Raw genomic sequence first — 100,879 nt, forward strand, 5'->3', positions numbered from 1 at the left:
GGTGCTCCTGGCGATCGTCACGGGCCTCGTCCTCATCCTCTACCGGACCGGGCCCGCTCGGGGCAGGGGAAGGCGCCGGGGGTTCTCGGGCGGTGTCCTGGCCGCGGTCCTGTGGCTCGGCGCCTCGGTCGTCTTCACCCTCTACACGCAGTTCGGGACCTACAGCCGCCTCTACGGTTCGCTGGCGGGGATCGTCGTCTTCCTCGTGTGGCTGTGGTTCACCAACCTGGCCCTGCTCGCGGGCGCGCAGTTCAACGCGGTGCGCGCGCGGTCGGAGGAATGAGGGGAAGAACTCCCGTCGAACGCGTGCATCCGGACCCCCGCCCTGGCGGAGAATGCGGGGAATGGAGACGTGGATGCCGCCGGAGAGCGGTCCGTTCGTCGGACGGGCCAGGGAAGTCGAGGAGCTGGTCTCCCGGTTGGGCGAGCGTCGGCTCGTCACGCTGGTGGGCACGGGCGGGATCGGGAAGTCCCGGCTCGCCTCGCGCGTCGCCGGCGCCCGCGGGCCCGAGGCCTTCGCCGGCGTCCACTGGGCGCCGCTCTGGTCGCTGGCCAACGCCTCCCTGCTCACCTCCCTGGTGGCCGACGCCTGCGGCCTGTCGGACCACTCGTCCGGCGAGCCCGTCGACACGCTGGCCGACTGGATCGGCACGCGCCGCGTCCTGCTGGTCCTGGACTCCTGCGAGCACCTCGTGGCGGCGTGCGCGGCCCTGGTGACGACCCTCCTGGCGCGCTGCCCGCGGCTCGTCGTGCTGGCGACCAGCCGTGAGCCGCTGGGCACGGAGGCCGAGTTCCTGTTCCCCCTCGGTCCCCTGCCGGTCGATTCCGAGGCGATGGAGCTGTTCGCCGACCGGGCGGACGCCGCCGGTGTCCGCTGGACGCGGCCCGAGGACTTCGTCGCCGCCGCCGAGGTGTGCCGCTGGCTGGAAGGCGTGCCCCTGGCGCTCGTCCTCGCGGCCGCGCAGTTGCGGGAGAGGCCGCTGTCCGCGATGGCGCGGCTCCTGCGCGGCAGGCTCTCCCTCGCCGAGGGCCCCGAAAGCGCGGTGCGCCCCTCGCGTCACCACGCGCTGCGCACCACCATCGGATGGAGCCACGAGCTGTGCGAACCGCGCGAGCGGCTGCTGTGGGCCCGGCTGTCGGTGTTCCGCTCGGCCCCCACGGTGGACGACGTGGTACGGGTCTGCCGCGGCGGGCCGCTCACCGGGGCCGCCCTGGAGCAGGCCCTGGAGGGGCTCGTCCGCAAGAGCGTCGTGACCCTGTCCGGCGACCGCCTGCACCTCTTCGACTCGGTGCGCGAGTACGGGGCGCTGTGGCTCGCGGAACTCGGCGAGACCCGTACGACGGCGGACCGGCACGCGCGGCGCTTCCACGAACTGGCGCTCGCCGCCGAGGACTCCTGGTGGGGTCCCGGCCAGGCGAGCGCCTGCGCGCGGCTGGCCGACTGCTACGGCGACCTGTGCGCGGCGCTGGAACACCTGCTGGCCACGGATCCCCCGACGGCGGCGGAGCTGGCGGGGGCGCTCGGCTTCTTCTGGGCGTGCTCCGGCCGGCTGCACGAGGCGGCGCACTACGTGGAGGAGTGCGCGCGGGTGGTGTCCGGTCCCGAGGCCGTCGTGGGCAAGCTGGCGTGGGTGCTCGGGGTGGTCCGCTGTCTGCGGGGCGAGTACGGTGCCGCGGCCCGGCTGGCGGGCCGTGCCGACGAGTGCGCGGTGCGGGCGCGGGACGCGACGCTCCTCGCCGACGCCTCCTATCTGCGCGGCCTGGTGATGCTGCTGCGCGGCGATTCCCCGGACGCGCTGGCCGTCGCGGACCGCGCGCTGGCCGAGCCGGGCGCGGCGGCGCCCTCGGTGGCGCGGTGCCGGCTGGTGCGGGTCTTCGCGCTGACGGCGTCCGGTCTCCTCGAAGAGGCCCGTGCCGAGGCGGAGGAGCTGCGGCTCGACTCGGCCTCGGCGGGCGAGCACTGGACGCGGTCCTACACCGAGTACCAGCTGGCGCTGATAGCGCTGCGGGAGGGGCGTCCGGCCGACGCCGCCGGTCACGCACGGGCCATGCTGCGGGACAAGCGCCTGTTGGGCGACGTCTTCGGCCTGGGCCTGGGCCTCGATCTCCTCGCGGTCGCCCTGGCGGCGCTGGCCAGGGGCGAGGAGGCGGCCTCGGCGTACGGGACGGGGCAGGTGTTCTGGCAGATGGTCGGGCATCCCCAGCGGGGCACTCCCGAGCTGCGGCCGCTGCGGCGGGGCGCGGAGCTTTCGGCCCGGGAGCAGATCGGTGACGGCGCGTACGACACCGCTTACCGGTTGGCGACGCTGACGGACCCGTTCGCCGCGCTGGAGACGATCCTGGCGGAGTGAGGAGCCCGTACGGCTCCGGTGGGGGTGCTTCAGACCTCGACGACGATCTTTCCCGGGGTGTGGCCTTCGCGGCTGAGGTCGAAGGCGGCTCCGAGTTCGGAGAGCGGGAACGTCGCGGCGACGTCGACCGTGATCTTGCCCCCGTCCACGAGCTGTCCCAGGGCCCCGAGGTCCTCGCCGCTCGGCCGGACCCAGATCCACTGGCCGCCCGCGCCGAGCACGGTGTCATCGGCGACGGAGGCGTGCCGTCCGCCGTCGGCCAGGACGGCCAGGGTGGTGTCGAGGACCCCGCCGACGAAGTCGGCGACGACGGCGACTCCGTCCGGGGCCAGGGCGCGGACGCGGTCGGCCAGTCCGTCGCCGTACTCGACGGGCTCGCAGCCGAATCCGCGCAGCCGGTCGTGGTTGCGCGGGGAGGCGGTGCCGATGACCCTCGCGCCGAGCGCGCGGGCGAGCTGGACGCCGAAGGACCCGACGCCGCCGGCCGCGCCGTGGACGAGGACGGTGTCGTCGGCGCCGGTGCCCAGCCGTGTGAGGAGCTGATACGCGGTCAGGCCCGCCAGCGGCAGTCCGGCGGCCTGTGCCCAGTTCAACGAGGCGGGCTTGGCCGCGAGGGCGCGCACGGGCACGCTGACGTACTCCGCGAAGGTGCCGCCGTGCACGTAGTCCTTGCGGGCGTAGGCCATCACCTCGTCGCCGGCCGCGAACTCGGGCACGTCGATGCCGACCCGTTCGACGGTGCCGCTGACGTCCCATCCCGGGACCACGGGGTGGACGACGTCCATCAGGCCGTCGAGCCCGCCCGCCATGATCTTCCAGTCGACCGGGTTGACCGAGGCGCACCGGACCTTGACGAGGACCTCGCCGGGGGCGACCTTCGGCAGCGGCAGCCGGGTCTCGCGGAGCACCTCCGTCCCGCCGTAGGTCTCGTACGCCATCGCCCTCATGGTGGCCTCGGACATCCCTGCGCACCTTCCCGTGCTGTCGGCTGCGTCCGCCCATCTGAGCACGGTCCGGCCGGAATGCGCCGGGAGGCGCGCCCGGTGCCCCGCGCGGAGCGGGGCACCGGGCGCGGTGAGGGTCTTCGTCGGCCCGGTGCTCAGACGAACTCGATGGACACGCTCTCCACGTTGCCCCAACTGCAGTACGCGTTGACCCGGGTCGCGCCGGTCACGACGCTGCTCGTCCCGGATCCCGCGAGCGTGCAGTAGACACGGACGCGCCACTTGTAGGTCCCGGGGGTGGTGCACTTCCCCCACCCGTTGGTGAGGTTCTTGCCCTTGGTGCACGAGGGCGCCAGGGCGGAGGGGGCTCCGTCGTGGGTGGTGGCCTGCGCGGGTGCCGACACGCCGCCCAGTGCCAGTGCCGCTCCGATTCCCAATCCTGCCACGGCCGTACGGAAACGCATGGGTGCTCCTTCGGTTCGTCGGGGATTCGTTCGTCGGGGATTCGTTCGTCGGGGGTTCGGACGAGACGCAAGCCTGGACGGGGAGGGAACGGCGGACAATGCCCGTGGCCGTCCGGGACACGGGCTCCGGTGTCCGGCCTGGTCGGGCTCCGTCCGGGACGGGGACGGGACGGACCCGCCGTCACGCACCGATCCGCGTGGGACGCCCGACTCCCCTTGGAATCAAGGGCGTTGACGCGCATGATCATGACAGGTGCATGGCATTCACGGTCTCCGGGACGTACCATCGCAGGGCTCGGAGGGGTGCTCGACGATCGCGCCCGGCCCCACCGGACGCCCGCGCCACCGCTTCACGCCCCCGCCTCCACCGAGGTCGGGTCCCCCCACGGATGAAGGAGCAGCAATGCCCCTCGGCACATGGTTCAAGGCGGGCACCTCCGCCGCCGCACTCGTCCTCGCCATGGCGGGTGCGGCGACCGCCGCGCCCGCCCCCACCTCTGCCCCCGCCCCGGAATCCTCCGCGGCGGAGGCGGCGGTGGTGACCCTCCGCTATGACGACAGCCGCGCCGGAGGCTGGGAGGCGGCGATCGCGGCCGGGGTCGCCTCGTGGAACGCGAACGTGAGCAACGTCAAGCTGGTGGAGGCGGCGCCCGGCACCCGGGCCGAGATCGTGATCGTCGCGACCACGGGCTGGCCGCAGGCCACGCTCGGCCCCGTCCGTCCGGGCCGTCAGGTCCGCGTCGAACTCGGCAGCCAGGCCGTGAGCCAGGGCTATGACAAGACCCGGATCGCCGCTCACGAGCTGGGCCACAGCCTCGGCCTGCCGGACACCAAGCCCGGCCCGTGCTCACAGCTGATGTCGGGGTCGAGCGCCGGTACGGCCTGCACCAACGCCGTCCCGAACGCGACCGAGCGGTCCCGCGTCCAGTCCGCCTATGCCTCCGGCCTCGCCGCGCTCGTGCCCGCCGACGGCCGGACCCTCGTCGACGCTCCCTGAGTACGCCTCCGTGGAGCGGCCCGGGCCTCCCGGGTCGCTCCACGGAGGTCGCGTGACGTCGGCCGGGACCGGGCCGAGCGCGTGGTGGCGCATCGCCCGCTCGTGAACGGCGCGGTTTCCGGCGCCGTTCCGTACTGTACGGAGCGGCCGTTCCGTACAGTACGGAGCGCCGGGAGGGACTTTGTGATGGCCGGTCTGAGGTTGGGACCGCTCCTGCGGCACGTGGACTGGGAGTCGGGCACGAGCGCGACGGTGTGGGTCGAGACCGACCGGCCGTGCACGGTGGAGGTCCGGTGTCCGGACGGCGCCGGGGGCTCGGCTCCGACGTTCCGCGTCTCCGGGCACCACTACGCGCTGGTGGTCGTGACCGGCCTCGCGCCCGGTTCCACCACCCCGTACGAGGTGCTGCTCGACGGCGAGCGGGTGTGGCCCCTCGTGGACTCGCCGCTGCCGCCCAGCACCATCCGCACGCCGCCGGTCCCGGCGACCGGCGCGGTGGTGGCCTTCGGCTCGTGCCGGTGGGCGGCGCCCGCCGTGGACGAGCACGATCCGGTGGGTCCCGACGTCCTCGACACCCTCGCGGCCCGGCTCGCCGCCGATCCGGGGGCCGAGCGCCCGGACGTCCTCCTCCTCCTGGGCGACCAGGTGTACGCGGACGAGACGTCCGCCGGTACGCGCGACTGGATCGCCCGGCACCGGCGGGCCGCCGGCACCGGCTCGGCCGCCCCGCCGGACCAGGTCGCCGACTACGAGGAGTACACCCACCTCTACGACGAATCCTGGGGCGACCCCGAGCTGCGCTGGCTGCTCTCGACCCTGCCGACCTGCATGATCTTCGATGATCACGACATCGTTGACGATTGGAACACCAGTGCCGCCTGGGTGGCCGACATGCGGGCGACGCCCTGGTGGCACGAGCGGATCACCGGCGGCCTGATGTCGTACTGGGTCTACCAGCACCTCGGGAACCTCTCCCCCGCCGAGCTGGCCGAGGACGAGCTGTACGCGGCGGTCCTCGCGGCCGACGACGGCACGGAGGTGCTGCGCGCGTTCGCCGAACGCGCCGACGCCGACCCGGCGTCGGTGCGCTGGAGCTACCGCAGGGACTTCGGCCGCACCCGGTTGCTGATGGTCGACACCCGGGCCGCGCGGGTCCTCGAGGAGCAGGACCGGGCGATGCTGGACGCGGAGGAGGCGGCCTGGCTGCGGACGCAGGTGTTCGAGGAGCCCGGCGGCGTCGACCACCTGCTGATCGGGACCTCGCTCCCGTGGCTGCTGCCCCCGATGGTCCACTTCGCGGAGGGCTGGCACGCGGCGCTCTGCCGCGGCGAGCGCGGGCCGCGCTGGGCGCGGTTCGGCGAGTGGCTGCGTCGCCGGGCCGACCTGGAGCACTGGGCGGCGTTCACCTCGTCGTTCGAGAGGCTGACGGAGACGGTCGCCGAGGCGGGAAGGGCCGACGCCGCCCCGGCGACGGTGTGCGTGCTCTCCGGGGACGTGCACCACGCGTACGTGGCGGAGCCCGTCTGGACGGCCGGGCGGCAGCCGGACTCCCGCGTCTTCCAGTTCACCTGCTCACCGCTGCACAACTCGGTGCCCACGGCCATACGGCTCGGGTTCCGTTTCGGCTGGAGCCGGTTCGCCAAGGGGATCGGGCACCTCCTCGCCCGCCACGGGCGGATCGCGAGGCCGGCGGTCCGGTGGGAGCGCTCCGGCGGGCCCTGGTTCGGCAACCAGCTGATGACGCTGACCCTGCGCGGCCGTACGGCCCGGCTGCGGCTGGAGAAGGCCTCGTCGGGCGCGCGGCGGGGGCGCCGGGGAACCGACCGCGCGGGCGCGCGGCTCACGGGGGTCCTCGACCGGGTCCTGACGGGAGGGAGCTGACGCCCCGGTGGCCGGGGCCGTCGGACGGGCCGGACGGCGGTCGCGGGCGGCGCCCGGCGCTCCCCCGCCGGCCGGTGCACACCACGGGGATGGTCGCCACCCGGTTGCGGCCGGGGCGGGGGCCGGGGGCCGATGAGATGCGGGGGCCGTCTCCTCCGGGCAGAGTAGGGAAGGCCCTGTCCCTACCGAGGTGGTCTCCTATGGTCTTACGCACGGGAAACGGGACGAACTGACGCGAGGGACCCTCGCGACGCCGGAGTGAGCGATGTTCCAGAGATGGCCGGCCGACAGCAGCGAGGAGCTGCTGGTCAGACTCGGGTCGCTGACCGCCCGGGCACGCGAGCTGGCCGAGACGCAGCGCTCCCGCGTCGAGCTCGCCGTGGCCCTGCAGCGCGGGATGCTGCCCCCGGACCTTCCCAGCCCTCCGGGCGTCCGGCTGGCCGTCGGCTACATGCCCGCCAACCACGGGCTCAACGTCGGTGGCGACTGGTACGACGCCTTCACCCTGCCCGACGGCCACATCGGGATGTCCATCGGCGACGTGCAGGGGCACAACATCGAGGCCGCCGCCTTCATGGGACAGGTCCGGGTGGGGCTGCGCGCGCTGGCCTCCGTCACCGGGGACCCCGGGGAGCTGCTCGCCCGCACCAACGACCTGCTGGTCTCGCTGGGCGCCGACCTCTTCGCCACCTGCACCTTCCTGCGGCTCGACCCCGCCGCGGGTACCCTGGAGTGCGCGCGGGCCGGTCACATCCCCCACATCTGGGCCACCGCCGACGGCCGCTCCGGCATCGACGACGGCGAGGGCGGGCCGCCGCTCGGCGTGCTCCGCGGGGTCGAGTACCCCGTCACGCGCCACCGGCTCACCACCGGCGGCGTCTTCGTCCTGCTGACCGACGGGGTGGTGGAGGGGCCCTCGCTCCCCCTCGACGACGGCCTGGACCAGGTGATGCGGCTCGCCGGGATCACCGCCGTCGCCGGTCTCGACGTCGACGCGCTCGCCACCGCCGTCATGAAGCTGGCGAGCACGGTGGGGCACGAGGACGACGCCGCTGTCCTGGTCGTCGGGCACGACGGCGGTACGGCGTGGCCGGGCAGGAGGCGGGGGAAGCGGCTGAACGGAGGGCCCTCTCCCCCGGTCGGCCCGCCCCCGGACGGGTGACGCCCCGTGCCCGGCGCCGGGAGCGGGCCGGACGGGACCGGATCGGACGGGACCCGCGCCGGGCCGGGCGCGTTCCGCCCTGCGGTGCCCGACACGCAGGGGGTCCTTGCCCGGCGGGGGCGGCCCGGCCGGTGTCTGATGGCTGACGTGTTGGTTACTCGGCAGTTCCGGCTCCCCACGGAAGCGGTCCTGGCCTCGCTGGCCGTGGCCGCCTGCTACTACGCGGCCGGACGGCTCGGCCTGCTGGGCCGCCTCGTCGTCGAAGGCGTGGTCGTCACGCCCATCTGGCCGCCCACCGGCGTCGCCGTCGCCGCCCTGCTGCTGCTCGGCGTGCGGGTCTGGCCCGGCATCGCCCTCGGCTGCTTCCTCGTCATCGCCTCCCTCACCACCCCGGGGCTCACGACGGTGGTCACCGTCGTGAGCAACACCGCCGCGCCGCTGTGCGCCTTCCTGCTGCTGCGGCGGGTCGACTTCCGGCTCGACATGGCACGGCTGCGGGACGGGATCTGTCTGGTCTTCCTCGGCGGGTTCGGCGCCATGCTGATCAGCTCGACGGCGGGGGTCGGGCTGCACGTGGCGACGGGCTCCCTGGAGGAGAGCGAGTTCTGGCCCGTCTGGCTGGCCTGGTGGGCGGGCGACACGATGGGCGTGCTGCTCGTCACTCCGCTCCTGCTCGCGTTCGCGGGCGCGATCGGGCGGTTCCGGATGCGGCGCTGGATGGAGGCGCTCTGTCTGGGCCTCGTGGCCCTGGTCCTGGTGCCGCTGGCCGTGGTCAGCCCGATGAGCCTGCTCTTCCTCGTCTTCCCCCTGCTGATCTGGACGGCGCTCCGCTTCCAACTGGCGGGGAGCGTGCTGTGCGCGCTCTTCGCGTCCGTGCTCACCACCTTCGAGGCGACCGCCGGGCAGGGCGCGTTCGTCCATCTGTCGGACGTCGAGATCATGCTCAAGCTCCAGGCGTTCAACGGCTCCGCCGCCCTGACCGCCCTGCTGCTCTCCTCCGTCATCACCGAGCAGCGCGCGACCCGCCGGTCGGTGCGCCGCGCCTGCGAGGAACTGGCGGAGGTCCTGGAGCACCTCGCGGCGGGCGAGCCCTCGCCGAACCCGTCCGCCGCCGGGCACCCGCCCGACCCCACCGGGAGCCGGGCGGCCCCGTCGAAGCCGCTCAGCCCTTGACGGCCTCCGCGATCCGCAGGGCGACCCCGTCGGGCGTGAGGTGCGTGGTGTCGACGACCTCGGCCTCGGCGTGCAGCCACGTGCGGGCCGCCTCGGCGTAGGGCTCCAGGTGCCGGAGGCGGAACGGGGAGTCGGGGCCGAGGACGGTGTCGTTCGCGATGCGCCCGCGGAGGGTGTCCGGGTCGGCGTGGAGGACGAAGTGCCGCACCGGAACGGCGTGCCGGGCGAGGCCGGAGCGGATCTCGCGCCAGTACTCCTCGACCAGGACGGTCATGGGGATCACCAGGGTGCCGCCGGTGTAGTCGAGGACGCGGCGGGCGGTCTCGACCACGAGCGGCCGCCACGGCGGCCAGTGCTGGAAGTTGTCCGTCTCGGGCAGCCCCGGCGTAATGTCCATGAGCGTCTCGCCGACCTTCTCGGCGTCGAACACGCGTGCATCCGGGATCAGCCGCCGCACGAGCGCGGCGGTCGTCGTCTTGCCCGCGCCGTGGGTGCCGTTGAGCCATACGATCATGCGAGCGACGCTAGCGGTGCGCCGGGCGAGCGGGCGCCTTTCCGGCCATCGTCCCTCCGTGCGTGGGCGGGGGTGTCAGAGATGGGCGGTCTCGTCGTAGAGGCGCCGGTGCCACCAGCCTTCCCCGCGGTGCGGCCGCCGGTGGGCGAAGGGGTCGGGGAGGGTTCTGCGCCGGAGTTCGTCGTCCAGTCGTGCCAGGAGTGCCTCCAGTTCCCGTCGCGGGCGCGGAGGGAGCCTCCGTACCGCCAGTTCGAGGAGGTCCCGGGCCACCGCGGTGTTCTCCCAGAGCTCGTGTTGCGCGCAGCCGCAGACGGACAGACGGAGGTACAGGTACCTGCCCGGCAGGGAGAGGAACCAGCGGTAGGCGGCGAGGGCTTCCCGGGTCGCGCCGAACCACAGTCCCTCGTCGTCCGGGCGCCGGCACTCCTCGCGCTGGATCGCGGAGACCGTCCGGGAGGAAAGACCGGCTATGCGAACGGGCCAGGAATGCCGGACCCGCTCGTCCGGCCAGGGGCCGGTGCCCGCGTACAGCCGACGGGGTACCACTCGTCGCGCGCGCAGCGCGCCGGGCCGTCTACGCGGCATGGGCCTTTCGGAACGGTGTCATGGGAATGATCATGACAGCGACGCGGCGAGACTTCCAGAGGCCCGGGCCGGCCGTCCGCCCCTTCCCTTCCGACGCGAGTGCCCGCACGGGCGGGCGGTGGGGCGTTTCGTACGTTTGCCCGGGAGGAGCGGTGGAAGAGTTGACTCCGACGACCGGCCGGCCGGGTCGCGGTCGGGGCGGCCGGACCTCCTCGACGCCATGACCCGAACGGGAGCCCTCCGTTGCGCTTCTACGCCCAGACACCCGCACGCCGGAACCGCCAGGTGCTCGTGGACCTGATCGCCCTGGCCCTGATCGCGGTCTCGGTGTGGGCGGCCCTCGCCGTCCGCGACACGATCATGATGCTGGCCGAACCGGGGCGCAAGGTGGAGAGTTCCGGCGACAACCTCGCCAAGGAGCTCGGGGAGGCGGGAGAGGCCGCGTCGGACGTGCCGTTCATCGGTGACGTCCTGGAGAAGCCGCTCCGATCCGCGGCCGACGCGAGCTCCGGCTTCGCCGACGCGGGCGTGTCGTTCCAGGAGACCGTGGGCCAGGTCGCCGACGTGGTCATGGCGGCCCTCATCGTCCTCCCGGTGCTCTTCGTCCTGCTGCTGTGGCTCCCGCCGCGCCTGCTCTGGATCCGGCGCAGCCACACCCTGCGCCGCCTCGCCGAGGCGCCCGGGGGCGACGACCTGCTCGCCCTGCGCGCCCTCACCGGCCCTCCGGGCGCGCTCGCCGGGCTGCCGGTACCGCCCGGCGGCTGGGCCGACGCCTGGCGCCAGGGGGACCCGCAGGCCATCGCCGACCTCAGCGCGGTCGCCCTCAAGCACGTCGGGCTCCGCCCTTGAGGAGCCGGAGGAGACCTCGGGGGCGGGACGCCGAGCGGCCTTGGAGCGCGGCGGGCGCGGCCGGTGTGGTGCCGCCGGTCTTGCGGTAGACGGGGCCCGGGTGGGGCTCGACGGCGCGGGGGCCGAGCGGCGCCGGCGCCGGATCGGGTTCCTTGGTGGCTCTGATCCGTCGGACGGCCCGGGCCGTGTCCGGCGGGCGGCACTGCCGTACGGAGAGCTACACCGTCCTTCCGGAGAGCGATCCGGCGGGCAACATCGTCCTTCTGGCGGGAACTTCGTCCGGTAACAGGGCTTCGGGCGCCCGTGCGGAAGCGATACTGATCGTGGTGGGCGCCCCGTCGCCGGGCAGGTCACGAGCCCGGCCCTCGGGGACGCGCCTTGTCGTCGTCTCCGAGGGGAGCCGTTCATGACCACGGCGAAAGACCTGTTCATCATCGCCATGGAGCCGGGGCCGGAGCGTGCCGTGGGGCAGGGCGACCTGTCGCTCGCGCTCGCGGGGGCCGAGCTGATCGACCTCATCGGCGCGGGGGCCGTCACCGTGGACGGCGACCTCATCGTGCCGGACGGGCCGCAGGCGCCCGACGACCGGCTCCTGGACGAGGCCGCGGCACGGCTCACCCGGCAGCCGCCCTACGAGCGGATCGAGGACTGGCTGTGGCGCCGGGGCCGGGACCTGTCGGCCGCGTACCAGAGCGCGCTGGAGGAGGACGGGGAGCTGACGCGGAAGCGAAGCGGCCGGTTGTCCTTCGGTCCGGAACGCGTGGAACCGGTCGAGACGCCCGCCCGCCGCCGGGCGGCCGACCGCCGGGAGGAGGGGGAGCCGGTCCTGGCCGCCCTCGCCTCGGCCGTGGGCCTCGACGGCGAACGCTTCGACGAGGAGCCCGGTCCCGGCGAAGAGGCCGGTCCCGGAGGGGAGTTCACGCCGGGCGAGGATCCCGGTCTCGGTGACGAGGCCGTGACGACCGTGGTGGCCGCCGTCCACGACGCGGTGATGGAGCTGGAGGCCGTACGCCAGAGGCGGACCATCGAGAGCTCGGCCTTCGCCAACCTCTGGCGCGGGGTGTAGACCGGGTCCGCCGCCCAGGCCGGCGGGCCTCCGCGCCCCGGTTCGGCGGTCAGTCCGCGTACACGAGGAGCAGGCACAGGGCCGCGAAGGGGACGACGCACCCGCCGAGCAGGGCCAGTGCCGCCGGGACCGCCGCCGTCAGCCGTTCCCGTCCCTTGCGTCGGCCCGAGCGGAACACCGCGCGGGCCGGGACGAGCGGCAGCAGCACGAGGGCGAGGAGGACCACCGGCACCACGAACCGGCTGAACGCGGTGGTCCCGGTGTCGGTGGCCGTGTGCCAGGCGGTCGTGCCGAAGACCGCCGCCAGGGCGGCCAGCAGGCCGAACGAGAGGGCCGACGCCACGGCGACGACCAGTCCTTCGGTCAGCCGCTCGGCGCGCGTACGCTCCCCGTGCGCTTCCCCTGCCCCGTCGTGCCCCATGTCCATGTCCGTCTCCCCCGGTACCGCGGCCCGGTGTCACAAGTGCCCCGCGCCCGCAAGGATGATGATCTCACGGGCGTCCGTCCGGGGAAGGCCGGGCCGGGACCCGCAGCCCCGCCAGGAGCCGGTCGAGCGCCTGCCGTGCGGCCCCGGGGTCCCCGCCCCGCGCGATCCAGAGCGCGGTCTCGTTCATCGCCCCCGAGAGCAGCCGGGCCAGGGGCTCCACCGGCTGGTCGGCGATGGTCCCGGCCGCGACGAGGGCTTCCAGGGCCTCGGTGAGGTGCCGGGCGGAGGACCCCTCGTCCAGGGTCCGCCACTCGTCCCAGCCCAGGACGGTCGGCGCGTCGACCAGCAGGATCCGCCGTACCGCCGGATCGGTCCCCGCGTCCAGGAAGGCGCCGCAGCCGGCCCGGAGTTGCTCCCAGAGGTCCGCGTGCCGCCCGGCCTCGGCCGCGACCCGCTCGCCCAGTTCGTGCTGGACCTCGGAGACGACGGCCCGGAAGAGCCCCGCCTTGCTGTCGAAGTGGTGGTAGGCGGCCCCCTTGGTGACCCCGGCGGCCCGGGCCACCTCGGCCAGTACCACGTGGTGGTAGCCGTCGGCGGCGAACCGCCGCCTCCCCTCGGCCAGCAGCGCCCGCCGCGTGGCCGCCCGCTGCTCCGCCCGGTTGACCGCCATCTCCCTCACCCTTCCGTTTTCGCGTACCCCGGGTATGCTAGCGCCACGATTCGCATACCCCGGGTATGCGAAAAGGAGACGGAGGACTCCTGTCATGACGAACGCACCCGACACCATCACGCCCGCGACCGGACTCGGCGGCTTCTACCCGGTGCTCGCCACCGGGGACGTGGCGGCCTCCCGCGCCTTCTACACCCGGCACTTCGGGTTCGAGGTGACCTTCGAGGCGGACTGGTACGTCAGCCTGCGCCGCCCCGACGCCCCGCAGTACGAGCTCGCCCTCCTCGACCACGCCCACCCGACCGTCCCCGAGGGTCATCGGACCGCGCTCCGGGGCGGCCTGCTGCTGAACTTCGAGGTGGACGACGTGGACGCCGAGCACCGGCGGCTCGTGGCGGAGGCCGGGCTGCCCGAGGTGCTGTCCCTGCGCACCGAGGAGTTCGGGCAGCGGCACTTCATCGTCGCCGCCCCCGACGGGGTGCTGGTCGACGTCATCACCGTCGTCCCGCCCGGCGAGGAGTACGCCGCCCTGTACACCGGCGCCTGAGGTCCGGTGCGGGGCGCGGTCGCGCGCGTCCCTCAGCCCAGTCGTACGACCGCCTTGTGGACGGCCGCGAGGGTTCCCGGCGTGACGCGGAGCCGGAGCGCGGCGCCCGTGCCCAGGACCTGGACCGCCGGGTCCCTGGAGAGGACGGCGGAGACGGGGTGGTTCCACGTCAGGTCGATCGTCGCGCCGTCCCGGAGCGGGCCGGAGACGCAGAGCGTGGCCGTGGTGCCCGACTCGCGGATCAGGACCGAGGCGGGGGCGCCGGCCGTGACCGCGCCGACCGTGCCGGCCACCCAGAGGTTGACGCCGGTGAGGCCGAGGGAGGGGACGCGTACGCCCTGGTGGTCGTTGGTGTTGGCGAGGACGGTGACCCAGCCCTGGTCGGCCGCGCGGGCCGCCGTCCGCTCCCGGCTCGCCCCGGGCATGAGGACGTACGCGTACGTCGCCCAGGTCGGATCGGTGCCGTGGTCGAACCAGAGCGTCAGGTACCGGCGGGTGACCGGGTCGGTCACGGCGCCCTGGTTGATCTCCGACCACCTGCCCGTGCGCGCCTGGCGCAGGGCCTTCAGGGAGGCGGGCGCGCCGCCGGGGAAGACGTAGCCGGCGTGTCCCGCGAGGTGCGCCCAGCGGGCCCCGGCCAGCGTGGCGCTCCAGCCGGGCTCCGTGGGCCGGGTCGTGCCGTCGACGGTGAGGGCGTGGACGCCGTGCTCGCCGAGGTTGCGGTTGTCCACGGTCGACTCGACGCCGGTGCCGTCGCGACCGTGGATCCCGGCGCCCAGGCAGACGATCGCGTCGTCGAGGAAGAACCAGGACTTCTTGGCCAGGAGCGTGGAGGACAGCCCCTTCAGGTACTGTCCGACCGCCGCGTACGTGCCGTCCGTCGCCCCGCCGACCCACCGGACGTCGGGCCGGGCGGCGCCCCAGGTGCCGCCCTCGCCGTCGGCGAGCGGCTTGCGGGAGGCGGTGGTGCCGGGCAGCCGGTAGGGGTCGACGGTGGGCCAGAAGTCGTCGCTGTGCTGCCCGTTGGCGAAGGTGTCGCCCCACCAGTAGAGCATTCCCGAGCCGCTGTGCCAGGCGCGCAGGTTCTCGCCGTTGCCGTTCTCGTAGTACGTGATGCGCTTCGAGGCCATGGAGAGCGAGGCCGCCCAGCCGGGCCGCCGGTGCACGGCCCGGTCCATGCCGGGGAAGAGCCGGTGGCCGGCCGGCTCGGGGCTCGGCGCGGCCGGGCCGTCGTCGATCCCCTTGAGGCGGGCGAGCGCGGCGACGCCGAGGGCGGGGCTCGTCAGGAGCGGGCTGTAGTGATCGCGGGCGATCCAGCCCTTGACCATGCCCTCCCAGCGGGCCCTCTCGGCGGTCGAGGCGCTCCGGGCGAGCAGGGCGACGCAGGCGATGATCCCGTGGCCGCGCAGGTGGTCGTCCTGCCGGACGGCCCGGGTGTCGGTCTTCTGCACGCCCCGGCTGACCGCCCGGCCGGAGACGGCGTCCATGGCAAGGCCGTTGAAGAGGAAGGGCGCGTACGCCTTCTCGACCGAGTCGAGCACCACCTGCCGGCCGCCGTCGGTGACCTCCCAGGCCGAGCCCTTGAGCAGGGCGAAGAGGAGGGAGAGGCCGCCGAGCATGACGGCTCCGTACGAACCGGCGTAGGGGACGTAGGTGTGCTGGACGAAGCTGCCGTCGGCGTAGAGGCCGTCGCCGGAGGTGACGTACGGGAAGACGGGCGAGAGCGCGTCGCGGGCCAGGGCGAGCTTCGCCGGGGACTTGCCGAGGACGCCGCGCAGCGCGATGACGCGGCAGAGGTCGACGCGGTTGGCGCCGGTGGAGGTGCCCGTGTAGTGCGCGACCGCGCCGTCCGGGACGAAGTGGTCGACGGCGGCGCAGTGCGCGGCGACGCGGGCGGCGCCGAGGTGGTCGTACAGCAGGACGTCGATGTCGAGCAGCGCCTGCGGGGCGCCGATCTGCCAGCTGTACCAGTTGCCGTACCGGGCCCGGCCCGCGCGGTACGCCTGGTCGTGGAGCTGGTCGAGCCCGGCCAGGATCTGGTCGCGGAGCCCCGGGTCGCCGGTGAGGCCGGTGCCGGGCTGGGCGTACGCCTCGGCGAGGGTGCGCAGCCGCGTGTAGCTGTTCTGGAGGTTGCCGGAGTACGCGTACGACTCGGGGTCCGTGTCCGGGTCGGGGTCCGCGTAGGGGAGGTCCGGCCAGAGGGAGCCGTTCGCCGGGACCATCGCGGCGCGCAGGTCGCGGGCGGTGGCGCCGAGCGCGACCAGCTTGGCGGCGAAGGGCTCGGCGCCCGCGTCGAATCCGGTGCCGAGGATCAGGTCGCGCCAGGTCAGGCGGAGGGCGTCGTAGGCGTCGGCGGCGTGCGCGGGGGACGGCGCGGCGAGCGGGAGGGCGAGCGCGGCGGTGCCGAGGGCGGCGCGCAGCAGACCGCGACGGGAGAACGGGGACCGAGGAGAGGAGGGCGAGGACGAGGAGGGTGACGAAGACGACGGAGGTGATGAGGGCATGGCGAGGCAGACCTCTCGGGTGGGCGCGGGGAAGGGCGCCCGGCGGCGGCTTGGTGGCCGACAGCATGACCGAGATAGAAAGCGATTACTACCCCTGAGGGAGGCCGGAGTTCCGTTCCGGAGGGGACGGGGGTGGAGGCCGGGAGGGGCGGGGGCCTTCTCGCCCGACGCCCCGTCATTCCTCCTGCGCGCGGTCGCCGGTGCTCCAGGTGCGGAGGAGTTCGGCGATGCGGGCGGTGGTGGTGCGGGGGTCGTAGAGCTCGTGCGCGAGGGCGGTGAGCTGGGCGCGGGTGGGGTCCGCCGGGATGCCGCCGGCGTTGAGGTACATGACAGCGACGGCGCAGGCGACGGTGAGGTTGGAGCGCTCCAGCCAGCGGCAGCGGCCGAGGGTGTGGACGAGCGCGGCGGCGCGGGAGTAAGGGCCGTCGTAGACGGGCTGGTCGAAGAGCTCGGCCCGGTGGCGGGCGACGGCGGCGAGGGGGACGCCGAGGTCGTCGGGGGCGGGGTCGGCGCGGCCGGCGCGTTCGGTGACTTCGAGGATCCAGGACAGGTCGATGTGCAGGGCCATGCTCACGCAGCGGCGCCCCGGTCACGCCGGGCGGGGGTGCGCGGGGAGGCGGGGCCGGCCGCGAGGGCGGCTTCCAGACCGGTCTCCAGGTCCGCCTCCAGGTCGTCGAGGAAGCCGCCGTGGGCGTCGATCACCTTCTGGGCGGCGGCCATTCCGGCCGCCCGGGCGCCGCTGGTGTCCTCGGCGATGAGACGCTCGATGTACCGGTTGAAGTCCAGGCCGCGAGCGGCGGCCGCGTCCTTGCCTGCGGCGAGCATGTCGGGGGTCAGGCGGAGCTGGGTCTGCTTCCTGGTGCTGCTCATGCACAGCAAGGTAGCAGGGTGGTAGCAGGCGCGCGAGGGGGCGATCCGTTTGTCTAGGTCACCGTCGAACGGACGGCGGGTCCGCGTCACGCGGCCACGTCGAGCGGGCCCGACCCCTGGGTGTCGGCGTTTCGGTTCCCTCGACGAAGCGACGAGCTCGCCGGGTCAAGCCTTCGGGCGCCTGAGGAATCAGCGGCATTCGGGGGTCCGCCGTCACGGTTGCCGCCTCTCGTGGGGAGAGGTCGGCCGTGGAGCGCTGGACCAGCGGACGGGGGCGCCATCGGGGCCGCCGGTGAGCCAGGAACCGTCGCCCAGGGGCACCAGCTCGTACGGGTTGCCCGCCTCGACGGTGAACTCGCCGCCGAGGGTGCCCGTGCGTACGTCGACCAGGTGGTGGCGGAACCATTCCTCCTCGTCCTGGCTCTCACCGCCCAGGGTGACGATGGCCGTGTCCTCGGTCAGGTAGCCGCCGCTCCATTCCACGAAGGACTCCTCCGGGTCGTACCCGAAGGCTTCGACGGGGAGGGCGAAGAGCACCTCCCCGTCGGGGTGGTGGTGAAAGGCGACGTCCGCCTGCCCGTGGTCCACGGTCATGAACTGGCGCCCGGACGGAGCCAGGTCGATCAGGCAGCGGTCCTGCCACGGGTACGTCACGAACTCCGGCTCGCCGTCCGCCCCGACCGTGCCCCGGAGGATGACGGAGCCGTCCTGGCCCTCACCGATGTCGAGGTAGATGCTGCCGTCCACGGGATGCACGTGGTGGAAGGCGCCGTGCCCGACCGTCTCCAGTTCCCGGCGGGCGACGACCGCACCCGTGTCGGCGTCGTGCACGACCCACTGGTCCCCGTCCCCGCGTCCCGCCATCGCGTCCGGCCGGTAGACCCACACCGTCCGGCCGTCCGGAGACAGCGCACAGCCGGGCCGGTGGCCCCGGCGTACGTCGGAGTGCGGTGCGAAGTCCGAGGCCCACACGAGGTCGCCGGCCCGCGTGAGGCAGACGACTCCGTTCAGCGTCGTGTACACGACCCGCTCCAGATCCCGCCGGACCACCGACGCCACGACCTCCTCGCCGTCCCTCGGCTGGAAAACCACTGCGGGCTCCAGCGTCCCGTAGACGTCGGGACCCACGACGTAGGCGTGGATCCGCCCGTCGCGGAGACGCGTGATGACCTTCGGTGGCGGCTCAGGAGTCATCCGCCGAGGGTAACGCCCAGCTCAAGAACCATCGAGAGCAGTACGTCTCGACGACCCAGGGTTACGGAAGCAAGATCCGCCGAGGAGGAATCTCGGTCGCAGCGCACCCGGCACGAACGGGCTTTCACCCTTTCACGGGTTCCGCATCACGTCCGAAAGACATGCGTTCGAGAAGCCGGGGGTCCTCGTTGAGCCTGGCGACACCCCGACTTCCCCCGGAGGCCTACGACATGCTCACGCGACTCGACGCGGCGGTGCCTCTCCATGCCCGCCGTCCAGGAGGTGCCCGTTGAGCGGCGGGCGGCACACCGTGCCGGTGGACGTGCACCTGATCGCCGTCCGCGACGGGGAGAAGGGGCCCGAGGTACTGCTGTCCAGGCGGACCGGGGCCGTCTACGCCACGGGGCACTGGCACTTCCCCTCCGGACACGTCGACGGGCCCGCCGAGGACGTCGTCGCCGCGCTCGTCCGCGAGACGCGCGAGGAGACGGGCCTGGTCGTGGAGCCGGAGGACGTGCGCGCCGCGGTCACCGTGCACCACCGCGCACCGGCCGGGAGCACGCGGGTCGGCTTCTTCTTCGAGGTCCGCCGCTGGTCCGGGACGCCGGGCGTCGTGGAGCCCGAGGTGTGCGACGGCATGGGGTGGTTCCCGCTGGACGCCCCGCCGGAGCCGATGGTCGCCTACTGTCGCGCCGGGCTGGACGCGTACCGGACCGGTGCCGGGGTCGCGCTGCACTTCCAGGAGCCGGGCGATCCGATCGGCCACGACCCGGCCGTGGACCGGCTCCGCGTCGTCCCCGCGCGGGCGACCGGCGGGACCGGCGGAACCCGCAGACCTTCCTGACAGGCCGGTCCTCCCGACGAGCCGGGCGGGCATCCACCGGAGCCGTCGCCCGCTTCCGGCAGCGGCGTGACGCCGTACGGGGTCAGATGTCGCCCCGGACGAGGGCGTGCAGGTGCTCGTCGTGCCATCCGTCCGCGTGCAGCAGCGCACCGCGCATGGTGCCTTCGAGGGAGTATCCGGCCCTGTCCGCCACGCGGCAGGACGCCGGGTTGGCCACCGAGTGGCAGAGGCGCAGGCGGTGCAGGCCGAGATCGTCCAGGGCCCAGGCGCCGAGGCGCTTCACGGCTTCGACCGCCACACCGGCACCGCGCGCGGCGGGAAGGAGCCAGTAGACGATTTCGGCGCTGCCGCCGGCGAGGTCGACGTCACCCCATCCGGCCAGCCCCACCGGTTCCCCGCCCGGTGGCGCGACGGCCCAGATCGTGCTCAGTTCGGCCCGTCGGCGCTCGTGCATCCGCGCGATCCTCCGGCACGCCTCCTCGGGCGTCTCCACCGACAGGCGGTTCCACCGGCGGATGTCGGGGTCCCGGGCGGCGGTCATCAGGGCGTCGGCGTCGGAGAGCCGCCAGGGGCGCAGCTCCAGGCCGTTCGGGAGGTCGAGCACCGGTTGCTCCGCCTCGGCCATCCGGCCCGCGGGAACGACTGCCGGTATGCGTGAGCCGGAGATCATCGCGGCATCCTGCCACAGTCCTCGGCCACAGCCTTCGGCCACGGGCCGGGTCCGGCCTCCGACACCCCCGACGGCACGTGGAGGTGAAGAGCCGTCAACGCGCTCGCCGTGTGTCCATATGCGCGAAACTCCCCGATCTCTGCTCGATCCTGCTTACAACCCGCCCTCATTGAACACCTATTGACACGCACCTGATCGCCCCGTCAGAGTCGTCACGCGTCCGCTGCCGTATGCCTTGAGGAGCGATGAACCCATGTCAAAACTCCCCGCAGTCTCACGCCGCCTGCTCCTGGGAGGCGCTCTGGCCACCACCGGAGCGCTGGCGACCGGGGTGGGGTCCGCCCCCGACGCGGCCGCGGCGGTGACGGCGGCGTCCGCGCCGCGCCGGAAGCCGGGCCAGAAGTCGATGATCGAGGTGCCCTACGAGGTCCACCGGACGGTGCGCGTCGGCGTGATCGGACTGGGCAACCGGGGTTCCGGCATGACCACGGGCTGGTCCGTCGTGCCCGGCTGTACGGTCACCGCCGTCTGCGACGTGCGCGCCGACCGCGCCAAGCGGGTCGCGGACCGGCTCGTCGCCGCCGGCAGGCCCCGCCCCGCCGAGTACGGCGGCTCGGCCGACGCGTACGCGCAGATGCTGCGGCGGGACGACATCGACCTCGTCTACATCGCCACGCCCTGGGAGTTCCACTACGCGCAGGGCAAGGCCGCGCTCCTCGCCGGAAAGCACGTCGTGGTCGAGCTGCCCATCGCCACGGAGCTCGACGAGCTGTGGGACCTCGTCGACACCTCCGAGCGCACCCGCAGGCACCTCATGCTCTCGGAGAACTGCAGCTACGGCCGCAACGAGCTGGCCATGCTCAAGATGGCGCACGAAGGCCTCTTCGGCGACGTCACCAACGGGCACGGCGGCTACCTGCACGACCTGCGCGAACTGCTCTTCTCCGACACGTACTACACCGACGCGTGGCGCCGGCTGTGGCACACCCGGAGCACCGCCTCCTTCTACGCCATGCACGGTCTCGCGCCGATCGCCGCCGCCATGGACATCAACCGGGGCGACCGGATGACCACGCTGCGCGCCACGGCCACCGAGCCGAAGGGGCTGGCCGACTACCGGGCGCGGTTCGTGCCCAGGAACCACCCCTCGTGGAACGAGACGTACGTCAACGGCGATCTGGTCACCTGTCTGATCGAGACGGCCAAGGGCCGGATCATCCGCGCCGAGCACGACGTAAGCTCCCCCCGGCCCTACAGCCGGATCAACTCCCTCGCCGGCAGCCGGGGCATCTTCGAGGACTACGCGGGCGTGCTGTCGGCCGGGGGCGGCCGCGTCTACGTCGAGCCGGACCACAGCGGACACTCCTGGCGGTCCTTCGACTCCTACCGCAAGGAGTTCGACCACTGGCTGTGGAAGAAGATCGGTGACGACGCGGAGAACAACGGCGGTCACGGCGGCATGGACTACGTCCTGCAGTGGCGGACGGTCCAGCTCATGCGGGCGGGCCTCGTGCCCGACATCGACGTCTACGACTCGGCTGCCTGGTGCGCCCCCGTCCCCTTGAGTGTCATGTCCCTGGCGGCTAAGGGGCGTCCCGTGCAGATCCCCGACTTCACCCGGGGCGCCTGGGTCAACCTCCGCACGGGCCTCGACTCGCGTGTCACCGAGATGCCCCCCGTCGTCTGACGCCGCCTCCGTCCCCGCCCCCCTCTCCGCCGTGAAGGAGCAGTACGTGAGACCAGCAGGACTGATCGGATCGCTCGGGACCATGCTCGTGGCGGGAGCCCTCGCGCTCCTCCCGCTATCGACCGCGGTCGCGGCCCCGTCGGCGCCGTCGGCTTCGACCGCGACCCCGGCCACGGCCACGGCCACGGCCACGGCGGTGACGATCTCCCCCGTCGACCTGGACGGCCCGGCCGTCTCGACGGTGAAGGTGACCGTCACCAACGCGGGGCCGGAGCGGATGCGCTCGCTGAAGGTGTCCTTCGGGGGGCCGACCGGCTGGGCCGTCCAGCCCTCGGTCCTCCAGGTGGGCGGTTCCCTCGCCAAGGGCGCCTCCGCCGAGGCCACCTTCCGGATCCAGGTGCCGGAGCGGCGTCCCGGTTTCACCGTCCGTACGTTCACCGCGACCGCGATCTACCGGGGCGGCGACGGAGCCGGGTCCGCCACCGGGACCAGGACGCAGCACAGCGGCACTCCCCTGGCGAACCTGGCCGCCGCGTACAACAACGTGGGGGTGACCGACGAGAGCGACACGAGGCCCGGCGACTACGACGGCGAGGGCAACAGCTTCTCCGCGCAGAAGCTCGCCGCCGCCGGGCTGCGCCCCGGCGGGACCGTCAACGCCCTGGGCGCGGAGCTCCGCTGGCCGAACGTGCCGAGCGGGACCAGGGACAACGTCTCCGCAGCGGGGCAGGCCATCGCCCTGAGCGGCAAGGGCGGCAAGCTCGTCTTCCTCGGCTCCGGCGTCACGAGCGGGGCGTCGGGCACCGCGACCGTGTACTACACGGACGGGACGAGCGGCACCGGCTCGTTCGGGTTCCCGAACTGGTCGTTCGACCCGGCGAACGCCCACGGCGCGACCCTGGTGGCGTCGAGCGACGGACGCAACCGGCCCGACGGGTACGGGAACGCCGGCATCGCGTACCGCGTGTTCGCCCACTCGATCCCCCTCGACCCCACCAAGCAGGTGGAGTTCGTGGTGCTGCCGGGCAACGGCAACATCCACCTCTTCGACCTGGCCATCGCCTCCTGACCCCCTCGGGACGGCGGGCCGCCCCGGGCGTCTTCCCCCGACGCCCGGGGCGGCCCGCCCGGCCGTGGAGCGGGTGGCGGTGACGGTGGTGAGGAGCGGGACGGCCGTTCACTAGGGTGAGGGCCATGCCTGCCATGCTGAGTTCAACGAAGACCGCCGCCGCACTACGCACGGCGGCACGCGTTTCCGCCGAGTCGTTGCTGGTCCTGTTGATGGCGGCGGTGACGCTGTGGATCCTGGGCCGCATGTGGTCGGTCGTCTGGCCGCTCATAGTGGCCCTCTTCCTCACCACCATGACCTGGCCCCTCGCCCGTTTCCTGCGGAGACTCGGTTGGCCCCCCGCCCTGGCCGCGGGCGTGGTCACCGTCCTCTTCCTCGTGGTCGTCGCGGGCATCGTCGCGCTGATCGCGGTGCCGGTCGCGTCCCAGTCCGGGGAGTTGGCCGACGGTGTGGTGGAGGGCATCCAGAAACTGCGCGAGTGGGCTGCCGGGCCGCCGCTGAACATCGGGGACGACCAGATCTCCAGCGCCTTCGACACCGCGGTCGCGCGGATCCAGGACAGCGTCGGCAGCATGGTCACCACCGTCGTCACGGGGGTGAGCACCGTGTTCAACGGGCTCGTCACCGCCGTCCTCGCGCTCTTCCTGATGTTCTTCTTCCTCAAGGACGGCCCGCGCTTCCTGCCCTGGCTCACCCGCCAGCTCCCCGGCCGCCTGGCCACCGACGTGCCCGTCGTGGCCGCGCGGGGCTGGGAGACCCTGGGCGCGTTCGTGCGCTCGCAGGCGTTCGTCGGCCTGCTCGACGCGGTGTTCATCGGTCTGGGCCTGTGGTTCCTCGACGTGCCCCTGGTGCTTCCGCTGGCCGTGCTGACCTTCGTCTCCGCGTTCGTGCCGATCGTGGGAGCCCTGTTCGCGGGGCTGGTCGCGGTCCTCATCGCGCTGGTGTCGAACGGCCTGACGGACGCGCTGCTCGTCCTCGCGATCATCGTGGTGGTGCAGCAGCTGGAGGGCAACGTGTTCCAGCCGATGATCCAGAGCCGCGGCCTCGGTCTGCACGCGGCGGTCGTCCTGCTCGCGGTGACGCTGGGCGGCAGCCTGGCCGGCATCGTGGGCAGCCTCCTCGCGGTGCCCGCGGCCGCGCTGATCGCGGTGGCCTGGAACTACCTCCGCGAACAGCTCGCCGCTCCCCCTCGGGAGCCGGACGCCGAAGAGCCGCACACCGCCGCCGTACCGTCCTGAAACCCGCCGCCCCCTCCCGGACGTCCGAGTCCCGGGAGGGGGCGGCGGTGTCTCGAAACGCTTCCCGTTGTCACCCGTAAGTTGAGGTGATGGGCCGATCACCGGACCGGCCGCCGGATCGGGCACCACAATGCGCGCATGGACGAACACTGGAAGCGACGACTCGACAGAATGCGTGCGGGCCTCGTGCGGGAGGGCGACCCCGTCGCCTGGGTGACCGAGGTGGACGCCGCCCAGGCCGTCACGCGGTATCCACGGCTCGCCGTTCGCGGTTCGCTGTTCGGAGTGGCGGCGCGGGAGGCGGGGGCCGACGCCCCGTGGCGGGTGGTGATGCCGGTGCAGACCGGGATGCCGCAGGAGGCCCGGGACGGCCTGCAGTCGAAGTTCTTCTTCTGGGCCAAGGACGACACCGATGATCCGGAGGTGCGGCGCGAACTCCTCGCGGCCGTGCGCGTTCTCGAACGGGAGCCGGTCGACGAGGTCGTCGTCATGGGGACCACGTACCGGATCGTGCGCGGCGACGAGGTCGCGCGGACGGGCGCCGACGGCCTGGAGCCGCCGCGCCCCACCGATCCGGAGCCGGTCTTCCGGGTCTGGGAGCGGCAGCGCGGCGCCCGCCGCTGCCTGGACACCGACGCCGTGCTCGATCCGGAGAAGGCGAGCGGGCTCATGGCCGAGGCCCTGCGGATCGGGCTGCGGGAGTTCCACTACGAGGGGAAGCGCTACCCCGCCGCCGTCCGGGCCGACTCCCGGAAGGCGGTCACCACCCATCCGGACATCGCCATGCTGCCCGTCGGCTTCGGCGCCGTGGAGCGCGCCGGTGACGTCTGGCAGCCGCTCGGCGGCCTGGCGCCGACCCCGCACGAGGCGCGGCGGGACCTGTACGGGGACCTCACCGATCTGTGGGCGCGGCTGTACAAGTGGGACGACGGGAAGCGGGAGCGGTACCGGCGGGCCGGTGAGCTGTTCCGGGCGGCCGAGCGTGCCGACCGGGTGCAGGTGGACGGCCGGGAGTTCCGGATCTGCCGGGTCGAGCGGCTGGTCCGGTTCGGTCCCGACGGTCCCGAGGGGCCGCGCCCCTCGGACGTCGACGAGTACGGGCCGACGAAGATGCACCCGCGCATGGACGAGGACGGCACCCTGCACTACGAGGAGAAGGACGCGTAGCGGACGCGGCGCGTCGTCTTCGCGCACCCGGACGGAGAGCCGTTCCGTCCGGGTGCGCGATACGGCCGATCGGAGGGGCGTCCTCCGTCCGCGAGGGCGCCCCTCCCCGGAAAGCCCGTGCGACCTGGCCCGGAGCCCGATCCTGAGGGGCCGGCACGGGCCGGTGTCGCACAAGGATCGTCCCGCCGTCATGGTTCCGTCACACCACCGTCGTCGTCCCCTCGCACTTCCCGCCCCCGGGATGGCCGGAAACCGTACGGCTCGACTCCCCTCCCCCGCACCGGCGTTGATCACGTCTCCCCCGCCTCACATACTGCGCTGACCGCCGGCGGACGATCTTGCACCGCCGGCTGGAAACGACCGATCCACCCCATCCCTAGCTCCTGGGGGAGACTTGCGCGCACATGTGAAGAGAGCAGGCGCCTTCACCGTCGCGGCGGCCACGACGGTGGCCCTGGCGGCAGGCACGACCGGCCCCGCGACGGCGACCGCCGCGCACGCGACGGCCGCACCGGACATCACCCGCGTCGGCGGTGACCGGCGGATTCCGCTGGTCACGGGCGACCGCGTCGTCGTGGACGCCACCGGCCGGATGGTGGGCTTCGAGTCCGCCGAGGGCCGCGAACGCATACCCGTACAGATACGGCGCACCGGGGACCGCACCCTGGTGGTGCCCGCCGACGCGCAGCGCCTGATCGCCACGGGCAGGCTGGACCAGCGGCTGTTCGACCTCGACGTGCTCACCGATCCCCGGCTGCGCGAGAGCCACCGCGACGGGCTCAAGCTGATCGTGCAGTACGAAGGGGGCTCGGGCGCCGCGCGGGCCGAGGTGCGCGCGGCCGGCGACACGCGGCTGCGGCGCACCCTGCCGACCATCGGCGCCGACGCCGTCCGCGCCTCCCGGGACGACCTGGCCGAGGTGTGGGAGGCGCTGACCGACCGGCGGCGGAACGGCGTGCGCGCCACCGCGTCCGGCATCGGCAGGGTGTGGCTGGACGGGGTGCGCGGCGCGAGCCTGGACCGGGGCGTCCGGCAGATCGGCGCCGACCGGGCCTGGGAGTCCGGGTACGACGGTACGGGCGTGAGGATCGCCGTCCTGGACACCGGCGTCGACAAGACCCACGACGACCTGAGGACCCGGGTCGTGGCCGAGAGGAACTTCTCCGCCTCCCCCGACGCCGTGGACCGCGTCGGGCACGGCACGCACGTCGCGTCGATCGCCGCCGGCACGGGCGCCAAGTCCGGCGGCCGGTACAAGGGCGTCGCCCCGGCGCCGAGGTGATCAGCGGGAAGGTCCTGGACGACGAGGGCTACGGGGACGACTCCGCCGTCATCGCGGGCATGGAGTGGGCCGCCGCCGAGGGCGCGGACGTGGTCAACCTCAGCCTCGGCGGCCCCGACAGCCCCGGCGTCGACCCGCTGGAGGAGACGGTCGACCGGCTGTCCTCCGAGAGGGGCGTCCTGTTCGCCGTCGCGGCGGGCAACGAGGGCGAGAGCGGCGGTTCGACGGTGGGGTCGCCGGGCAGCGCGGACGCCGCCCTGACCGTCGGCGCGGTCGACCAGGACGACCGCCTCGCCCCCTTCTCCAGCACCGGGCCGCGCGTCGGCGACGGGGCGGTCAAGCCGGACGTGACCGCGCCGGGCGTCGCCGTCACCGCGGCCGCCGCCCCGGGCAGCGTTCTGGACACCCGGCCCGGCACCCCGCACCCCGCCCCCGGGTACCTGCAACTCGACGGCACCTCCATGGCGACCCCGTACGTCGCGGGCGCGGCCGCGCTCCTGAAGCAGCGGCACCCCGGCTGGAAGTCGGCCGAGCTCAAGGGCGCGCTGACCGCGTCCGCCGAGGGCGGCGCCCACAGCGCCTTCCAGCAGGGCTCGGGCCGCATCCGGGTCGACAGGGCGCTGGACCAGGGCGTGATCGCCGAGCCGGTCTCGCTGAACTTCGGCACGGCGCGGTGGCCCCACGCCGACGACCTGCCCCTCACCAGGAAGGTCGTCTACCGCAACCTCGGGGCCGAGGACGTCACCCTCGACCTGTCGGTGTCCGGTCTGGACCCGGCGGGCGGGCCGGCCCCGGCCGGGTTCTTCGCGCTCGGCTCCCCGAAGGTGACCGTGCCCGCCGGCGGCACGGCCGGGGTCGACCTCGTCGCCGACACCAGCATCGGTGACGCCGACGGCGCCTACTCGGCCCACGTCACCGCCACCGGCGCGGGCCTGTCCGTCCGTACGGCCGCGGTGGCCGTACGGGAGGCGGAGTCCTACGACCTGACGTTCAGGGCCGTCGGCCGCGACGGAGCCGATGCCCGGAACTTCTCCAGCACCCTGCTCGGCGTCGCCGGACCCGCCGCGGGCTTCCAGGCCTTCGTCAACGACGAGCCGGGCGCCCACACGATCCGGGTGCCCAAGGGCTCGTACACGTTCAACACGGCCGTGTACGAGGACCCTTCGGACTTCACCAAGGGAACCGACTGGATCGCCCGGCCGAAGCTGGAGGTCACCGGCGACACCACGGTCGTCGCCGACGCGCGCACCACGAAGCCGGTGGAGCTCACCGTGCCGGGCATCGACGAGGCGGACTACGCGGGGACGTACTACGAGCGGGCCACCGGCATCGGCCGCGTCGGCAACGGCTGGGTCCTCAGGGGCTTCGGCGGCTTCCGCACCGCCCACGCGGGCCCGGCCGTCACCGACGGCTCCCTCCTGCAGACCTGGGACGCGCACTTCGTCGGGGACGCCACCAGCCAGTACGCGGTGGCCTTCGGCGGCGGGACGAGCAGGGTCGCGACCGGCTACACCAAGCACGTGAAGGCGAACGAGCTGGCCACGCTCGCGGTCGGCCTGGGCGCCTCCGCCCCCGGGAAGTCCGCGCTCGCCTCTCCGTACGCCCACCTTCCCGGGGCGCCGGAGGGCAACGGGTTCTCCGCGCCGCAGGCGGCGCCGGGCACGCGCACCTTCCGCGTCTCCACCGCCGACGGGGTGACGTGGCGCACCCGGTTCAACCAGCTGGGCGAACCCGACGAGTGGGGGTACCCGGCCTTCGAGGGCGCCTACGAGACGGTCCGGCCGAAGCGGTACGAGGCCGGCGGGTCGTACCGGGAGACGTTCAACACCGGCGTCGTCGGTCCGCTCCTGGGCGAGGGCGCGGGCGTCTTCCGCACCGCGCCCGACCCGGTCACGGGCGAGCAGCGGCTCGTCGGCGCGCTGCCGCTGCTCGCCGACGGCGAGGGGCACACGGGGAGCACGCGGTACGCCTCGGCCACGTCGGCGCTGTACCGCGACGGCGTCGAGATCGGCAGGAACGACGACCCGCTGAGCGGCTCGGAGTCCTTCGCGGTCGGCGCCGCCGACGCCGAGTACCGGCTGACGGCCTCCGTGGAGCGCCCGGCGGACGTCGCCGCGGCCTCGACCCGGATCGACGTCGGCTTCACGTTCCGCTCGCGGCAGGTCGCGGCCACCACCGCCCTGCCGGTGTCCACGGTCCGCTTCGCGCCCCCGGTCGACCTCGCCTCGCGCGCTCCGGCGGGGGCTCCGGTCCGGGTCCCGGTGACCGTGCAGGGCCCGGCGGCCGGCAAGAACCTCAAGTCGCTTTCCGTGTCCGTGAGTTACGACGGCGGGAAGACCTGGAAGTCGGTGGCGGTGAGGAACGGCCGGATCTCCGTGAAGAGCCCGGCGAAGGGCGGCGGCGTCTCCCTCGCCGCCGAGGTCACGGACAAGCAGGGCAACGCGTCGACCCTGACGATCCGCGACGCGTGGTACGGCAAGTGACCCCGGCCGCCTGACCGTTCCCCCTGCCCGGTGCCCCCGCTTCAGGCGGTGGCACCGGGCGGGGGCGCGTCCGGGTCCGCCTCCCCCGCCACCACGACCTGGTACTCGTCCTCGTAGAGGATCCTGCCGGGGTTCGGGGACTCCAGGCGGCGGCACTCGACGCCGTGGGCGGCGAGGAGTTCCAGATAGCCGTCGACGCGCTCGATGAGGTCCCGGGCGGACGTCTTGAACCAGGCGACGGCGCCCGGATGCAGCCGGGGGTCGTACACGGCGGGATCCACGTGGGACGGGTTGGTGTAGTGGGCGTCGTACCAGTCGTTGCCCGCCCTCCAGAACCGGTACTGGTCCTCGGTCAGCCTGCCTTGCGCCGCCAGCTCGTTGGCGAGCACGAAGACGCCGGGGAAGTGTCCTCGCGGATGTCTGACCACCCCTTGGAACCGGACGTACGAAACCCGCTCCACCAGGTCCACCTCCCTCTCGTCCACGGCGGCCCGTCAGAGGGGCGTGACGCAGGAGCCCGGCCTGCCGGGTGCGCCGATCGTGTACTCGGCGCGCAGCAGGTAGTCGCCGGGGCCGCAGGAGGCCTCGTCCAGCACCCGGTACTCCGCCAGCGGGGAGCCGCAGTCCACCTTCCGCAACTGCTGCTCGGGCCAGTCGGCTTCGTTGCGCACGCAATCGCCCGCCGACAGCGCGACGGACCCGTCGCCGCCGCCCGAGAGCAGGCCCACGACCACCAGGGTCGGGATCGCCAGGGCGACGAGGGCGATCGGGGTGAGGATCAGCATCGCGGGGGCCCGGCGCAGGACCCGCCTGCCGGGGTGGAGCCGCGGCCGCACGGCGCCGTACGGCTCGGGCAGGCGGCGCAGGGCGGCCCGGGCGCCGAAGGCGTTCCCCAGGACCACGAAGGGCGTGACGAAGAAGGAGAAGAGGCCCCACCAGCCGGTCAGCAGGGTGTCGGAGGTCATCTGCCGGTAGACGGAGAGTCCGCACGTGCGGCAGAAGACTCCGCGCCGGGTGACCGTGCGCATGATGATGATCATGCCCTGGTGGGCGCGGACGGTCACGGCGGTCGCGGGCTGCGCCCCGCAGACCTCGCAGCCGGGCATCGGCGGGGGTCCGGGCGCGTACCCGTACTGCTGCGGGGGCGGCGGGGCGGACGGGTGCGGGTACGGGTACGGGTACTGCTGCGGATGCGGTGGCGGGTGCGGTTGCGCGTGTGGGTGCGGAAACGTCATGGTGCCGGTTCCCCCTTCGTGATCGAAACAGCACCCTAAGGCCTGTCCGTCCGATCACGACGGCCCGCTCCCCGGACGGTTCCGCCCGGCCCCACGCCGGTCGCCCGGGCGGCTCCGGATCCGGCGGCGGTGGTCGACCGGGCATCCCCTAGGCTGTCGGGGCCACCACGTGAACGAAGGACGATCATGGCCCGCCCTTACGCCCCCGGCCCCAAGCAGTTCGTCTTCTCCGTCGGCGACGGCGACGACCGGACGGTCTCCGTGGGCGACCCCCAGGAGGCCTACGTGGCGTTCTCCGCGTTCTTCCGGGACCGGGAATCCGACGTCTACACCATCGGGGACGAGCCGGCGGGGCAGAGTCTGGTCCTCATGCCCGCCCGGGGCCTGATCGTCCGGGTCGAGGGCGCGGACCGGCCCCGATCGGAATACCTCCGGATCGACCGGGCCAACCGCTGCCTTCCGGGGGCGATGTTGTTCTTCGAGAACGGACACGCCGGCCTCGACCACTTCGGCCAGTGGTTCTCCGACCCCGCCGACCTCGACGCGCCCCCGGAGACCCGGGGCGCCGTCCGCGCCGCCGCGTTCACGACGGAAGCGGCGGCGATCCGGGAAGTCGCCCGGATCTGGGCGGATGCGGGCATCGTGGACCCGAGCGACCGGTACTACGTCTTCTTCGACTCGCACGACGCCGACGACGACCGGGCCGAACGGGCCGAACTGCTCGCGCTGATCGGGTTCCTCGGGATCGAACGGGTCGACGCCCCGGCCGGGTCCGCCACCGGCGAGGTCTGGGTGCGTACCGACGCGCGCCTCGCCGCCGCATGCGCGCGGTGGTCGTGAACGGGTGCGGAGCGGGGCCGGGCTCGTGAGGGACGTCGTGTTCACCCGGGGCAGCGGATGGATCCCGAACGTGATCAGCGAGGACGGCGGGCTGAGGCTGATGCTCGGCGCCGGGGCCGACGCCAACCACGAGCCCCGCACGTTCACGTTCCCCATCGGGGAGGCCCATCTCGCGGTGATCCGGGAGGACCTGCCCAGACACCTGCTGCTGTGGAGCGCGGTCCTCCCGCTGTGCGAGGCGGCCGGAACCGCGGGCCGGCTCGACGAGGACGCCGCCGTCGCGCTCCTGGACCCGATCCTCCTCTCCCCGCCCGAGGACGTCGACGCGCTCTTCCGCCGCATCCGGTGGGACAGGGACCGGCTCGTCGCCCACGGGGCCGACGTCGGTCTGCTCCGGCGCGGACGGGTCTGCGCGGCGATGCGCTCGGCGACCGGGACGCCGGACGAGAAACGGGCCCAGGAGCATCGCGCGGACCGCCGCCGCGCCGAACGCGGAGCGGTCCTCGGCCCGCTCGACGCCGCGATCCTGCGGTACACGGGCCAGTACGCGCACGGCGCGACGGTTCCCCGACGGCTGCCCGGCGCCGTCGACGCCGCGCTGCTCCCGGAGGTGATGCGGGTGATCGCCACCGCGGAGCGGGCCTGCGCCGGGATGCGGATCGGCCTCGATCCGCGACGGGGGAACCGCACCACGGACAAGCGCGCCTGGGAACGGGTGGCGGCGGCCGTCGACTCGGCCGTCCGCCGCGCCCACCCCGGACTCGCCGACGACGCGGTGCGTACGGTGGGCTTCCTGATGTGCTCGGAGACCGCCGACCGCTCCAGGAGCACGCCCGTGGAGGACGACGCGGAGGCCGCCGACGACCGCACCGGCCCCGGCGGGGGCGCGCGCGAGACGGCCCTGACGTTCACCGACGACAAGGGCGCCGAGAAGAAGTGGCGGAAGGACGGCCGTCGCGGCGCCTCCGCGGAGTTCTGGGAGTTCGTGGGCGCTCGCTCCGCCGCGGACAACGAGGTGTTCACCGTCGAGGACGAGGAGAGGGGCGAGGGGGTCCAGCTCCACTTCTACGCGGACTCCGTCGCCCGCGTCACGACCGTGCGGGAGGGGAAGGGCGGGTCGGATCCGGAGTACCGGGTCGAGTACGCCCTGGTCGACGGGCTCGACGCGTACCGGGCCCTGGTGAGCGCCTTCGTCCGGGGCGGCTGCGCCGCGCTCGACCCGTACGGTCCCTGGATGTCGGACGTCGCCGCGTTCGAGCGCGCGCGCCGGGAGCGGCGCGGCGCCCGCTAGTCGCTGCGGCGGGTCGCGCGCACGACAGTCGGAGACGACGGCACGTCAAGACCCCTTGTGCGTTCAGGCTCTGAACACATGAAGAACCTTGTAGGGGTCACGGCTCGGAGCGACGCGGATTTCCGTCGTTGTCGGTGTTAACTCTTGACGACGTGACGGGCTGACGGTTGACTCGCCGCACCGCTTTGAGAGCGCTTCCAAAGCGGTTCTGACAGCGATGTCGTCCCTCGACGCGGAGGCTCCGATGTGCGCCACGATCGCCGACTCCGCACGTGAGGAGGGACGGCGACACCGCCGTTCGCCAGGCCCCGGACGCCGGGCCCTGGGCGGGCTCCGCCGTCGCGGACCGTGTTCGTGAAGTGATCGAAGGATCCCCCGGCCCGCCGCCCTCACCCCCGCATTCCGTACTGAAGGAGCCGCAATGCCACGCACCAGACACCAGAGCCGCTTCGGGAACCGTGTCCGGGGCAGAACCGCGACGGCGGTGGTCGCCGCCGGGGCCATACTCGGCGGGCTGCTCGCCGGGGCGCTGCCGAGCGCGGCCGCCGACGAACCCGCGCCGGTGGCCGTCGACCGGTTCGAGGGGGAGGTGCCCTTCGGCAATCCGCCTGCGGAGGGCATCTTCACCTGGGGCAGCGACGCCGACGACCATCCGGCGCTGCGGCTCTCCGAGCGCGCGGACGCGCCCGAGGGCTCCAAGGTCCTGGAGGGCACGTTCGACATCAGCGGCTGGGGCGGCTTCACCCACGACTTCGCCTTCGACCGGCCGGCCCACGACTGGACCGCGTTCAAGGGCATCCGCTTCTGGTGGTACGGCCAGAACACCGCTCCCCTGCCGCCCGGTTCGGGCAAGCGGATCAACTTCGAGCTCAAGGACGGCGGCGCCAACGGCGAGGCGTCCGAGCTGTGGACCACGTCCTTCACCGACGACTGGGAGGGCTGGCACCTCGTCGAGATCCCGTTCTCCGAGTTCCAGTACCGGGCCGACTACCAGCCCGTCGGCGGCATCGACCAGGTCCTCGGGCTCAACGAGATGTGGGGCTACGCCCTGACCCTGCCGCCCGGCTCCCCCGGCAAGTTCGCCCTCGACGGCGTGGAGCTGTACGGCAAGGCGGAGCCCGCGCTGAACACCAAGGTCGTCACCGACGCCGCCGTGTACCCGGTGACCGAGGGCGGCAGCGCGCGGGTGAAGGTGACGGTGGCCACCACCGGTTCGGGCCCCATCGGCGAGCCCGTCACCGTGGCGTACACGACCGGGAAGGGGACCGCCGAGGCCGGCAAGGACTACACCCCGGTCAGCGGCACCGTGACCTTTCCGGCCGGGACCCCGTCCGGCACCTCCCACACCGTCACCGTGGCGACGAAGAAGGACGGTTCGGCCGAGGAGGCCGAGACGATCCCGCTCGCGCTGGAGGTCACCGGCGCCAAGGCGCCCGCCGAGGTGCCGCAGGTCGTCGTGAACGCGCACGGGCTTCCGTACCTCGACAAGAGACTGCCGGTGAAGAAGCGGGTCGCTGACCTGATCGGGCGGATGACGCTGGAGGAGAAGGTCGGCCAGATGACGCAGGCCGAGCGCAACGCGCTGCGGTCGCAGGGCGACATCGCCTCCTACCGGCTCGGCTCGCTGCTCTCCGGCGGCGGCTCGGTACCGACGCCCAACACGCCCGAGGCGTGGGCGAAGATGGTCGACGCCTACCAGCTCCGGGCGCAGGCCACCCGCTTCCAGATCCCGCTGATCTACGGCGTGGACGCGGTGCACGGGCACAACAACGTCATCGGCGCGACGATCATGCCGCACAACATCGGCATCGGCGCCGGACGCGACCCGAAGGTCGCCGAGCGGACCGGGGCGGTCACCGCCAAGGAGGTCCGGGCCACCGGCATCCCGTGGGACTTCGCCCCCTGCGTGTGCGTCACCCGGGACGAGCGGTGGGGCCGTTCGTACGAGGCGTTCGGCGAGGACCCGGCCCTGGTGAAGGCCATGGAGACGGTCATCAACGGGATGCAGGGCGCGAGCAGCGGCGCGGACCTGCACCGCAACGACAAGGTGCTCACCAGCGCCAAGCACTTCGTCGGCGACGGCGGTACGGAGTTCGGCTCGTCGACGACGGGTTCGTACACGATCGACCAGGGCGTCACCAAGGTGACCCGGCAGGAGCTGGAGGCGGTGCACCTGGCGCCGTTCGCCGAGGCCGTGAAGCGCGGGGCGGGCACGGTCATGCCCTCGTACTCCTCGCTCGACGTCATAGGCGACGACCAGGGGCCGGTGAAGATGCACGCCCACGCCGGGATGATCAACGGCGTCCTCAAAGACCGCATGGGCTTCGAGGGCTTCGTGATCAGCGACTGGCAGGCGATCGACCAGATCCCCGGGGACTACGCGAGCGACGTGCGGACCTCCATCAACGCCGGGCTCGACATGATCATGGTGCCGACCAACTACCAGGACTTCACGCGGATCCTGGCGGAGGAGGTGACGGCCGGGCGGGTCGGACGGGCGCGCGTGGACGACGCGGTCGCGCGGATCCTGACCCAGAAGTTCCGGCTCGGCCTGTTCGAGAAGCCGTACGCCGACACCACCCACCTCGACGCGGTCGGCTCGGCCGCGCACCGCGCCGTGGCGCGGGAGGCGGTCGCCAAGTCCCAGGTGCTGCTGAAGAACGACGGCGCCGTGCTGCCGCTGAAGAAGACGCAGAAGGTGTACGTCGCCGGTTCCAACGCCGACGACCTGGGCAACCAGGCCGGTGGCTGGACCATCAGCTGGCAGGGTTCGTCCGGCCGGAACACGACCGGCACCACCATCCTCGAAGGGATGCGCAAGGCGGCCCCGGGCACGACGATCGACTACTCGAAGGACGCGTCGGCCGCGACCGAGGGGTACGACGTCGGGGTCGTGGTGGTCGGCGAGACGCCGTACGCCGAGGGCATCGGCGACGTGGGCAACGGCCACGACCTGGAGCTGACGGCGGCGGACAAGGCGGCGGTGGACAAGGTCTGCGCGGCGATGCCGTGCGCGGTCCTGGTCGTCTCCGGGCGGCCGCAGCTGATCGGGGACCGGCTCGGGGCGATCGACGCCCTGGTCGCCTCCTGGCTGCCCGGCACCGAGGGCGACGGCGTGGCGGACGTGCTGTACGGGACGCGGCCGTTCACCGGCCAGCTCCCGGTCACCTGGCCGAAGTCGGAGGCGCAGCTGCCGATCAACGTCGGTGACGCCTCGTACGACCCGCAGTTCCCGTTCGGCTGGGGGCTGACGACCCGGCCGGTGCCGCAGGCCGGGGGCGAGCTGACGCTCAAGGCGATCGGGGTCGCGGCCAAGGTGCTCCAGGCGGCCGGCCGGGGGACGTCGCCGGAGGGCCGGGAGCTGCTGTCCCGGGCGCGGGACGTCGTCCAGAAGAAGATCGGCCAGGACGTCACCCCCGCGACGGCCAAGCCGTTCGCGGAGGCGGACCGGCTGCTGATCTCGGGCGACCTGACGGGCGCGGTCGCGCGCCTGACGACGGCGTACCGGGCGGCCTGACCCGGTGTGCGCGAGGGGCCCTTCCCGGGTGCGGGGAGGGCCCCTCGGTCGTGGGAGGCGCCGGCCCCGGTGGGGGCGGTTCCGGGAAACCGGGGTAGAAGAGCGGCATGGACAGCTCTTTCTGGATCGTGGTGGCCGGGGTCCTCGCCCTCGTGGTGGCGGGATACGCGGCCGTTCTGCTCGTGCGCGTCTTCCGGGCCCGCAGGCTGCTGCTCGACGCCGGCGTCCCGTTGCAGTCCAAGGCCCTCTTCTGGGCGGCCGTGGTGTACACGGTGTCGCCGGTCGACCTGATCCCGGACCCGGTCTACCTGGACGACGTCGGCGTCCTGCTGCTTGCCCTGCGGGCGCTGCACTCGGCGGCCGCCCGGAGCAGGGTGGACCGCGGGGAGCTGAAGGGCTGACGCGGAACCGCGGAACGAGGCGGTCCCCCGCAGCCGGGCTGCGGGGGACCGCCTCGTCGTGTCCGACCGGGTCAGACCGGGGCCGGTCCGCCTCCGAGCGGCCCGCCCCCGAACGGTCCGCCCGTCCGGTAGTGCACGGCGATCTCCTCCCGGTACTGCCGGTCGGCGAGGTGCTTGTCGGAGTGGAACTCCGGCGCGTTCTTGATCTGCTCCTTGGTCAGGTCGAGGTGCACCTCCTGCCCCTCCAGGTCGATCCGAGTGACCGCGCTCGCCGGGATCAGCACCTCCTTGCCGAAGATCCACACCCCGGTGTCGACGACCAGATAGGAGTCGTCGACCTCGTCGGAGTGCTTGTCGACCTTGCCGATGTGCCCGTCGGTCGCCTCGACCCGCCAGCCGGTCAGGTCGGTGCCCACCAGATGACCGAAGGCCTGCCCGTAGCTCCACACGTTCTCCGCCATACCGCTCACTCCTCCGTCCTCGGTACGTCTCCTGAGGAGGACCGCCTGCCCCGCGGACCGGACCCCACACGTGCGGACCGGGTCCTACAAGTCGAATTCGAGGTGCTCGACGTCCGTGAAGCGGACCTCTTCTAGGCGGACAGCTGCGCGCGTACCCATTCGGGGTCGGGGTTGACGTGCGGCCGACCCGCGACGAAGACGGTCGGGACGGTCTCGTCGCCGTCGTTGACGGCCCTCACCTCGGCCGCCCCGGCGGGGTCGCGCCAGATGTCGACCCAGTGCAACCGGCGGGCGTCGCGGCCCAGTCGGGCGCGCAGGCGCAGGCAGTACGTGCAGCCCGGTCGCCAGAAGACGATCGGCCGGCCGTCGGTCGCGCCGAGGCGTCGCGCCTCCTCCGCTCCGATCGACCGGGGGAAGACCAGGGGCGAGTTCACGGCCGCGAGGAGGACGAACACCGGCAGGATCACCGCGGCTTGACCGGGACTCCTCCCGAAGACGGCGCCGGCGACGGCGGAGCCGCAGAGCAGGAACAGTATCGGCATGGTCCAAGGGCGCTTCATGGTGAGGCAGGTTATCGAGCGGCGTTCAGCGGTTCACCGGCGGCGGCACCGGCCGCACCGTCTTCGAGGTACGGGGCGGCTTCGGCGGCGGTGTAGGAGGAGGCGAAGGTGAAGGCGCGGGGGGACGGGCCGTGCGCGCGCAGGTCCGCCAGGCGCTCCAGGGCCTCGTCGACGGTCGGGAGGTGGCCGGCGGGGATCCACCAGAGTGCCAGGTGCGCCTCGACGTGCCGTGCGAACCATTCGCGGCGCCGCCGCATCAACTCCAGGTGTCCGCTGCGGTAGGCGAAGTCCCACAGGGCCTCCCGGGTCTCCCAGACCGACAGGTTGACGATGACGTTCTCGCCCGCCGGGCGCAGGCCGGTGGCGTCGGCCGCCCCCTCCTCCACGAGCCGCCAGACGAAGCCGGGCGCGCCGTCGGCGGCGGCGTTGACCGGGTCGAGCAGGTCGACGAAGGGCTTCACGCGCGGGTCGTCGAAGGGGTGGAGGAGGGTGGCGACGTTGAGCTGGGCCAGGTGGACGGCGCGCGGGGAGGAGGTCATGACCTCATCTCAGCACGGCCCGCTTTTCTATGTCAACGCTCATTGTTTTTAGAACTCTCGACCACCACGCAGCACTCCCCCGGCCGGGCGTCCATGCGGGCGCGCACCGGGCCGTCCGCGCCGAGCAGCCCTTCGAGGAGGGCGAGGTTCATGCCGCAGACGAGCGGCGGGAAGCGTTCGGCGACGGCGTGGAAGGGGCAGTTGCGCATACGGACGACGCGCCCGTCCGTTCCCGCCTTTTCTTCCGGGCCTTCGGCGCCTTCGGCCGCTTCTGGGTCTTCCTCTTCTTCCACGTGCGGCTCGTAGCCCCGGGCGGCCAGCACCCTCATGGCCTCTTCGAGGTCCCCGCAGGGTGCCGCCGGACCGCGCAGGGCCTCGCCCCGGCGGCGGGCGGCCGTGCGGAGTCCGGCGTCGAGGCCGGCCTCCTCGGCGGCCTCGGCGAGGAGTTCGGCGGCGGTACGGTAGTCGCGCGCGGGCAGCGACACCGACCGCTCGGTCCGCGCCCGCGCGTAGACCTTGGCGGGGCGCCCGGCTCCGGGCCCCGAGCGTCCCGTCAGACGGCGGCTGCCGCTGTCGAGCAGCCCGGCCTCGGCCAGCCTGTCCAGGTGGTGCGCGGCGAGCGTGCGCGCCACCCCGACCGCCTCGGCGGCCTCGTTGCGGCCGACCTCGCGGCCCTGGGCCGCCACGTACTCGTACAGGCGGCGGCGTACCGGATCCTGCAACGCCGCGATCGCTTCGATGTCCTCCACCCGCCCATTCTAGAAACAACGCGGATAGGAGATAGAAAAGCGGGTCCCGGCCCGGGCCCCGCCCTCCGGTTCAGAGGCCGGGTACGACGAGGCCGCTCTCGTAGGCGACGACGACCGCCTGCGCGCGGCTGGCCAGGCCGAGCTTTCCCATGGCGCGGTTGAGGTGGGTCTTGACGGTGGCCTCGCTGATGTGGAGGTCCCCGGCGATCTGCCGGTTCGACAGGCCCTTGCCGGTCAGCCGGAGGACTTCCCGCTCCCGGCCGGTCAGCGCGTCCAGTGCGGTCGCCCCGGCCCGGACGGCCTCCTCTGCGGGGGCCGCGCGGTGGGCGAACGCCTCGACGAGGCGCCTGGTGACGCTCGGGGCGAAGAGGTGGTCGCCCCCGGCCACGGCGGCCACCGCCGCCAGGAGCCGTTCGGGCCCGGAGTCCTTGAGCAGGAAGCCGGAGGCGCCGACGCGCAGCGCCCCGTACACGTACTCGTCCAGGTCGAAGGTGGTGAGGATCAGGACGCGGGGCGCCGGGTCGGAGGCCTCGGCGAGGATGCGGGCGGTGGCGTCGATTCCGTTGCCGCCGGGCATCCGGATGTCCATGAGGACGACGTCGGGGCGGAGGCTCGCCGCGAGCGCCACGGCCTCTTCGCCGTCCACGGCCTCTCCGACCACTTCCGTCCCCGGGGCGGCCTTGAGGAGCCCGACCAGGCCCGCCCGGATGAGGAACTGGTCGTCGACGACGAGGACCCTGATCACCTGGCTCATGCGAGAGGTGGTTCTCCTGTCACGGCGGCGGGTTCAGCCCTCCCGGACCGCCGGCGGGAGCCGGTCGTCCGGGGCGGGGCCGTCGCGACGGCCGGTGGCGGGCGGTGCGCCGGCCCGTGCCGTGAGCGGCAGGGTCAGTCGCACGGCGAACCCGTCGCCGTCGTCGCGCGGGCCGATGTCGATCCGCCCGCCGTACAGCTTGGCCCGCTCCCTCATGCCGATCAAGCCGTGGCCGGTTCCCGTGGGGATTTGCGCGGGAATCGACCGCCCTCCTCCGTTGGTGACGTCCACCTCCAGGTACTGCCTCCCGTAGCGGACGACGACCTCGGTCGGGGCGCCGGGCGCGTGCTTGAGGACGTTGGTGAGCGACTCCTGGACGACGCGGTAGGCGCAGAGGTCGGCGCCGGAGCCGATCGGGCGGGGGACCCCCTCGACGGTCAGCGCGACGGGCGTCCCTCCGGCCCCGACCCGCGCCACGAGTTCGTCGAGGCGGGCCAGGCCGGGCATCGGGCGGTCGGGGGCGTGCGGGTCGGTGCCCTCGCGCAGCAGCGAGAGCATCCGGCGGAGTTCGTCGAGCGCCTCGGTGCCCGTGTCGGAGATGGTGTCCAGGGCGGTGCGGGCGGTGGCCGGGTCGCTGTCGAAGACGAAGCGCGCGAGGCCCGACTGCACGGAGATGACCGCCATGTGGTGGGCGACCACGTCGTGGAGTTCCCGGGCGATCCTGCCGCGCTCGTACGCGACCTCCCGTTGGGCCCGTTCCTCCTGCTCGGCGGCGAGCGCGCGGGTGAGTTCGGTGGTCTTCCGGGAGAGCGCGCCGAACCACCACAGCACGGCGGGGAAGACCAGCGCCTGGCCCGCGGCGGCCGCCAGCGAGCCGTGGTCGCCGCCGTTCAGCTCGTCGAGCAGTCCCGCGCCGAGCCAGGTCAGGCCGGTGATCGCCGCGCCGGGCACCGAAATCCGGGCCGGGCGTTCCGAGGCGAGGGTGTAGGTCGCCAGGAGCGTGGCCAGGGAGTTGACCACGGGCCAGTACCCCAGGGACACGTAGACCGCGAAGCCGCCCTGCGCGAGGACGAACACGGCGACGGGGAAGCGCGTCCGGACCACCGCGGGCAGGTTGACCACGAGGACGAGCGCGTAGGCCACCGGGTCGAGAACCGGCCAACGCTGGGCGGCGGCGTCCTGTCCGAGCAGCAGGGCCAGTCCCGTCATCGCGATGCCCATGAGCGCGTTGACGAGGGGGCTGCGGGGAGGACGGAGCTTCATCGCCGCAGCCTAGCCACCCGCCGTCGCATCGGCGTCAACCCAGAGGCATACCACGGTGGTTGTACGGGCGGTGAACCCACGAGGTGTACGAACCGTGGGCCGCACGGACCACAGGGGTACGAGCCGTGGGCCGCACGGCTCGTGGCCGTACGGAAGTCACAGGCTCGTCAGGAGGTCGTCGAGGGGACCCGGCGCCCGCCCGGTGTCGAGGGCCTCCACCAAGAGGTGGCCGTAGCGGATCTTGCGGCCCTTCTTCGTGCCGAGGAAGCGCCGCAACTGCCGCTGCCGGGACCGGCCGTCCTGCGCGGGCTGGTTCAGGAAGGTCTGCCAGGGCCGCAGGTCGCCCTCCGTCCGGATGATCTCCTCGACCCGCTCCGGGCCGAGCGCGCGGATCAGCTCGTCCTCCAGGTCCGCCACGCAGACGAAGAAGTCCCCGGGCGGCGCCCCGGCCCGCTTCAGGCCCCGGTCGTAGAAGCCCCGCTCGCCCTCGTCGCACAGTCCCGTCAGGCGCAGGCCCAGGCCGGACGGTCCGAGGCGGGCGGCGTAGCGGGCGATGTTCATCGCCCCGCCCATCGGGACCACGCACACGCCTTCGGCGGCGAGGTCCCGACCGCGCCGTGCGGCCAGGGTCTCCACGGCCGCGAAGTCGCTCGGCCCTTCCAGGAGGACCGCCGTCCGCACTCCCAGGGCCACGGCCAGTTCCCTCGCCGCGTCACCCGGACCACCGGCCGCCCAGCGGCCGATCTCGTCCCGGAACGCGCTCATGTCCACCATGGGGCGAGTCTGCGCTCCCGCGGGCCGGGTGCGGTACGGAATATCCCGGGTCTGGCGGCCGGGCCGGGCGGCCGGCCCCGGGGCGGCGGCTACGGCTCCCTGGGGGTCAGGCGGCAGCGGGCCGGACCCGCCGCCTGGAGGGTGATCGCGGAGGTGAGGGGCACCTCGGTGTCGATGGCCTCGAAGTCGTACCGCTGGAGGATCATCGCCAGGGCGATCACCGACTCCAGCATCGAGAAGTGCTGGCCGATGCAGGCGCGCGGCCCGCCGCCGAAGGGGAACCAGGCGTACCGGGGGCGGGCCGCCTCCGCCTCGGGCGTGAAGCGGTCGGGGTCGAAGCGCTCCGGGTCCTCCCAGTAGTCCGGGTGGCGGTGGGTGACCCAGGGGGCCACGACGACGTCCGCGCCCGCCGGGATGGCGACGCCTCCGATCTCGGTGGCGGCGACGGCGCGGCGGCCGACGACCGGGGCGGCCGGGAAGAGGCGCATGGCCTCCTTGAGGACCCGGGTGACGTAGGGCAGCGCGTCGAGGTCGGCGGCCCCGGGGGTCCGTCCGGCGAGGACCCCGTCGACCTCCTCCCGGGCCCGCTTCCGCGCCTCCGGGTGGAGGCCGAGCAGGTGGAGGGCGAAGCCGAGGGAGGTGGCGGTGGTCTCGTGTCCCGCGAGCAGGAAGACCAGGACCTGTTCGCGCAGTTCGGTGGCGTCGAAGCTGCCGTCCTCGGCGCTCTCGGCGCCGACGAGGAGGGTGAGGAGGTCGTCGCCCTCGTCGGACGTCCGGCCGGAGCTCCGGCGCTCGGCGATGATGCGGTCGCAGACCTCGTACAGCGCCCGGTGGACGGCCGCGGCCCTGCGGTTGCCGGGGGTGGGCCAGTTGCGGGGGACGTTGAGGGGGGAGAAGCCCCGGCGCAGTACGTAGGCGCCGAGTTCGGGAAAGCTGCGCTCGACGATCTGGACGGCCGCGTCGACGTCGGTGCCGAAGAGGATGCGGGCGACGGCGCGCAGGGCGAGCCGGGCCATCTCCTGGAGGACGTCGACGGACGCGGCGCCGTCGTCGCGCCACTCCCCGGTGAGGGTGGCGACCTCGGCGGCGACGGCCGCCGCGTAGCCGTCGACCCGGCGGCGGGTGAAGAGGGGCTGGACGAGCCGGCGCTGGCGGAGGTAGTCCTCGTCCTGGCTGGTGAGGAGGCCGTTGCCGAAGGACTCGCGGACCTCCTGGTAGAAGGCGTTGTCCTTGCGGAAGTTGGCCGATTCCCCGGCGAGGACCTGCTGCGCGCCCTCGGCGGAGAAGACGCCGTAGAGGGTGGCGCGGACGCCGGGCGGTCCCGCGGTGATCCGTACGACGTCCCCGTGCTCGCGCCGGGCGCGCAGGAAGGTCTCCAGGGAGTCGTTCTTGAGGTCGAACATGGAGCCGAGCAGCGGGATTCCCGCGAGTTCGGGCGCTTCGGCACCGGTGGTGACGGTCATGGACGGTTCCCCCTCGTTCGTCGCCTGCGGTGATTCTCTCCCAGGAAGTGACTCACGGGTAGGGAGGGAGGAACAGCGTTTCGGAACTGGCCTGTTGGCGTGAAACGGTCGGCTGTCAGTGGGGTCTGGGAAGCTCGTGGCATGGACCGAACCTCGCCCTCGGAGCACCCCGGATCTCCCGGGCGCCCCGAGATGACCCTGCAGCTGACCATCGACTGCGCGGACCCCCAGCGCCTCGTGCCCTTCTGGCTGGAGGCCCTGCGGTACGTCCCCGATCCGCCGCCCGCCGGCCACGCCACCTGGCGGGCGTACTGGGAGGCCATCGGCGTTCCCGAGGAGGAGCTGGGCGGGGACGCCGGGGAACTCCCGGAGTCCATCGTGGACCCTCGGGGCACGGGTCCCCGGGTCTGGTTCCAGCGCGTCCCGGAGCCGAAGACCGTCAAGAACCGCGTCCACCTCGACCTCAAGGTCGGCGGCGGCCGCGAGGTCCCGCTCGCGCTGCGCCGCGAGCGGGTGGACGGCGAGGTGGCCCGGCTGACGGCGATCGGCGCCACGATCCTGTACGCGATGGACGAGCCGAACGGCATGGACTACTACGCGGTGGTCCTCCAGGATCCGGAGGGCAACGAGTTCTGCCTCGTCTGACCGGTCACCCGTCCGCCGTCGCCCGCCGCCACCCGCAGGGCCTGCCCCGGCGCGCCCCGAGCCGTCGCGGGTCGTCGCGGCGCAGGCGGTCGGCGGTGTCCGTTCCGTACCCTGGCGACATGCGTATGCGCCCCACTCTGAGCTGGACCCCCGCCGAGGACCTGCCGCCGGGCACCATGGATCCGGAGCCGGTCGTCGACGCGCTGGGCGCCGGCGGCGTGCTGGTGCTCAGTGGGGCGGGCCTCTCCACCGAGTCGGGCATTCCCGACTACCGGGGCGAGGGCGGGAGCCTGAGCCGGCACACCCCGATGACCTACCAGGACTTCACCGCGAGTGCCTCTGCCCGGCGCCGCTACTGGGCGCGCAGCCACCTCGGCCGGCGCACCTTCGTCCGGGCCCGCCCCAACGCCGGGCACCGGTCCGTGGCCGCCTTCGGGCGGCACGGCCTGCTCTCGGGCGTGATCACGCAGAACGTCGACGGTCTGCACCAGGCCGGCGGCAGCGAGGGCGTCGTGGAGCTGCACGGAAGCCTGGACCGGGTCGTCTGCCTCTCCTGCGGCGCCCTCAGCGCGCGCCGCGACCTCGCCCGGCGGCTGGAGGAGGCCAACCCGGGCTTCGACCCGGTGGCGGGCGGGATCAATCCGGACGGCGACGCCGACCTCACCGACGAACAGGTCGGGGACTTCCGCGTGGTGCCCTGCGCGGTCTGCGGCGGCGTCCTCAAGCCGGACGTGGTGTTCTTCGGCGAGGCCGTCCCGCCCCGGCGGGTCGAGCACTGCCGCGAGCTGGTCCGCGAGGCGACCTCGCTGCTGGTCCTGGGGTCTTCGCTGACGGTGATGTCCGGGCTCCGGTTCGTCCGGCAGGCGGCCCAGGCCGGGAAACCGGTGCTGATCGTCAACCGGGATCCCACCCGTGGCGACCGGTACGCCGTCACCCGTATCGCGCTCCCCCTGGGCGCGGCCCTCACCACCGTGGCCGGCCGTCTGGGCGTTCCCGTCGAAGACGGCGTGTGACAGCATGACGTGATGACGATCAGAAAGGGCGATGCCGCGTAGGCGCCCCGAGGCCGTCCGCGCCGAGCGGTGGCGGCCGCGTAGACATGTGGTGGTCCGGCGGATCCGTGGCGTTTCCGCGAGGACCCGTGCGGCCGTCCGCCGCGTCGAGGAGGAGCGGGTGCGGCCCGGTGCGGTCGCCGACGCGCTCGCCCGTTTCGAGTGGGCGTTCCGGCAGCCCGGCCGTTATCTGAACGCTTCCGAGGTCTGGCAGCCCGGCCTGGAGGTGGAGGACGCCCGCGACGACCTGGAGAAGGTCATGCTCCACCTGCCCCTCGGTGCCCGGCGCGATCTCGGCCGGCTGATCGCCCGGATCGACGAGGAGTTCGAGCGCCGTACCCTGCCGAACCCCCGGCCGGTGCGCGTACGGGCACTGGACGGCTGGTGGTGGGCGAGGACCCGCGAGCGGTGACGGCGGGCACGGGCCGGGTCCGGCGTGCGAACGATCACACGGAGTTCAGCCGCAATCCCCTTTCTCGTGGCCGGTGTTGCTCGATACTCGCGAGTAGCCCGATCGTCGTCCGGGAGGAAGCACCCGTGAAGATCCGTACGCTCCACGCCGTTCCGCTCGTCGTCTCCGCCGTCCTCCTCACCGGCTGCTCCGGATCCGCCCAGGAGCTCGGATACGGGGAGAAGGCCACCGGTGAGGACATCGACGTGACGGTGCTGCGCGTGGAGGCGGGGAGTTCCGGGGACCTGGCCGTACTGGAGGACGCCTCCCGGTACGCCGGGCGGACGCCGTACTACCTCCACTACCGGGTCACCAAGAACAAGGAGGGGTCGGTCAAGGGCCCCGACTTCGACGTCGAGGGCGGCAAGGGGCGGCTCACCCTCCTGAGCATCATGTCCGGCTTCCCCTCCCCCACCGTCGGTCCGGACGGCAAGCTCAGCTACTCCGAGGCGCCGAAGTTCGACAAGTGCGCCGACACCCGTACGTCGGCGGAGTTCGCCAAGGCCGCCAAGGGCGAGAGCTACGAGGCCTGCTCCATCTACCTCACCGACGAGGGCGACGGTGCGGCGCCGTCCGGCGTGAAGTGGGTCGAGGGCGATCGGCGCGAGGAGATCGCCGTCTGGAAGTGACCGCGGCTCAGCCCGCGCGGCGGGCGGCCCAGACGGTGCGCTCGGTCCGTACGCCGAGGTCGTCGCGGCGCAGGATGCTGTGGGGCCCGTCGGTGTCGAGGAGCCGGTCGAGCGCGGCGAGGTCCTCGGGCGGGAGCACGTCGGCGACGCCTCGGCGGATGCGGCGCAGACCGCCGAGGGCGTACGCGCCGATCGTGTCGTCGCCGGAGGCCTCGACGTTCACGGTGATCGTGCGTTCGCCGTCGAGGGCGAATCCGGCGGCGGTGAGCATCGGTCCCCAGTCGGCGCCGCGGTGGGGCACGTGCTCGGCGTGGAAGCGTTCGCCCGCGACGTGGCAGCGCTCCTCCAGGCCGGGCCGGTCCTCCGGGGCGTCCTCGGGCAGGAAGCGGGGGAAGCCTGCCAGCTCGACCACCGTGAACAGTCCGCCGGGGGCGAGGAGGTCGTGGACCTGCCGCAGGGCGCGGTCGGGGTGGAGCATGTGGTGCAGGGAGGCCGAGGCCCACACCAGGTCCGGGGTGCCGAGGTCGGGCCAGTCGGCCCGGTCGAGGTCGGCCTGCACGGTGCGCACGCGCTCCTCCACGCCCCGGGCGCACGCCTTCTCCCTCAGCCGCTGGAGGTGCTCGGCCGAGGAGTCGACGGCGGTGACGTGGGCTTCGGGGAAGCGGTCGAGGAGGGCGAAGGTGCCCGCTCCCGTGCCGCAGCCGAGGTCCACGATCTCGCGCGGGGGCGTCCGGACGGGCAGCCAGGAAACGAGGTCGGCGGTGTGCTCGGCAAGGACTTCCGCGTCCAGGTCGAGGATCTCCGCCTGGCTGTCCGCGTCGTGGGAGTGGGACTGGGAATCGCCGTGGGCGTGGGAATCGGCGTGGGCGTGCGAGGGGAGGTGTGCTCGGGTCATGTCTTCACACTAGGGCGTCCATGCGCCTGAGGCACGGCTTCATCCCGTTTGCGCAAGACATTCGCCCCGTCCGCTGCCTCGGGCGCAAGAAGCGGCCGCCCGTGCCGTCTCACCGGCCCGGCGACTCGCGGGAGTCCCGGTCGCCGTCGTCCCGCTGGTGGCCGCGACGGGCGTCGCGGTCGAAGATGCCCAGGAGCTCGCACGGCCCCCCTTCCGCGCCGATCGCGTGCGGCATCATCGTGGGGAACTCGGCGGCCTGGTTGGTCTCGATGCGGAAGCGGCGGTGCCCCAGCAGGAGGGTCGCGGTGCCGGACAGGACGACGAGCCACTCCCGTCCCGGGTGCGCGCGCATACGGGAGGGGTTGTCCGGCGGCGGGTCGGTGATCCGCTGACGGATGACGGTCATGCCCGGCTCGCCCTTGATCGGCCAGCGCATCTGCCCGCGCGCGCCGTCGATCATCGGGCTGATGACGACGTCGTCGGCGGCGGTCTCCACGAGCTGGTCGAGCGTGGTGTCCAGGGCGCGGGCGAGGACGACCAGCTGGTCGAGGGCCAGACGGCGCCGGCCGTTCTCGATGCGGCTGAGGGAGGACTGGCTGAGCCGGGCGCGGGTGGCCAGCTCCTCCAGGGACCAGCCCTGTGCCACTCGTAGGGCGCGGATCCGCTTGCGTACCAGGCCGTCCAGATCCTCGTCTTCTTGCTGCATGGGCAGCATCGTATGCGCCTGCCGCAACGCCTGCCCGTCCTCGGGGATCCCTGGACGCACGTCACGGCTGCGGGGTGCCGGAGCGGCGCCGGTCGCTCTCCTCCCGGAGGGCCTCGGTGCGGTGGGTGAGGGTGCTGACGCGCTCGGCCAGGTCCGGATGGAGGGGGCCGAGGTGGCGGTGGGTCCGGGCGAGGGGTTCCAGGAGGAGGGCCGGGTCGCTGTCCGCGAGGGCTTCGCCGAGGTCGTGCCGGAGGGCGGCGGGGAGGGTGTCGAGGGCGGTGATCTGACCGGCGAGGCGGCGCAGGTCGGCCGCGTTGCCCCGGGCCCAGGTGGTGACGGTGCGGTCGGCGGCGCGGCGGTCGCGGGTGGCCTGGACCCGCTGCTCGCCGGTGGCGCCGGGACTGCCGGGGCGCACCCGCAGGTAGCGGCGCTCGGCCGCCTGCCGGCTGGTGACCCCGAGGGGACGGGCGAGCTCGGCCCAGCTCGCGCCCGCGTCCCGCGCGGCCTCGATGAGACCGGGCTCCCAGCCGGCGAGCTGCTCGCGCAGTTCGCGCAGGAGGAGGAGCGCGGCGAGCGCGTCTTCGGAAGAGGTGACCGCGGGGTTTCCCGGGGCGTCCGGGCCACCGGGAGTCCCCGGGCCGTCCGGGGCTCTCGCCGACCGTGCCTCCCGCGCGGTCTCGCCCATCGTCGCGAGGGCCGCAAGGGCCGCGTGAAGGCTGACGGGAAGGTCGGCTTCTGCCATGGGACACATCCTCTCCGCTTGTCATCCATTCGTTGACGTTGAACTTGTCGTCCATCCGTTGACATGTTACAACGGTGTCAGGTGAAGCGCATTGGCAGTCTCACTGCCCGATCCGACTGGAGGTGTTTCGCGATGTTGATGCGCACCGACCCGTTCCGCGAGCTCGACCGCCTCACGCAGCAGATGCTGGGCACGACCGGCACGTGGTCCCGTCCTTCCGCGGTCCCGATGGACGCCTATCGCGAGGGCGACTCGTACGTGATCGTCATGGATCTGCCCGGGGTGTCGACGGACGCGATCGACATCGACGTCGAGCGGAACATGCTGACGGTCAAGGCCGAGCGGCGGCCCGTCGCCAGGGCCGAGGACGTCCAGATGGAGCTGTCCGAGCGGCCCCTCGGCGCCTTCTCCCGGCAGCTCGTACTGGCCGACACGCTCGACACCGAGAAGATCACGGCCGACTACGAGGCGGGCGTCCTCACCCTGCGGATCCCGATCGCCGAGCGCGCGAAGCCCCGCAAGATCGCCATCGGCCGAGGCGACGGCCGCAAGCAGATCAGCGGCTAGCCGCCCACGGGGCGGGGGCGGAAGCCCGTCTCCCCTCCCCCGCCCACCGCTCCCCGTCACTTCGCCTCCCCGAAGGAAGGGGCCGTGATGAGACCGCGATGGCACACGTTCCTTGACCGCGTCCGGGAACGCGGTGACTACGACACTCCCCAGGAGGCCGAACGGGCCGCCCGCGTCGTCCTGGGGCTGCTCGGCGCCCATCTGGTCGGCGACGTGCGGGCCGCGCTCGCCGCGCGCCTCCCGGAGACCTTCGCCGTCGTCCTGCTCAACCCCCTCCAGGCCGCCGAACCCCTCTCGCCGGAACGCTTCGTGCGCGCGACGGCCGCCTGGATCGAGGGAGCCACCGAGAGGACCGCGGCCTGGGACGTCAGCGCCGTCCTCAGCGTCGCCGCCGACGCCGCCGGAGAAGAGCTGACCGGCCAGATGCTCCTCCAGCTCCCGCCCGGCTACGACCTCCTCTTCGGCCGGCCGCACCTTTCCCGGTGAACCCGGCCCGCCCCTGATCCACCCGGGTCCTGCCCGCCCGGGCTCGAACCTGCCCCGGCCTGGACATGCCTCGGCTCGAACCTGCCCCGGCCCGGACCCGCCCGCCCTTGCCCCCCCTTCCGCTCCGTCGACCCCCGTCCACTCCGCCCGGCCCGAACGGCCGGGCCCGAAGAGAACGGCGATACGCACGCCCATGACCCTCCAGACCGAGACGACGACCTCCACCGCCCCCATGACCTCGACGATGTCCGCGCCGGCACGCGGCGGGACGTCCTACTCCGCCCTGCTCGAACGGGTCCGCTACGAAGGCGCCTACCCCACCCGCGAGCGGGCCGAGGAGTCCGTGCGGTCCGTACTGGCGGCCCTCGGGCGGCAGCTCGTCGGTGACGAGCGGGTCGACCTCGCGGCCCGCCTCCCCGTCGAGGCGGCCCTGGTCTTCACCGCCCAGGTGCCCGCCACCACTCCCCTCACCGGCTGGGAGTTCGTCAAGGACCTCGCCCACCGCACCGGCGGCAGCCCCGCCACCACGCGCTGGGACGTCGGTGCCGTCCTCGCCCCCGTCGCCAAGCTGGCCGGCCCCGAACTGGTCGACCGCGTCATCGACCGGCTCCCCTCCGGCTACGCCCTCCTCTTCGGCAGGGCCGAACTCCGTCCGCACCGGCGCACAGCCCGTACGACCGGTACGGCTGGTGCGACCCGCCCCTTCGCGGACCGGGGAGCCGCATAGGAGTTCCCCGGAAACGTCACCCGAACGAGGGGTGTGGGCTTTCTGCCCCGTTCCGCTGGAGCCGACCGGGTAAGTATGATCAAGCGATGTCTGATATGACCGAGACCACGCCCGGCTGGCTGTCCACGGACGAACTGGAGATGGCCAGGGGCCACATGCCCATCCTGTACGTCGAGGCCGTCCCCGTGCGCGTGGACGACAGCGGCGAAGTCACCAGCGTCGGACTGCTCCTGCGCATAGGCGCGGACGGAACGATCAGCCGCACCCTGGTGTCCGGCCGTGTCATGCACCACGAGCGGGTCCGCGACGCGCTGCTGCGCCACCTGGAGAAGGACCTCGGCCCCGTGGCCCTGCCCCGGGTGCCCGCCTCCCTCCAGCCCTTCACCGTCGCCGAGTACTTCCCCACGGCGGGCATCACCCCGTACCACGACCCCCGTCAGCACGCGGTGTCCCTCGCCTACATCGTGCCGGTGACCGGTGACTGCCGTCCGCGCCAGGACGCCCTCGACCTCGTCTGGTTCAGCCCGCAGGAAGCGGCCTCCCCCGCCGTGCAGGGCGAGATGCCGGGCGGCCGGGGAGTACTCCTGAAGCAGGCGCTCGCGCACGTCGGGCACACCTACTGAGGCCGTTCCCGCGCGGGAGCCGGTGACCGCGCGGGCCCGGCGTCCGGGCCAACCGGGGCGGGCGCACCGCGTGGCACCGTCCCGGCGGCGGCCCCGCGCGCTTACGGTGCCCGCATGACGACAGAACCGGAAGGGAACCCGGCCGGGTCGGCCGACGTCGCCGGGTCGGCCGACGTCCGTGCGGCGCGCGCGGCCATCGAGGCCCATCTGAGCCGTACGGAACCGGGCGCCGCCGGGTCCACCGGCTCTCCGGATTCCCCGGAGGGGCGGGACGGCGGTCGCCGCGTCGACGACGCCACGGCGGAGCGCATCGCCCGCGAGGCCTGGGACGCGGTGTCGGCCGCCACGCCGCCCCCGCCCGACCCCGGCACCGACCCGGCTCCCGCGCGGGGCGCCCGGGAGCCCCGAGAAGTCACCGAACTCCGCAGGCGGGCGATCGCCGTCGCCCGCGGCCTGCACCAGCTCGGCTACCCCCTCGACGAGACGCTCCTGCCCGGCCCCGACATGGCCGCCGGTTAGCGGAGGCGCCGGGCGATGAGTTCCCGTCGCCCGCACGGTCCCCCCTGTCGGACACCCTGACCGACGGAGGAGGAGCCATGGTGGACGACGTCTGGCCGCTGGTGCACGCGGAGCGCGCCGCGCTCGTCGAGGACCTCGCGCGTCTCGGCGAGGAGCGGTGGGACGAGCCGTCGCTCTGCGCCGGGTGGACCGTGCACGACGTGGCCGCCCATCTGGTCGACACGGCCCGTACGACACGTCTGGGGTTCGTGGTCGGTCTCGCCGGGGCGCGGTTCGACTTCGACCGGCAGAACGCCCTGGGGGTGGCCCGCCAGCGCGGTGCCACGCCCGGGGAGACGCTGGAGCGGTTGCGCCGGGTGGTGTCGCGGAGGACGACGCCCCCGGCGCCCCTCGACAGCCGGCTCGTCGAGGAGGTCGTCCACGGCGAGGACATCCGCCGGCCCCTGGGCCTCGCCCGCGCCTATCCGCCTTCGGCCGTCGTACGGGCGCTCCGCCTGCAGGCGCGGACCCCGGCGTCGTTCGGCGGGGCCAGGGAACTGCTGACCCGCGTCCGGCTCTCCGCGACCGACGCCGAGGTGCGGATCGGCGCGGGGCCGGAGGTCACGGGGCCCGTGCTCTCCCTGCTCCTGGCCGTCTGCGGACGGGAAGCGGCGCTCGGCGACCTGGACGGGCCGGGCGTCGCCGTACTGTCGGCGGGCTCCTAGAGGGGGCGCTCCAGGTCCTGGCCTCGGTCCCGCGTACCGGTACCGGTCCCGCCTACCGGTACCGGTCCCGGTTTCGTCGGTCGCAGAACCTTCACACGAGCCGTCGCGCGTCGGACGCGGATCCGGGCACCCGCTCGGGGAACGAGGAAACGCGGTTCGGCGAGGCCGACGCGTTCGACGAGGAGGAAATGTGCCGTGGTTGCGATCGCCGTTCTCCTGCTGCCCCTGCTGGGACTGCTCCTGTTCCTCATGGACCGGGTCGAGGACCGGGTGACGAGTCCGCCGAGGACCTCGCGCCATGCCGGCCGGCGTCACCTCCGGCTGGTGCGGAACCCGGACCGGCCGGTCGGGGAGCGCCGTCCGGCGCGGCACCGGTCGGTCCGGGGCCGGTCCGCGCCCGGGGGCGGGGCCGACGCGGGCGCCGAACGGGCCGACGCGGCCTGACGACGCGGCCCGACGACGTGGGCTGACGACGTGGGCTTATGCGCGCCGGGCGGGGGCACCCGCAGGGGCATGGCCACATCTCATCATGCAGGAGACGAACAGCGCGGCGACGAGGCCGCGGCGCGGGAGACGCCGACGCCCGAGGAGGTCGGCCCCGGGCCCGAAGTGGAGCGGCGTGCGCCGGACGCCCCCACCGAGCTGAAGGGCCGGTCCTGGCTGGGGGTCCTCAAGGGGTCGGTGCGGGAGTTCAAGGACGACGAGCTGACGGACCGCGCGGCGGCCCTCACGTACTACGGCATCCTGGCCCTCTTCCCCGCGATCCTGGTGCTCCTGTCGCTGCTCGGCATCAGCGGGAAGTCGACCACGGACCGGGTGATGGAGAACCTGCGGCAGCTCACCCCCGGCCCGGCCCGCGACATGCTGAACAACGCCGTGGAGCAGCTCCAGGGGCAGGCCGGCACGGGCTCGGTCATGGCGATCGTCGGCGTGGTGCTCGCCCTCTGGTCCGCGTCCGGCTACGTGGGGGCGTTCATCAGGGCGGCCAACCAGGTCTACGACATGCCGGAGGGCCGCCCGGTCTGGAAGCTCCTTCCCGTACGGGTCGGGATGACGGCCGTCCTGATGGTCCTGGCGGTGATCAGCGCCCTGATCGTGGTGTTCACCGGCACCCTGGCGCGCCAGGCGGGAACCGCCCTCGGCATCGGCGACACCGCGCTGACGGTGTGGTCGATCGCCAAGTGGCCGGTGCTCGTCCTGCTGGTGTCCGCCATGATCGCGCTGCTGTACGGGGCCAGCCCCAACGCCAAGGTCAAGGGGTGGAAGTGGGTCACCCCCGGCAGTGTTCTCGCCCTTCTGATCTGGATGCTCGCCTCCGCCGGGTTCGCGCTGTACGTCAGCCAGTTCGCCTCGTACAACAAGACGTACGGCACGATGGCCGGCGTCATCGTCTTCCTGGTCTGGCTGTGGATCAGCAACCTCGCCCTGCTCCTGGGTCTCGAGTTCGACGCCGAGGCGGTGCGGCAGCGGGCCGTGCTCGGCGGGATGGCGCCGGACCGGGAGCCGTACACGGAGCCCCGGGACACGCGCGCCTGGGACGAGGAGGACGTGCGCCGGTTCGAGGAGCTCGACCGGGACGCCGGGGAGCAGGGGTCGCCCGGCGGCGCCCCGGCGCCCGGTGACGCGTCCGGGAAGCGCGCGTAAGTGGCGTCCCGGTCCCGTCGCGGCGGAGCGCTCGAGCGCATGAACCCCATGAAACAGGTCATATGCGACGCATGAGGATAGGACAGTACGTGCCCGCGCCCGGCACCGTCGTCGTGGTCACGGGCGCGTCGAGCGGGATCGGGCGCGCCGTGGCCCAAGCCTTCGCCGGATGCGGCGCGCGCCTGGTCGTCACCGCCCGCAGTGCGGACGCCCTGGACGAGGTGGCGCGGGAGTGCGCCGCCGCCCATCCCCGCGCCGAGGCGGTGGCCGTCCCCGCCGACGTCACGGACGCGGCCGCGACGGACCGGGTCGCGCGGACGGCGCTCGACCGGTTCGGCCGGGTCGACGTCTGGGTGAACGCGGCGGGGGTCGGCGTCCTGGGCCGCCTCGACCGGGTGCCGCCGGACGACGTGCGCAGGTTGTGGGAGGTCAACGTCCTGGGCGTCCTCCACGGGGTGCGGGCGGCGCTCCCCGCGATGCGCCGCCGGGGCCGGGGCGTGATCGTCGACGTCTCGTCCCTGCTCGGCGGCGCCGTCGAGGCGCCGTACCAGGGCCCCTACGCGGCCTCGAAGGCCGCCCTGATCACCCTCGACGAGGTGCTGCGGCAGGAGCTGGCGCTCTCCGGGGATCACGGGATCGCCGTGTGCACCGTCCTGCCGACCGGTGTCGACACCCCGTTCTTCCGGCACGCGGCCAACCACACGGGCCGCCGGATGCGGGCCCTGCCGGCCGTCGCCACCCCCGAGCGGGTGGCGGCGGCCGTCGTGCGCGCGGCGGTCCGTCCCCGGCGGCGCGTGACGGTCGGTCCGGGGGCGCGGCTCCTGCCGGCCGCCCACGCCGTGGCGCCCGGCCTGGTGCGGCGCCTGATCCGGCGGCGTACCGAGGACCACTACTTCGACGCGCCCGGCACGGCTCCGGTCACCACCGGCATCCTGCGCGACCCGTCCGGGGACACCGCGGCGGTGTCCGGCGGCCGGCACGCGCGGATCCGTACGGCGGGCCGCCGGGCCGCCGCCCTGACCCTGGGGGCCGGCGCGGTCGCCGGTGCCCTCCGCGTCCGCTCCCGACTTCCCTCCTGAGGAGATCCCCGCCATGGCACAGTGGAACCGTCTCGTCGAAGCCACGCCCGAGGACGTTTGGTCGGTCCTGAGCGACGGCCGGCTGTACTCCCGGTTCGTGGTCGGCACCCACGACACGTGGGAGGAGGACGGGGAATGGCCCGCCCCGGGGTCGCAGTTGGGGTACGTGCTGAAGCTCGGACCGAAGTCGTACCGGGGCCGCACCACCTCCCGGATCTGCGAGCCGGGCCGCCGCCTCGAACTGGAGGCGAAGACCGACCTGGGCACCGCCCGCATCGCCTTCCGGCTCGTGCCGTGGGGCGCCGACACCCTCGTCATCGTCGACGAGCACCCCCTCCGGGGCCCCGCTGCGCGCTGGCACAACACGGCCGTCGACACCCTGACGCGCTGGCGCCACCGGGGGATGCTGGCGCGGCTGGAGGACATCGCCCTCTCCCGGAAGAAGAAGACCGGGCAACGACAGGGTGCCGGCGAGGGGCGGGGAGTCCGGCCGTGACGGCGCCCGACGCGGTGGTCGTCGGCGCCGGGCCCAACGGTCTGGTGGCGGCCAACGTCCTCGCCGACGCCGGATGGCACGTCGTCGTCCTGGAGGCCACGGACGAGCCGGGCGGAGCCGTGCGCAGCGACCGGGGCGTCCACCCCGACTACGTCCACGACACGTTCAGCGCCTTCTATCCGCTCGCCGCCGCGTCGCCGGTGATCCGGGACCTCGCGCTCGACCGGTACGGCCTGCGCTGGAGCCACGCCCCCGCCGTCGTGGCCCATCCGCTCGCCGACGGGCGCTGCGCGGTCCTGAACCGGGACGTCGGGGGGACTGCCGCCTCGACGGCCGGTTTCGCCGCCGGTGACGGGGCGGCCTGGGAGCGGCTGCACCGGCTCTGGCGCGGTGTCGCCGACGACCTGATCGGGTGCCTGTTCACCCCGTTCCCGCCGGTGCGGGCGGGGGCGCGGCTCCTCGCCCGGACCGGTCCGAACGACGCGCTGCGGCTGCTGCGCACGATGCTCCTGCCCGCCCGGCGCTTCGGCGAGGAGCACTTCGCGGGCGAGGGCGGGAAGCTGCTGATCGCCGGGAACGCGCTCCACGCCGACCTGGGTCCCGAGTCGGCCCTCGGCGGCGGCTTCGGCTGGCTCATGAGCATGTTGGGACAGGACCACGGCTTCCCCGTGCCCGTCGGCGGCGCGGGCCGGCTCACCGACGCGCTCGTGGCGCGGCTACTCGACCGGGGAGGCGAGCTGCGCTGCGGCCACCCGGTGGCCCGGGTGGTGGTCCGGGGCGGCCGGGCGGTCGCCGTCCGCACCGACGACGGCACCGAGGTGCCCGCCCGGCGGGCGGTCCTCGCCGACGTCCCGGCCCCCCTGCTGTACGAGCGCCTCGTCGGCGAGGAGCACCTGCCGCCCCGGCTCCGCGCCGATCTGCGCCGCTTCCAGTGGGACTTCGCCACGGTCAAGGTGGACTGGGCCCTCGACCGCCCGATCCCCTGGACCTCCGAGGGCGCGCGCCGCGCCGGGACCGTGCACGTGGCCGAGGGCATGGACGCGCTGACCCGCTTCGCCGGGCAGATCGCCATGCGGCAGGTGCCGGAGGTGCCGTTCACCGTGCTCGGGCAGATGACCACGGCGGACCCGAGCCGCTCCCCCGCCGGTACGGAATCGGCGTGGGGCTACACGCACGTCCCGCAGCGCGTCCGGTCCGACGCGGGGCCGGACGGCATCCGAGGGCGCTGGGACGAGCGCGAGAAGGAGGCGATCGCCGACCGGGTCGAGGCGGGCATCGAGCGCCTGGCGCCCGGGTTCCGCGCCGCCGTGCGCGCCCGGCGGGTCCTGGCGCCGCCCGATCTGGAGCGGCTCAATCCGGCCCTGGTGGGCGGGGCCGTCAACCAGGGCACCACCAATCTGCACCAGCAGCTGGTCTTCCGCCCCGTGCCGGGCACCGGGCGGCCGCGCACCCCGATCCGCGGCCTCTACCTCGCCTCTGCCACGGCGCACCCGGGCGGCGGCGTCCACGGGGCGCCCGGCGCCAACGCGGCCCGTGCCGCCCTCAGGGGGCCGCACCTCCCCCGGCGGCGCCGCTGAGGGGGCCGGAGCGGCGGCGGTGCCCGGATGCCGTACGGAGCGGTAGGTGATGTGCTGGCAGAGGGCGGATCGCCGCCACAGGGACGGTTCGGAGGGCTCCGCCCCGCCTCGTGAGGAGGGACCGTCATGGTGCTCTTCGTCCACGCCGTCCTCCCGGGGGTCGGTACGGAGCAGTACGACAGGCTCAACGCCGACCTCCAGCGGATGCCCGGCGTCTTCGACGGCTGCGTGGCCCACGCGTGCGTACCGACGGACGACGGGCTCGAGGTCTTCGACATGTGGGAGACCGAGCAGCAGATGAACGCGTTCGTCGAGAAGATGATGCCCGTCGCCACCGAGCACGGCTGGCCCGAGACGGGCGTCGCCCCGCGCATCATGCGCGTCCACAGCCACTGGGTCCCCGGCACCGCCGGCTGACCCCCGCCCCAGGGGCGGCTCCGGTCCGGAGCCGCCCCTCGCGCGCGTCCCGCGAAAGAAGTCGGGAGGAATTCGGCCGGTGATGTCGAGAAGCCGCGCCCCGCTCCGTCCCAGGGGTGAACGCGACCACAATGGGCCGCACCCCCTCCGAGGAGAGACACCATGGCCAAGTACCTGCTGCTGAAGCACTACCGGGGCGCTCCGGCCGCCGTCAACGACGTGCCCATGGACCGGTGGACGCCGGAGGAGATCTCGGCGCACGTGCGGTACATGAACGACTTCGCGGACCGGCTGCGGGAGAGCGGCGAGTTCGTCGACGGCCAGGCGCTCGCGCCCGAGGGGGCGTGGGTCCGCTACGACGGCGAGGGCCGCCCGCCGGTCACCGACGGTCCGTTCGCCGAGACCAAGGACCTCATCGCCGGCTGGATGGTGATCGACGTCGACGGCTACGAGCGCGCCGTCGAGCTGGCGGGCGAGCTGTCGGCCGCCCCGGGGGCGGGCGGGAAGCCGATCCACGAGTGGCTGGAGGTGCGCCCGTTCCTGACCGCGCCGCCCACCGTCACGGAGTGGTGTCACTGATGGACGAGGCCCTGCTCAGGGGCCTCGTGCCGGGTGTCCTCGGGATCCTCGTCCGCCGCGGAGCCGACTTCGCGGCGGCCGAGGACGCCGTGCAGGACGCGCTGGTCGAGGCGGTCCGGGTGTGGCCGGCCGATCCGCCGCGGGATCCGAAGGGCTGGCTGGTCACCGTGGCGTGGCGCCGGTTCCTCGACGCGACCCGGGCGGACACCGCCCGGCGCCGGCGCGAGGACCTCGTCGACGAGGAGCCGGCTCCCGGGCCCGTGTCCGCCGTGGACGACACGCTCCGGCTCTACTTCCTGTGCGCCCATCCGTCGCTGACGCCGTCGTCGGCGGTCGCGCTCACGCTGCGGGCCGTGGGCGGCCTGACCACGCGGCAGATCGCCGGGGCCTATCTGGTGCCCGAGGCGACCATGGCGCAGCGCATCAGCCGGGCCAAGCGGACGGTCTCGGGCGTGCGCCTCGACCGGCCCGGCGACGTGGCCACCGTGCTGCGCGTCCTCTACCTCGTCTTCAACGAGGGGTACTCGGGCGACGTCGACCTCGCCGCCGAGGCCATCCGGCTCACCCGGCAGCTCGCGGCCGTGATCGACCACCCCGAGGTGGCGGGGCTGCTCGCCCTCATGCTGCTGCACCACGCCCGGCGCGCGGCCAGGACCGCGCCCGACGGCGCCCTGGTGCCGCTCGCCGAGCAGGACCGGAGCCGGTGGGACACGGGGGCGATCGCCGAGGGCGTCGGTATCCTCCAGGCGGCCCTGGCGCGCGACCGGCTGGGCGAGTTCCAGGCCCAGGCCGCCGTCGCGGCGCTGCACGCCGACGCGCCCACGGCGGAGGAGACGGACTGGGTGCAGATCGTCGAGTGGTACGACGAGCTCGCGCGCCTGACCGACAGTCCGGTCGTCCGGCTCAACCGCGCGGTGGCCGTCGGTGAGGCCGACGGGCCCCGGGCCGGTCTGGCGGCGCTCTCGGTACTGGACGGTTCGCTGCCCCGGTACACGGCGGTGGCGGCGTACCTCCACGAGCGGGCCGGTGACACGGCGACGGCGGCGCGGCTGTACGCCGAGGCGGCCCGCGAGGCGTCCGACCTGGCCGAGCGGGACCATCTGACGCGGCGGGCCGCCCGGCTCAACGCCGACCGGGATCGCTGAGGCGCCGACGAGAAGCCGCCGAGGGACCGCCGGGGCCGGCGGGGCCGCTGCGAAGTCGCTGAGACCGCCGAGGCCGCCGAGGCCGCCGACCAGGTCGTACTCCGGGTCCGGCGGCCGTCGCGGTCCGGTCCCCCGGGCGCGCTCGCCCCCGTGCATGAATCGGCCGGTGATGGGCAGCCGCCCCCGTGGCGGCCGGGACCCTGGCGGCCGTGCAGGTCGCCGTCAGGCGAGTGGCCGGTGGAGCCGAACGAGGCGGCGCCGGTGCTCGGAGGCGAGCGGCACGTCGTGTGGTTCGCGGAGGCGGACGATGAGCTTTCCCCTGCCCGACAGCGTCGATGCCCTCAAGGACATGATCGGCCGCGAGGTCACCTCGCTGCGCGCGGCCGTGCGCCGGAGCGCGGAGCGACCGCTGGGGGCGCCGTCCGGCACCGAGCGGGCGTCGCCGGTGCAGTCCCTGGCGGTGCTGCCGCCCTCCGCCGAGACGGGCGAGGCGTCGCCGTGTCTGTGCGGCAGCCACGAGCCGGGGACGCGCGGGGCCTGTTCGATACTCGCCGCGATCCCCGCCTCGGCCGTACTGCTCGAACCGCTGTGGAACGAGTCGGGGGGCATCCCGGACTTCCGGATCGTGGCCGGCAACCGCATCCGGTCGGTGGAGTGGCTGGAGGAACCGGACCACCAGGTCGGGCAGCGGTTCCTGGAGGCGCGGCCGGGCGCGGCGGACTCGGGCCTGCTCGCCGCCCTGACGGACGTGGTGGGCACCGGCAAGCCGCTGAACGGTCAGGTGGTGGACTACACGGAGCAGCGGCTCGGCCGGATCCACCGCACCCCCCTGCTGTACACCGCCGCCCGGTGCGGCGAGCAGCTCCTCGTGACGTGGCGGCCGCTGCAGAGCACGGCGGAGCTGATGACGATCGACGCGCAGTTCATCGCCTCGATGGGCTGGGGGAACTGGGACCTGCTCTCCGGGAAGGTGACCTGGTCGGAGGGGCTCAGCCGGATCCTCCACGCCGACGTGCGGATGCCCTGGTCGCTCGACCAGCTGTGCGACGCGCTGCTGCCGGACGACCTGACGGCGTTCGCCGAGTTCCTGACGTCGGTCCTCGCGGGCGAGGAGCCCGCCTGGACCCGGATCCGTTTCGTGGTGCTCGGCGAGGTCCGCACGCTCGACCTCCTCGGACGGCCCGCCACCGGGACGGACGGCAGGGCGTGGGCCCTCAACCTGGTGGCCCGCGACCTGACGCCGCAGATCCGCAGCCGCCGGCGGCTGGCCGAGACGGAGCGGGAGACGGACCATCTGCGGCGGCAGGCGGAGGCGGAGCGGAGGATCGCGGACACGCTGCGCGAGGCGATCCTGCCGACCCACTCGGAGGCGCTCGCGGCGGTCGGGCTCACGGTGGCGGCCTCCTACCGTCCGGCCGAGCCCGACGCCGCGGTGGGCGGTGACTGGTACAAGTGCCGGCTGCTGCCGGACGGCCGGGTGCTCGTGGCGATCGGCGACGCGTCGGGGCACGGCCTGGAGGCCGTGGCGCGGATGGCGCAGCAGCGGCACGCCCTGGCGGGCCTGGCGCAGACGGGTTCGTCCGCCGGGGAGATCACGACCTGGCTGAACGAGCTGGTGTGCAGCGATCCGGCGGGGAAGACGGCCACGGTGGTGGTCGGTCACCTCGACGAGGAGAAGGTCCTGCACTGGGCCGACGCGGGCCATCCCGCGCCGCTGCTGCTGCGCGACGGGCGGGCCGAGCCGCTGGAGGCCAAGCAGCGCGGCCCGCTCCTGGGCGCGCTGCCGGGGTACGCGTACGAGACCTCGTCGACGCCGCTGCGTCCGGGCGATCTGCTGGTCCTCTACACCGACGGGATGGTCGAGCACCGGGGCGAGGACGTGACCGTGGGGATCGCGCGGCTGGCGGACGCGGTGGCGGCCTCCTCGTCCCTGGAACCGCGCGGGCTGATCGACGCGCTGCTGGCCGATCCCGAGCTCGCGGGCCACGAGGACGACGCGTGCGTCCTGGGGATCCGGGTGGACTGAGCGCCCGGCGGGTCGTACGGCGGCACCCGGCGGGCCGTACGGCCGCCCCCGCCGTACGGCGTGTCCTGCGGCGGCCGGCCGGGCCCGGGCGTGACGCTCCGCTCCCCCCGTCCGTTGAGCGGACCGGGGAGGGCGTGTGGTCGGCGGACCGCCGGGGAACGAGACGGTGTTCACGCCGCCGGGCGCCGGTCCGCCGTCCAGGGCATGGTCCCCGCATTCCACCGCCCCCGCCGGGGCGCCGCACCGATCGGAGAGAGATGACGACGCCTTCCGCACCCGACGGGTCTCCCGGTACGTCGATGACCGACGAGGAGTACGGGCTGCTGCGCGCCTCCGCCGCCCTGTGGGCCGGGACCTCCGTGCTGATCACCGACGAGTACGGGCAGGTCCTGGTCCAGCGCGTCGACTACCGGCCCTGGCGCCTCCTGCCGGGCGGGGCGGTCGACAAGGGCGAGTCCCCCGCCCGGGCCGCCGTCCGGGAGCTGCGGGAGGAGCTCGGCGTCACGGCGGCCGTCGACCGGGGCCTCGCCGTCGACTGGGTGTCGGTCGACGGCTTCGGCGCGCCCGGGGTCATGCGGTTCCCCGGCGAGATCGTGCACGTCTACGACGGAGGCGTCTGGGACGGGGACCGGATCGCCGCGATCCGGCTGCCCGGGCACGAGGTCGAGGCCGTGGAGTTCGTCGAGCCCGCCGACCTGTCCGGTCTGATGGCCCCCGGCGACGCCCGCCGCGCCCTGTCCGCGCTGCGCGCCCGCGTCGAGGGGGCCGGTCCCGCGCTCCTGGAGGACGGCGTCCCGATCGCTCCGGGCGTCCTCGACCGGGTCGGCGTGCTGCGCGCCGCGCGGGACCGCGACCACCGGCCCTTCCATCCCGTCCCCGTCCCGGACGGCCTTCCGGTCCGCGCGTCCTCGGGCTGGCTGTTCGCGCCGGACGGGCGGGTGCTCGTCCTCCTCGATCCCGACACGGGCGCGGCCCGGCTGCCCGGGGGCGCCACCGAAGCGGCGGACCACGGCGACCCCTGGGCCGCGCCGGCCCGCGAAGCCGACGGGGCGGCCCCGGCCACGGCCGCCCGCCCCCTGTACCTCGGGCACCTCCTCGCCCCGGACGGGCCGGACGGTCCGTACGCGCTCGTCCGGCACGCCGCCGCCCTCACCCGTCTCGGTCCCCCGTCCGTCGATCCGGTCACCGGCCGCGCGCCCGTCCGGGTCCTGGCCACCCCGGAGCAGGTGCGGGAGCTCTTCGACTGGGGTCCGCCCGGGGACGAGCAGCTCGCGGCCGTCCACCGGGCCCGGGCCCTCCTCGGCATCCCCCGGGCCGCCCGGCAGGCCGTCACCGAACTCGCCGGGCCCGTCGCCTATTAGAGCCTGCCATGGGGGCGTGTCCGAAAGTGTGCGGGCGACGGCACTTCCGGTTCTGGTGCCGATCGTCCGCCCCCGCCAAGATGGTTCACAGTTGAACAATCAAGAGCGGTGGGAGAGTCGTGATGGGTGCGGGGCAGGTCGTGACGGTGTACGGCGCGTACGGGCACACGGGGCGGTTCGTGGTGGCGGAGCTGCTGGACCGGGGGTTCGTGCCGGTCCTGGCCGGGCGTGACGAGGGCAAGCTGCGGGCGTTCGCGGAGTCCCGCCCGGAGCTGGACGTACGACCGGCCACGGTCGACGATCCGGCCTCGCTCGACCGCGCGCTGGCCGGCGCGGACGCCGTGGTCAACTGCGCAGGTCCGTTCGCCTCGACGGCGGGGCCGGTGATCGAGGCGGCCCTCCGCGCCGGGATCCCGTACGTGGACGTGGCGGCGGAGATCGAGGCCAACCTCGACACGTTCGCGCACTTCGCGGAGCGCGCCGCCGCCGCGGGCGTCCCGGTGATCCCCGCGATGGCGTTCTTCGGCGGCCTCGGCGACCTGCTCGTCACGGCGGCGATGGGCGACTGGACGGAGGCCGACGAGGCGCACGTCGCGTACGGGCTGAGCGGCTGGCACCCCACCGCCGGGACCCGTACGGCGGGCGCGGTCTCCCGGGAGCGCAGGGACGGCCGGCGCGTGGTGTTCGCCGGCGGGAGGCTGGAGTACCGGGACGACGCCCCGCCGGCCCTGGAGTGGACCTTCCCCGAACCGCTGGGAGTCCGGTCCGTGATCGGGGAGTTCACCATGGCCGACGTCGTCACCGTCCCCAGCCACCTGGCCGTTCCCGAGGTGCGCACCTACATGACGGCCGAGGCGGCGCGGGACCTGGCCGCCCCCGACACTCCGGCGCCGGCCGCGGCCGACGAGCAGGGGCGGTCCGACCAGACGTTCCTCGTCGACGTCGTCGTGCGCTCCGGCGGTGAGGAGCGGCGGGCCGTGGCGAGCGGCCGGGACATCTACGCCGTCAGCGCGCCGCTCGCCGTGGAAGCCCTCGCCCGCGTCCTCACGGGCCGGACCGGGGCGGTCGGCGTCGTCTCCGCCGGCGCGGCCTTCGACGCGGCCGCCTTCCTGCGCGCCCTGTCCCCGCACCTCTCGGTCGCGCTGCCCCGGTAGTCCGCCGAGGGGCGCCGCGGACACGGGCGGGGCGTTTTCCGGGCCCGGGCGTTTCGAGGTGGTCTTTGCGGCCAGACGCGACATTGGAGGCATTCACGGACTGATCCGAGGAGGACAAGCGGGATGGCTAAGGTGTCGCATCTGCCCGGGCGGGCGGAGCACCAGTGGAACTGGCAGATGTCGGCCGCGTGCCGCGGCGTGGGCACCGAGGTGTTCTTCCACCCCGAGGGCGAGCGGGGACAGGAGCGAACGGCGCGCGAGGAGGCCGCCAAGGCCGTCTGCGCGACCTGCCCGGTGCGCGTCCGCTGCCTGGAGCACGCGCTCAGCGTGGCGGAACCCTACGGAGTCTGGGGCGGGTTGACGGAGCAGGAGCGCGAGCTGGCGCTCCGTACGGCGGCCGCCGCGGCCTAGGGACCACCCGGCGCCCTCCTGGTGGGGTGGGGGTCCGGGGACGAGGGGCGGGCCCGAACTCGATGAGTTCGGGCCCGCCCCTCGTCCCGTCGTCCTTTCGGCCCGTCAGACCAGACGGCCGCCGAAGGGTCCGCCCAGGCCGTAGTACGTGCCCAGCTGGTCGCGGTAGACCGGGTCGTCGAGGTGCTTCTCGCGGTGGAACTCCGGAGCGTCCTTGATCTGGTCCTTGGTGCGGTCCACGAAGATCTTCCGCTCCTCCGGATCGATCCGGGTCACGGTGCTCGCCGGCAGCAGGACCTCCTTGCCGAAGATCCAGACCCCGGTGTCGACGACCAGATAGGAGTCGTCGACCTCGTCGGAGTGCTTGTCCACCTTCCCGATGCCGCCGTCGGTCGCCTCGACCTTGTAGCCGGTCAGATCGGCACCCGCCAGGTGCCCGGCGGTCGACCGGTAACTCCACGCGTGCTCGGTCATTCGTCCCCAACTCCTCCAGTAGGGAGAGGACGAGCGGCGGTCCGCCGCCCTCCGTCTCCGTGTGCCGTACGGGGCGGAGCGTGTTCTCCGTCCGGAGTCCGCCTGCCCCGGTCCCCCCGGCTCATTCGCCCGCCCGCCGGTGCGGCGACCGGGGGCTCCTGTCCGCCCGGACGGCTTCCGTCCGGGCGGAGGGCGGGATACGGGCCGGGCCGCCGGGTAGCCGAACCCCATGGACACCAGCGAGAACACCCCCGGCCACCCCGTCCCCCCGTTCCCCGACCAGCAGCAGGAATATCCCGGCTCGACCGAGCGGATGGACCCGCGGCCCGACCACGGGGAGGACTCCTACCGGGGCCACGACCTGCTCCTCGACCGGGCGGCGGTGGTCACCGGCGGTGACTCCGGGATCGGCAGGGCCGTCTGCCTGGCGTTCGCCCGCGAGGGCGCGGACGTCGTCTTCACCCACCTGCCCGAGGAGAAGGACGAGGCGGCCGAGACGGCGCGCCTGATCCGCGAGGCGGGCCGCAGGGCGGTGCCCGTGCTGTGCGACGTCCGCGACGAGGAGCAGTGCACGGCCCTGATCGACCGGGCGGTGGAGGAGCTGGGGCGCGTGGACGTCCTCGTCAACAACGCCGCGTACCAGATGTCCCGGCCCGACGGGATCGAGGCCATCACCACGGAGCAGTTCGACCGGGTGATGAAGACCAACCTGTACGGGATGTTCTGGCTCTCCCGGGCGGCCCTCGCCCACATGCCGCGCGGCGGGTGCGTCATCAACACCACCTCGGTGCAGGGCTACCAGCCCAGCCCGCACCTCCTGGACTACGCGATGACGAAGGCCGCGATCGTCTCCTTCACCCACAGCATGGCGCAGCTGCTCGCCGAGCGCGGCATCCGGGTGAACGCGGTCGCCCCGGGGCCGGTGTGGACCCCGCTGATCCCCTCGACGATGCCGAGCACGGAGGACTTCGGCAGGCAGTCACCGCTGGGGCGCCCCGCCCAGCCGGCGGAGATGGCGCCCGCGTACGTCTTCCTCGCCTCGCCCGGGGCGAGCTACATCACCGGCGAGATCGTCAACGCCACCGGCGGCACTCCCCTGCCGTAGGACGCCGGGAACGGACACGGCCCTCCCCGGATGACCGGGGAGGGCCGTTGTCGCCGAGCGGCCGTGTCACATCGGGGCGTCGGCCGCCGGGGGCCGGCCGGCCCGCCCAGGCGCGTCGCCGGCCCCGGAGTGCTCCGGTGTCCGGGTGAGGGGCAGGTGGTAGAGGGCGAAGGCCTTGCCGATGACGGGCTGGGCGACGTTGCGGACGCGCACCCCGCCCGCCGTCATGCCGTGCTCGGTGCCCAGGTGGGCGTGGCCGTGGACGGCGAGGTCGGCGCCCGCCCCGTCGATGGCCTCGGCCAGGAGGTAGCTGCCCAGGAAGGGGTAGATCTCGACCGGTTCACCCGCGAGCGTGTCGGGGACGGGAGAGAAGTGGGTGAGGGCGATCCGCGCCTCGCAGTCGGACAGGTCGGACAGGGCCTCGTGGAGGCCCTCGGCGGCCCGGCGCGTGGTGCGGACGAAGTCCTTCATCTCGCGTTCGCCGAACTCTCCGGCGCTGCGGCCCGCGAAGCCGCCGCAGAAGCCCTTCGTGCCGGCGATGCCGAGCCGTCCGCCGTCCACCGGCAGGACCGTCCGGTCGCCCTCCAGGACGGCGACCCCGGCGTCGGTGAGGACGCGCGCGATGTCCGCCTCCTGGTCGGAGTGGTAGTCGTGGTTGCCGAGGACGGCCACCACGGGGACGCCGAGGTCCCGGACCTCGTCCGCGACCACCTCCGCCTCGGAGACCGTTCCGTGGCGGGTGAGGTCCCCGGCCAGAAGGAGGACGTCCGCGCAGAGCGGCAGGGTCTCGAAGGAGGGGCGCAGCAGGCCCCGGCAGTCCGGGCTCAGATGGATGTCCCCGACGGCCGCCACCCGGACGACGGCCCCGTCCTCCTGCCGCTCCGGGGCCGTCACAGCAGCTCCTCGGGACGCTCGGGGGGATCGATGCAGGCGACCATCAGGTCCGTGCGGACGGGCAGGCCGGCCAGTTCCGTCTCGGCGAGCCGGAGGATCTCCTCCCGCTCCCCGGCCGTCGGGACGGTGCCCGTCAGGAGCACGGCCGTGCCGCGCACCTCGATGCGTACCCCGAGCTCGGCCATGTCGTCGTGCGCGAGCCGCTCCCTGAACCGGGCGATCCGGTACTCGTTCTCGCCGGTGTCCATCGCGCTCCTCCGTCCTGTCGTCCTGTCACCGTGGGGGCCGGGCCAACGCGCTCCGTCCGGGGCGGCGGCCCTTCACCGTCGCGTCTCCCCCGTCCCGTACGTACCATTCCTCCCCCTCGTGCGGTGTGCGGACGGGAGGAGACCGCCTCCGGTGCTCAGTCCTCCAGGGGTTCGGTGGCGGGGCCCTGGAGGACGCTGCCGTCGGCCGCGAAGCGGGAGCCGTGGCAGGGGCACTCCCAGGTCTGTTCGGCGTCGTCGAAGCCCAGCTCGCACCCCATGTGGGTGCAGCGGCGGCCGGTCCGCAGGCCGGTCAGGAAATGACGGGCCACGGCCGTCTGGTGCCGGACGACCCCGGGCGTCTCGCGGACGGGGAGGCGGCGTCGCGGGTCGAAGAGCTCCGTCCAGTCCGGGCGCGGGGCGCCCGTCAGGTGGGCGGTGAGCAGCCGGCCCGCGGCGACGCCGTTGCTGAGCCCCCAGCCGCCGAAGCCGGTGGCGACGTAGACGTGCTCGGTGTCGGGGTGCTCGTGCCCGACGCAGGGCACCCCGTCGGCCGTGTGGACGTCCTGGGCCGCCCAGCGGCGCACCCCGGGCGCCTCGGCGAAGCCCGGCAGCCGGTCGCGCGCCCAGGATTCCAGGCGCGCCAAGCGGGCGCGGACGCCGCCGGCGCCCGGTTCGAAGGCCTCGCCCGAGACGATCAGGAGCCGTCGGCCGTCGCCGAGCGGGGCGGTGCGCACCGAGCGGACGTCGTCCTCGTCGGTCCAGTACATGCCGTGGGGGGCGTGACGCTCGTCGACGGGGGCGGCGACGACGAGTTCCCGGCGCAGCGAGAGGCGCATCAGGAGGGTGGGGTGGCAGCGGAGCGGGAAGTGGGTGGCGAGGACGACGTCGCGGGCGTGGACCGTGCCCCCGCCCGCGAGGGCGAGGCGGCACTCGGCGCCCTCCTTGAGGCCGGTGACGCGGGTGCCCTCGTGGATCCTGCCGCCGTGCGCGACCAGGTCGTCGGCGAGGGCGAGCAGGAAGCGGCGCGGGTGGAACTGCACCTGGTCCTCGACGCGGACCGCCGCCGCGACCGGGTACGGGAGCCCCGTCCCGGCCTCCCCCGGCTCCCCGGTCGTCCCGGTGGCCGGCAGCCCGGCCGCTGCGGCGGCCGCCGCCTCGGCGCGGATCTCGCCGGTCCGCTCCTCGTCGGAGGTGTACGTGTACGCGGGGCGGCGTTCGAGCTGCGCGTCGACGCCGAGCTCCTCGCACAGGCGCGCCACCTCCCGGAGGGCGTCCTCCTGAGCCGCCGCGTACCGGGCCGCCGCCCTGTCCCCCTGGTCGTGGCGCAGGGGCTCGTAGCGGAGGCCGTGGAGGGAGGTGAGCTTCCCGGTGGTGTGGCCGGTCACCCCGGCCGCGATCCGGTCCGCCTCCAGGACCACCACGTCGCGGCCGGCGCGGTTCAGTGCGCGGGCGGTGCAGAGGCCCGCGATCCCGGCCCCCACGACGACCGTGTCCGTGGTGAGGTCGCCCTCCAGCGGCGGGTGGGCGCGGCCTGGCGGCGCCGACTCCATCCAGTACGAGCTTCCGGGTCCGGGCATGATCCCTCCTCCGGGCGGTCGGACGTCCGCCCGGCGTCTACCCGGAGCCGGCGCGCGCAGTCGTCCGGGGGCGCGGTCCCGGTCGTGATCCGGCGGGCACGCGCTACTCCTCTTCGGTGCCGGCCTCGCCCCTCCGTCCGTGCGGGCGGCGCTGTTCCTCGCGGCCCAGGCCCGGGGACTGGCGCTTGGCGGTCATGCCGCCCTCGTCGTCGGTGCCGCCCCGGCGGTCCCGGGTGGCCTTCTCGGCCTCCCGGCGCGCCTCGACGTCGCCGCTCTCGCCGACGGCCTCCGAGGGCGTGGTCCGCGGCGGGCCGTCCGCGGGCAGGGTGCGGCGGCGCTCGTGACGGGTCATGGTCGTCCTCCTCGGTCGTGCGGACGGGCGGGCACGTGGGGCGGCTGCCCCGAGGTGTCGCACGGAAACGTCAGGCGGGAGCCCCGCGCGTGGGGGCGAGGACGAAGGCGTGGCCGGCCGGGTCCGTGTAGCGGCGCGTGTCGGTGCGCCGGTCGAGGCGGGTGCCGTTCTGGTCGGCGGAGACGGGGCGGGCGCCCAGGGAGACGGCCTCCCGTTCGGCCTCGTCGAGCGCGTCGGGCTCCACGAGGATGAGCAGGTGGGCCTGCTGGGAGTCGTCCGGTCGGGGCCAGCTGGGCGGCGCCTGGCCGGGGTCGCGCCGGATGCCCAGGACGACGCCCGTGGCACCGGAGATCAGCAGCAGGTCGGCGTCGGCGCCACTGGGTTCGACGGTGGCGTCGAGCAGGGCGGCGTAGAAGCGGGCGAGGGGTTCGGGATCGGTGCTGTCGAGGACGAGGACACCTGTCTTGGAAACGGTCATGCGGTCCGTGTGCCCCGTCAACGGCCTTTCAGGCAAAGGGAGTCGGGGCACGGTCTGATGGACCCGGACCGGCCGGACGCCTTCGCCGGGCGGAGCCCGGGTGCCCGGTGACGGAGGTGGCGTCACCAGTCCAACGAGCGTCGTGCTGAACGTAATTGACGACCCGTCGCGTGCCCGGACGCATCGGGGGTAGGCGCAAGGAGCGGCCCTCGTGTCCGGGAGCCGCCGGAGACCGGCGTTCCTCCGCCGGACGCCACGTGGATGACGTACGAGCACAGGAGGTTCCATGTCCGCACTGTTGACCCGCATCAAGCGATTCGGCCGCAGCCCCCAGGGGCGGCGGGCGATCGCGTCGCTACGGCGCGCCGCCTCCGACCCCCGGAGCCGGGCCCGGGGCCGCCGCCTCCTCGGCAGGCTGCGCGGACGCCGCTGACCGCTCGCTCCACCAGCCCTTCACCCCTGTGGGCCCGGCATCGGCCGGGCCCACAGGCATGAGGGTGACGAGACGGCTCACGGCGGGGCGTCGGACGGACGGACCTCGCGCAGGCGGTCCAGACGGCGGATGGTCGGGGTGGCGCCCATGCCGTGGAGCAGTACGGAGAGCGCCACCGTGGTGGCGGTCAGGACCCACAACTCCCGCGCCTGGCCCTCGAATCCGTGGTGGCCGAGCGCGTACGCGAGGTAGAAGAGGGAACCGATGCCGCGCAGTCCGAAGACGGCGGCGACGACCCGCTCCCGGGGGCCGGTGACGAAGCCGAGCTGGGCGATCCACCCCATGAGCGGGCGGACGACCACGATCAGGGCCAGGGCGAGCAGGACCATCGGCCAGGTCAGCGACGCCAGGCCGGTGGCGACGAGGTAGTGGCCGAGGAGGAAGAGCAGCGCCGCCGTCAGGAGGCGTTCGATCTGCTCGGTGAAGCCGTGCAGCACCTTGTGGTAGCCGTGGCCGCGTTCGGCGGCACGGACGGTGCAGGCGGTGACGAAGACGGCGACGAAGCCGTAGCCGTGGGCGAGTTCGGTGAGGCCGTACGAGAGGAAGGTCGCGGCGAGCGCGACGAAGCCCTCCATGTGCTCGGACAGCCTGAGCGAGGCGGACCCGGCCCGGAAGAACATCCATCCGAGCAGCCGCCCGAGGGCGATGCCGATCACGACGGCGATCACCGCCCTGGCCACGAGGTCGAAGCCGAACCAGTGTCCCCAGTCGGCGTCCGCCCAGACGCCGCCGGCTCCGGCGAGCGCGAGGGCGGCGAGGACGAAGGGGAAGGCCAGTCCGTCGTTGAGGCCGGCTTCGGCGGTGAGCGTGAAGCGGACCTCGTCCTCGTCGTCGTCCTCGTCGGTCGGCTCCCCCACCCGCACCTCCGCCGCCAGCACCGGGTCGGTCGGCGCGAGCAGGGCGCCCACGAGGAGGGCGGTGGCCGCCGGCCAGTCGAAGAGCCACCAGGTGAGGGCGGTGGTCGCGGCGACGGTCAGGGGCAGGGTGATGCCGAGGAGCCGCCACGGCCCGGCCCAGGCGCGCAGGCCGAAGGGCCGGTTCAGGGCGAGTCCGGCGCCCATGAGGGAGACGATCACGCAGATCTCGGTGACGTGCTCGACCCAGGCCCGGTCCGCCACGGGGTCGAGTTCGGGCATGGGGAGGGGCAGCAGACCGGTCAGGGCGCCGAGGGCCAGGAACACCATGGGCATCGAGAACGGCATGTGCCGTACGAGCCTCGGCAGGACCGCCGCCGCCAGCGCTCCGATGCCCAGGGCCGTGAACACGAGGTCGGCGGGGCTCAGGGTGGGACTCCGTTCCGGTGAAGGGGGGTGGTGGGGGTGGTGCCGGCGGCGGTGTCCCGGTCAGTCGGCCGGTTCGTCGGGGGCGGGCTGTTCGGGGTCGACGGTCTCCTCCTCGGGGCGCCCCCGGGGGCCCGTGCCGGATTCCTCGGTGTCCGGGAGGTCCTCGCTGCCCGGGTCCCGCGTGACGGGTATGGCCAGCGGGTCCTCGCCCTCGGCGGCCTGCTCGTCCTCGCGGTCGCGGGGTATCGGGTCCTCCGAATTGCCCGGGGTGTGCGCGTCGCTCATTCCGGTCTCCTCATCTCTTCTCGGGTCTCTTCTCAGGTGCTGCGGTCGATGCGGCGGTACGGGGGTCAGCGCGCCGCCGCCGGTGACGTCAGGCGCACCCGTTCCATGACGTATCCGCTGCGCGGGAGCGTCGGTACGCGGTGCAGCGGGATCGACAGGTCCTGGTCGGGCACGTCGTGGGGCAGGCGGGCGAGGCGCGGGACCAGGGAGGCCAGGAGGGCGAGGGTGATGTCCTCGCCGGGGCACCGGTGGCCCGTCGCCGGGTCGCCGCCGCCCTGCGGCACGAGGTCGTCGCGGCCGATCGAGGCGCCCGGCCGGGTGAACCGGGCCGGGTCGAAGGCGTACGGCTCCGGCCACAGCTCGGGGTCGTGGTCGTGGCCGTACAGGTCGAGGAGGACCAGGCTGCCCTTCTCGATCGGGACGCCGCCCCACCGGGTGTCGGCCGCCGCGAGGCCGCCGGTGAACGGGGCGAAGGGGTAGAAGCGGCGGACCTCCTGGGCGAAGCCCCAGGCGTATCGCTCGTCCGCCGTCAGGAGGTCGCGGTGCTCCGGCCAGCGGTGCAGGGCGTGGGCGGCGAAGACGAGGAACCAGGTGACCGCGACGGTGGGGCGCAGGACGTTCAGGAGTTCGACGGCCGCGGTGTGCGGGTCGAGCTGCCGGCCGTTCGCGTCGGTGTGCGCGGCCACCGCCTGCGCGATCGTCGCCTGCCCCGACGGAGCGCCCGCGTACCGCAGCTCCTCGATCAGCGGGGCGAGCCGCTCCTCCTGTCGCTTCCGGGCCCGCCGCGCGCGCAGGTGCCGGGGGCCGACGGCGGCGAAGCCGTCCACCATGGCCACGAGGTCCCGCGCGGCGGTCTCCTCCTCGCCGCCGGGCAGCGGGACGCCGGCCCAGTCGTGGACGGCCGTGGTCAGGACGCGGGCGGCCTCGTCGAAGAGGACCACCCGCTCCCGTTCCTGCCAGTCGGCCTCGGCCAGGTCCCAGGCGCGCCGGGCGTGCTCGACCAGGTCGGCGACCCGCTCCGGGTCCTTGAGCAGCGTCAGGAACAGCGCCTTCCGTCCCCGGTGCGGCCCTCCGTCGAGGGTGTGGACGGCTCCGCGGCCGAACAGGGTGTCCAGGACGGGTCCGGGCAGGGCGTCCTGGCGGCGGACGTGCCGCTCGTCGTAGAAGAAGTCCACCGCCTCCTTGCCGTGCAGCGCGACTCCGCGCCGGCCGAGGATCCGTACGGGCACGGCCGGGGCGTTCCCGGCGCGCCGGCGCAGGTCGGGCAGCCAGCCGTACCCCTTCATCAGGAGGGACGCGGTGCTGTCGAGCAGCGGGGGGCGGGTGGGGCCGGGCATGTCCTGTGGTGTCGCTTCCATGAGAGACGGGTTCCACGAAGTCGTGATTTCACACCGCCCCGCACCGCCCGACCAGGGGCGGGACGGTGCGCGTACGGTCAGCGGCCGGGGGTGAGGACCGTCTTGATCATGCCGTCCTTCTTGTCCTGGAACGTCTTGTACGCCTCGGGCGCGTCCTCCAGAGGGAGGGTGTGGGTGGCGAAGTCGTCGACGCCGAGCGGGTCGGCGTCGTCCAGGAGCGGGAGGATGTCCTCCACCCACCGCCAGACGTTGGCCTGGCCCATGCGGAGCTGGATCTGCTTGTCGAAGAGGCTGAACATCGGGACGGGGTCGACGGCGCCGCCGTAGACGCCGGACAGGCTGATGGTGCCGCCGCGGCGGACCACGTCCACCGCCGTGTCGAAGGCGGCCATGCTGTCCATGCCGGCCTTGGTCATCATCTTCTGGCCGACGGCGTCGGGGAGGAAGCCCGGGACCTTCTGCGCGGCCTTGGTGAGCGGGGCGCCGTGGGCCTCCATGCCGACGGCGTCGATGACGGCGTCCGTGCCCCGGCCGTCCGTGAGGTCCCGCACCCGGTCGCCGAGGTCCTTGCCGTGCTCCTTGAGGTTCAGGACCTCGACGCCGCGGCTCCGGGCGCGGCGGAGCCGTTCGGGGACGAGGTCCACGCCGATGACCTTGCTCGCGCCCTTGTGGAGCGCGATGCGGGCGGCCATGTCGCCGATGGGGCCGAGTCCGAGGACGGTCACGGTGCCGCCGGGCGGGACGTCGGCGTACGCCACGGCCTGCCAGGCGGTCGGCAGCACGTCGGAGAGGTAGAGGTAGCGCTGGTCGGGGGCGTCCCCGGGGACCTTGATGGGCAGGGTGTCGCCGAAGGGGACGCGCAGGAACTCGGCCTGGCCGCCGGGGACCTGCCCGTAGAGCTTGGTGTAGCCGAACAGGGAGGCTCCCGTCCCGTACTCCCTGACCTGGGTGGTCTCGCACTGGGACTGCAGGCCCTGGCCGCACGTCCAACAGGTGCCGCAGGAGACGTTGAACGGCACCACCACCCGGTCGCCGACCTTGAGGTTCCGCACCTCGGGGCCGACCTCCTCCACGATTCCCATGGGTTCGTGGCCGAGGATGTCGCCGGGGTCCAGGAAGGGTCCGAACACTTCGTACAGGTGCAGGTCCGAGCCGCAGATGCCGCTGGAGGTGACGCGGACGATCACATCCGTCGGGTCGACGATCCGGGGGTCGGGCACGGTGTCCACACGAACGTCGCGGTGTCCGTGCCAGGTCAACGCCCTCATGGTCCAGCTCCTCACGTGCGGCTTGCGGGGTCATGGCGCGAGTGCCCCGGACGGAGGGCCGTATGCGTTTCCCGCGCTCCCGCCGGACGGGCGGGTGGCGGACGCGCGTGGTAGTCGCGCGCCTTCGCGGGTAGCGGCCCCGTAGGGAGACTCCCGGGGCCGGTCCCCGGACCCGTACGGAGAGGGAGGCCGTGATGACGGAGACCCGGAAGGTGCGGGCGGGCCGGCGCACCGTGACGGTGAGCCGGCCGGAGAAGGTGCTCTTCCCCGAGGACGGCATCACCAAGGCCGACCTCGCGGAGTACTACCGCGCCGTGGCGCCGCGGATGCTGCCGCACCTGCGCGGCCGCCCGCTGACCCTGGAGCGCCATCCCGGCGGCATCGGGGACCGGGGCTTCTTCCAGAAGGACGCGCCGGACCACTTCCCGGACTGGGTGGGGCGCGCCGAGATGCCGAAGGAGGGCGGCACCGTCACGTACGTGCTGGCCGAGGACGCCGCCACCCTGGTCCTCCTGGCCGACCAGGGCTCCGTCACCCTGCACCGCTGGCTGTCGAAGGTCGACCGCCCCCACCACCCGGACCGGCTGGTCTTCGACCTCGACCCGTCCGGGGAGGGATTCGGGCCGGTACGGGACGCCGCCCGGTGGCTCCGCGACCTCCTCGACGAGCTGGAGCTGCCGTCGCTGCTCATGACCACCGGCTCGCGCGGGCTGCACGTCCTGGTGCCGCTGGACCGGAAGGCGCCCTACGACGACGTACGGGCCTTCGCCGCCGACATCGCCGGGGTGCTCGCCGCCCGCCACCCCGACCTGCTCACCACCGAGGTGCGCAAGAAGGCCCGGGAGGGGCGGCTCTACCTCGACGTCCAGCGCAACGCGTACGGGCAGACCGCCGTCGCCCCGTACACGGTGCGGGCCAGGGCGGGGGCGCCCGTCGCGGCTCCGCTGGCCTGGGACGACCTGGACGACCCGGCGCTCGACGCGCGCGCCCGGCGCCTCGCCGACGTGGACCTGCTCCTGAAGGAGGACCCGTGGAGCCCTGCTCCGCGCGGGCGCTCCCTCAGGGCTGCGGCGGACCGCCTCCGTCGTACGGGTCCCCGTGCTCGTCCCTGAGGGGGTTCCCGTCCTCGAAGCGGCCCCCCTCGCCGAAGGGGCGCCCTTCGTCGAACGGGCTGCCCTCGTTGAGGGGGCCGTCGTCGGGCGGGCCCTCCTCGCCGCTTCCGTCGACGAACGGCCTCTCCCGGTCGAACGGGTCCTCGTCGCCGTGCGGCGCGAGCGCGATGCACTCCACGTCGATCCGGTCGGCGACCTCCGTCAGTGCTCCCGCCAGGGCCACCACCGTCTCCGGTGCGAGGTCGAGGTCATCTTCGCCGGTCGACTCCAGCCACCCGGCCGCGAGGTGCCGGAGCAGGCCGGTCACCTCGTCGGCGGGGAGCACGAGATGGCCGTCCGGCAGAAGCACCAACGACATGGATGCGTTCATGATGATCCGACCTCCGTGTCACCGACGCGTATCAGGGGGTGTCGCCCGCGGGCGGGGTGCCGTCGGCCGTCTCCGGGCGGACGATGACGACGGGGCAGGACGCGTGCGCCGCGCACTGCTGGCTCACCGAGCCGAGGAGCAGGCTCGCGAACCCTCCCCGGCCCCTGCTTCCCACGACGAGCAGTTCGGCGCCGTCCGACTCGTCGATCAGCACCCGGGCGGGGTTTCCGCGCACCACGTGGTGGACCAGGGGAACGTCGTCGTCCGGGCCGAGGACCGCTCGGAGCTCCTCGGAGAGCGACCGCCGGGCCTGTTCCTCGTCGAATAGCACGTCGACGGCCGGTGCGGACCATCCTTCCGCCCCGGGGAGGTCGTAGACCCCCACGGCGTGCACGGTCGCGCCGGTGCGCCGCGCGTGGCGGAGGGCCCAGCGCAGGGCCGCGTGCGAGGCCGGTGAACCGTCCACGCCCACGACCACGCGGGAGGTGCCGTCATTGGTGCCCATGTCATGCCCCTTCTCGCTCACGCCGGGAAAGACGGTTCGGGCCCGGGCTGCGGGGTTCGGCTCCGTCTCTTCTCCGCCCGCCGCCGGAAAGGGTCTCCTGCCGACCGACTACCCGGCACCGCGGGCCGTACGCGCGGACGGCCCGGCGTAGGGGCGGTCGCCCCTCCGTACCAATGTGCCCCGGGAGGGCCCGGACCGCCCGGCAGCCGCCCTCGTACGCGTCCGTCCCGGGGGCGCGGGACCGGTGCGGGCTGGTACTGGCTGACGGGCGGGGTCGGTGCGGACGGGGGCGGACGGGCGGTCGGTGCGGACGGCCCGGGGCCGGTCGCGGGACGTCGTGTCCGTCCGCGCGACCGGCCCCGGGCCCGGAGCGTCAGTGCCGTCGGGCGTCCTCAGGGGCGGTCGGCGGGCGGCCAGGCGCCCGCGCCGCGCGAGGACCGGTCGGCCTGCCCGGGGATGACGGGGACGTCATCGGCCGGGCCGGCCGGGCCCGTCAGGCCCATCGTGCCGCCGGTCGTACGCGGGGCGTCCGTCGGGGTGCCGGTCGGGGCCGGACCCGTCGCGTCCGAGGGGCTGACGCGGCCGCGCCAGCCGCCGGTGGCCTGCCCGCGCTCCTCGATGAAGCCCTTGAACCGCTTCAGGTCGCCCTTGACCCGCAGGTCGAGGATCCCGAGGGCGTCGCCGGTCTTCTCCACCACGCCCTCCGGCTCCACCTCCATCGCGAGCCGGACCCTGGTGTGGCCCTCGTCGAGCGACTGGAAGGTCACGACGCCCTTCTGCCGGACCTCGCCGCCCACGGTGCGCCACGCGACGCGCTCGTCGGGCAGCTGGTCGACGATCTCGGTGTCGAACTCGCGCCGCACGCCCGCCACCTTGGTCCGCCAGTGGCAGTGGCGGTCGTCGACCTGCCGCACCTCCTCGACGCCCTCCATGAAGCGGGGGAACTCCTCGAACTGCGTCCACTGGTCGTAGGCGCTCCGCACCGGGACGTCCACATCGATGGTCTTCTCGACCGTACTCACCGGTTTGCCTCCTTCGTTCCGTTGTGGTCGTCCCCCGCGTACCCGGCCGCTCTCGTCCCAATCAGGCCCCGGGAGTCCGGTGCGCGGACCCGGAACGGGAAAGGTGCAGGCAGGCGCGTTCCTTGCATAATGGAGGGTGGCAGCCACCTGTCGAGCTGCTTCAGGCTGGACACAGAGCGTCCTGCGGCGGAGAACGGCCCCGGCGGCCGGCTCGCGCCGAGGATGCGGCGCTCGCGGTGTTCCCGTCGAGCTCCACGAACCGCTCACCGTGCGCCGCACCCGGGACCGCTCGCCGGTCCCTCCCACTGATCACCGCCCCGCGCCGCGTCCGCGGCGCCCACCCGGCCGGGAGGTAGACCATGCTCGTGAGCCATGTCCTCGAAGACGGCACCCTGCACCTGAGGCTCCTCCGGGAGCTCGACGTCACCAGCCGTGCCGCGGCGGCCCTGGAGATCGAGGCGATCGTCTCCGCCTACCGTCCCCTCCGGGTGCTCCTCGAATTCCCGTCCTCCTCCCCGTCGGCGGCCTCCTTCAGCGCGCTCGCCCGGGCCCGCAGGATGTGCGCGAGCCTCGGCATCACCCTGACGGTGAGCGGCCCCGGCTCCGTACCGCTCCAGGCCCCGGGGAGCGCGCCCCGGGCCAGGACGGCCTGAGGGCCCCTCGGGCGGAACGAAGCCGGGGAGGACCGTGACGTTCTCACGGTCCTCCCCGGCTTCGTGGTGCGGGAGGCTCCTCTGCTACGCGGAGTCGCCGGCGTCCTCGTCGTCGCCCGCCTCGCCGACGACCGCGTCCGCCGCCTCCTCACGCGCCTCCTCGTCGCCGCTCTCCCCCGGCGCCTCGGAGGGAGGAGTGGTGCGCGGGTCGGGTTCGTCGTTCCGGTGCTGGGTCATGCCTGTGGCTCCTCGTCGGTGTGGGTGTCGGTGGGAATGTCGCGGTGGGGTCAGGACGGCGGGTACGGGGCGGACTTGAGGTGGCGGGCCAGGTGGGCCGTGTTGGCGGCGAGGGTCGCGGTGGTGCCGGCCGTGGCCTCGGGGGTCTTGTCGAGGTCCTGGTAGTCGGTGCCCTGCATGGCCTCCCCCACCCAGTAGGTGACGGCGTTGGGGGCGAGCGAGAAGCCGACGTCGTTGAGGCCCTGGAAGAGGTCCGCGCTCACCTTGTGCGCGCCGTCCTCGTTCCCGACGACGCAGACGGCCGCGACCTTGCCGTAGGTCAGCATCCGGCCCTCGTCGTCCGTCTCGCCGAGTTCGGCGTCGAGCCGCTCCATGACGCGCTGGGCGATGCTGGAGGGGTGGCCCAGCCAGATGGGGGTCGACAGGACCAGGATGTCCGCGTCCAGGACGGCCTCGCGGATCTCCGGCCAGTCGTCCCCCTCTCCCATGTCGGTCTTCACGCCGGGCAGGACGTTGTGGTCGGCGATCCTGACGGTCTTGCCGGTGACGCCGTGCTCGCCCAGTGCCGCCATGACCTGTTCCGCGAGGAGCTGCGAACTGGAACGCGCGGGGGACGGGGACAGGGTGCAGACGAGTGCGACGGCGCGCAGGGGTGTCGTGTCCATGGGTGTGCCGCTACCCCGCCGAGGAGCCCTTATGTCATACAAGAAGCCCATATCGCGCGTTTGCCGGTCGGCCATCGGGGCAAGGTGACTGCTTCCCGGGAAACGGCTCCGGAGACACTCCGGGACCGCCCCGGCACAACCCGCCGATTCCGAAGGCGGATTGCGCGTGCGTACGTACGGCCGTCCGCCGGTCGTTCCGCAGCGCGCGCAGCCCGCCGCTGTTCGATCACCCTGGGAGCCGACCGTGGCCGACGGTTTCACCGACGCGCTCGATTATCCGATGTACGTCGTCACGGCGGCGGCGGCCGACGGCGAGCGGGCGGGCTGCCTGGTGGGGTTCGCCTCCCCGTGCTCGGTCGACCCGCCCCTTTTCATGGCGTGGCTCTCCACCGCCAACCACACCTACCGCGTCGCGCGCCGCGCCTCCCACCTGGCGGTCCACGTCCTGCGGAGCGACCAGAAGGAGCTGGCGGCGCTGTTCGGCGGGCGGACGGGCGACGACACCGACAAGCTCGCCCGGGTGGACTGGCGGCCGGGAGCGGGCGGAGCGCCGGTGCTCGCCGACGCCCGCGCCTGGCTGGTCGGCCGGATCGAGGAGCGCTTCGAGGGCGGGGGCGGGGACCACGTCGGTTTCCTGCTCGCGCCCGTCGAGCAGAGCCCGTCCGGCCCGGACGGACCGCCGCTCCTCCGGCTCGGCGACGTCACGGACCTCACGCCGGGCCACCCCGCCTGACGGGCGGGGCACGGGTCGTCCCGTAGTACGGGGCACACGGGGCCGTACGAATCAGGCAGGGGTACGGGAGGATCCGGCCCCAGCCACAGCCCCGGCCCCGGTCCCGGTCCCGGTCCCCCGCGAGCGCCACCGGCGGGCGACGGCGGTGCCGAGCAGCGTCCCGAAGACCACGCCGATGCCGATGGCGGCCACCGACGCCATGGTGGACACCAGATAGGAGCCCGCGCCCTCCACGCGCAGCAGCCATTGCAGCAGGCTCCGGTACAGGTCGGGACCCGGCAGCACTCCTCCGGCGATGCCGGGGATCACGAACGCCCGGACCGGGATGCCCGTACGCGGCGACAGCACCGCCGCGGCGAGGCCCATCGCCACCGTCGCGAGGCCGGTCGCCAGGGGCGCGGACCAGCCGAGCGCGCCGAGGCAGGCCAGTTTGACCCCCGCGCCCAGGACCGCGGTGGCGACCGCAGGCGGGACGATCCGCAGTCCTCCGTCCATGAACACGGTGTTCCCTAGGGCGCCGATCGCGCTGGTGAGCAGCGAGAGGACGACCGGCAGGGGGATCAGGGCGGTGGAGCGGGCGTCCGCGTCGGCGCCCCGCAGCAGGAAGCCGACCGCGAGGAAGCCGCAGGCCAGCGCGGTGAAGAAGGCGAGGAGGCTGACCGCGCGGCCCGCCGCCATGGAGCGGAAGCCGTCGATCGCGTCCTCGGTCAGCGAGATGATCGTGAAGATCGGCAGCAGCAGGATCACGTTCGCCGCGATCACGCTGGCCGCCTCCGCGTGGCTCAGGCCCCCGGCCGCCGTGAGTCCCGCGACCGCGACGAGGAGCAGGGCCGTCTGCGCGGCGGTGACGAAGAAGGACGGCAGTCCGCTCCGGGACAGCGCCCAGGCGCCCCGGTCGGCGAGCAGGAACACGAGGGGCGACACCAGGGCCGCGCGCACGGTCCCGGAGGCCAGGACGCACAGCATCGCCGCCAGGACCGCGCCGCCGCCCAGACCGAACCACCAGGGCCAGCGGGGGGCCTCCGCCTCGATCCGGTCCAGGGTCCCGGCCGCGGTCCTCCGGTCCAGCCGGCCGGAGGCGGCGTGGGTGGTGAGGTGTTCGAGGGCGGCGAGCCGGTCCAGGTCCCGGGTGTCCTCCGAGCCCATCACCTTCAGCATGACGATCGGCCGCCGGCCCTCGGGGGCGTACTGCACCTGCATCGACCGGGCGTTGATGTCGATCTCCTGGCTGCCCATCCCCCAGGCGGCGGTGACGGCCACGACGGACGACTCGATCCGCCGGGTCTCCGCCCCGGCGAGGAAGAGCGCCCGGCCGAGCCGCAGCGCGAACCCCAGGATCTCCACCGCCTCGGTGTCGTCCAGGGGGCGGGGCGGCGGGAAGGCGATGTCCTCGTACGGGGTCCCGTACAGGCGGTCGAGCAGCGTCCGGTCGTCCCGGCGCAGCCGCTGGAGCCTCTCCTTCCGCGCCCGGGCGGCCTCCCGCCGCTTCCGCAGCACATGTCGCATGGCCTCGTCCCGCCCTCGTGTCCGCCCGTCGCACGGTCTGGCACCTACCGTTCCCCCTCTCGCCGGGGTCTCCGTCCGCCGAGCGGGTGAGAGCGGCCGGGGCGGGGCGCACGGCTCCGCGCCCGTTGCGTACGACGTGCGGCTCATGGCGTATGGCTTATGGCTTATGGCGTCGAGCCGACCGGTCCGCCCCGGGAGGTCCGTGCCCCCGGGGCGGAGCGCCTCCTCCCGCAGGTCCGCGCCTGCGCGCAGGGCGCCGGACCGTCGCGGGTGCCGCCCCGGCCCGGGCTCGCGTCAGGACCAGGACGCCGCCACCAGTGACCTCTCCGCGGCCGCCAGATGGACCGCCGAGGCGAGCCAGGCCCGGGCGTAGCCGTCGGCCGAGGAGTCGGTGAGGCGGCCGAAGGCGTCGCGGGGGCGGCGGTCCGCCTCCGCCGTCAGGGCCGCCGCGAGCTGCGCCGCCCCGCCGAGACCCGCCCGGCGCAGCGGGGCGAGGAGCGCGGCCGCGTCCGTCCCCCGGCCGGCCTCGGCCACGGCACGCCGCCCGCCCGCGACCCCCGTTTCGAGGAGCCGCCGCACCCTCCACAGCGGCGCGTCCGCCAGCGGATCCGGTACGGCCGCCGGGGCGACCGGCCCCGGCCCCGTGGCCCCGCGCGGGAAGTGGCTCCCCTGGAGGCGGTCGTAGCCCAGGTCGGCCCTGCCGAGCCACTCCTCCGGCAGCCGCAGCGTGTACGGCTCCCCCGGCACCGGGCCGACCGCCAGCGGCCGGAGCGTCGCCGCCCGGTCCAGGTCCGGGCGGCCGAGGACGCGCAGGGCGAGCCCGGGGTGCTCCGCGATCCTGCGCAGGTTGGCGGCGTGCGGCAGCTCCGGATGCGGGTGGGCGGGGCGCAGCCGCAGCAGCGGTCCGTCTCCGGCGACGCGGACCACCAGGTACTCCCCCGCCGCGCCGACCACCTCCACGTCGCAGCCGAGCAGGGCGGCCTCGGGGGCGTCGGCCTCCCGTGCGCCGTCGTCGAGCGCCGCGGCCACCGCCTCGCCCACCGGCCGGGCGAACAGCGCGGACGCGGGCTCCTCCGACCAGTCCACCCCGCGCAGCGGGGTCGCGTTCACGCCCCGGCCCGCGCCGAGCCGCCCGTCCGGCGAGACGGTGGCGCCGACGATCCGCAGGCCGCCGCGCGCGAGGCCCGCGTGGTCGAGGACGGCCCCGCCGAGCGCCACGGACGCGGACCCCGCTCCCCTGGCGCGGGCCAGCCCGCCGGGGCGCACGTCGGACACCGTGTAGCGGGAACCGTCCGGACCCACCAGGTGGGTGGACACGCCTCCGTACCCGGTGGCGGAGAGCACCGGCTCCCGGCACAGGCCGTACGCCCTGAGGCTGCCGCCCTGCGCGTAGGCGCGGCGCGTCACACCGGCCGCGCCGGGTCCGGCCGTGCCCGAGGCGAGGAGGGCCGCTCCGGCGAGGAGGTCGCGGAAGGCGCCCGCGAGGTCGCCGAGGCGCTGGGCACGGCCGCGCTCCCGGGCGGCGCGCAGCCCTCGTACGACGCGCAGCGCGGCCGCCTCCGCACGGGGCAGCCCGGCCAGGCGGGCGGTGTGGGCGGCGCGCAGCAGTTCGGCCTGGACCACCGCCCCGCCGGCCGTGACCCCCGCGGACAGGGCTTCGGCGGCCGCCTCCCACAGGGCGGTGGCGGCCCGGACCTGGGCGGGGGTGAGCGGGGTCGCGGTGTCCACGGAAGGGGCGGGGGCGGCTTCGGTGGTGACGGGCGCGGGGCCGTCGACGGGTCCGGTCGGCTCCGGAAGCCCGGCGGTCGTCTCCGGCGTCGCCTCCGTCTCCGTCGCCGTCTCCGGCGTCGCCTCCGTCTCCGTCGCCGCGTCCGCGATCGGTGCCGCGCCGAGGACCGCCGCGCGGTGCAGGCAGCGCGGGGCCAGCAGGCAGGTGCAGACGGCCTGCCCGGCTTCGGTGACCGCGCCCGAGGATCCGGGGCGCAGGGTGACGAGCGCGTCCTCGCCGAAACGTACGTCGAGGGAACCGTCGGCGGCCCGGACGACGTGCTCGGCACAGCCCTCGATCGCGGCGTCGAGCTTCTTGCGCAGCCGTGCGCTGAGCTGTTCCACGGCCTCGGCGAGGACGTCGGGGGCGACGGGCGGCAGGGGTTCGGGGCTCAACGGGGTTCTCCACGGAGGCGGTCGCCCACCCAGCGGGCGAGGGCGAGCGGGCTGAGGGCGGCCACCGGCATTCCGGCGGCGACGAGTTGGCGCGCCACCGGCACCGAGTAGCGGGGCGCCCCGGCGTCGTCGAGCGCCGCGCAGCCGAGCAGGTGCGCGCCGGAGGCGGCCAGGGCGCGGACCTCGCCGAGGAGGCCGGCGAGCGGCGCGCCCTCCTCGAAGTCGCTGACCACGACGACGAGGGTGCGGCTCGGCACGGTGATCAGGGAGCGGGCGTGCGCGAGCCCCGCCGCGATGTGCGTGCCGCCGCCGACTCGTACCTCCAGGAGCAGCGACAGGGGGTCCTCGACCCGGTCGGTCAGGTCCACGACCTGCGTGGAGAAGGCCAGGAAGTGGGTGGACAGGGTCGGTACGCCGCCGAGCACGGCGGCGGTCAGCGCCGACCAGATGACCGAGGCCTCCATCGAGCCGGAGACGTCGACCACGAGGATCAGGCGCCAGTCCGCCTCCCTGCTCGCCCGGGTGCTGAACACCGGGCGTTCCGGCACGACCACGACCCGGCCGTCGTCCGTGCGCCGGGTGTGGGCGAGGTTGGCGCGCAGGGTGCGGGCGAGGTCGAGGCGTCCGCCGGGCCTGCGGGTGGGGCGCGGCGTGGCGAGCCCGGAGAGCGTCGGGCGCAGACGGGTGGCCAGCTCCCGGGCGAGCTCGTCGACGAGCCGCTTCACCAGCGGGCGCAGCCGGGCGAGCTGGGCCTCGGGCATACCGCCGGCCAGGGAGAGCACCGAGCCGAGGAGTTCCACCGAGGGGCGTACCGCCGCCGGATCGAGCTGGGCGAGCACGTCGGTGCGGCCCGCGTCGGCGGCCTCGGCCAGGACCTCTTCGCGCACGTCGGCGCCGAAGAGGGCCTCCAGCTCCTGCGACCATTCGCGTGCGGTGGGGAAGGAGGCCTCCTGTCCTCCGCCGCCGCCGGATCCGGTGTCCAGGTCGTCGGCGCCCTCTCCGCGCCCGCCGTACAGCTCGTCCAGGGCGCGGGCGTAGCGGCGCGCGTCGGCGCTCAGCCGGTCCCGGTGGCGGCCGAGGAGGAGCCGCCAGCGGTCGGCCGGGACGAGCCGCCGGTCCGGTGCTTCGACGGAGGGCGTGTCGGTTTCGGGTGCGGCTTCCGCTTCGGGGGCGGGGCACAGGCCGGGTACGGCCTCCGGGTCGGGCAGGGCCAGGGACTTCAGGGCGGCGAGGCCGGCCGCGTCGGCCGCCGCCCACAGGGCGAGCAGCTCGGGCGGGGCGTCGAGGGAGAGGTCGAGCCGGTCCCCGAGCCGCTCGGTGACCGTGGTCAGGAGCCGGTCCCGGGCGGCCGGGGTCAGCGCGTCGAAGCCGCCGCGCAGGGCCGGGAGCCGGTCGAGGAATTCCTGGTCGGCCAGGGAGTCGACCCGGTCGAGCAGCGGGGTGAGCGCCTCCGGGGACGCCTGGAGCAGCGGGCCCGCGGCCGTGAGCAGTCCCGCGAGGCGCTTCATGAGGGCCCGTCGCGCGTCGGGGGAGGTCGCGCCGTCGATCCAGCCCGCCGTCCGTTCGCCGAGGTCGGCCGCCGGGTCCAGGTCGAGCAGGACCCGTACGGCCAGGGCGGCGCCCTGGATCAGCGGCGAGCCCTCCGAGGCGAGTTCGGCGAGGGCCCGGTCCATCCGGAGGCCCAGGTGCCGGGCGGCCGACCGGTCCGCGAGCGCCACGAGGGCTCCGGCGTCCGCCGGGGTGTCGCTGCCGGCCAGGCCGGGCAGCGACCGCACGGCGGCCTCCAGGAGTTCGCCGGTGAGCGCGCCGGCGGTGGCACGGGCGTGCTCGGTGGTGCCGGGGTAGTGGCCGCGCCGCAGGCCCTCCAGGAGGTCCAGCGCTTCGAGGAGTTCGGGCAGGCCGGCGGTGTCGGGCAGGACGGCGGAGGCCTCGCGCAGCCGGGCGTCGACCAGGTCGGGCAGGTCGCAGCGGGCGGCGGCGGTGAGCCCGGTCAGGATCTGGGCCGGGGTGGGGCCGCCCTCGGCGGCCTCGTGGCGCGCGGTCTCGGCCAGGGTGCCGGCGGCGGCCTGGGCCGCGGTGACTCCCCGGACTCCGGCGAGGTCGAGCCGGGCGGGCACGGACGGGTTCCAGGTCAGGCGCCACTTGGTGCCGAGCGCGGTGCCGTCGCCGGTGGCCGCCACGGCGAGGGGCTCGCCGTAGGAGGCGCCGATGACGAGGAGGCGTTGCAGCAGCACCTCGCGGCGTCCGTCGAGGGGGGAACGCAGCGGGTCGAGGCGCACCTCCCGGGGCTCGGGCTCTTCCGGGCGGGGCAGCCGCAGCCGGGCGAGCTCCTCCTCGACCGAGGGGCCCAGACCGGAACGGGGCGCGTGCGGGCTGATCCGGCCGCGCGCGGTGCCGACGAACACGGCCTCCAGGGCGCGGGCCAGCGCCCGGCCACGGCCGAGGGGTTCGCCCTGGCCGAGGACGGTGGTGACGGCCTCCAGGAGTTCTCCGCGCCCGGGGGCGGGGAGTCCGCGCAGGGTGGCCAGGTCGCAGGCGAGCCGCAGCGTCTCGGCGGCCTCGCCGGTGCCGGCGGTGTGACCGGCGCGGCGCATCTGCCGGCACAGACCGGTCACCGCGGCGGAGGCCGCCTCCCGGAGCCGGTCGGGGTCCCCGGCCGCGGTGAGCACGGCCTGCTGCCAGAGCGGGTCGCGGATCCCGGCGGGGTAGCCGGAGCGGGAGTCGAGCAGGTCGAAGGAGTACGGGACGAACGAGGTCACCGCGGCGACCGGGTCCGGGTTCCCGGCCGGGGCCTTAGGCGTGGCCGGGGCCACCGGGTCCGTGAGCGGGGCCGCCGGGGCGCGGCCCCGGTCCGTCTTGCCGGACCCGTCCGTGTCGGTGCCGGTACTGGTACTGGTGTGGGCGCCGGTGCCTTCCGGGGTGTGCCGGTCCGTGCCGACCGGCCCCTCCGTGTCCGCCGACGCGAGCAGCGCGGGGGCGTGGAAGGCGCCGATCACGGCGGCGACGCGGCGGCCTCCGGCCGAGGACTCGGCGATGACCCGCCGCATCCGGGCCTCGCGGGCGAGGTCGGAGGCGGGCACGTCGGCGTCGGCGCGCAGGGCCCAGCCCACGCCCAGGGCGGCGCGGCGCACCGCGTCCGGGGAGCAGCCGGGGGCCAGCACCTCCACGGCGCGGTCCCACATGTCCTCGCCGTCCCGTCCGGTGCCGGCCGCGGCGAGCGCCCCGGCGAAGGAACCGCGTTCCCGCGTCTCCCCGGTGGGGCGGGCCCCGTCGCCCTCGCCCGTGCCGTCGGCGGCGTCGATGCCCGGGAGGTCGTCCGTGTCGCCGTCCCGCTCCCGGTCCGGGCCGGTCGCGGACCAGCCGGGGTCGGACAGGGGGAGGTCGCAGCAGACGACCTCCGCGCCGTGGTCCCGAGCCCACCGCACCGCCGCGAGCTCCGGGGAGAAGTCCGCGAAGGGGTAGAACGCCAGGCGTCCGCCCTCGCCCGTCCCGGCCAGGGCGACGGGGACGACGGTCTCCGGGTCGGCCAGGTGCTCCAGCCAGGGCCGGAAGTCGGCCGGGAGTTCCACGCAGACCACCTCCGCGCCCGCCTCGTCGAGGAGGGCGGGCACCACGGCGGCCAGCGCCGGGCTGTGGTGGCGCACCCCGAGGAGGTACGGGGTGCGGGACGCGGCGAGCGCGTCCACGGCCGCCCGTGGGTCGAGGGTCGTCACCGCAGGCTCCCGCGCAGGTCCCAGAGGCGGCGCCACATGGCCGAGCCGTTCTCGGCCCGGCGGCGGACGGGGCCGTCCCAGTAGCCGAGGAGGCGCGCGTGGTCGGCCGGGTCGTCCTTGCGGACGACGCCGAGGAGGTGGCCGGGCAGGAGGTCGAGGACGTCCCCGCCGGGGAGGTACGCGGCCGCGACCCCGAGGGACGCCGCGACCTGGACGGCCTCGGCGGTGGACATGACCGTGCCCGGCCGCTCCACGTCCCAGCCCTCGGTGGAGCGGCCGGAGCGCAGGTCCCGGAAGACGGTGACGAGGGCGTCCAGGACGGCGTCGTCGACACCGAAGGGCGCGCCCGCGCGCTGGACCGCCGCGACGGCCTGGCGGCGGATGAGGACGGCCTCGGCGTCGGCGTCGGCGATCGGGTCCACGGTCTCGAAGTTGAAGCGGCGCTTGAGCGCGGCGGACATCTCGGAGACGCCCCGGTCGCGCAGGTTGGCGGTGGCGATGACGGTGAAGCCGGGTGCGGCGGTGACCACCGCGTCCTCGGTGGCGGTCAGCTCGGGGACGGTGACCCGCCGGTCGGACAGGATGGAGACCAGGGCGTCCTGCACCTCGGGCAGGCAGCGGGTGATCTCCTCGACCCGCACCACCCGGCCGGTGCGCATGGCGGCGAGGACCGGGGAGTCGACGAGGGCCTGCGGGGTGGGGCCCTGGGCGAGCAGCAGGGCGTAGTTCCAGCCGTAGCGGAAGGCGTCCTCGGTGGTGCCTGCGGTGCCCTGCACGGTGAGGGAGCTGGTGCCGCTGACGGCGGCCGCGAGCAGTTCCGACAGCATCGACTTGGCGGTGCCGGGCTCGCCGGTGAGGAGCAGTCCGCGCTCTCCGGCGAGGGTGACGACGCAGCGCTCCACCAGGGCGCGTTCGCCGACGAACTTCGGGGCGATCTCCAGCTTCGACGGCAGGCCCGCGCGGCGCTTCGGCAGGGCCAGTTCCGCGCCGTCGCTGCCGCAGACGAACGTGACGACCGCGCGCGGGGTCAGGGCCCAGCCGGGCGGGCGCGGGCCGGGGTCCTGGGCGGCGAGGAAGGAGAGTTCGGCGGCGTGGCGCTCCTCGGCCGGCTGGACCTGCCGGGCGGGGGCGGGCTGTTCGGTGACGGTCATGCGGGGTTCCTCCGGAAGGGGGTACGGGTGGGGCGGCGCGGCGCACCCGGGAGGGGGTGCGCCGCGCCGTCGCCGCGTGCGGCGGGTGGCCCGGCGGTGCGCCGGGCCGTGGCCGGTCGGCCGACCGGACGGTGCCGGGTGACCGGTGTCGGCCACCCGGTGCCGACCGGACGATGACAGTCGGACGGTGACGGCCGGTTGTGACGACCGGGCGGCACCGAACGGACGGTGACGACCAGACGGTGGCGACCGGTCGGCAGCCGGTCGGCCGGTGACGGGTCGGTCGGCGGCCGACCGGCGGCGGGCCGACCGGCGGCGGATCGGTCGGCGGCGAGTCGGTCAGCGGCGGCGCCTGGTGCGCCGGACCTTCAGCTCCTCGAAGCGGGGGACGTCGCCGTCGAGGGTCCGCCGCCACGCCCGTGCGAAGAGTTCGGCGGCCGGTTCGACCGGCACCAGGGCGCCCAGGAACGGTCCGTACATCGGCAGCTTCCACTGCTCGACCGGCAGTCCGAGTCCCTTCTGCTCGGACCAGGCACCGTGCAGGAACAGCGAGCGTCCCGCCCGGGCCCGTACGGCCGTCACCACCAGGTCGGTGGCGGCCAGTTCGGCGCGGGCCGCCTTGAGGCGGGCCGGCTTCCACCCCGTCCACCGGGCGGTGTTGCGGTCGGTGGGGTCGGGCAGGGCGAGGAGCGTCAGATACAGCGTCGCCGCGTCGGCCCCCAGGCCGTGGGTCCCGGCGACCTCCGCGACCAGGTCGGGCACGGAGCGCGAGGGGTCCTGCGGCCACCAGGTGCCGTCATGGCCGGCCTCCCCGGCGGCGGGCGCGCCCGGGTCGGCGAGGAGCCGGGCGAACGCCGGGTCGTGCGCTCGCCGCAGCGCCCGCTCGATCCCGATCGGATGCTGGTCGGGGCCGCGCAGCACCGCCAGGTACGGGTCGGAGCCGGTGGAGTCGAGAAGGGCGGTCCGCAGGGCCGGCTGGGGCTGGCCGTCGTGCGTGGCCATGAGGACCGCGCCGTACCGCTCGTGGTCCGGTGCCGTCTCGGTCGGAGTGCCCGCCACCTTCCGGAAGTCCGCGAGACTGGTGTAGTGCCCGGCGGAGACCAGGAGTTCGGGCGAGGCGAGGCGCTGCCGCACGGCGGTGAGGGCGCCGGGCAGCGTCGCCCGTACGGGATCGCCGGCGGGCAGCCGGTGGGCCAGCCAGGCCGTCAGGCCCATCGCGCCCATCAGCACCGCGTCGGTGAACGGGTGGTCGGCCGGGTTCACAGGCGCCGGCCGGTCCCCCGCGATGTGCCACGCCACGTCGGTGCCCAGCTCGGGCGACGCCTCGGGGCCCAGGAGCGCCGGGAGGGCCCGGTGGACGGACCAGCCGGTGCGGACCGCGCGGGTGGCCTCCCCGATCAGCCAGTCGGGCACCTGGGTGCGCCGTCCCACGTGCGCGTTCCAGACCTCCGCCGCCGACGCCACGTCGGGGCCTTCGGTCCACAGCCGCGCCGGGTCGTCGGGCAGGAGCGCCGCGACCACGGCCCGCCGCACCCGGGCGGGGAGCGCGCGGAGTTCGTCGCGGGCCTGGGCCGCCTCGGCCACCTTCAGGCCGAGGGCCGTGCGCAGCTCCGTCGGCAGGAAGTTGTTCCCCCAGTCGTCCACGTTCGGCATCCCGACCAGGACGAGCCGGGCCAGCGCTCCGGGGACGCCGGTGAGCCGGCTGAACTCCTCGGCCGTCTCCGGCAGGAAGGGGGCCTGCGCGCGGCCCTCCGCCTCCTTCAGGAAGGCGGTCAGCCAGTCGGCGCCGAGCGTGCGGTCGCCCACCGGCTCCGCGCCGCGCAGGGTGTACGGGGCGGGTGCCTCGAACCGGCCGGTGGGGTCGTGGAGGAGCGCCTCGAACTCCCGTCCGTCGGTGACGGCCCTGTCGTTCTCGGTGATCCCGAGGACCGCTCCCCCGCCGAGCGGGAAGACGGTGCAGTACGAGGTGCCGCGCTCCTGGCCGTCGGGCGTGTACAGGTGCGGGGTGGCGAGGTGCAGCCGCACCCGGCGCCAGTGGGCGTCCGGGGCCGCGGCCGAGCCGAGGCCCAGGGCGTCGGCCCGGCCGAGCACGCCGAGCAGCGCGGCCCGGTGCTCGGCGCCGCTGCCGGGTGCGACGGCCCGGTAGGCGATCGCCGCCGGTTCGTCCAGGAGGGGGACGAGGGAGAACGGGGAGTACGGCAGGGAGGGCAGGTCGTAGTGCAGCTTCCCCAGGGGGGCCGTGGCCGAGGTGTCGGCGCGGGCCGCCGCGAGTCCCTCCAGGAACCGGTCGGCGACGTCCGAGGCGGCGCCCCGGCTGTAGTAGCCGGCGCCGGTGAGTCCGTCGAGCGCCTCGGCGAGCAGGCTGTCGTGGGGGCCCTCGGCGCGTGCCTCCTCGGGTTCGGTCGCCGGGTCGAGCCGGGCGGCCACGGCGTCCAGGGCCTTCTGCTGTGCGACGGCGAAGCGCAGTGCCTTCGTGACGCCCGCGATCAGTTCGGGCGCGGTGATCCCCGGCAGCGCGGCGGTCACGAGGTCCGGGACGTCGGCGGCCCGCTCGGCCAGGGCGGCGGCCTTCAGCAGGGTGCCGGCCGTCTCCGTGTCGGCGGCCCGCAGCACGTCCGAGCCGCGCGGGTCGCGCGGGCGGAGGGCGTAGAAGTGGGACAGCGGCGGCAGGGGCGTGGCGGCGGTGCCGTAGATGTCGTTCCGGTCGCCGTCGGACGTCGTCGTGATCACGCCGTCCGGGTCGGTGATCAGCAGTTCCCGCCACTGGCGGGTCAGGGCCCTGGGCCGGTCGTCGCCCGGGAACGCCAGGGCGGCGACGGGCATGTCGGAGCCCTCGGGCAGGGAGACGCCGCGGCCGGCGGTGTCGTCGGCGCACCAGCCGTTGCCGGGGACCCGCAGGACCCGCCAGCCGAGCAGGCCGTCGGCGGGGGTGCCGAGGGCCGAGCCGTCCACCGAGGGGGCGGGCCGCAGCCACGAGGAGTGCGCGGCCAGTCGGGCGCCGGGGGCGTGGGCGCGGGTCGCGTCGGCGAGGAAGCTGGGCAGGGAGCGCCGGCCCCGGGTGCCTTCGGCGGGGTCGTACTCGGCCCAGCCGCTGTCGTCGTGCGGCCCGTCGTGCTCGTGCCGGTCGACGCGCTCCCACACCCAGTACGAGGTGCCGTCGGAGATCACCGTTCGTTCCCGGGGCAGCTTCGTGTCCCCGGCGTGCAGGACTCCGCCGCCGGTGGTGCGGCCGCCGCCGGGCAGCGGCAGGCTGGGGTGGTCGGAGCGGAGGGACCAGTAGCTGACCTCGGCGTCCAGGGTGAACACGCGGTCGGGCGCGGTGTGCCAGTAGCCCTGCACGGAGCTGTTGCCGTAGCCGGTCCAGAAGACGAGGAGGGCGCCGTCGACGTAGTGGAAGCCGCACCGCTGGGAGGACCGGTCGGCGGGCACGCGCAGGTCGTGGGTGAGGACGGTGGAGTCGGCGTCGATGACCCGCACCCGGCGGCCGTTGGCCACGATCAGGTGGGGCCAGGCCTCGAAGACGACGAGGTCGTCGAGCTTGGCACGCCCGGGGGTGAGGTCCGCGACGGCCTCCTCCCACGCCGGCCAGTGGAACTCCTCCCACAGGCCGCCGCGCAGGGTGCGCGCCAGGGTCTCGCCGAGGTCGGCGGCCGCGGCGGCGGCGACCTCCTCGGGGGCGAGCGCGAGGGCCTCGGCGGGCAGCCACGACAGGCGGGCGATCGCCTTGGGCACTCCGGGCAGTCCGGCCGCCACCGAGTCGCGGGCGACCTCGCGCATCCACTCGGTGAGCATCGAGCGGCCGCCGGGCGCGGCGGCGAGGCGGCGCATCACGTCCGCTCCGGAGGAGGCGTCGTGGTAGGCGTCCGCGGCGCGCCGGAAGGCGGGGCGGAAACGCGGGTCGGCGGCGAGGGCGGTCAGGTCGCGGGGGTTCTCGCCGTGCGCCCAGTCCGACAGGTTGAGGGCGGCGCCCCGCCTGTCGCGGTCCTTCGGCTCCGGGTCGGCGACCGGGAGGCCGAGGGCGAGCAGCAGGTCGAGCAGGTCGAGGTCCTCGACGCCGATCCGCAGGAAGTCCCGGCCGTCGGGGCGGGCCGCCAGGTCGGCGCGCAGCCGCTCGGCGGCCCGCTCCACCAGGTCGAGGAGGGCCGGCAGGGCGCGGCGGCTGCCCCAGCCCCGGTGCCGGACGGTGTGGAAGCGCTCCAGCCATCCGGCCGCGCCGTCGGCGCAGCGCTCCTCCGGCGGCACGTCGGCGCCGGTCAGTCCGGCGTCCGCCCCGGACTCCATGAGGATCCCCAGCCACAGTTCGCTGAGTTCGCCGTCGTCGGAGGGCGGCATCATCTCCAGGAGCGCGCCCCGTACGGCGGGGACGCGGCGGGCCAGGGCGACGAGGGAGGCCCGGTGCGTCTTCCACCAGCCGTCGGCCGCCCGCTGGGTGGCCGGCAGCGGGAGGAGTTCGGCCAGGTGGTCCTGTTCCGCCTCGGCGGCGGACAGTCCCGCGGCGCGGGCCAGGCGGCGCAGTTCCGTGGTGGCCTGGGAGGAGGGGGCGAGTCCGCCGGCGGTCCGGCGCACGCACAGGCGCCGGAAGCGCTCGTACGCCTCGGCGGGGGCGAGCCGGGCGGCGAGTTCCTTGCCGTATCCGGTGAGGACCTTCACCGGCAGCGCTCCGGCCAGGGCGAATTCGAGGAAGACGGCGTCGAGCCGGTCCTCGTCGACGGCGAGGCCGTGCTGGGCCTCGCTGGTGCGGGCGCGGGCGAACAGCTGTCCCGCGTACGTGGTGTTCTCGACGCCGAGGAAGATCCGGGCGGCCTGCTCGTAGAAGACGGGCAGGAAGTGCGGGACGGCGGAGGCGAGCCGGCCCGCGAGTTCGAGGCAGGCGTCCAGGGCGGCCTTGGGCTTGGTCTTCGCCTGCCGGGCGAGGCGGTCGAGCTCGGGCACGACCGCGAGGGCGTGGTGGCCGTCCTCGGGGTGGTGCACCAGGACCCATTCGGGGAAGCCCAGTTCCCTGCGGCGGCCGAGGCCCACGACGGCCGGCTCCCCGTGGGGTTCGAGGCCGAGGAAACCGGCGGCGAGGTCCTCGGCGGGACCGAGTTCGGCCGCGGCGAGGCGGACGACGACCCGGTCCTCGCCGAGGACGGGGTGGCGGTAGGTCCGGGCGGTCAGTGCGACCGCGGAGGCCCCCGCGCCCTCGGCGTCGGCCGGGAGCACGGCTCCGGCCGCGAGCAGCTCCGCGTTGTCGCGGGCTCCCCCGGGGATGTCGCCCGTGGTCCTGTCGGAAGCGGTCGTGCCGGTCACGCGTCCCCACCCTCTTCGATCGTGCGGCCGGCGTAGAGCGCCGCGGCCATGCGCATTCCCTCGGACCAGGCCACCGGTCCCACCTCGTTCAGCCGCACGGAGCGGCCCTCGTCGTCGTGCCAGCCGAGCGCGCCGGTCTCCGACTCCCCGTCCCAGTACGGCTCGCCGATCCAGACGGACGCCTCCGTGGCGCGGCCGCCGTCGCGGACCTTGCAGGTGGCGTAGCCGCCGGAGACGCGGTGGCCGAGCGAGGTGGCGCGGGCCGCGAGGCCGAAGCGGGAGGCGAACTTGCCGCCCGCGTAGTCCCGTACCTCCGTGGCCGTCTCCGGGTGGGGGGCGGCGGGACGGGCCCAGGTGGCCCGGTGGATCTGCTCCACCCGCTGGGTGATGCCGAGTTCGGCCGCGAAGTCCCGCACGTCGTCCAGGTCGGGGAGGAGCACGGGGTGCGGGAGGGTCACGGTGCGCGGGGAGAGCCGTACGGTCTCGCCGTCGAGGTCGACCACCTTCAGCCCGCCGTCGGGGGTGACGTCCCGCAGGAAGCCGACCTCGTCCGGGTCGTCGCCCACCACGGCCATGTCGCGGAGGGCGGACTGCCAGGCCTCGTCCGGCCACACGCGGGCGATGAGCCCGGTGGGGACGGGGAGCGAGGACACCATCCAGGCGTCCACCTGGGCCACGCACGCGGCCACGTGCCGGTCCAGCCATTCGGCGAGCTGCCGGAGCCGGTCGACCTCGGGATGGTCCCGCAGTGCCTTCGGAATGGTCTTCAACTGCCGTCCCCCGGCGCGCCGTGCGACCACGCGCCCCTCATCGAGGGTGATCTCGTACCCCTCGTCCGCCGTCAGCCACGCCATCGGCCGTGCCCCCTCCGCCTGTCCGTCAGAAATCGCGCAGCACGAACCAGGGGTCGAAAGCCCCTGAACTGCGACATGAGGGGAGACTAACCAGGCCCACTGACAACGGATGTTCGGGCCCCGGACACAGGCGCCCGGCACGCCCGCCTCGGCCGGCGGGACGTCACGCGGGTCCTTCCTGTTGCGGAGCCCCATGTCGCGCGGGCTTCGTCCGGCGACTCGGGGGCACACTCGAACAGGTGAGGTGCAGGAGCATTCGGCCTCGCCGTTCTTGCCGTCCCGGCCCGGAAGGGCGTAGCCAGGAGACGGCGTACAAGATCCGGCGCCGTGGCCGTAGGACCGGGCGGAGGAACTGGGTGAGGATCCCCGTGCTCTTCGGAGCGCTGACGGCCGTGGTGGTGCTGTGCGCGTGCGGTGCGCCGCAGGCGCGTCAGGACGGGGCGTCCCGGGCGGGTCGCGCCTTCGAGGAGGCGCTCGCCTCCGGCGCGTACGGCGCGGCGTGCGAACTGCTCGCGCCGGAGAGCCGCGAGCAGCTGGAGGAGGACGAGGAGCAGCCGTGCGAGAAGGCGTTGCCCTCGCAGGACCTGCCCCGGGGCGAGGGCGCGTCGAGCGTGGACGTCCACGGCCGGCAGGCACTGCTCCGGGTGGGCACCGAGACGCTGTTCCTGTCGCAGTTCGACGACGGGTGGCGGGTGACCGCCGCCGGATGCGTGCCAAGGGGCGGCGACGAGCCGTACCGCTGCGCGCTGAAGGGGGCGTGACCGTGAGGACCGTGTTCACCGTGTGCGTGCTGACCGTCGTGGGAGGCCTCGCGTACTTCACCGTGATCGGGATGATGCACCGGTGACGGCCCGCCGGGACCGCGGGGGCTTCTGGCGGTCGAACAGCCTCACCCTCTGCTTCGGGATCGCCTTCCTGGTCGTGCTCGGCGCGCAGGCCGTCGCCGGGCGCGCGGAGTTCAACGAACAGCTGGCCGTCGAGGGGTTGCAGCAGGTCGGCTTCGGCGACTACCTGATGTCCTCGGACTTCGCCGTCGACGTCACCGAGAACTGGCAGTCGGAGTTTCTCCAGTTCTTCCTGTACATCTTCGGCACGGTCTATCTGCTCCAGCGCGGCTCGCCCGAGTCCAAGCCCCTGGACAGGGTGGGCACGGAGAGCGAGCGCGATCAGCGCATGGGCGACCACGCGCGGGCGGACTCGCCCCGGTGGGCGAGCACCAAGGACTGGCGGCAGACGCTCTACTCGCGGTCGCTCGGCCTGGTCATGGCCGTCTTCTTCCTGCTGTCCTGGCTGGCGCAGTCGGTCTCGGGCGTCGCCGCCTACAACGAGCTGCGGCTGCGCCAGCTCCAGAGTCCGATCCCCTGGCACTCCTACGTGGCCTCGTCCGACTTCTGGAGCCGGTCCCTGCAGAACTGGCAGTCGGAGCTGCTGGCCGTGGCCGCGATGGCGGTCCTCTCCGTGTACCTGCGTCAGCGCGGTTCACCGGAGTCGAAGCCCGTCGGCGCCACGCACGACGCCACGGGCGTGGAGGGGTGACGGGCGGGCGCCGGCGGTGCGGCGCCCGGAGACCCGGACCGCTGCCCGGGCAGGAGGGGAAGGGCCCGGACAGCGGCACCCGGCCCCTGCCCGGTCGGGCGGGGTCCACTCGTGCCGGCACCCCGGCGGTGCGCACCGCCGGGGTGCCGGTGGGTGACGGCGCGCGGTCCTTCGTCCCACGGCCGGCGGCGGGCCGTCCCGCGGGGGTCAGGACGCTTCGGGGCGCTGGTCGGGAGGGGTCCCACCGCCCTCGCCGCCGCCCTTGTCCCCCCTCGTCGGTGCCGTGCGGCCCCTCTCGTCGGACCGGGGGCCTGACGGGCCTTGAGTTCGGCGAGGTCCTGCGGGGTGGCCGCGCCCTTTCCGCTCCTCCGCTGCTCACGGCTCCGCGGACCGCTCGTGGCGTCTCCTCACGTCGGGTGGACCGCTGGCTTTCCGTACCGGTGTCCTCCTCCTGACGCGTCTCCCCGATCCGGCGGGGCATGGCCGGCCGCGCCGGGGGTAGCGGCGGAGGCACCACGCGCGGGAGACGTACGGGAGGCACCGGGAGGTGCGGGACGAGTGCGCGGGGACACGGCGGAAGTACGACAGGAGCACGAGAGGAGGCGGAGCCATGGCCGACATCCAGGGCTTCGACCCGCGCACGGCGATCGTCACCGGTTCGGACTCCGGGATCGGACGCGCCGTCGCGGTGCGGCTCGCGGAGGCGGGTCTCGACGTGGGCGTCACGTGGCACACCGACGAGGCGGGCGCGGAGGCCACGGCCGAGGAGGTCCGCGCCCACGGCAAGCGGGCGGTGGTCGCCCGTCTGGACCTGACGGAGCTGCCGGCGGCGGCCGACGTGGTCGACCGGCTCGCGGAGGAGCTCGGCGGGGTCGATGTCCTGGTGAACAACGCCGGTACGGGCACGGCCGAGTCCTTCCTCGACCTGAGCCTCGAAAAGGTCAGGGAAGTGCTCGACGTCGACCTGACGGGGCCGTTCCTGTGCGCCCAGCGCGCCGCCCGCCGGATGATCGACCGGAGGCGCGGGGGCCGCATCGTGCAGATCACCTCGGTGCACGAGCACCAGCCCCGGGTGGGCGCCGGACCGTACTGCGCCGCCAAGGGCGGCCTCGGGCTGCTCACCCAGGTCATGGCGCTGGAGCTGGGCGAGTACGGCATCACCGTCAACTCCGTCGCGCCGGGCGAGATCGCCACCCCGATGACCGGCCAGGAGGACGAGGACGTCCGGTCCGTGTCCCGGCCCGGCGTCCCCCTCGGGCGGCCTGGGGACGCCCGCGAGGTCGCCGCCGTCGTCGCCTTCCTGGCGAGTCCCGACGCCTCGTACGTGACCGGGGCGTCCTGGGCGGTGGACGGCGGGATGCTCCGCATGGGCCCGATGGCCGGTTCGCACCTGACGTCCGACGACTGGCGCCGCCCCTAGCACCTGCGCACGTGTCGGCCGGTCCGAGTGGACGCGGAGTGCGGCCGACCGGGCCGCAGGGCCCCGCCGCCCGCCCACTTCCGCGTGGGCGGGCGGCGGCATGTCCGGAGCGCGGGAAGGCCGTCCCGTGCCCCACCGCAGGTCGGTGGGGCACGGGACGACCTTCCCGGCACACGGTTCTCCGGCGTCACTCTCCTCGGCGGATACAGCGGATACAGCGGATACAGAACATATGACGCATGGGGCGTATCCGGCCGATACGACGGCGAGGCCGGCCCGTCAGTCGCTCCAGCGCAGGACGGCGCCTAGGCCGCCCGCCGGACCCGCCATCTCCTCCGGCACCACGAGCACCTCGGAGCCCGCGGCGACGCAGGCGCGCAGCAGCGCGTCGTCGGCGCGCGCCTCCTCCGGGCGGCCGATCCCCCACCCCCTGGCCTCGGCACGGCCCGCGGCGATCTCGTCGGGACCGGGACCGACCCACACGGGGCGGCTCGCGTCGGGGGCACCCCGGCCGAGGAGGAGGGTGGCGACCTGGTGCTCCCGGGCGGCGGCCGCCACGGCCGGAACCCCTTCGGCGGCCGGGCCGCGACCGGTGTCGACCGTCGTCTCGCGGTGTTCGCCGGGGCGGCCGCGCACCCTGCGGAAGTCTTCCAGCGCGCTCCGCACCCGCTCCTGGGCGTAGCGGGAGCGGGCCTCTTCGATCCGCCGGTCGAGGAGCGCGGTGGAGGCGCCGGGCGCGCGGCTGCCGTGGTCCACCTCGACGGCGACGCTCCGGAGCCGCTGCGGCAGCCGTTCCCGTACCGCCTTGCGCTCGCGCGCGTCCCCGGCCAGGACCAGGAGGGTGCCGCCGTCCTGCGGGCAATGCCGGACGAGTGCGCGGGCGATGGCGTCGGCCGTCTCCTCCCAGGCGTCCTCGACCTTGTTGCCGTAGTGCCATTCGTACCGGTCCTGGGGGACGGAGCGGTGCCCCCGACCCTGCCACCGCTTCCCGCGCGCCTCGCCCAGGTTCCGCGTGCCGTGCGAGTCCCGCAGTTCGAGGTCGGCGCCCTCCCGGTCGATGAGGGCCACCCGGCAGGCGGGGGCGTCGCTCCGCAGGAGCACCAGGGGCGCGATGTGCGGGAGGTGCGTCCAGACGGCCCCGGCGGACGGCGGGGCCGCCGTGAGGGGGACGTCGAGCACGACCTCGCCCGCCGTCGCGAAGAGGGCGCGCCCGGGCGGCGAGCCGGAGACGGGTTCGGCGCCGAGCCGTTCGGCGACCGCGCGGATCGTGGCCGGGTCGGCGCCCTCGTCGACGAGCCGTGCGGCCACGGAGCGGTTGCGCAGCCGCTGGACCCGCGCCGCGTCCTCGGTGGACCGGTCGGTCTCGACGTAGACGGAGGCCCAGGGGCCGGGGCGTTCCAGGAGCGGCTTGAGGAAGTCGAGGTTCATGGTGTCCCCACTAGGTCGGAACGTGCGGGGTCGGAGGCGGTCAGCGCTCCGTACCGGGCTCTTCGCGCCGCCCGTACGGTTCGGTCTCGTCGACCGTGGCGTCCGCCCCGGTGTCCACGTGCATCGCGGCCTCCTCGGCCGGTGCGGCCCAGTCGTCCGGGCCGACGTCCCGGGCGACCGTGCGGTTTCCCGTCTCCCTGGGGGTGTCGACTGCGGCGAGGCGGCCCGCCCGGGTGCTGCCGGCCTGCTCGTCGACGGGCTCGCCCGCGCCGCCCGCGAGGTCGCCGATGCTGTCGCCCTCCGGCGGCAGGTCCTCGGGGACCTCCTGGGCGAGCCGGTCGTCCAGCGACTCCCCCTCGCGCTGCTCCCGCTGGGTGGTGCCGTGCCGGGTCACTCCCCGGGGGCGCTCGGGGGGCGAGTAGCCGGGGTTGGCCATGTCCTCCAACGGATCCGCCAGGATCGCGTTGTCCGGATCGAGCGCGTCGGAGGGACGGTTGTCCACGTCGGAGTGGGTGGGCTGGTAGACGTCGTCCCCGCGGGCCTCGTCCGTGTCGGGCTCGTTGCGGTCCATGACGGTTTCCTTTCGTGTGGGGCCGGTCGTGTGAGGTCCGGCCGTGTGGGGGCCGGGTCGGGCGCCGGAAGTCGGAGGCCGGTCGTCCGCACCGGACGGGGCCGGGGCGACCCGGGGCGGCGCGGTACGGGAACCGGCGGGTCCCCGTTCAGTCGGTGGCCAGGATGATCGCGTACGCGAGGAAGAACAGCGCGCACAGGACGACGAGGATCCACAGGGCGAGGAGCGGGCCGGTGGCCCATCCCCGCCGGAGCGGCCGGTAGGGCCCGGTCCCCGTTCCCGTCCCGGACTCGGCCGGTGGCGTCTCGCCGGGCGCGACCCCGGCACCGGGTGCACCGGGTGCGCCGGTGCCGCCACCGACGCCGGGGCCTGGTGTGCCGGTGCCGCCTCCGACGTCGACTCCGGGTGTGTCCCGGGGCTCCGGGTCGGGGTTGCTCGGTCGGGTCATGGCGTCCATCTCCCTCCGGAATCCGGATGTCGCAGGGCCGGTACGCGACTACCCGTCCGCGCCCGCCCCATCCGGCGTACGGCGGGTCGGCCGCGCGGCGGCCGGCGTCCCGGTACCGCCGGTCAGTGGGCGGCGGCGCCGAACTCGGCGTGCTGGGTGCGCAGGGCGAAGTCGGGCTCCGCCCCGGGTGGTGCGCCGAACGAGAGGCGCCGCGCCTCGGCGGACGCCTCCCGCATCAGGGTCTGGAACTCCTCGTCCGTGAGCCGGCGCCGTTCGCCTGTCGTCCGCTGCTCCGTGGTCCGCACCGCGGGCCTCCTGCCGGTCGTTCTCGTTGCCGTTCTCTCGCCCCCGGCGACTACCCGGTACGGGGCCGGACAGACAGTTCCCGGACAGTCGATTCCACCCGCCCCGGCCGATCATCGGGGGCGGATGACGGGGCCCGCGCTGGGTAGACGCGGTTCCACCCCTTTGGGAGGGGCCATCGCGACCAGTGGCGAGGACAGGAGCAGGCGATGAACCTCACGGAAGACCCGGCCCCGCGCCGGTCGGCGAACGGAAAAGCGTACCCCGCGTCCGCCGGTCACGACCACGGACTCGCGGGTACCGGATCTCCCGAACCCCGGAAGGCTCCGCGGGAGGAGTCCGGAGCACGGGGAGCCCGCGAGGGCGACGCGACCGCGCTGCCCCCCGACCACACCCAGGCGATCCTGGAGACGACGAAGAAGATCGGGGCCCTGCTGAAGGCGTCGGGATGCCCGTTCGCCCTGATCGGCGGCGTCGCCGCCTACGCGCACGGCATCCCGGTCCGGCTCCAGCACGACACGGACTTCGCGGTACGGCGGGAGGACGCCGAGACGGTCACGAACGCGCTGCGGGAACACGGCGTCCGGATCGTCGATCCGCCCGAGGACTGGCTGGTCAAGGCGCGTTCCGGCGGTGAGGAGATCGATCTGATCTTCTCCCTGGCGGGGCGGCCGGTCACGACCGAGCTCCTGTCCCGCGCGCAGACGCTTCCGGTGGACTCGGTCCACATGCCGGTGATCGCGCCGACCGACCTCATGGTCTCCCGGCTGCTGGCGTTCTCGGACCACCACTGCGACTTCGGCACCCTGCTGCCGGTGGCGCGGGGGCTGCGCGAGCGGATCGACTGGGCGCGCGTGCGCCAGGAGACGAAGGGCTCCCCGATGGCCGCGGCCTTCCTCTACCTGCTGGAACTGCTCCACGTCCTGCCGACCCACGGCCCGGCCGACCCCGCCCGCCCCGTCGACCCCGCCGGCCCTGCCGGTTCCGCCGGTCCGGGCGCCGGCGCCGGCGCCGACCACCCGTAGGCCGCCCTCCATCGCCTGAGACCGCCGAACCCGCCCAACCCGCCGAACCCGCCGAAACAAACGACCGAACGCGCCCGGCCCCCGACGATCGTCCGTCGGGGGCCGGGCGCGGCTCTTCTCTCGGAACTCCTCGGGGCCTTCGGGCTCTTCGTGCGTGTACGCCCGCGGTGCGGGCCGGGCACGTACGTCGGCGGTCGCACGCGGCGGACCTCCTAGGCTGACGCGTCGCCGCCCAGGCTGCGGACGATCGCCGCCGAGAAGGCGTCGAGGTCGCCCGGGTTGCGGGAGGTGATCAGGGGGTGGCTTCCGGAGGTGTCGATGACGACCTCCTCGTCCACCCAGGTGGCACCCGCGTTCTCGAGGTCGGGGCGGAGGGACGGGTACGAGGTCAGCCGGCGCCCCTTGGTCAGCTCGCTGTCCACGAGGAGCCACGGTCCGTGACAGATGGCGGCCACCGGCCTGCCCGCTTCCGCGAAGGCGGAGACGAGGCGACGGGCGTCGTCGTCCGTACGGAGCTGGTCGGCGTTCACGGTGCCGCCCGGGACGACCACGGCGTCGAATCCGTCCGCGGAGGCCTCGGCGAGCGTCGTGTCCGGCTGGACCACGGAGCCCGGGTCCTTGTCCGAGACGAGGGTCTGGACGCCCTCGTCCTTCTGCGCGGCGACCGTGACGCGGGCTCCCGCCTCGCGGAGGGCGGCCACCGGCTTCTCCAGCTCGTCCTGCTCCGTGCCGTAGTTCGTCGTGAGGACGAGAACGTTCTTTCCGTCGAGCGTCACTGTGCGTTCCTCTCTGGTGTGGATCCCCTCGTTGTCTGCGCCTCACCCCCGCCCCTCCCTCTCAAACCTCACATAACGGTCAGATGATGCGGCTCGACCGACTCCCTCCGCCCCTCCCCCCCGTACCGCACTCGCCATTCGACCGCATCTACCCAAAAACCGTGTCAAAGCACCTTGGAACGGGCACCCTCTTAAGAGAAAGCTCGACAGACGGACCCCCTCCGCCACCTTGGCACGGCAGCGGCGCAGGCCCATCGCCACCGTCGAAGGAGCCTCATGTCCACCGTCGGAAACCGCTCCATCCGTCCCCGGGGCACCGATCCGGTTCCCGCTCCGGAGGTCGCCGGGATTCCCGGGAATCCGGGGGCGTCGATGCGCCGGACGGCCCTGGACGGACTGCCCGAACTCACCCGCCCCACCACCGTCTCCACCGACGACGCCCAACCCCTCTCCGCCGCCCTCCT

General features: G+C 74.4%; 99 protein-coding genes and 2 pseudogenes (1 of these 101 cut by a window edge). 51 read left to right on the plus strand and 50 right to left on the minus strand.

Annotation, left to right across the window (positions count from 1 at the left end):
- Together ACIQD7_RS31400 and ACIQD7_RS31405 are read left to right on the plus strand one after the other, a co-directional pair.
- On the plus strand, positions 1-283 hold the final stretch of the coding sequence (locus ACIQD7_RS31400) for a YihY/virulence factor BrkB family protein (protein WP_402446168.1). 593 nt of this gene lie to the left of the window's left edge; 283 of the gene's 876 nt are visible here — the last part of the coding sequence; the start codon falls outside the window, past its left edge; it ends in the stop codon at positions 281-283.
- Between the two features lie 61 nt (positions 284-344).
- On the plus strand, positions 345-2,351 hold the full coding sequence (locus tag ACIQD7_RS31405; protein ID WP_402446171.1) for an ATP-binding protein: 2,007 nt from the start codon (positions 345-347) through the stop codon (positions 2,349-2,351).
- Positions 2,352-2,380: 29 nt separating this feature from the next.
- Here the strand turns inward: ACIQD7_RS31405 and ACIQD7_RS31410 are convergent, their stop codons facing one another.
- A complete protein-coding gene (locus ACIQD7_RS31410) occupies positions 2,381-3,298 on the minus strand; it encodes an NADP-dependent oxidoreductase (RefSeq protein ID WP_402446378.1) in 918 nt (305 codons plus the stop codon).
- Between the two features lie 152 nt (positions 3,299-3,450).
- Complete coding sequence (locus ACIQD7_RS31415) at positions 3,451-3,759, minus strand: hypothetical protein (protein WP_161373095.1); 309 nt, start codon at positions 3,757-3,759, stop codon at positions 3,451-3,453.
- 403 nt (positions 3,760-4,162) lie between these two features.
- On the opposite strand from ACIQD7_RS31415, the gene ACIQD7_RS31420 reads away from it, so the two are divergent.
- The 4 genes from ACIQD7_RS31420 to ACIQD7_RS31435 all read left to right on the plus strand — a co-directional run bounded on the left by ACIQD7_RS31420 (position 4,163) and on the right by ACIQD7_RS31435 (position 8,972).
- On the plus strand, positions 4,163-4,756 hold the full coding sequence (locus ACIQD7_RS31420; protein WP_402446174.1) for a snapalysin family zinc-dependent metalloprotease: 594 nt from the start codon (positions 4,163-4,165) through the stop codon (positions 4,754-4,756).
- A gap of 186 nt (positions 4,757-4,942) precedes the next feature.
- Positions 4,943-6,637, plus strand: coding sequence for an alkaline phosphatase D family protein (locus tag ACIQD7_RS31425; RefSeq protein ID WP_402446177.1), 1,695 nt, complete (start codon positions 4,943-4,945; stop codon positions 6,635-6,637).
- Between the two features lie 265 nt (positions 6,638-6,902).
- The gene (locus tag ACIQD7_RS31430; protein WP_121827958.1) at positions 6,903-7,799 is read left to right on the plus strand and encodes a PP2C family protein-serine/threonine phosphatase; all 897 of its coding nucleotides are present in this window, start codon (positions 6,903-6,905) and stop codon (positions 7,797-7,799) included.
- Between the two features lie 138 nt (positions 7,800-7,937).
- Positions 7,938-8,972 (plus strand): MASE1 domain-containing protein, encoded by a 1,035-nt coding sequence (locus tag ACIQD7_RS31435; RefSeq protein ID WP_402446180.1) that lies wholly within the window; start codon positions 7,938-7,940, stop codon positions 8,970-8,972.
- Here ACIQD7_RS31435 and ACIQD7_RS31440 read toward each other — a convergent pair.
- Together ACIQD7_RS31440 and ACIQD7_RS31445 are read right to left on the minus strand one after the other, a co-directional pair.
- Complete coding sequence (locus ACIQD7_RS31440) at positions 8,962-9,486, minus strand: AAA family ATPase (RefSeq protein ID WP_391058616.1); 525 nt, start codon at positions 9,484-9,486, stop codon at positions 8,962-8,964. The genes ACIQD7_RS31435 and ACIQD7_RS31440 overlap by 11 nt on opposite strands.
- A gap of 75 nt (positions 9,487-9,561) precedes the next feature.
- Positions 9,562-10,071: a hypothetical protein gene (locus tag ACIQD7_RS31445; RefSeq protein ID WP_402446183.1), complete on the minus strand. Its 510-nt coding sequence runs from the start codon at positions 10,069-10,071 to the stop codon at positions 9,562-9,564.
- 243 nt (positions 10,072-10,314) lie between these two features.
- Here ACIQD7_RS31445 and ACIQD7_RS31450 point away from each other — a divergent pair, with 243 nt between their 5' ends.
- The gene (locus ACIQD7_RS31450; protein WP_402446186.1) at positions 10,315-10,920 is read left to right on the plus strand and encodes a hypothetical protein; all 606 of its coding nucleotides are present in this window, start codon (positions 10,315-10,317) and stop codon (positions 10,918-10,920) included.
- Between the two features lie 406 nt (positions 10,921-11,326).
- Positions 11,327-11,986: a GPP34 family phosphoprotein gene (locus ACIQD7_RS31455; RefSeq protein ID WP_402446189.1), complete on the plus strand. Its 660-nt coding sequence runs from the start codon at positions 11,327-11,329 to the stop codon at positions 11,984-11,986.
- Positions 11,987-12,035: 49 nt separating this feature from the next.
- Here ACIQD7_RS31455 and ACIQD7_RS31460 read toward each other — a convergent pair whose 3' ends face one another.
- Together ACIQD7_RS31460 and ACIQD7_RS31465 are read right to left on the minus strand one after the other, a co-directional pair.
- Positions 12,036-12,413, minus strand: coding sequence for a hypothetical protein (locus tag ACIQD7_RS31460; protein WP_402446191.1), 378 nt, complete (start codon positions 12,411-12,413; stop codon positions 12,036-12,038).
- A gap of 64 nt (positions 12,414-12,477) precedes the next feature.
- The gene (locus ACIQD7_RS31465; protein ID WP_402446194.1) at positions 12,478-13,083 is read right to left on the minus strand and encodes a TetR/AcrR family transcriptional regulator; all 606 of its coding nucleotides are present in this window, start codon (positions 13,081-13,083) and stop codon (positions 12,478-12,480) included.
- A gap of 94 nt (positions 13,084-13,177) precedes the next feature.
- On the opposite strand from ACIQD7_RS31465, the gene ACIQD7_RS31470 reads away from it, so the two are divergent.
- Positions 13,178-13,630 (plus strand): VOC family protein, encoded by a 453-nt coding sequence (locus ACIQD7_RS31470; protein WP_402446196.1) that lies wholly within the window; start codon positions 13,178-13,180, stop codon positions 13,628-13,630.
- A 32-nt stretch (positions 13,631-13,662) separates the two neighbouring features.
- On the opposite strand, the gene ACIQD7_RS31475 is transcribed toward ACIQD7_RS31470, so the two are convergent.
- The 4 genes from ACIQD7_RS31475 to ACIQD7_RS31490 all read right to left on the minus strand — a co-directional run bounded on the left by ACIQD7_RS31475 (position 13,663) and on the right by ACIQD7_RS31490 (position 18,198).
- A complete protein-coding gene (locus ACIQD7_RS31475) occupies positions 13,663-16,134 on the minus strand; it encodes a polysaccharide lyase 8 family protein (RefSeq protein WP_402446199.1) in 2,472 nt (823 codons plus the stop codon).
- A gap of 175 nt (positions 16,135-16,309) precedes the next feature.
- Positions 16,310-16,702: a fic family toxin-antitoxin system, toxin component gene (locus ACIQD7_RS31480; protein WP_121827949.1), complete on the minus strand. Its 393-nt coding sequence runs from the start codon at positions 16,700-16,702 to the stop codon at positions 16,310-16,312.
- A gap of 2 nt (positions 16,703-16,704) precedes the next feature.
- Positions 16,705-17,004 (minus strand): hypothetical protein, encoded by a 300-nt coding sequence (locus tag ACIQD7_RS31485; RefSeq protein WP_402446202.1) that lies wholly within the window; start codon positions 17,002-17,004, stop codon positions 16,705-16,707.
- 213 nt (positions 17,005-17,217) lie between these two features.
- Positions 17,218-18,198: a hypothetical protein gene (locus ACIQD7_RS31490; RefSeq protein ID WP_402446204.1), complete on the minus strand. Its 981-nt coding sequence runs from the start codon at positions 18,196-18,198 to the stop codon at positions 17,218-17,220.
- A 289-nt stretch (positions 18,199-18,487) separates the two neighbouring features.
- Here ACIQD7_RS31490 and ACIQD7_RS31495 point away from each other — a divergent pair, with 289 nt between their 5' ends.
- The gene (locus ACIQD7_RS31495; protein ID WP_402446207.1) at positions 18,488-19,042 is read left to right on the plus strand and encodes an NUDIX domain-containing protein; all 555 of its coding nucleotides are present in this window, start codon (positions 18,488-18,490) and stop codon (positions 19,040-19,042) included.
- Positions 19,043-19,124: 82 nt separating this feature from the next.
- Here the strand turns inward: ACIQD7_RS31495 and ACIQD7_RS31500 are convergent, their stop codons facing one another.
- Complete coding sequence (locus tag ACIQD7_RS31500) at positions 19,125-19,712, minus strand: GNAT family N-acetyltransferase (RefSeq protein ID WP_402446209.1); 588 nt, start codon at positions 19,710-19,712, stop codon at positions 19,125-19,127.
- Between the two features lie 253 nt (positions 19,713-19,965).
- Between ACIQD7_RS31500 and ACIQD7_RS31505 the strand changes: the two genes are divergently transcribed.
- From ACIQD7_RS31505 to ACIQD7_RS31525, 5 genes and pseudogenes are all read left to right on the plus strand, one after another.
- Positions 19,966-21,399: a Gfo/Idh/MocA family protein gene (locus tag ACIQD7_RS31505; protein WP_402446212.1), complete on the plus strand. Its 1,434-nt coding sequence runs from the start codon at positions 19,966-19,968 to the stop codon at positions 21,397-21,399.
- A gap of 46 nt (positions 21,400-21,445) precedes the next feature.
- The gene (locus ACIQD7_RS31510) at positions 21,446-22,468 is read left to right on the plus strand and encodes an NEW3 domain-containing protein (protein WP_402446214.1); all 1,023 of its coding nucleotides are present in this window, start codon (positions 21,446-21,448) and stop codon (positions 22,466-22,468) included.
- Between the two features lie 125 nt (positions 22,469-22,593).
- Positions 22,594-23,706, plus strand: a complete 1,113-nt coding sequence (locus ACIQD7_RS31515; protein WP_121827944.1) for an AI-2E family transporter — start codon at positions 22,594-22,596, stop codon at positions 23,704-23,706.
- Positions 23,707-23,844: 138 nt separating this feature from the next.
- Positions 23,845-24,873, plus strand: coding sequence for a DUF5954 family protein (locus ACIQD7_RS31520; protein ID WP_161373106.1), 1,029 nt, complete (start codon positions 23,845-23,847; stop codon positions 24,871-24,873).
- A 406-nt stretch (positions 24,874-25,279) separates the two neighbouring features.
- A pseudogene (locus tag ACIQD7_RS31525) lies at positions 25,280-28,638 on the plus strand (S8 family peptidase).
- Positions 28,639-28,679: 41 nt separating this feature from the next.
- Here ACIQD7_RS31525 and ACIQD7_RS31530 read toward each other — a convergent pair.
- Together ACIQD7_RS31530 and ACIQD7_RS31535 are read right to left on the minus strand one after the other, a co-directional pair.
- Positions 28,680-29,123 (minus strand): hypothetical protein, encoded by a 444-nt coding sequence (locus ACIQD7_RS31530; RefSeq protein ID WP_402446216.1) that lies wholly within the window; start codon positions 29,121-29,123, stop codon positions 28,680-28,682.
- A 9-nt stretch (positions 29,124-29,132) separates the two neighbouring features.
- A complete protein-coding gene (locus ACIQD7_RS31535; RefSeq protein WP_402446218.1) occupies positions 29,133-29,873 on the minus strand; it encodes a hypothetical protein in 741 nt (246 codons plus the stop codon).
- A 186-nt stretch (positions 29,874-30,059) separates the two neighbouring features.
- Here ACIQD7_RS31535 and ACIQD7_RS31540 point away from each other — a divergent pair, with 186 nt between their 5' ends.
- The 4 genes from ACIQD7_RS31540 (at position 30,060) to ACIQD7_RS31555 (ending at position 35,922) form a co-directional block, all read left to right on the plus strand.
- Positions 30,060-30,713, plus strand: a complete 654-nt coding sequence (locus tag ACIQD7_RS31540; RefSeq protein ID WP_402446220.1) for a hypothetical protein — start codon at positions 30,060-30,062, stop codon at positions 30,711-30,713.
- Positions 30,714-30,738: 25 nt separating this feature from the next.
- Positions 30,739-32,004, plus strand: a complete 1,266-nt coding sequence (locus ACIQD7_RS31545; protein WP_402446223.1) for a DUF6357 family protein — start codon at positions 30,739-30,741, stop codon at positions 32,002-32,004.
- 421 nt (positions 32,005-32,425) lie between these two features.
- The gene (locus ACIQD7_RS31550) at positions 32,426-35,521 is read left to right on the plus strand and encodes a glycoside hydrolase family 3 protein (protein ID WP_402446225.1); all 3,096 of its coding nucleotides are present in this window, start codon (positions 32,426-32,428) and stop codon (positions 35,519-35,521) included.
- Between the two features lie 107 nt (positions 35,522-35,628).
- Positions 35,629-35,922: a YkvA family protein gene (locus ACIQD7_RS31555; RefSeq protein WP_402446228.1), complete on the plus strand. Its 294-nt coding sequence runs from the start codon at positions 35,629-35,631 to the stop codon at positions 35,920-35,922.
- Between the two features lie 71 nt (positions 35,923-35,993).
- On the opposite strand, the gene ACIQD7_RS31560 is transcribed toward ACIQD7_RS31555, so the two are convergent.
- The 8 genes from ACIQD7_RS31560 to ACIQD7_RS31595 all read right to left on the minus strand — a co-directional run bounded on the left by ACIQD7_RS31560 (position 35,994) and on the right by ACIQD7_RS31595 (position 42,485).
- Positions 35,994-36,383, minus strand: coding sequence for a PRC-barrel domain-containing protein (locus tag ACIQD7_RS31560; RefSeq protein WP_351970355.1), 390 nt, complete (start codon positions 36,381-36,383; stop codon positions 35,994-35,996).
- Between the two features lie 131 nt (positions 36,384-36,514).
- Positions 36,515-36,943, minus strand: a complete 429-nt coding sequence (locus ACIQD7_RS31565; protein WP_402446234.1) for a glutaredoxin domain-containing protein — start codon at positions 36,941-36,943, stop codon at positions 36,515-36,517.
- An 11-nt stretch (positions 36,944-36,954) separates the two neighbouring features.
- Positions 36,955-37,482 carry a DUF3291 domain-containing protein gene (locus ACIQD7_RS31570; protein WP_402446236.1) on the minus strand — a complete coding sequence of 176 codons (528 nt, stop codon included), beginning with the start codon at positions 37,480-37,482 and terminating at the stop codon, positions 36,955-36,957.
- Positions 37,483-37,514: 32 nt separating this feature from the next.
- Positions 37,515-38,231: a helix-turn-helix transcriptional regulator gene (locus tag ACIQD7_RS31575; protein WP_402446238.1), complete on the minus strand. Its 717-nt coding sequence runs from the start codon at positions 38,229-38,231 to the stop codon at positions 37,515-37,517.
- Between the two features lie 70 nt (positions 38,232-38,301).
- Positions 38,302-38,985: a response regulator gene (locus tag ACIQD7_RS31580; RefSeq protein WP_402446241.1), complete on the minus strand. Its 684-nt coding sequence runs from the start codon at positions 38,983-38,985 to the stop codon at positions 38,302-38,304.
- Between the two features lie 33 nt (positions 38,986-39,018).
- A complete protein-coding gene (locus ACIQD7_RS31585; RefSeq protein ID WP_402446243.1) occupies positions 39,019-40,248 on the minus strand; it encodes a sensor histidine kinase in 1,230 nt (409 codons plus the stop codon).
- A gap of 156 nt (positions 40,249-40,404) precedes the next feature.
- Complete coding sequence (locus tag ACIQD7_RS31590) at positions 40,405-41,022, minus strand: TOPRIM nucleotidyl transferase/hydrolase domain-containing protein (protein WP_402446246.1); 618 nt, start codon at positions 41,020-41,022, stop codon at positions 40,405-40,407.
- Positions 41,023-41,111: 89 nt separating this feature from the next.
- Entirely contained in the window at positions 41,112-42,485 is a 1,374-nt protein-coding gene (locus ACIQD7_RS31595) for a cytochrome P450 (RefSeq protein ID WP_121827928.1), read from the minus strand.
- A 141-nt stretch (positions 42,486-42,626) separates the two neighbouring features.
- Between ACIQD7_RS31595 and ACIQD7_RS31600 the strand changes: the two genes are divergently transcribed.
- The 4 genes from ACIQD7_RS31600 to ACIQD7_RS31615 all read left to right on the plus strand — a co-directional run bounded on the left by ACIQD7_RS31600 (position 42,627) and on the right by ACIQD7_RS31615 (position 45,262).
- Entirely contained in the window at positions 42,627-43,130 is a 504-nt protein-coding gene (locus tag ACIQD7_RS31600; protein ID WP_402446249.1) for a VOC family protein, read from the plus strand.
- Positions 43,131-43,249: 119 nt separating this feature from the next.
- Positions 43,250-44,143 carry an NAD-dependent protein deacetylase gene (locus ACIQD7_RS31605; RefSeq protein ID WP_402446252.1) on the plus strand — a complete coding sequence of 298 codons (894 nt, stop codon included), beginning with the start codon at positions 43,250-43,252 and terminating at the stop codon, positions 44,141-44,143.
- Positions 44,144-44,174: 31 nt separating this feature from the next.
- On the plus strand, positions 44,175-44,594 hold the full coding sequence (locus tag ACIQD7_RS31610) for a hypothetical protein (RefSeq protein ID WP_402446255.1): 420 nt from the start codon (positions 44,175-44,177) through the stop codon (positions 44,592-44,594).
- 125 nt (positions 44,595-44,719) lie between these two features.
- The gene (locus ACIQD7_RS31615; protein ID WP_402446257.1) at positions 44,720-45,262 is read left to right on the plus strand and encodes a hypothetical protein; all 543 of its coding nucleotides are present in this window, start codon (positions 44,720-44,722) and stop codon (positions 45,260-45,262) included.
- Positions 45,263-45,269: 7 nt separating this feature from the next.
- Here ACIQD7_RS31615 and ACIQD7_RS31620 read toward each other — a convergent pair whose 3' ends face one another.
- From ACIQD7_RS31620 to ACIQD7_RS31630, 3 genes are all read right to left on the minus strand, one after another.
- Positions 45,270-46,157, minus strand: a complete 888-nt coding sequence (locus ACIQD7_RS31620) for a class I SAM-dependent methyltransferase (RefSeq protein WP_402446260.1) — start codon at positions 46,155-46,157, stop codon at positions 45,270-45,272.
- 109 nt (positions 46,158-46,266) lie between these two features.
- Positions 46,267-46,872: a helix-turn-helix domain-containing protein gene (locus tag ACIQD7_RS31625; RefSeq protein ID WP_402446262.1), complete on the minus strand. Its 606-nt coding sequence runs from the start codon at positions 46,870-46,872 to the stop codon at positions 46,267-46,269.
- Between the two features lie 52 nt (positions 46,873-46,924).
- Positions 46,925-47,605 (minus strand): type III effector protein, encoded by a 681-nt coding sequence (locus ACIQD7_RS31630; RefSeq protein WP_402446265.1) that lies wholly within the window; start codon positions 47,603-47,605, stop codon positions 46,925-46,927.
- A gap of 132 nt (positions 47,606-47,737) precedes the next feature.
- On the opposite strand from ACIQD7_RS31630, the gene ACIQD7_RS31635 reads away from it, so the two are divergent.
- The 18 genes from ACIQD7_RS31635 (at position 47,738) to ACIQD7_RS31720 (ending at position 63,120) form a co-directional block, all read left to right on the plus strand.
- Positions 47,738-48,172 carry an Hsp20/alpha crystallin family protein gene (locus tag ACIQD7_RS31635; RefSeq protein ID WP_121827920.1) on the plus strand — a complete coding sequence of 145 codons (435 nt, stop codon included), beginning with the start codon at positions 47,738-47,740 and terminating at the stop codon, positions 48,170-48,172.
- 87 nt (positions 48,173-48,259) lie between these two features.
- Positions 48,260-48,658 carry a DUF2267 domain-containing protein gene (locus ACIQD7_RS31640; protein ID WP_383411145.1) on the plus strand — a complete coding sequence of 133 codons (399 nt, stop codon included), beginning with the start codon at positions 48,260-48,262 and terminating at the stop codon, positions 48,656-48,658.
- Between the two features lie 232 nt (positions 48,659-48,890).
- A complete protein-coding gene (locus ACIQD7_RS31645; protein ID WP_402446381.1) occupies positions 48,891-49,385 on the plus strand; it encodes a DUF2267 domain-containing protein in 495 nt (164 codons plus the stop codon).
- A gap of 95 nt (positions 49,386-49,480) precedes the next feature.
- Positions 49,481-50,008 (plus strand): NUDIX hydrolase family protein, encoded by a 528-nt coding sequence (locus ACIQD7_RS31650; RefSeq protein WP_121827917.1) that lies wholly within the window; start codon positions 49,481-49,483, stop codon positions 50,006-50,008.
- Positions 50,009-50,122: 114 nt separating this feature from the next.
- Complete coding sequence (locus ACIQD7_RS31655) at positions 50,123-50,527, plus strand: hypothetical protein (protein WP_402446268.1); 405 nt, start codon at positions 50,123-50,125, stop codon at positions 50,525-50,527.
- 77 nt (positions 50,528-50,604) lie between these two features.
- The gene (locus ACIQD7_RS31660; protein WP_202527827.1) at positions 50,605-51,231 is read left to right on the plus strand and encodes a maleylpyruvate isomerase family mycothiol-dependent enzyme; all 627 of its coding nucleotides are present in this window, start codon (positions 50,605-50,607) and stop codon (positions 51,229-51,231) included.
- Positions 51,232-51,426: 195 nt separating this feature from the next.
- Positions 51,427-51,675 carry a hypothetical protein gene (locus tag ACIQD7_RS31665; RefSeq protein ID WP_402446272.1) on the plus strand — a complete coding sequence of 83 codons (249 nt, stop codon included), beginning with the start codon at positions 51,427-51,429 and terminating at the stop codon, positions 51,673-51,675.
- 69 nt (positions 51,676-51,744) lie between these two features.
- Positions 51,745-52,875: a YihY/virulence factor BrkB family protein gene (locus tag ACIQD7_RS31670; RefSeq protein ID WP_402446274.1), complete on the plus strand. Its 1,131-nt coding sequence runs from the start codon at positions 51,745-51,747 to the stop codon at positions 52,873-52,875.
- A gap of 71 nt (positions 52,876-52,946) precedes the next feature.
- A complete protein-coding gene (locus ACIQD7_RS31675; RefSeq protein WP_402446277.1) occupies positions 52,947-53,954 on the plus strand; it encodes an SDR family NAD(P)-dependent oxidoreductase in 1,008 nt (335 codons plus the stop codon).
- Positions 53,955-53,967: 13 nt separating this feature from the next.
- Positions 53,968-54,450, plus strand: coding sequence for an SRPBCC family protein (locus ACIQD7_RS31680; protein ID WP_402446280.1), 483 nt, complete (start codon positions 53,968-53,970; stop codon positions 54,448-54,450).
- Positions 54,447-56,027 (plus strand): phytoene desaturase family protein, encoded by a 1,581-nt coding sequence (locus ACIQD7_RS31685; protein WP_402446282.1) that lies wholly within the window; start codon positions 54,447-54,449, stop codon positions 56,025-56,027. The genes ACIQD7_RS31680 and ACIQD7_RS31685 overlap by 4 nt, the downstream gene beginning before the upstream one ends.
- Before the next feature lie 126 nt (positions 56,028-56,153).
- The gene (locus tag ACIQD7_RS31690; RefSeq protein WP_402446285.1) at positions 56,154-56,444 is read left to right on the plus strand and encodes a hypothetical protein; all 291 of its coding nucleotides are present in this window, start codon (positions 56,154-56,156) and stop codon (positions 56,442-56,444) included.
- A gap of 162 nt (positions 56,445-56,606) precedes the next feature.
- Positions 56,607-57,023: a YciI family protein gene (locus ACIQD7_RS31695; protein ID WP_161373254.1), complete on the plus strand. Its 417-nt coding sequence runs from the start codon at positions 56,607-56,609 to the stop codon at positions 57,021-57,023.
- Positions 57,023-58,168 (plus strand): RNA polymerase sigma factor, encoded by a 1,146-nt coding sequence (locus tag ACIQD7_RS31700; protein ID WP_402446384.1) that lies wholly within the window; start codon positions 57,023-57,025, stop codon positions 58,166-58,168. Before ACIQD7_RS31695 ends, ACIQD7_RS31700 begins: the two co-directional genes overlap by 1 nt.
- A gap of 307 nt (positions 58,169-58,475) precedes the next feature.
- Entirely contained in the window at positions 58,476-60,194 is a 1,719-nt protein-coding gene (locus ACIQD7_RS31705) for a PP2C family protein-serine/threonine phosphatase (protein WP_402446288.1), read from the plus strand.
- Positions 60,195-60,493: 299 nt separating this feature from the next.
- A complete protein-coding gene (locus ACIQD7_RS31710; protein WP_402446290.1) occupies positions 60,494-61,555 on the plus strand; it encodes an NUDIX domain-containing protein in 1,062 nt (353 codons plus the stop codon).
- Positions 61,556-61,677: 122 nt separating this feature from the next.
- A complete protein-coding gene (locus tag ACIQD7_RS31715) occupies positions 61,678-62,709 on the plus strand; it encodes a saccharopine dehydrogenase NADP-binding domain-containing protein (RefSeq protein WP_402446293.1) in 1,032 nt (343 codons plus the stop codon).
- Between the two features lie 123 nt (positions 62,710-62,832).
- Complete coding sequence (locus tag ACIQD7_RS31720) at positions 62,833-63,120, plus strand: WhiB family transcriptional regulator (RefSeq protein WP_121831526.1); 288 nt, start codon at positions 62,833-62,835, stop codon at positions 63,118-63,120.
- 105 nt (positions 63,121-63,225) lie between these two features.
- Here ACIQD7_RS31720 and ACIQD7_RS31725 read toward each other — a convergent pair whose 3' ends face one another.
- Positions 63,226-63,594 (minus strand): PRC-barrel domain-containing protein, encoded by a 369-nt coding sequence (locus tag ACIQD7_RS31725; RefSeq protein WP_402446296.1) that lies wholly within the window; start codon positions 63,592-63,594, stop codon positions 63,226-63,228.
- A 229-nt stretch (positions 63,595-63,823) separates the two neighbouring features.
- Here ACIQD7_RS31725 and ACIQD7_RS31730 point away from each other — a divergent pair, with 229 nt between their 5' ends.
- Complete coding sequence (locus ACIQD7_RS31730; RefSeq protein WP_402446298.1) at positions 63,824-64,699, plus strand: SDR family oxidoreductase; 876 nt, start codon at positions 63,824-63,826, stop codon at positions 64,697-64,699.
- 66 nt (positions 64,700-64,765) lie between these two features.
- Here ACIQD7_RS31730 and ACIQD7_RS31735 read toward each other — a convergent pair whose 3' ends face one another.
- The 5 genes from ACIQD7_RS31735 to ACIQD7_RS31755 all read right to left on the minus strand — a co-directional run bounded on the left by ACIQD7_RS31735 (position 64,766) and on the right by ACIQD7_RS31755 (position 68,248).
- Positions 64,766-65,593 carry a metallophosphoesterase gene (locus ACIQD7_RS31735; protein WP_402446300.1) on the minus strand — a complete coding sequence of 276 codons (828 nt, stop codon included), beginning with the start codon at positions 65,591-65,593 and terminating at the stop codon, positions 64,766-64,768.
- The gene (locus ACIQD7_RS31740) at positions 65,590-65,841 is read right to left on the minus strand and encodes a BON domain-containing protein (RefSeq protein ID WP_121831530.1); all 252 of its coding nucleotides are present in this window, start codon (positions 65,839-65,841) and stop codon (positions 65,590-65,592) included. The genes ACIQD7_RS31735 and ACIQD7_RS31740 overlap by 4 nt, the downstream gene beginning before the upstream one ends.
- A 155-nt stretch (positions 65,842-65,996) precedes the next feature.
- Positions 65,997-67,418 carry an FAD-dependent oxidoreductase gene (locus tag ACIQD7_RS31745; RefSeq protein ID WP_402446303.1) on the minus strand — a complete coding sequence of 474 codons (1,422 nt, stop codon included), beginning with the start codon at positions 67,416-67,418 and terminating at the stop codon, positions 65,997-65,999.
- 103 nt (positions 67,419-67,521) lie between these two features.
- Complete coding sequence (locus tag ACIQD7_RS31750) at positions 67,522-67,770, minus strand: hypothetical protein (RefSeq protein WP_121831532.1); 249 nt, start codon at positions 67,768-67,770, stop codon at positions 67,522-67,524.
- A 70-nt stretch (positions 67,771-67,840) separates the two neighbouring features.
- Positions 67,841-68,248 carry a VOC family protein gene (locus tag ACIQD7_RS31755; RefSeq protein WP_402446307.1) on the minus strand — a complete coding sequence of 136 codons (408 nt, stop codon included), beginning with the start codon at positions 68,246-68,248 and terminating at the stop codon, positions 67,841-67,843.
- A gap of 286 nt (positions 68,249-68,534) precedes the next feature.
- Between ACIQD7_RS31755 and ACIQD7_RS31760 the strand changes: the two genes are divergently transcribed.
- Positions 68,535-68,681: a hypothetical protein gene (locus tag ACIQD7_RS31760; RefSeq protein ID WP_163013883.1), complete on the plus strand. Its 147-nt coding sequence runs from the start codon at positions 68,535-68,537 to the stop codon at positions 68,679-68,681.
- 77 nt (positions 68,682-68,758) lie between these two features.
- Here ACIQD7_RS31760 and ACIQD7_RS31765 read toward each other — a convergent pair whose 3' ends face one another.
- The 4 genes from ACIQD7_RS31765 to ACIQD7_RS31780 all read right to left on the minus strand — a co-directional run bounded on the left by ACIQD7_RS31765 (position 68,759) and on the right by ACIQD7_RS31780 (position 72,935).
- Positions 68,759-70,024 (minus strand): cation:proton antiporter, encoded by a 1,266-nt coding sequence (locus ACIQD7_RS31765; protein WP_402446387.1) that lies wholly within the window; start codon positions 70,022-70,024, stop codon positions 68,759-68,761.
- Between the two features lie 60 nt (positions 70,025-70,084).
- A complete protein-coding gene (locus ACIQD7_RS31770) occupies positions 70,085-70,309 on the minus strand; it encodes a hypothetical protein (protein ID WP_402446311.1) in 225 nt (74 codons plus the stop codon).
- A gap of 65 nt (positions 70,310-70,374) precedes the next feature.
- On the minus strand, positions 70,375-71,667 hold the full coding sequence (locus ACIQD7_RS31775) for a cytochrome P450 (RefSeq protein WP_402446313.1): 1,293 nt from the start codon (positions 71,665-71,667) through the stop codon (positions 70,375-70,377).
- A gap of 77 nt (positions 71,668-71,744) precedes the next feature.
- Entirely contained in the window at positions 71,745-72,935 is a 1,191-nt protein-coding gene (locus ACIQD7_RS31780; RefSeq protein ID WP_402446316.1) for a zinc-dependent alcohol dehydrogenase, read from the minus strand.
- 194 nt (positions 72,936-73,129) lie between these two features.
- Between ACIQD7_RS31780 and ligD the strand changes: the two genes are divergently transcribed.
- Positions 73,130-74,047: a non-homologous end-joining DNA ligase gene (gene ligD / locus ACIQD7_RS31785; protein WP_402446318.1), complete on the plus strand. Its 918-nt coding sequence runs from the start codon at positions 73,130-73,132 to the stop codon at positions 74,045-74,047.
- Here ligD and ACIQD7_RS31790 read toward each other — a convergent pair.
- The 3 genes from ACIQD7_RS31790 to ACIQD7_RS31800 all read right to left on the minus strand — a co-directional run bounded on the left by ACIQD7_RS31790 (position 73,995) and on the right by ACIQD7_RS31800 (position 75,944).
- Complete coding sequence (locus ACIQD7_RS31790; protein ID WP_402446321.1) at positions 73,995-74,405, minus strand: DUF6213 family protein; 411 nt, start codon at positions 74,403-74,405, stop codon at positions 73,995-73,997. The genes ligD and ACIQD7_RS31790 overlap by 53 nt on opposite strands.
- A 43-nt stretch (positions 74,406-74,448) precedes the next feature.
- A complete protein-coding gene (locus ACIQD7_RS31795; protein ID WP_402446324.1) occupies positions 74,449-74,922 on the minus strand; it encodes a universal stress protein in 474 nt (157 codons plus the stop codon).
- A 392-nt stretch (positions 74,923-75,314) separates the two neighbouring features.
- Entirely contained in the window at positions 75,315-75,944 is a 630-nt protein-coding gene (locus tag ACIQD7_RS31800; protein WP_402446328.1) for an SRPBCC family protein, read from the minus strand.
- A gap of 359 nt (positions 75,945-76,303) precedes the next feature.
- Between ACIQD7_RS31800 and ACIQD7_RS31805 the strand changes: the two genes are divergently transcribed.
- Positions 76,304-76,597: a hypothetical protein gene (locus tag ACIQD7_RS31805; RefSeq protein WP_402446330.1), complete on the plus strand. Its 294-nt coding sequence runs from the start codon at positions 76,304-76,306 to the stop codon at positions 76,595-76,597.
- Between the two features lie 84 nt (positions 76,598-76,681).
- Here the strand turns inward: ACIQD7_RS31805 and ACIQD7_RS31810 are convergent, their stop codons facing one another.
- Both ACIQD7_RS31810 and ACIQD7_RS31815 read right to left on the minus strand, forming a co-directional pair.
- Positions 76,682-76,834, minus strand: a complete 153-nt coding sequence (locus ACIQD7_RS31810) for a hypothetical protein (RefSeq protein WP_402446333.1) — start codon at positions 76,832-76,834, stop codon at positions 76,682-76,684.
- A 50-nt stretch (positions 76,835-76,884) separates the two neighbouring features.
- Complete coding sequence (locus ACIQD7_RS31815) at positions 76,885-77,499, minus strand: flavodoxin family protein (protein WP_121831541.1); 615 nt, start codon at positions 77,497-77,499, stop codon at positions 76,885-76,887.
- A gap of 280 nt (positions 77,500-77,779) precedes the next feature.
- On the opposite strand from ACIQD7_RS31815, the gene ACIQD7_RS31820 reads away from it, so the two are divergent.
- On the plus strand, positions 77,780-78,232 hold the full coding sequence (locus tag ACIQD7_RS31820) for a flavin reductase family protein (protein ID WP_402446389.1): 453 nt from the start codon (positions 77,780-77,782) through the stop codon (positions 78,230-78,232).
- 51 nt (positions 78,233-78,283) lie between these two features.
- Here the strand turns inward: ACIQD7_RS31820 and ACIQD7_RS31825 are convergent, their stop codons facing one another.
- From ACIQD7_RS31825 to ACIQD7_RS31850, 6 genes are all read right to left on the minus strand, one after another.
- A complete protein-coding gene (locus ACIQD7_RS31825; RefSeq protein ID WP_402446336.1) occupies positions 78,284-79,738 on the minus strand; it encodes a threonine/serine exporter ThrE family protein in 1,455 nt (484 codons plus the stop codon).
- Between the two features lie 294 nt (positions 79,739-80,032).
- Entirely contained in the window at positions 80,033-81,901 is a 1,869-nt protein-coding gene (locus tag ACIQD7_RS31830) for a hypothetical protein (RefSeq protein WP_402446339.1), read from the minus strand.
- The gene (locus tag ACIQD7_RS31835; RefSeq protein ID WP_402446342.1) at positions 81,898-85,614 is read right to left on the minus strand and encodes a DUF5682 family protein; all 3,717 of its coding nucleotides are present in this window, start codon (positions 85,612-85,614) and stop codon (positions 81,898-81,900) included. The genes ACIQD7_RS31830 and ACIQD7_RS31835 overlap by 4 nt, the downstream gene beginning before the upstream one ends.
- A complete protein-coding gene (locus ACIQD7_RS31840; RefSeq protein ID WP_402446345.1) occupies positions 85,611-86,765 on the minus strand; it encodes an AAA family ATPase in 1,155 nt (384 codons plus the stop codon). Before ACIQD7_RS31840 ends, ACIQD7_RS31835 begins: the two co-directional genes overlap by 4 nt.
- A gap of 339 nt (positions 86,766-87,104) precedes the next feature.
- On the minus strand, positions 87,105-92,054 hold the full coding sequence (locus ACIQD7_RS31845) for a DNA-binding protein (protein WP_402446348.1): 4,950 nt from the start codon (positions 92,052-92,054) through the stop codon (positions 87,105-87,107).
- Positions 92,051-92,908, minus strand: a complete 858-nt coding sequence (locus ACIQD7_RS31850; protein WP_402446351.1) for a DUF4132 domain-containing protein — start codon at positions 92,906-92,908, stop codon at positions 92,051-92,053. Before ACIQD7_RS31850 ends, ACIQD7_RS31845 begins: the two co-directional genes overlap by 4 nt.
- Positions 92,909-93,264: 356 nt before the next feature.
- Between ACIQD7_RS31850 and ACIQD7_RS31855 the strand changes: the two genes are divergently transcribed.
- The 3 genes from ACIQD7_RS31855 to ACIQD7_RS31865 all read left to right on the plus strand — a co-directional run bounded on the left by ACIQD7_RS31855 (position 93,265) and on the right by ACIQD7_RS31865 (position 95,864).
- Complete coding sequence (locus tag ACIQD7_RS31855; RefSeq protein WP_402446352.1) at positions 93,265-93,669, plus strand: hypothetical protein; 405 nt, start codon at positions 93,265-93,267, stop codon at positions 93,667-93,669.
- 82 nt (positions 93,670-93,751) lie between these two features.
- Positions 93,752-94,444: a DUF6766 family protein gene (locus ACIQD7_RS31860; RefSeq protein WP_402446355.1), complete on the plus strand. Its 693-nt coding sequence runs from the start codon at positions 93,752-93,754 to the stop codon at positions 94,442-94,444.
- Positions 94,445-95,054: 610 nt separating this feature from the next.
- Positions 95,055-95,864: an SDR family oxidoreductase gene (locus tag ACIQD7_RS31865; protein WP_402446358.1), complete on the plus strand. Its 810-nt coding sequence runs from the start codon at positions 95,055-95,057 to the stop codon at positions 95,862-95,864.
- A gap of 279 nt (positions 95,865-96,143) precedes the next feature.
- Here ACIQD7_RS31865 and ACIQD7_RS31870 read toward each other — a convergent pair whose 3' ends face one another.
- The 4 genes from ACIQD7_RS31870 to ACIQD7_RS31885 form a co-directional block, all read right to left on the minus strand.
- Entirely contained in the window at positions 96,144-97,292 is a 1,149-nt protein-coding gene (locus tag ACIQD7_RS31870) for a hypothetical protein (protein ID WP_402446361.1), read from the minus strand.
- A gap of 40 nt (positions 97,293-97,332) precedes the next feature.
- Positions 97,333-97,863, minus strand: coding sequence for a DUF5709 domain-containing protein (locus ACIQD7_RS31875; protein ID WP_402446362.1), 531 nt, complete (start codon positions 97,861-97,863; stop codon positions 97,333-97,335).
- Between the two features lie 148 nt (positions 97,864-98,011).
- Positions 98,012-98,311, minus strand: a complete 300-nt coding sequence (locus ACIQD7_RS31880) for a DUF6480 family protein (protein WP_402446365.1) — start codon at positions 98,309-98,311, stop codon at positions 98,012-98,014.
- A 122-nt stretch (positions 98,312-98,433) separates the two neighbouring features.
- On the minus strand, positions 98,434-98,616 hold the full coding sequence (locus tag ACIQD7_RS31885) for a hypothetical protein (protein ID WP_402446368.1): 183 nt from the start codon (positions 98,614-98,616) through the stop codon (positions 98,434-98,436).
- A 207-nt stretch (positions 98,617-98,823) separates the two neighbouring features.
- On the opposite strand from ACIQD7_RS31885, the gene ACIQD7_RS31890 reads away from it, so the two are divergent.
- Positions 98,824-99,639 (plus strand): nucleotidyltransferase family protein, encoded by an 816-nt coding sequence (locus ACIQD7_RS31890; protein WP_402446370.1) that lies wholly within the window; start codon positions 98,824-98,826, stop codon positions 99,637-99,639.
- Between the two features lie 212 nt (positions 99,640-99,851).
- Here ACIQD7_RS31890 and ACIQD7_RS31895 read toward each other — a convergent pair whose 3' ends face one another.
- A complete protein-coding gene (locus ACIQD7_RS31895; protein WP_402446372.1) occupies positions 99,852-100,415 on the minus strand; it encodes a type 1 glutamine amidotransferase domain-containing protein in 564 nt (187 codons plus the stop codon).
- Between the two features lie 276 nt (positions 100,416-100,691).
- On the opposite strand from ACIQD7_RS31895, the pseudogene ACIQD7_RS31900 reads away from it, so the two are divergent.
- Positions 100,692-100,879, plus strand: a pseudogene (locus tag ACIQD7_RS31900) (hypothetical protein); the annotation flags it as partial.

This window comes from Streptomyces sp. NPDC093071 (genome assembly GCF_044754545.1).
Classification (GTDB): domain Bacteria; phylum Actinomycetota; class Actinomycetes; order Streptomycetales; family Streptomycetaceae; genus Streptomyces.

Coding starts and splice junctions, on each gene's coding strand:
- ACIQD7_RS31490 (WP_402446204.1), bottom strand. CDS start 18,198: ATGACTCCTGAGCCGCCACCGAAGGTCATCACGCGTCTCCGCGACGGG.
- ACIQD7_RS31435 (WP_402446180.1), top strand. CDS start 7,938: ATGGCTGACGTGTTGGTTACTCGGCAGTTCCGGCTCCCCACGGAAGCG.
- ACIQD7_RS31780 (WP_402446316.1), bottom strand. CDS start 72,935: ATGAGGGCGTTGACCTGGCACGGACACCGCGACGTTCGTGTGGACACC.
- ACIQD7_RS31610 (WP_402446255.1), top strand. CDS start 44,175: ATGCCGCGTAGGCGCCCCGAGGCCGTCCGCGCCGAGCGGTGGCGGCCG.
- ACIQD7_RS31695 (WP_161373254.1), top strand. CDS start 56,607: ATGGCCAAGTACCTGCTGCTGAAGCACTACCGGGGCGCTCCGGCCGCC.
- ACIQD7_RS31755 (WP_402446307.1), bottom strand. CDS start 68,248: ATGACCGTTTCCAAGACAGGTGTCCTCGTCCTCGACAGCACCGATCCC.
- ACIQD7_RS31550 (WP_402446225.1), top strand. CDS start 32,426: ATGCCACGCACCAGACACCAGAGCCGCTTCGGGAACCGTGTCCGGGGC.
- ACIQD7_RS31415 (WP_161373095.1), bottom strand. CDS start 3,759: ATGCGTTTCCGTACGGCCGTGGCAGGATTGGGAATCGGAGCGGCACTG.
- ACIQD7_RS31425 (WP_402446177.1), top strand. CDS start 4,943: ATGGCCGGTCTGAGGTTGGGACCGCTCCTGCGGCACGTGGACTGGGAG.
- ACIQD7_RS31825 (WP_402446336.1), bottom strand. CDS start 79,738: ATGCGACATGTGCTGCGGAAGCGGCGGGAGGCCGCCCGGGCGCGGAAG.
- ACIQD7_RS31445 (WP_402446183.1), bottom strand. CDS start 10,071: ATGCCGCGTAGACGGCCCGGCGCGCTGCGCGCGCGACGAGTGGTACCC.
- ACIQD7_RS31505 (WP_402446212.1), top strand. CDS start 19,966: ATGTCAAAACTCCCCGCAGTCTCACGCCGCCTGCTCCTGGGAGGCGCT.
- ACIQD7_RS31700 (WP_402446384.1), top strand. CDS start 57,023: ATGGACGAGGCCCTGCTCAGGGGCCTCGTGCCGGGTGTCCTCGGGATC.
- ACIQD7_RS31770 (WP_402446311.1), bottom strand. CDS start 70,309: ATGAGCGACGCGCACACCCCGGGCAATTCGGAGGACCCGATACCCCGC.
- ACIQD7_RS31600 (WP_402446249.1), top strand. CDS start 42,627: ATGGACCGAACCTCGCCCTCGGAGCACCCCGGATCTCCCGGGCGCCCC.
- ACIQD7_RS31725 (WP_402446296.1), bottom strand. CDS start 63,594: ATGACCGAGCACGCGTGGAGTTACCGGTCGACCGCCGGGCACCTGGCG.
- ACIQD7_RS31890 (WP_402446370.1), top strand. CDS start 98,824: ATGAACCTCACGGAAGACCCGGCCCCGCGCCGGTCGGCGAACGGAAAA.
- ACIQD7_RS31440 (WP_391058616.1), bottom strand. CDS start 9,486: ATGATCGTATGGCTCAACGGCACCCACGGCGCGGGCAAGACGACGACC.
- ACIQD7_RS31430 (WP_121827958.1), top strand. CDS start 6,903: ATGTTCCAGAGATGGCCGGCCGACAGCAGCGAGGAGCTGCTGGTCAGA.
- ACIQD7_RS31820 (WP_402446389.1), top strand. CDS start 77,780: ATGTACGTCGTCACGGCGGCGGCGGCCGACGGCGAGCGGGCGGGCTGC.
- ACIQD7_RS31625 (WP_402446262.1), bottom strand. CDS start 46,872: ATGCTGCCCATGCAGCAAGAAGACGAGGATCTGGACGGCCTGGTACGC.
- ACIQD7_RS31465 (WP_402446194.1), bottom strand. CDS start 13,083: ATGGCGGTCAACCGGGCGGAGCAGCGGGCGGCCACGCGGCGGGCGCTG.
- ACIQD7_RS31750 (WP_121831532.1), bottom strand. CDS start 67,770: ATGACCCGTCACGAGCGCCGCCGCACCCTGCCCGCGGACGGCCCGCCG.
- ACIQD7_RS31745 (WP_402446303.1), bottom strand. CDS start 67,418: ATGCCCGGACCCGGAAGCTCGTACTGGATGGAGTCGGCGCCGCCAGGC.
- ACIQD7_RS31410 (WP_402446378.1), bottom strand. CDS start 3,298: ATGAGGGCGATGGCGTACGAGACCTACGGCGGGACGGAGGTGCTCCGC.
- ACIQD7_RS31580 (WP_402446241.1), bottom strand. CDS start 38,985: ATGAGCCAGGTGATCAGGGTCCTCGTCGTCGACGACCAGTTCCTCATC.
- ACIQD7_RS31720 (WP_121831526.1), top strand. CDS start 62,833: ATGGCTAAGGTGTCGCATCTGCCCGGGCGGGCGGAGCACCAGTGGAAC.
- ACIQD7_RS31470 (WP_402446196.1), top strand. CDS start 13,178: ATGACGAACGCACCCGACACCATCACGCCCGCGACCGGACTCGGCGGC.
- ACIQD7_RS31795 (WP_402446324.1), bottom strand. CDS start 74,922: ATGGGCACCAATGACGGCACCTCCCGCGTGGTCGTGGGCGTGGACGGT.
- ACIQD7_RS31405 (WP_402446171.1), top strand. CDS start 345: ATGGAGACGTGGATGCCGCCGGAGAGCGGTCCGTTCGTCGGACGGGCC.
- ACIQD7_RS31710 (WP_402446290.1), top strand. CDS start 60,494: ATGACCGACGAGGAGTACGGGCTGCTGCGCGCCTCCGCCGCCCTGTGG.
- ACIQD7_RS31675 (WP_402446277.1), top strand. CDS start 52,947: ATGAGGATAGGACAGTACGTGCCCGCGCCCGGCACCGTCGTCGTGGTC.
- ACIQD7_RS31875 (WP_402446362.1), bottom strand. CDS start 97,863: ATGGACCGCAACGAGCCCGACACGGACGAGGCCCGCGGGGACGACGTC.
- ACIQD7_RS31840 (WP_402446345.1), bottom strand. CDS start 86,765: ATGACCGTCACCGAACAGCCCGCCCCCGCCCGGCAGGTCCAGCCGGCC.
- ACIQD7_RS31810 (WP_402446333.1), bottom strand. CDS start 76,834: ATGACCCAGCACCGGAACGACGAACCCGACCCGCGCACCACTCCTCCC.
- ACIQD7_RS31635 (WP_121827920.1), top strand. CDS start 47,738: ATGTTGATGCGCACCGACCCGTTCCGCGAGCTCGACCGCCTCACGCAG.
- ACIQD7_RS31535 (WP_402446218.1), bottom strand. CDS start 29,873: ATGACGTTTCCGCACCCACACGCGCAACCGCACCCGCCACCGCATCCG.
- ACIQD7_RS31485 (WP_402446202.1), bottom strand. CDS start 17,004: ATGAGCAGCACCAGGAAGCAGACCCAGCTCCGCCTGACCCCCGACATG.
- ACIQD7_RS31645 (WP_402446381.1), top strand. CDS start 48,891: ATGACCTCGACGATGTCCGCGCCGGCACGCGGCGGGACGTCCTACTCC.
- ACIQD7_RS31660 (WP_202527827.1), top strand. CDS start 50,605: ATGGTGGACGACGTCTGGCCGCTGGTGCACGCGGAGCGCGCCGCGCTC.
- ACIQD7_RS31865 (WP_402446358.1), top strand. CDS start 95,055: ATGGCCGACATCCAGGGCTTCGACCCGCGCACGGCGATCGTCACCGGT.
- ACIQD7_RS31740 (WP_121831530.1), bottom strand. CDS start 65,841: ATGGACACCGGCGAGAACGAGTACCGGATCGCCCGGTTCAGGGAGCGG.
- ACIQD7_RS31515 (WP_121827944.1), top strand. CDS start 22,594: ATGCCTGCCATGCTGAGTTCAACGAAGACCGCCGCCGCACTACGCACG.
- ACIQD7_RS31565 (WP_402446234.1), bottom strand. CDS start 36,943: ATGAAGCGCCCTTGGACCATGCCGATACTGTTCCTGCTCTGCGGCTCC.
- ACIQD7_RS31540 (WP_402446220.1), top strand. CDS start 30,060: ATGGCCCGCCCTTACGCCCCCGGCCCCAAGCAGTTCGTCTTCTCCGTC.
- ACIQD7_RS31620 (WP_402446260.1), bottom strand. CDS start 46,157: ATGACCCGAGCACACCTCCCCTCGCACGCCCACGCCGATTCCCACGCC.
- ACIQD7_RS31880 (WP_402446365.1), bottom strand. CDS start 98,311: ATGACCCGACCGAGCAACCCCGACCCGGAGCCCCGGGACACACCCGGA.
- ACIQD7_RS31455 (WP_402446189.1), top strand. CDS start 11,327: ATGACCACGGCGAAAGACCTGTTCATCATCGCCATGGAGCCGGGGCCG.
- ACIQD7_RS31555 (WP_402446228.1), top strand. CDS start 35,629: ATGGACAGCTCTTTCTGGATCGTGGTGGCCGGGGTCCTCGCCCTCGTG.
- ACIQD7_RS31640 (WP_383411145.1), top strand. CDS start 48,260: ATGAGACCGCGATGGCACACGTTCCTTGACCGCGTCCGGGAACGCGGT.
- ACIQD7_RS31560 (WP_351970355.1), bottom strand. CDS start 36,383: ATGGCGGAGAACGTGTGGAGCTACGGGCAGGCCTTCGGTCATCTGGTG.
- ACIQD7_RS31520 (WP_161373106.1), top strand. CDS start 23,845: ATGGACGAACACTGGAAGCGACGACTCGACAGAATGCGTGCGGGCCTC.
- ACIQD7_RS31585 (WP_402446243.1), bottom strand. CDS start 40,248: ATGAAGCTCCGTCCTCCCCGCAGCCCCCTCGTCAACGCGCTCATGGGC.
- ACIQD7_RS31775 (WP_402446313.1), bottom strand. CDS start 71,667: ATGGAAGCGACACCACAGGACATGCCCGGCCCCACCCGCCCCCCGCTG.
- ACIQD7_RS31500 (WP_402446209.1), bottom strand. CDS start 19,712: ATGATCTCCGGCTCACGCATACCGGCAGTCGTTCCCGCGGGCCGGATG.
- ACIQD7_RS31760 (WP_163013883.1), top strand. CDS start 68,535: ATGTCCGCACTGTTGACCCGCATCAAGCGATTCGGCCGCAGCCCCCAG.
- ACIQD7_RS31870 (WP_402446361.1), bottom strand. CDS start 97,292: ATGAACCTCGACTTCCTCAAGCCGCTCCTGGAACGCCCCGGCCCCTGG.
- ligD (WP_402446318.1), top strand. CDS start 73,130: ATGACGGAGACCCGGAAGGTGCGGGCGGGCCGGCGCACCGTGACGGTG.
- ACIQD7_RS31475 (WP_402446199.1), bottom strand. CDS start 16,134: ATGCCCTCATCACCTCCGTCGTCTTCGTCACCCTCCTCGTCCTCGCCC.
- ACIQD7_RS31570 (WP_402446236.1), bottom strand. CDS start 37,482: ATGACCTCCTCCCCGCGCGCCGTCCACCTGGCCCAGCTCAACGTCGCC.
- ACIQD7_RS31850 (WP_402446351.1), bottom strand. CDS start 92,908: ATGGCGTGGCTGACGGCGGACGAGGGGTACGAGATCACCCTCGATGAG.
- ACIQD7_RS31595 (WP_121827928.1), bottom strand. CDS start 42,485: ATGACCGTCACCACCGGTGCCGAAGCGCCCGAACTCGCGGGAATCCCG.
- ACIQD7_RS31730 (WP_402446298.1), top strand. CDS start 63,824: ATGGACACCAGCGAGAACACCCCCGGCCACCCCGTCCCCCCGTTCCCC.
- ACIQD7_RS31805 (WP_402446330.1), top strand. CDS start 76,304: ATGCTCGTGAGCCATGTCCTCGAAGACGGCACCCTGCACCTGAGGCTC.
- ACIQD7_RS31680 (WP_402446280.1), top strand. CDS start 53,968: ATGGCACAGTGGAACCGTCTCGTCGAAGCCACGCCCGAGGACGTTTGG.
- ACIQD7_RS31460 (WP_402446191.1), bottom strand. CDS start 12,413: ATGGACATGGGGCACGACGGGGCAGGGGAAGCGCACGGGGAGCGTACG.
- ACIQD7_RS31420 (WP_402446174.1), top strand. CDS start 4,163: ATGCCCCTCGGCACATGGTTCAAGGCGGGCACCTCCGCCGCCGCACTC.
- ACIQD7_RS31715 (WP_402446293.1), top strand. CDS start 61,678: ATGGGTGCGGGGCAGGTCGTGACGGTGTACGGCGCGTACGGGCACACG.
- ACIQD7_RS31690 (WP_402446285.1), top strand. CDS start 56,154: ATGGTGCTCTTCGTCCACGCCGTCCTCCCGGGGGTCGGTACGGAGCAG.
- ACIQD7_RS31605 (WP_402446252.1), top strand. CDS start 43,250: ATGCGTATGCGCCCCACTCTGAGCTGGACCCCCGCCGAGGACCTGCCG.
- ACIQD7_RS31650 (WP_121827917.1), top strand. CDS start 49,481: ATGACCGAGACCACGCCCGGCTGGCTGTCCACGGACGAACTGGAGATG.
- ACIQD7_RS31480 (WP_121827949.1), bottom strand. CDS start 16,702: ATGGCCCTGCACATCGACCTGTCCTGGATCCTCGAAGTCACCGAACGC.
- ACIQD7_RS31630 (WP_402446265.1), bottom strand. CDS start 47,605: ATGGCAGAAGCCGACCTTCCCGTCAGCCTTCACGCGGCCCTTGCGGCC.
- ACIQD7_RS31815 (WP_121831541.1), bottom strand. CDS start 77,499: ATGGACACGACACCCCTGCGCGCCGTCGCACTCGTCTGCACCCTGTCC.
- ACIQD7_RS31655 (WP_402446268.1), top strand. CDS start 50,123: ATGACGACAGAACCGGAAGGGAACCCGGCCGGGTCGGCCGACGTCGCC.
- ACIQD7_RS31705 (WP_402446288.1), top strand. CDS start 58,476: ATGAGCTTTCCCCTGCCCGACAGCGTCGATGCCCTCAAGGACATGATC.
- ACIQD7_RS31590 (WP_402446246.1), bottom strand. CDS start 41,022: ATGGTGGACATGAGCGCGTTCCGGGACGAGATCGGCCGCTGGGCGGCC.
- ACIQD7_RS31670 (WP_402446274.1), top strand. CDS start 51,745: ATGGCCACATCTCATCATGCAGGAGACGAACAGCGCGGCGACGAGGCC.
- ACIQD7_RS31790 (WP_402446321.1), bottom strand. CDS start 74,405: ATGTCGTTGGTGCTTCTGCCGGACGGCCATCTCGTGCTCCCCGCCGAC.